This is a genomic window from Serratia sp. CY82433, from assembly GCF_052166535.1.
In the GTDB taxonomy this organism is placed as follows: domain Bacteria; phylum Pseudomonadota; class Gammaproteobacteria; order Enterobacterales; family Enterobacteriaceae; genus Serratia; species Serratia sarumanii.
This window is the reverse complement of sequence record NZ_JBJNOR010000001.1, coordinates 2,308,032-2,419,940: the sequence shown is the minus strand read 5'-3', so window position 1 is coordinate 2,419,940 and position 111,909 is coordinate 2,308,032. Positions and strand designations below refer to the sequence as shown.

The 111,909-nt window shown below is 60.1% G+C and carries 101 protein-coding genes, 4 tRNA genes, 4 pseudogenes and 1 riboswitch (2 of these 110 running past the window's edge); of the genes and pseudogenes, 63 read left to right on the top strand and 46 right to left on the bottom strand.

Going from position 1 to position 111,909, the window contains the following annotated elements:
* The 4 genes from ACJ8PI_RS11790 to ACJ8PI_RS11775 form a co-directional block, all read left to right on the top strand.
* Positions 1-816: the 3' portion of a FecCD family ABC transporter permease gene (locus tag ACJ8PI_RS11790; RefSeq protein WP_223915296.1), read on the top strand. It extends 174 nt beyond the left edge of the window; only the last 816 of its 990 coding nucleotides appear in the window; its start codon lies off the left edge, out of view; it ends in the stop codon at positions 814-816.
* Positions 803-1,570, top strand: coding sequence for an ABC transporter ATP-binding protein (locus ACJ8PI_RS11785; RefSeq protein ID WP_041035863.1), 768 nt, complete (start codon positions 803-805; stop codon positions 1,568-1,570). Before ACJ8PI_RS11790 ends, ACJ8PI_RS11785 begins: the two co-directional genes overlap by 14 nt.
* 101 nt (positions 1,571-1,671) lie before the next feature.
* Complete coding sequence (gene hchA / locus ACJ8PI_RS11780) at positions 1,672-2,547, top strand: glyoxalase III HchA (RefSeq protein ID WP_164134737.1); 876 nt, start codon at positions 1,672-1,674, stop codon at positions 2,545-2,547.
* Positions 2,544-3,272, top strand: coding sequence for a PA1136 family autoinducer-binding transcriptional regulator (locus tag ACJ8PI_RS11775; protein WP_319861180.1), 729 nt, complete (start codon positions 2,544-2,546; stop codon positions 3,270-3,272). Before hchA ends, ACJ8PI_RS11775 begins: the two co-directional genes overlap by 4 nt.
* Here ACJ8PI_RS11775 and ACJ8PI_RS11770 read toward each other — a convergent pair.
* Positions 3,269-4,159 carry a LysR substrate-binding domain-containing protein gene (locus ACJ8PI_RS11770; RefSeq protein ID WP_164134735.1) on the bottom strand — a complete coding sequence of 297 codons (891 nt, stop codon included), beginning with the start codon at positions 4,157-4,159 and terminating at the stop codon, positions 3,269-3,271. The two genes, ACJ8PI_RS11775 and ACJ8PI_RS11770, sit on opposite strands and share 4 nt — an antisense overlap.
* 129 nt (positions 4,160-4,288) lie before the next feature.
* On the opposite strand from ACJ8PI_RS11770, the gene ACJ8PI_RS11765 reads away from it, so the two are divergent.
* Positions 4,289-4,861: a hypothetical protein gene (locus tag ACJ8PI_RS11765; RefSeq protein WP_164134734.1), complete on the top strand. Its 573-nt coding sequence runs from the start codon at positions 4,289-4,291 to the stop codon at positions 4,859-4,861.
* A 149-nt stretch (positions 4,862-5,010) separates the two neighbouring features.
* Here ACJ8PI_RS11765 and ACJ8PI_RS11760 read toward each other — a convergent pair whose 3' ends face one another.
* Positions 5,011-5,931, bottom strand: a complete 921-nt coding sequence (locus tag ACJ8PI_RS11760) for an AraC family transcriptional regulator (protein WP_039565226.1) — start codon at positions 5,929-5,931, stop codon at positions 5,011-5,013.
* A gap of 105 nt (positions 5,932-6,036) precedes the next feature.
* Between ACJ8PI_RS11760 and ACJ8PI_RS11755 the strand changes: the two genes are divergently transcribed.
* Entirely contained in the window at positions 6,037-6,870 is an 834-nt protein-coding gene (locus ACJ8PI_RS11755) for an oxidoreductase (RefSeq protein ID WP_033635190.1), read from the top strand.
* A 97-nt stretch (positions 6,871-6,967) separates the two neighbouring features.
* Here ACJ8PI_RS11755 and ACJ8PI_RS11750 read toward each other — a convergent pair.
* The 3 genes from ACJ8PI_RS11750 to dpiA form a co-directional block, all read right to left on the bottom strand.
* A tRNA-Asn gene (locus tag ACJ8PI_RS11750) sits at positions 6,968-7,043 on the bottom strand.
* 114 nt (positions 7,044-7,157) lie between these two features.
* The gene (locus ACJ8PI_RS11745; RefSeq protein ID WP_164134733.1) at positions 7,158-10,247 is read right to left on the bottom strand and encodes a beta-galactosidase; all 3,090 of its coding nucleotides are present in this window, start codon (positions 10,245-10,247) and stop codon (positions 7,158-7,160) included.
* A 102-nt stretch (positions 10,248-10,349) separates the two neighbouring features.
* On the bottom strand, positions 10,350-11,036 hold the full coding sequence (gene dpiA / locus ACJ8PI_RS11740; RefSeq protein ID WP_021505854.1) for a two-component response regulator DpiA: 687 nt from the start codon (positions 11,034-11,036) through the stop codon (positions 10,350-10,352).
* 313 nt (positions 11,037-11,349) lie between these two features.
* On the opposite strand from dpiA, the gene citC reads away from it, so the two are divergent.
* The 13 genes from citC to dhbA all read left to right on the top strand — a co-directional run bounded on the left by citC (position 11,350) and on the right by dhbA (position 23,164).
* Positions 11,350-12,420 carry a [citrate (pro-3S)-lyase] ligase gene (citC, locus tag ACJ8PI_RS11735; protein ID WP_004940809.1) on the top strand — a complete coding sequence of 357 codons (1,071 nt, stop codon included), beginning with the start codon at positions 11,350-11,352 and terminating at the stop codon, positions 12,418-12,420.
* Positions 12,420-12,728 (top strand): citrate lyase acyl carrier protein, encoded by a 309-nt coding sequence (gene citD, locus ACJ8PI_RS11730; protein ID WP_019452464.1) that lies wholly within the window; start codon positions 12,420-12,422, stop codon positions 12,726-12,728. The genes citC and citD overlap by 1 nt, the downstream gene beginning before the upstream one ends.
* Complete coding sequence (gene citE / locus ACJ8PI_RS11725) at positions 12,712-13,632, top strand: citrate (pro-3S)-lyase subunit beta (RefSeq protein WP_016927085.1); 921 nt, start codon at positions 12,712-12,714, stop codon at positions 13,630-13,632. The genes citD and citE overlap by 17 nt, the downstream gene beginning before the upstream one ends.
* Positions 13,632-15,137 (top strand): citrate lyase subunit alpha, encoded by a 1,506-nt coding sequence (gene citF, locus ACJ8PI_RS11720; protein ID WP_049211993.1) that lies wholly within the window; start codon positions 13,632-13,634, stop codon positions 15,135-15,137. Before citE ends, citF begins: the two co-directional genes overlap by 1 nt.
* Before the next feature lie 3 nt (positions 15,138-15,140).
* Entirely contained in the window at positions 15,141-15,689 is a 549-nt protein-coding gene (citX, locus tag ACJ8PI_RS11715; RefSeq protein WP_033654921.1) for a citrate lyase holo-[acyl-carrier protein] synthase, read from the top strand.
* A complete protein-coding gene (citG, locus tag ACJ8PI_RS11710; RefSeq protein WP_164134732.1) occupies positions 15,670-16,554 on the top strand; it encodes a triphosphoribosyl-dephospho-CoA synthase CitG in 885 nt (294 codons plus the stop codon). The genes citX and citG overlap by 20 nt, the downstream gene beginning before the upstream one ends.
* Positions 16,555-16,579: 25 nt before the next feature.
* Positions 16,580-18,043, top strand: a complete 1,464-nt coding sequence (locus tag ACJ8PI_RS11705; protein ID WP_033647927.1) for an anion permease — start codon at positions 16,580-16,582, stop codon at positions 18,041-18,043.
* Between the two features lie 146 nt (positions 18,044-18,189).
* Positions 18,190-19,419 carry a bifunctional glucose-1-phosphatase/inositol phosphatase gene (gene agp, locus ACJ8PI_RS11700; protein ID WP_060438501.1) on the top strand — a complete coding sequence of 410 codons (1,230 nt, stop codon included), beginning with the start codon at positions 18,190-18,192 and terminating at the stop codon, positions 19,417-19,419.
* Between the two features lie 120 nt (positions 19,420-19,539).
* Positions 19,540-19,830, top strand: coding sequence for a nucleotidyltransferase family protein (locus ACJ8PI_RS11695; RefSeq protein WP_164134731.1), 291 nt, complete (start codon positions 19,540-19,542; stop codon positions 19,828-19,830).
* Positions 19,827-20,198: a HepT-like ribonuclease domain-containing protein gene (locus tag ACJ8PI_RS11690; RefSeq protein ID WP_064289846.1), complete on the top strand. Its 372-nt coding sequence runs from the start codon at positions 19,827-19,829 to the stop codon at positions 20,196-20,198. The genes ACJ8PI_RS11695 and ACJ8PI_RS11690 overlap by 4 nt, the downstream gene beginning before the upstream one ends.
* A gap of 34 nt (positions 20,199-20,232) precedes the next feature.
* Positions 20,233-20,925 (top strand): 4'-phosphopantetheinyl transferase family protein, encoded by a 693-nt coding sequence (locus ACJ8PI_RS11685; RefSeq protein WP_164134730.1) that lies wholly within the window; start codon positions 20,233-20,235, stop codon positions 20,923-20,925.
* A 189-nt stretch (positions 20,926-21,114) separates the two neighbouring features.
* On the top strand, positions 21,115-22,305 hold the full coding sequence (locus ACJ8PI_RS11680) for an isochorismate synthase (RefSeq protein ID WP_164134729.1): 1,191 nt from the start codon (positions 21,115-21,117) through the stop codon (positions 22,303-22,305).
* Between the two features lie 100 nt (positions 22,306-22,405).
* The gene (dhbA, locus tag ACJ8PI_RS11675) at positions 22,406-23,164 is read left to right on the top strand and encodes a 2,3-dihydro-2,3-dihydroxybenzoate dehydrogenase (protein WP_033638538.1); all 759 of its coding nucleotides are present in this window, start codon (positions 22,406-22,408) and stop codon (positions 23,162-23,164) included.
* Position 23,165: 1 nt separating this feature from the next.
* On the opposite strand, the gene rarD is transcribed toward dhbA, so the two are convergent.
* The gene (gene rarD, locus ACJ8PI_RS11670) at positions 23,166-24,044 is read right to left on the bottom strand and encodes an EamA family transporter RarD (protein WP_060421744.1); all 879 of its coding nucleotides are present in this window, start codon (positions 24,042-24,044) and stop codon (positions 23,166-23,168) included.
* Between the two features lie 139 nt (positions 24,045-24,183).
* Here rarD and alkB point away from each other — a divergent pair, with 139 nt between their 5' ends.
* A complete protein-coding gene (gene alkB / locus ACJ8PI_RS11665; protein ID WP_060388008.1) occupies positions 24,184-24,831 on the top strand; it encodes a DNA oxidative demethylase AlkB in 648 nt (215 codons plus the stop codon).
* Here alkB and ACJ8PI_RS11660 read toward each other — a convergent pair.
* A complete protein-coding gene (locus tag ACJ8PI_RS11660; protein WP_060438503.1) occupies positions 24,814-25,749 on the bottom strand; it encodes a LysR family transcriptional regulator in 936 nt (311 codons plus the stop codon). The two genes, alkB and ACJ8PI_RS11660, sit on opposite strands and share 18 nt — an antisense overlap.
* A gap of 85 nt (positions 25,750-25,834) precedes the next feature.
* On the opposite strand from ACJ8PI_RS11660, the gene ACJ8PI_RS11655 reads away from it, so the two are divergent.
* Positions 25,835-26,464 (top strand): alanyl-tRNA editing protein, encoded by a 630-nt coding sequence (locus ACJ8PI_RS11655; RefSeq protein WP_164134748.1) that lies wholly within the window; start codon positions 25,835-25,837, stop codon positions 26,462-26,464.
* Positions 26,465-26,474: 10 nt separating this feature from the next.
* On the opposite strand, the gene ACJ8PI_RS11650 is transcribed toward ACJ8PI_RS11655, so the two are convergent.
* Positions 26,475-26,717 (bottom strand): hypothetical protein, encoded by a 243-nt coding sequence (locus ACJ8PI_RS11650; protein WP_033635174.1) that lies wholly within the window; start codon positions 26,715-26,717, stop codon positions 26,475-26,477.
* Between the two features lie 324 nt (positions 26,718-27,041).
* Between ACJ8PI_RS11650 and ACJ8PI_RS11645 the strand changes: the two genes are divergently transcribed.
* Entirely contained in the window at positions 27,042-27,797 is a 756-nt protein-coding gene (locus ACJ8PI_RS11645; protein WP_041035829.1) for a glycosyltransferase family 2 protein, read from the top strand.
* 111 nt (positions 27,798-27,908) lie between these two features.
* Here the strand turns inward: ACJ8PI_RS11645 and ACJ8PI_RS11640 are convergent, their stop codons facing one another.
* From ACJ8PI_RS11640 to ACJ8PI_RS11630, 3 genes are all read right to left on the bottom strand, one after another.
* Positions 27,909-29,549, bottom strand: a complete 1,641-nt coding sequence (locus ACJ8PI_RS11640; protein ID WP_164134728.1) for a Na+/H+ antiporter — start codon at positions 29,547-29,549, stop codon at positions 27,909-27,911.
* Between the two features lie 444 nt (positions 29,550-29,993).
* Complete coding sequence (locus tag ACJ8PI_RS11635) at positions 29,994-30,167, bottom strand: hypothetical protein (protein ID WP_154232820.1); 174 nt, start codon at positions 30,165-30,167, stop codon at positions 29,994-29,996.
* 495 nt (positions 30,168-30,662) lie between these two features.
* On the bottom strand, positions 30,663-31,550 hold the full coding sequence (locus tag ACJ8PI_RS11630) for a helix-turn-helix domain-containing protein (protein WP_041035825.1): 888 nt from the start codon (positions 31,548-31,550) through the stop codon (positions 30,663-30,665).
* A gap of 815 nt (positions 31,551-32,365) precedes the next feature.
* Here ACJ8PI_RS11630 and ACJ8PI_RS11625 point away from each other — a divergent pair.
* Positions 32,366-33,091 (top strand): helix-turn-helix domain-containing protein, encoded by a 726-nt coding sequence (locus ACJ8PI_RS11625; protein ID WP_164134727.1) that lies wholly within the window; start codon positions 32,366-32,368, stop codon positions 33,089-33,091.
* A 772-nt stretch (positions 33,092-33,863) separates the two neighbouring features.
* On the opposite strand, the gene ACJ8PI_RS11620 is transcribed toward ACJ8PI_RS11625, so the two are convergent.
* Positions 33,864-34,499, bottom strand: a complete 636-nt coding sequence (locus ACJ8PI_RS11620) for a flavodoxin family protein (RefSeq protein ID WP_041035821.1) — start codon at positions 34,497-34,499, stop codon at positions 33,864-33,866.
* A gap of 115 nt (positions 34,500-34,614) precedes the next feature.
* On the opposite strand from ACJ8PI_RS11620, the gene ACJ8PI_RS11615 reads away from it, so the two are divergent.
* The 3 genes from ACJ8PI_RS11615 (at position 34,615) to ACJ8PI_RS11605 (ending at position 36,591) form a co-directional block, all read left to right on the top strand.
* A complete protein-coding gene (locus ACJ8PI_RS11615; protein WP_041035818.1) occupies positions 34,615-35,511 on the top strand; it encodes a LysR substrate-binding domain-containing protein in 897 nt (298 codons plus the stop codon).
* 68 nt (positions 35,512-35,579) lie between these two features.
* Complete coding sequence (locus tag ACJ8PI_RS11610; protein WP_039565279.1) at positions 35,580-36,167, top strand: nitroreductase family protein; 588 nt, start codon at positions 35,580-35,582, stop codon at positions 36,165-36,167.
* A gap of 130 nt (positions 36,168-36,297) precedes the next feature.
* Positions 36,298-36,591 carry a DUF2623 family protein gene (locus ACJ8PI_RS11605; protein ID WP_164134726.1) on the top strand — a complete coding sequence of 98 codons (294 nt, stop codon included), beginning with the start codon at positions 36,298-36,300 and terminating at the stop codon, positions 36,589-36,591.
* A 13-nt stretch (positions 36,592-36,604) separates the two neighbouring features.
* Here ACJ8PI_RS11605 and ACJ8PI_RS11600 read toward each other — a convergent pair whose 3' ends face one another.
* A complete protein-coding gene (locus ACJ8PI_RS11600; RefSeq protein WP_033654909.1) occupies positions 36,605-37,174 on the bottom strand; it encodes a helix-turn-helix domain-containing protein in 570 nt (189 codons plus the stop codon).
* A gap of 38 nt (positions 37,175-37,212) precedes the next feature.
* Here ACJ8PI_RS11600 and ACJ8PI_RS11595 point away from each other — a divergent pair, with 38 nt between their 5' ends.
* Both ACJ8PI_RS11595 and ACJ8PI_RS11590 read left to right on the top strand, forming a co-directional pair.
* Entirely contained in the window at positions 37,213-37,731 is a 519-nt protein-coding gene (locus ACJ8PI_RS11595) for a GNAT family N-acetyltransferase (protein ID WP_033654908.1), read from the top strand.
* 16 nt (positions 37,732-37,747) lie between these two features.
* Positions 37,748-38,188 (top strand): DMT family transporter, encoded by a 441-nt coding sequence (locus ACJ8PI_RS11590; protein ID WP_049214160.1) that lies wholly within the window; start codon positions 37,748-37,750, stop codon positions 38,186-38,188.
* 86 nt (positions 38,189-38,274) lie between these two features.
* Here ACJ8PI_RS11590 and ACJ8PI_RS11585 read toward each other — a convergent pair whose 3' ends face one another.
* Positions 38,275-39,138, bottom strand: coding sequence for a hypothetical protein (locus ACJ8PI_RS11585; RefSeq protein WP_230200675.1), 864 nt, complete (start codon positions 39,136-39,138; stop codon positions 38,275-38,277).
* 243 nt (positions 39,139-39,381) lie between these two features.
* Between ACJ8PI_RS11585 and ACJ8PI_RS11580 the strand changes: the two genes are divergently transcribed.
* Positions 39,382-40,113, top strand: coding sequence for a hypothetical protein (locus tag ACJ8PI_RS11580; RefSeq protein ID WP_141998452.1), 732 nt, complete (start codon positions 39,382-39,384; stop codon positions 40,111-40,113).
* A gap of 220 nt (positions 40,114-40,333) precedes the next feature.
* Positions 40,334-40,913, top strand: a pseudogene (locus ACJ8PI_RS11575) (transposase); the annotation flags it as partial.
* Here ACJ8PI_RS11575 and ACJ8PI_RS11570 read toward each other — a convergent pair.
* Positions 40,911-41,333 (bottom strand): annotated as a pseudogene (locus tag ACJ8PI_RS11570) (integrase core domain-containing protein); the annotation flags it as partial. The pseudogenes ACJ8PI_RS11575 and ACJ8PI_RS11570 sit on opposite strands and share 3 nt — an antisense overlap.
* Here ACJ8PI_RS11570 and ACJ8PI_RS11565 point away from each other — a divergent pair.
* Positions 41,323-41,640 (top strand): annotated as a pseudogene (locus ACJ8PI_RS11565) (MFS transporter TsgA); the annotation flags it as partial. The pseudogenes ACJ8PI_RS11570 and ACJ8PI_RS11565 sit on opposite strands and share 11 nt — an antisense overlap.
* 57 nt (positions 41,641-41,697) lie before the next feature.
* Here the strand turns inward: ACJ8PI_RS11565 and ACJ8PI_RS11560 are convergent.
* A tRNA-Asn gene (locus tag ACJ8PI_RS11560) sits at positions 41,698-41,773 on the bottom strand.
* A gap of 338 nt (positions 41,774-42,111) precedes the next feature.
* Between ACJ8PI_RS11560 and nac the strand changes: the two genes are divergently transcribed.
* On the top strand, positions 42,112-43,035 hold the full coding sequence (gene nac, locus ACJ8PI_RS11555) for a nitrogen assimilation transcriptional regulator NAC (RefSeq protein WP_164134302.1): 924 nt from the start codon (positions 42,112-42,114) through the stop codon (positions 43,033-43,035).
* Positions 43,036-43,071: 36 nt separating this feature from the next.
* Here nac and ACJ8PI_RS11550 read toward each other — a convergent pair whose 3' ends face one another.
* Together ACJ8PI_RS11550 and opgB are read right to left on the bottom strand one after the other, a co-directional pair.
* Complete coding sequence (locus tag ACJ8PI_RS11550) at positions 43,072-44,535, bottom strand: AMP nucleosidase (RefSeq protein ID WP_033647909.1); 1,464 nt, start codon at positions 44,533-44,535, stop codon at positions 43,072-43,074.
* A 138-nt stretch (positions 44,536-44,673) separates the two neighbouring features.
* Entirely contained in the window at positions 44,674-46,977 is a 2,304-nt protein-coding gene (gene opgB / locus ACJ8PI_RS11545; RefSeq protein ID WP_164134303.1) for a phosphatidylglycerol--membrane-oligosaccharide glycerophosphotransferase, read from the bottom strand.
* 286 nt (positions 46,978-47,263) lie between these two features.
* On the opposite strand from opgB, the gene ACJ8PI_RS11540 reads away from it, so the two are divergent.
* Entirely contained in the window at positions 47,264-48,007 is a 744-nt protein-coding gene (locus ACJ8PI_RS11540; RefSeq protein WP_033647907.1) for a transporter substrate-binding domain-containing protein, read from the top strand.
* Here ACJ8PI_RS11540 and ACJ8PI_RS11535 read toward each other — a convergent pair.
* From ACJ8PI_RS11535 to ACJ8PI_RS11505, 7 genes are all read right to left on the bottom strand, one after another.
* Positions 48,000-48,824: an aldo/keto reductase gene (locus ACJ8PI_RS11535; RefSeq protein ID WP_074027080.1), complete on the bottom strand. Its 825-nt coding sequence runs from the start codon at positions 48,822-48,824 to the stop codon at positions 48,000-48,002. The two genes, ACJ8PI_RS11540 and ACJ8PI_RS11535, sit on opposite strands and share 8 nt — an antisense overlap.
* 5 nt (positions 48,825-48,829) lie before the next feature.
* The gene (locus ACJ8PI_RS11530; protein WP_164134304.1) at positions 48,830-49,228 is read right to left on the bottom strand and encodes a cupin domain-containing protein; all 399 of its coding nucleotides are present in this window, start codon (positions 49,226-49,228) and stop codon (positions 48,830-48,832) included.
* A gap of 204 nt (positions 49,229-49,432) precedes the next feature.
* Positions 49,433-50,344, bottom strand: a complete 912-nt coding sequence (locus tag ACJ8PI_RS11525; protein ID WP_074027079.1) for a LysR family transcriptional regulator — start codon at positions 50,342-50,344, stop codon at positions 49,433-49,435.
* Between the two features lie 108 nt (positions 50,345-50,452).
* Positions 50,453-51,388, bottom strand: a complete 936-nt coding sequence (locus tag ACJ8PI_RS11520) for an ABC transporter substrate-binding protein (RefSeq protein WP_164134305.1) — start codon at positions 51,386-51,388, stop codon at positions 50,453-50,455.
* Positions 51,389-51,423: 35 nt separating this feature from the next.
* Positions 51,424-52,191: an ABC transporter permease gene (locus tag ACJ8PI_RS11515; protein ID WP_041035801.1), complete on the bottom strand. Its 768-nt coding sequence runs from the start codon at positions 52,189-52,191 to the stop codon at positions 51,424-51,426.
* Positions 52,188-52,928: an ABC transporter ATP-binding protein gene (locus tag ACJ8PI_RS11510; RefSeq protein ID WP_164134306.1), complete on the bottom strand. Its 741-nt coding sequence runs from the start codon at positions 52,926-52,928 to the stop codon at positions 52,188-52,190. The genes ACJ8PI_RS11515 and ACJ8PI_RS11510 overlap by 4 nt, the downstream gene beginning before the upstream one ends.
* Positions 52,925-53,608 (bottom strand): TenA family protein, encoded by a 684-nt coding sequence (locus ACJ8PI_RS11505; protein ID WP_047571442.1) that lies wholly within the window; start codon positions 53,606-53,608, stop codon positions 52,925-52,927. The genes ACJ8PI_RS11510 and ACJ8PI_RS11505 overlap by 4 nt, the downstream gene beginning before the upstream one ends.
* Positions 53,609-53,670: 62 nt before the next feature.
* Positions 53,671-53,773: riboswitch (TPP riboswitch) on the bottom strand.
* A gap of 149 nt (positions 53,774-53,922) precedes the next feature.
* On the opposite strand from ACJ8PI_RS11505, the gene ACJ8PI_RS11500 reads away from it, so the two are divergent.
* The 4 genes and pseudogenes from ACJ8PI_RS11500 to gap all read left to right on the top strand — a co-directional run bounded on the left by ACJ8PI_RS11500 (position 53,923) and on the right by gap (position 57,881).
* A complete protein-coding gene (locus ACJ8PI_RS11500) occupies positions 53,923-54,945 on the top strand; it encodes an LLM class flavin-dependent oxidoreductase (RefSeq protein WP_033635151.1) in 1,023 nt (340 codons plus the stop codon).
* A gap of 13 nt (positions 54,946-54,958) precedes the next feature.
* Positions 54,959-55,693 (top strand): SDR family NAD(P)-dependent oxidoreductase, encoded by a 735-nt coding sequence (locus ACJ8PI_RS11495; RefSeq protein ID WP_103798387.1) that lies wholly within the window; start codon positions 54,959-54,961, stop codon positions 55,691-55,693.
* 126 nt (positions 55,694-55,819) lie between these two features.
* Positions 55,820-56,793 (top strand): annotated as a pseudogene (locus tag ACJ8PI_RS11490) (GlxA family transcriptional regulator).
* Positions 56,794-56,870: 77 nt separating this feature from the next.
* Complete coding sequence (gene gap, locus ACJ8PI_RS11485) at positions 56,871-57,881, top strand: type I glyceraldehyde-3-phosphate dehydrogenase (RefSeq protein WP_164134307.1); 1,011 nt, start codon at positions 56,871-56,873, stop codon at positions 57,879-57,881.
* Positions 57,882-57,935: 54 nt separating this feature from the next.
* On the opposite strand, the gene ACJ8PI_RS11480 is transcribed toward gap, so the two are convergent.
* Positions 57,936-58,011, bottom strand: a tRNA-Asn gene (locus ACJ8PI_RS11480).
* A gap of 99 nt (positions 58,012-58,110) precedes the next feature.
* Positions 58,111-58,911 (bottom strand): DgsA anti-repressor MtfA, encoded by an 801-nt coding sequence (gene mtfA, locus ACJ8PI_RS11475; RefSeq protein ID WP_033635147.1) that lies wholly within the window; start codon positions 58,909-58,911, stop codon positions 58,111-58,113.
* A 92-nt stretch (positions 58,912-59,003) separates the two neighbouring features.
* Between mtfA and ACJ8PI_RS11470 the strand changes: the two genes are divergently transcribed.
* A tRNA-Ser gene (locus ACJ8PI_RS11470) sits at positions 59,004-59,093 on the top strand.
* Between the two features lie 235 nt (positions 59,094-59,328).
* Here the strand turns inward: ACJ8PI_RS11470 and ACJ8PI_RS11465 are convergent.
* The 3 genes from ACJ8PI_RS11465 to ACJ8PI_RS11455 all read right to left on the bottom strand — a co-directional run bounded on the left by ACJ8PI_RS11465 (position 59,329) and on the right by ACJ8PI_RS11455 (position 65,406).
* Entirely contained in the window at positions 59,329-61,698 is a 2,370-nt protein-coding gene (locus ACJ8PI_RS11465) for a glucose/quinate/shikimate family membrane-bound PQQ-dependent dehydrogenase (protein ID WP_164134308.1), read from the bottom strand.
* A 180-nt stretch (positions 61,699-61,878) separates the two neighbouring features.
* Positions 61,879-63,255, bottom strand: a complete 1,377-nt coding sequence (locus tag ACJ8PI_RS11460) for an MFS transporter (RefSeq protein WP_164134309.1) — start codon at positions 63,253-63,255, stop codon at positions 61,879-61,881.
* 255 nt (positions 63,256-63,510) lie between these two features.
* Positions 63,511-65,406: a bifunctional sugar phosphate isomerase/epimerase/4-hydroxyphenylpyruvate dioxygenase family protein gene (locus ACJ8PI_RS11455; RefSeq protein ID WP_041035786.1), complete on the bottom strand. Its 1,896-nt coding sequence runs from the start codon at positions 65,404-65,406 to the stop codon at positions 63,511-63,513.
* Between the two features lie 229 nt (positions 65,407-65,635).
* On the opposite strand from ACJ8PI_RS11455, the gene pcaH reads away from it, so the two are divergent.
* The 3 genes from pcaH to ACJ8PI_RS11440 are packed head-to-tail and all read left to right on the top strand — an operon-like array spanning position 65,636 to position 67,984.
* Positions 65,636-66,373, top strand: coding sequence for a protocatechuate 3,4-dioxygenase subunit beta (pcaH, locus tag ACJ8PI_RS11450; RefSeq protein ID WP_033647894.1), 738 nt, complete (start codon positions 65,636-65,638; stop codon positions 66,371-66,373).
* Positions 66,373-66,993, top strand: coding sequence for a protocatechuate 3,4-dioxygenase subunit alpha (pcaG, locus tag ACJ8PI_RS11445; RefSeq protein WP_033635143.1), 621 nt, complete (start codon positions 66,373-66,375; stop codon positions 66,991-66,993). The genes pcaH and pcaG overlap by 1 nt, the downstream gene beginning before the upstream one ends.
* 58 nt (positions 66,994-67,051) lie before the next feature.
* Positions 67,052-67,984, top strand: coding sequence for a LysR substrate-binding domain-containing protein (locus tag ACJ8PI_RS11440; RefSeq protein ID WP_060421677.1), 933 nt, complete (start codon positions 67,052-67,054; stop codon positions 67,982-67,984).
* Positions 67,985-67,993: 9 nt separating this feature from the next.
* On the opposite strand, the gene pcaDC is transcribed toward ACJ8PI_RS11440, so the two are convergent.
* The 5 genes from pcaDC to ACJ8PI_RS11415 are packed head-to-tail and all read right to left on the bottom strand — an operon-like array spanning position 67,994 to position 73,058.
* Positions 67,994-69,148 carry a bifunctional 3-oxoadipate enol-lactonase/4-carboxymuconolactone decarboxylase PcaDC gene (pcaDC, locus tag ACJ8PI_RS11435; protein ID WP_049234654.1) on the bottom strand — a complete coding sequence of 385 codons (1,155 nt, stop codon included), beginning with the start codon at positions 69,146-69,148 and terminating at the stop codon, positions 67,994-67,996.
* Positions 69,145-70,488, bottom strand: a complete 1,344-nt coding sequence (locus ACJ8PI_RS11430) for a 3-carboxy-cis,cis-muconate cycloisomerase (RefSeq protein ID WP_164134310.1) — start codon at positions 70,486-70,488, stop codon at positions 69,145-69,147. Before ACJ8PI_RS11430 ends, pcaDC begins: the two co-directional genes overlap by 4 nt.
* Before the next feature lie 3 nt (positions 70,489-70,491).
* Positions 70,492-71,694: a 3-oxoadipyl-CoA thiolase gene (gene pcaF, locus ACJ8PI_RS11425; RefSeq protein ID WP_101455511.1), complete on the bottom strand. Its 1,203-nt coding sequence runs from the start codon at positions 71,692-71,694 to the stop codon at positions 70,492-70,494.
* 10 nt (positions 71,695-71,704) lie between these two features.
* A complete protein-coding gene (locus ACJ8PI_RS11420; RefSeq protein ID WP_033647889.1) occupies positions 71,705-72,358 on the bottom strand; it encodes a 3-oxoacid CoA-transferase subunit B in 654 nt (217 codons plus the stop codon).
* A gap of 10 nt (positions 72,359-72,368) precedes the next feature.
* A complete protein-coding gene (locus ACJ8PI_RS11415; protein ID WP_033647888.1) occupies positions 72,369-73,058 on the bottom strand; it encodes a 3-oxoacid CoA-transferase subunit A in 690 nt (229 codons plus the stop codon).
* Positions 73,059-73,247: 189 nt separating this feature from the next.
* On the opposite strand from ACJ8PI_RS11415, the gene ACJ8PI_RS11410 reads away from it, so the two are divergent.
* The 3 genes from ACJ8PI_RS11410 (at position 73,248) to ACJ8PI_RS11400 (ending at position 76,060) form a co-directional block, all read left to right on the top strand.
* Positions 73,248-74,054 (top strand): IclR family transcriptional regulator domain-containing protein, encoded by an 807-nt coding sequence (locus ACJ8PI_RS11410; protein ID WP_164134311.1) that lies wholly within the window; start codon positions 73,248-73,250, stop codon positions 74,052-74,054.
* A gap of 135 nt (positions 74,055-74,189) precedes the next feature.
* Positions 74,190-74,822, top strand: coding sequence for a helix-turn-helix domain-containing protein (locus tag ACJ8PI_RS11405; protein WP_049234659.1), 633 nt, complete (start codon positions 74,190-74,192; stop codon positions 74,820-74,822).
* Between the two features lie 275 nt (positions 74,823-75,097).
* Positions 75,098-76,060 (top strand): hypothetical protein, encoded by a 963-nt coding sequence (locus ACJ8PI_RS11400; protein WP_442528114.1) that lies wholly within the window; start codon positions 75,098-75,100, stop codon positions 76,058-76,060.
* Between the two features lie 47 nt (positions 76,061-76,107).
* Here ACJ8PI_RS11400 and ACJ8PI_RS11395 read toward each other — a convergent pair whose 3' ends face one another.
* Positions 76,108-76,542 carry a DoxX family protein gene (locus ACJ8PI_RS11395; RefSeq protein ID WP_033635133.1) on the bottom strand — a complete coding sequence of 145 codons (435 nt, stop codon included), beginning with the start codon at positions 76,540-76,542 and terminating at the stop codon, positions 76,108-76,110.
* A 217-nt stretch (positions 76,543-76,759) separates the two neighbouring features.
* On the opposite strand from ACJ8PI_RS11395, the gene ACJ8PI_RS11390 reads away from it, so the two are divergent.
* From ACJ8PI_RS11390 to ACJ8PI_RS11380, 3 genes are all read left to right on the top strand, one after another.
* Positions 76,760-76,960 carry a hypothetical protein gene (locus tag ACJ8PI_RS11390; protein ID WP_015378375.1) on the top strand — a complete coding sequence of 67 codons (201 nt, stop codon included), beginning with the start codon at positions 76,760-76,762 and terminating at the stop codon, positions 76,958-76,960.
* 76 nt (positions 76,961-77,036) lie between these two features.
* The gene (gspS, locus tag ACJ8PI_RS11385; protein ID WP_033653552.1) at positions 77,037-77,432 is read left to right on the top strand and encodes a type II secretion system pilot lipoprotein GspS; all 396 of its coding nucleotides are present in this window, start codon (positions 77,037-77,039) and stop codon (positions 77,430-77,432) included.
* A 114-nt stretch (positions 77,433-77,546) separates the two neighbouring features.
* On the top strand, positions 77,547-78,980 hold the full coding sequence (locus ACJ8PI_RS11380; RefSeq protein ID WP_033653553.1) for an EmmdR/YeeO family multidrug/toxin efflux MATE transporter: 1,434 nt from the start codon (positions 77,547-77,549) through the stop codon (positions 78,978-78,980).
* Positions 78,981-79,042: 62 nt separating this feature from the next.
* On the opposite strand, the gene ACJ8PI_RS11375 is transcribed toward ACJ8PI_RS11380, so the two are convergent.
* Complete coding sequence (locus ACJ8PI_RS11375; RefSeq protein WP_164134312.1) at positions 79,043-79,309, bottom strand: hypothetical protein; 267 nt, start codon at positions 79,307-79,309, stop codon at positions 79,043-79,045.
* 775 nt (positions 79,310-80,084) lie between these two features.
* On the opposite strand from ACJ8PI_RS11375, the gene ACJ8PI_RS11370 reads away from it, so the two are divergent.
* From ACJ8PI_RS11370 to ACJ8PI_RS11325, 10 genes are all read left to right on the top strand, one after another.
* Positions 80,085-80,609 carry a fimbrial protein gene (locus ACJ8PI_RS11370; RefSeq protein WP_033635129.1) on the top strand — a complete coding sequence of 175 codons (525 nt, stop codon included), beginning with the start codon at positions 80,085-80,087 and terminating at the stop codon, positions 80,607-80,609.
* Positions 80,610-80,700: 91 nt separating this feature from the next.
* A complete protein-coding gene (locus ACJ8PI_RS11365; RefSeq protein ID WP_033647884.1) occupies positions 80,701-81,246 on the top strand; it encodes a fimbrial protein in 546 nt (181 codons plus the stop codon).
* A 61-nt stretch (positions 81,247-81,307) separates the two neighbouring features.
* Positions 81,308-83,833 carry an outer membrane usher protein gene (locus ACJ8PI_RS11360; protein WP_079656597.1) on the top strand — a complete coding sequence of 842 codons (2,526 nt, stop codon included), beginning with the start codon at positions 81,308-81,310 and terminating at the stop codon, positions 83,831-83,833.
* A 33-nt stretch (positions 83,834-83,866) separates the two neighbouring features.
* Positions 83,867-84,625, top strand: coding sequence for a fimbria/pilus periplasmic chaperone (locus ACJ8PI_RS11355; RefSeq protein ID WP_033635126.1), 759 nt, complete (start codon positions 83,867-83,869; stop codon positions 84,623-84,625).
* 48 nt (positions 84,626-84,673) lie between these two features.
* Positions 84,674-85,303, top strand: coding sequence for a fimbrial protein (locus ACJ8PI_RS11350; protein WP_194243208.1), 630 nt, complete (start codon positions 84,674-84,676; stop codon positions 85,301-85,303).
* Between the two features lie 21 nt (positions 85,304-85,324).
* Entirely contained in the window at positions 85,325-85,807 is a 483-nt protein-coding gene (locus ACJ8PI_RS11345; protein ID WP_039567081.1) for a fimbrial protein, read from the top strand.
* A gap of 15 nt (positions 85,808-85,822) precedes the next feature.
* The gene (locus ACJ8PI_RS11340) at positions 85,823-86,314 is read left to right on the top strand and encodes a fimbrial protein (protein WP_050438937.1); all 492 of its coding nucleotides are present in this window, start codon (positions 85,823-85,825) and stop codon (positions 86,312-86,314) included.
* Positions 86,315-86,328: 14 nt separating this feature from the next.
* Positions 86,329-86,871: a fimbrial protein gene (locus ACJ8PI_RS11335; RefSeq protein ID WP_371317395.1), complete on the top strand. Its 543-nt coding sequence runs from the start codon at positions 86,329-86,331 to the stop codon at positions 86,869-86,871.
* A gap of 73 nt (positions 86,872-86,944) precedes the next feature.
* A complete protein-coding gene (locus tag ACJ8PI_RS11330; protein WP_223181969.1) occupies positions 86,945-87,766 on the top strand; it encodes an MrpH family fimbial adhesin in 822 nt (273 codons plus the stop codon).
* A 109-nt stretch (positions 87,767-87,875) separates the two neighbouring features.
* Positions 87,876-88,577 carry a helix-turn-helix transcriptional regulator gene (locus tag ACJ8PI_RS11325; protein ID WP_080434115.1) on the top strand — a complete coding sequence of 234 codons (702 nt, stop codon included), beginning with the start codon at positions 87,876-87,878 and terminating at the stop codon, positions 88,575-88,577.
* Here the strand turns inward: ACJ8PI_RS11325 and ACJ8PI_RS11320 are convergent.
* On the bottom strand, positions 88,542-88,721 hold the full coding sequence (locus tag ACJ8PI_RS11320; RefSeq protein ID WP_164134313.1) for a hypothetical protein: 180 nt from the start codon (positions 88,719-88,721) through the stop codon (positions 88,542-88,544). The two genes, ACJ8PI_RS11325 and ACJ8PI_RS11320, sit on opposite strands and share 36 nt — an antisense overlap.
* A 23-nt stretch (positions 88,722-88,744) precedes the next feature.
* Between ACJ8PI_RS11320 and ACJ8PI_RS11315 the strand changes: the two genes are divergently transcribed.
* Complete coding sequence (locus ACJ8PI_RS11315) at positions 88,745-89,029, top strand: hypothetical protein (RefSeq protein WP_154611584.1); 285 nt, start codon at positions 88,745-88,747, stop codon at positions 89,027-89,029.
* 101 nt (positions 89,030-89,130) lie between these two features.
* On the opposite strand, the gene ACJ8PI_RS11310 is transcribed toward ACJ8PI_RS11315, so the two are convergent.
* Together ACJ8PI_RS11310 and pqqU are read right to left on the bottom strand one after the other, a co-directional pair.
* Positions 89,131-91,503 carry a glucose/quinate/shikimate family membrane-bound PQQ-dependent dehydrogenase gene (locus tag ACJ8PI_RS11310; protein ID WP_060451670.1) on the bottom strand — a complete coding sequence of 791 codons (2,373 nt, stop codon included), beginning with the start codon at positions 91,501-91,503 and terminating at the stop codon, positions 89,131-89,133.
* Between the two features lie 147 nt (positions 91,504-91,650).
* Positions 91,651-93,780 (bottom strand): TonB-dependent receptor PqqU, encoded by a 2,130-nt coding sequence (gene pqqU / locus ACJ8PI_RS11305; RefSeq protein ID WP_368735069.1) that lies wholly within the window; start codon positions 93,778-93,780, stop codon positions 91,651-91,653.
* A 528-nt stretch (positions 93,781-94,308) separates the two neighbouring features.
* Between pqqU and ACJ8PI_RS11300 the strand changes: the two genes are divergently transcribed.
* Together ACJ8PI_RS11300 and ACJ8PI_RS11295 are read left to right on the top strand one after the other, a co-directional pair.
* The gene (locus ACJ8PI_RS11300) at positions 94,309-104,325 is read left to right on the top strand and encodes a non-ribosomal peptide synthetase (protein WP_164134314.1); all 10,017 of its coding nucleotides are present in this window, start codon (positions 94,309-94,311) and stop codon (positions 104,323-104,325) included.
* A 130-nt stretch (positions 104,326-104,455) separates the two neighbouring features.
* A complete protein-coding gene (locus ACJ8PI_RS11295) occupies positions 104,456-105,445 on the top strand; it encodes an aldo/keto reductase (RefSeq protein ID WP_060427839.1) in 990 nt (329 codons plus the stop codon).
* On the opposite strand, the gene ACJ8PI_RS11290 is transcribed toward ACJ8PI_RS11295, so the two are convergent.
* Positions 105,442-106,335 (bottom strand): LysR family transcriptional regulator, encoded by an 894-nt coding sequence (locus ACJ8PI_RS11290; protein WP_033647876.1) that lies wholly within the window; start codon positions 106,333-106,335, stop codon positions 105,442-105,444. The genes ACJ8PI_RS11295 and ACJ8PI_RS11290 overlap by 4 nt on opposite strands.
* A 171-nt stretch (positions 106,336-106,506) precedes the next feature.
* Between ACJ8PI_RS11290 and ACJ8PI_RS11285 the strand changes: the two genes are divergently transcribed.
* Complete coding sequence (locus ACJ8PI_RS11285; RefSeq protein WP_164134315.1) at positions 106,507-106,902, top strand: (R)-mandelonitrile lyase; 396 nt, start codon at positions 106,507-106,509, stop codon at positions 106,900-106,902.
* A 37-nt stretch (positions 106,903-106,939) separates the two neighbouring features.
* Here ACJ8PI_RS11285 and ACJ8PI_RS11280 read toward each other — a convergent pair whose 3' ends face one another.
* From ACJ8PI_RS11280 to ACJ8PI_RS11260, 5 genes are all read right to left on the bottom strand, one after another.
* Positions 106,940-107,677, bottom strand: a complete 738-nt coding sequence (locus ACJ8PI_RS11280; RefSeq protein ID WP_060430529.1) for a helix-turn-helix domain-containing protein — start codon at positions 107,675-107,677, stop codon at positions 106,940-106,942.
* Positions 107,678-107,837: 160 nt separating this feature from the next.
* Positions 107,838-108,413: an O-methyltransferase gene (locus tag ACJ8PI_RS11275; protein WP_060430527.1), complete on the bottom strand. Its 576-nt coding sequence runs from the start codon at positions 108,411-108,413 to the stop codon at positions 107,838-107,840.
* A 57-nt stretch (positions 108,414-108,470) separates the two neighbouring features.
* Positions 108,471-109,502, bottom strand: coding sequence for an alpha/beta hydrolase (locus ACJ8PI_RS11270; protein ID WP_060430525.1), 1,032 nt, complete (start codon positions 109,500-109,502; stop codon positions 108,471-108,473).
* Positions 109,503-109,513: 11 nt separating this feature from the next.
* Entirely contained in the window at positions 109,514-110,068 is a 555-nt protein-coding gene (locus ACJ8PI_RS11265) for a DJ-1/PfpI/YhbO family deglycase/protease (RefSeq protein ID WP_060430522.1), read from the bottom strand.
* Between the two features lie 121 nt (positions 110,069-110,189).
* On the bottom strand, positions 110,190-110,360 hold the full coding sequence (locus tag ACJ8PI_RS11260) for a hypothetical protein (RefSeq protein WP_172837482.1): 171 nt from the start codon (positions 110,358-110,360) through the stop codon (positions 110,190-110,192).
* Positions 110,361-110,618: 258 nt separating this feature from the next.
* Between ACJ8PI_RS11260 and ACJ8PI_RS11255 the strand changes: the two genes are divergently transcribed.
* Positions 110,619-111,434, top strand: a complete 816-nt coding sequence (locus ACJ8PI_RS11255) for a helix-turn-helix domain-containing protein (RefSeq protein ID WP_060430520.1) — start codon at positions 110,619-110,621, stop codon at positions 111,432-111,434.
* A 110-nt stretch (positions 111,435-111,544) separates the two neighbouring features.
* Positions 111,545-111,909, top strand: partial view of a LysR family transcriptional regulator gene (locus tag ACJ8PI_RS11250; protein WP_060430518.1) — the 5' end (the start) only. It continues 496 nt past the right edge of the window; the window shows 365 of its 861 coding nt (coding positions 1-365); it begins with the start codon at positions 111,545-111,547; its stop codon lies beyond the right edge, outside the window.

Below are 111,909 nucleotides of genomic sequence, written 5' to 3'. Positions count from 1 at the left end.
GTGGTGGCGGTGATGCTGGTGGGCGGCGGGTTGGCGGTCGCCGGCGCGACCTTTCAGGCGGTGCTGAAAAACGCGTTAGCCAGCCCGGACGTGCTGGGCACGTCTTCCGCCTCCGCCTTTGGCGCCGCGCTGGGCATTTTATTGAGTTTGCCTTTTGCCCTGAGTTCCCTGCTGTCGTTTCTTTTCGGCGTGGTGAGTTTGTTGCTGGTGCTTGGCATTTGCCGCCTGAAACGCCGGCAGGATGCGCTGACGACGATCCTGTCCGGCATGATTATCGCGTCGGTGTTTATCGCGTTTGTCTCGGCCATCAAATATGTCGCCGATCCGCAGGATACCTTGCCTGCCATCGTCTTCTGGCTGATGGGCAGCTTCGCTTCGGTGGCGAAAGCGCAGGTCTATTGGCTGATCCCGCTGTTTGCGGCGTGTTACCTGACTATCTACCGGCTCAGGTGGAACATGAACATTCTCTCGCTGGGGGACGACGAGGCGCGCATTGCCGGCCTGAACCCGTCGCGGCTGAAGATCCTGCTGCTGATCGCCGCCTCTCTGCTGGTTTCCGCCTCGGTGAGTTTGGCCGGCGTGGTGGGGTGGGTTGGCTTGGTGATCCCCCATTTGGTGCGAAGCGTGCTGGGATATAACCACGGCCGTCTGATCCCAGCATCGGCGCTCTGCGGCGCGTTGTTTTTGCTGGTTATCGACAATATTGCGAGAGGCGCCACCTATACGGAAATTCCAATCGGCATCCTGACCGCGCTGATCGGCGCGCCGCTTTTCGCGGTGCTTTTTATTCTGGGGAATCGATATGATCACCGCTAGCCGGCTAGCCTTTGGTTTCAAGGGGCGGGAGCCCATTTTCGACAACGTCAGCTTCGAGCTTAAGCGCGGCGAGATCCTCAGCGTGCTGGGCCCGAACGGCGCCGGCAAAACGACGCTGCTGAGAAATATTGCGGGCCTGTGTCGGCCCAGCGCCGGCAGGTGCGAGATCGGCCGCGTCGATAATCGAGAGGCGCGCCTGGCCTACGTGCCGCAGGCGAAGGCGCCACATTTTTCCTATGGCGTACTCGATTTTGTCACTTTCGGCTGCGCCCGCCAGACGGGATGGTTCGCCGGGCCGCGGCGGCAAGATTTCACCAGGGCGCAGGCGGTGTTGCACGCGCTGGAGATCGCGCCGCTGGCGCAGAAAAATATCAACCAGATCAGCGGCGGTGAACTGCAGATGTGTTATTTCGCCAAGGCGCTGGTGGCAGATCCCGACGTCATGATCCTCGACGAACCGGAATCGAATCTGGATTTTTACAATCAGGCCAAAATGATCGAAATGCTGTGGCGCCTCGCCAAAGAGCGGCAGATGACGATCGTGCTGAATACGCATTTCCTCAATTACGCCGAACGCATCTCCGACAAGTGTTTACTGATGGCAAAACGGCAGTCGCTGTTTGGCGTTAAAAGCGCAGTGCTGCAGGAAGATATCCTGGAGCGCTATTTCCGGGTGCCGGTCAGAAAATGCCGCTATGAACACCAGGGCGCCAGCGAAGAAACCTTTATTATCGCTCTACGCAATCTCGCCTGAGTTTCGGCTGCAAGGATTGCTTGAGGGATATCCCTCATTGCGGCCCCGCCGGCGGTTATTTAAGCTGAAAGGGCAACGTAACGGTGAATATGGAGATAATCATGACTGATTCAGTGTCCAACGATCGTAATCCCACCCCGGATGTGGCGGAAGACAACGCGTTCTTCCCATCACCTTACTCCCTCAGCCAGTACACCTCGTCCAAAACCGACTTCGCGGGCGCCAGCTACCCGAACGCCTATCGCGGCGGCAAGTGGAAGGTGCTGATGATCGCCTCGCAGGAGCGTTACCTGCTGATGCAAAACGGCAAGTTCTTCTCCACCGGCAATCACCCGGTCGAGATGCTGTTGCCGATGCATCACCTGGATCTGGCCGGTTTCAAGATCGACATCGCCACGCCGTCCGGCGATCCGGTGAAGCTGGAGATGTGGGCGTTCCCGCAGGAAGACGACGCGGTCAAGGCCACCTACGAGAAGTACCGCAGCCAGCTCAAGCAGCCGAAAAAGCTGACGGAGGTGGTGAAGGATCTGGATGGCGGCAACTACCTCGGCGTTTTCATCCCCGGCGGCCACGGCGTGCTGAATGATATCCCGTTCAGCGAAGAGGTGAAAAAGACCCTGCACTGGGCGCACGACAACGATCGCTACGTGATTTCGCTGTGCCACGGGCCGGCCGGTTTGCTGGCGGCGGGCATCGGCGAGAGCAAAGAGGATTTCCTCTATCGCGGCTATGAGATGTGCGTGTTCCCGGACTCGCTCGATACCGGCGCCAACATCGACATCGGCTACATCCCCGGCCCGATGCCCTGGCTGGTGGGCGAGCGCTTGCGCGAGCGGGGCGTGAAGATCGTTAACGCCGACATTACCGGCAAGGTGCATAAAGATCGGCGCCTGCTGACCGGCGACAGCCCGCTGGCTTCCAACAACCTCGGCCAGCTGGCGGCAGAGACGCTGCTGGCCGACGTCGCCGCGCGATGAGCGACGAGATCGCGCAGCGCGCTTTCCAGACGGCGCTGGCGATGGACCACGAGCGAACCCTGTCCGCCATTCAGGGGCGGGTTCGCGCCTTCGCCGCGCCGTTCGGCTTCGATCGCTTTGTGCTGTTTTCCGCCTCCGCCGCGGCGGAGGCGGGGATCGAGCATATCTATTGGGTCGAGGGCGACTGGTTCGGCGACGGCGAGGCCGTCGATGCGCTGACCTACGTGCGGCACTGCCCGGTGACCCGGCATATGCTGCGGGCCACCGAGCCGTTTTTCTGGACCAAGACTCGGGCGCAGCAGGGCGAGCGCTACCGGATTGTGCCCGTGCCGCGTGGCGCCGGCCTGCACGGCGTGCAGATCCCGGTGTTCGGCCCGGCCGGTTTGGAGGGCGCCGTCAGCCTGGGGGGCGAGCGCATCGACGCTTCGCCGCCGGCGCGGCTGGCGTTGTCGCTCGTAGGCACGGCGGCCTTTCAGGCGGCGCGGCGGCTGTTCGCACCGGCGGCCGGCGAGGGGGAGGCGCGTCTGTCGGCGCGTGAGCGCGAGGTGCTGAGCTGGACCGCCATCGGCCGGCGGCAGGCGGATATCGCCGCGATGCTCGGCCTGTCTGAACGCACGGTGGAAAACCACCTGCGGCGCATTCGCCAACGCCTTGGTGCCGCCACCACCGCGCAGGCCATCAGCGTGGCGATCCGCCTGGGGGAAATCGCCCCCGAGCGCCGTTAGCCCGCCGCCATTTGCCGCAGCAGCCACTCGCGCAGCGCAATGATATCGGGGCGCTGCGCGGTTTCTTCGGTGGTCACCAGGTAATAGTTGGCGCCGGGTAACGACATCTCGAACGGCGCGGCCAGCACGCCGCGCTGCAACAAATCGCGCGCCAGCAGCCGGCTGGCGATCACCACCCCCTGGCCCGCCACCGCCGCCTGCAGCGCATGCGTCTCGTCGCTGAAGGTCAGCCCGGCTTCCACGTTCAACCCTTCCGGCCCGTAGCGCCGCCGCCAGTTTTCCCAGGTCGGCGCGTCGGCGGGCACCTGCCGATGTTCCACGTGAAACAGCGTTACCCGCTGCAAATCCTCGCTGCGCTCCAGCGCCAGCGCCGGGCTGGCCACCACGATAAAGCGATCCTCATGCAGCAGGGTGCAGTGCAGATCGGTTTCCGGCGTTTCGCGGTAGCGGATGGCGACGTCCACGGTGCGCTGGTTGAGATCGACGCGCTCGACGCTGGTGTGCAGGCGCAGATCGATGGCGGGAAACTCCGCCTTGAAATCCGCCAGGCGCGGCACCAGCCAGTGGGTGAGAAAATTGGAGGTGGTGGTGACGGTCAGCGCCGGCGGCTGTTGGGCGCGGGTGATTTGGGCGACGGACTGCTCCAGTGCGGCGAAGGCGCGCTGGGTGCCGGCATACAGGATCTCGCCGGTCTCGGTCAGGCTGACGCCCTGCGCGCTGCGCTCGCACACCCGGCATGCCAGCACCGACTCCAGCAGCTTGATCTGATGGCTGACCGCCGTCGCGCTGACGCCCAGCTCCTCGGCGGCCAGTTTGAAGCTGCGGCAGCCGGCCACGGCGTGGAAGGCGCGCAGCGCGCCCAGCGGCGGCAAACGGGGTTTTCTCATGACTGAGTTATTCTCATCTAAGGCTGAAAACTATGAGTTTGTCTGACCGATTATACAAGAGATAGGCTACTGACATGTGAACAGGGAAATGAATTTATTTCATCATTTCCACCATGTCGGGAGTTAACGATGAGCATATATGTCAACAACGGCGCCCTGGGCGCCATGGAACACACGGGAACGGCGGCGAGCGGTCTGGCGCTCAGCGTGCCGGTCGCGGCAGGCGCTTTGCTGCTGAAGACCGAAAGCCTGCTGGGCATCGGCGCAGCGCTGATGCTGCTAACGGCATTGGCGCTGGCGTTTCTCGGCGGCGCCGCGCTGGCCCGCTGGCAGCCGCTGCGGAAGCGGCCTGCGCTGGCTATGCTCCGCTACGGGTTTTTGCTGGCGGCGGCGGGGTGGCTATTGACGCTGCTGATGCTGTTCGGCGGCCATGATTGGCCGGCCCTGCTGGCGGGCATCGCCCTCGGCGGCCTGGGGCAGGGCGTGGCTTACCGCACGGCGGTGGGGGAGAAAACGGCGTTCGCCGTGGCGTGCAGGCTGACGACGGTGGTGACCATCGTGGCCGTGGGGGTTGCCGCGTTGCTGATTCAAACCTACGCCGCGCCGGGCGTGAGAGGAAGCTGTTTCGCGCTGGCGTTGCTGGTCGATCTGGCGTTGCTGGGGGCGTTGATGGCTCGGGTAGCGGAGCGGGATAGAGGTTGAAACATTGCAGAGGGTTAAAGGCCTGCTTGGGGACGGGGCGGGCTTTTTGGTGTTTGCGGAGATTGTTGAGTAGGTGATCCGACGGTTGGTTTTGTGGCATAAACGGACGCTACCTACCTCAAGGTAGCGTTTGCCATACCGAACAAGCCTCAGTGCGACGAAACAAATACCGAGGCAGGCTGCGCGGGCGGAATGGCGAAGTTACGCTGCATGCGTTTTATCTCCTCTGCCGGTGGCAGGCCAAACAGACGTTTGAATTCGCGATTAAATTGCGATGGGCTTTCATAGCCAACGGCGTAACTCGCGGCGGCGGCGGTGATTTGTTGGCGCACCATCAGCATCCGTGCCTGGTGCAGGCGTACCGATTTCACATACTGCATCGGCGGCATCTTCGTTATCGCTTTGAAATGGCTATGAAAGGTCGGCACGCTCATGCCGGCCTTCATCGCCAGCTGCGTCAGCGTTAGCGGCTCCGCGTAAGCGGCATGGATGTGCTGCAGCGCTTTACCGATTTTGCCAAACTGGCCCTGCAAGGCCAGCGCGGCACGCATGGCGTTGCCCTGTGCGCCTGTCAGCACGCGGAAATAAAGCTCACGCAGCCGCGTCGGGCCGAGGATCGCCGCCTCTAGCGGGTCAGCCAGGACTTCAAGTAAGCGAAGTACGGCCATTTTTACCCTGTCGTCCATGGGGCTCGACATCATGCTTTGCGGCGCGACGGGAGGGTGCGGGGCGCCATGCTGTTCAATCTGCAACATCAGTTCAGCGGCAAGCTGAAAATCCAGATGCATATAAATCGCCAGCAGCGGATGTGCTGCCGACGCATCGGTTTCCATCACAAACGGCACCGGCACCGAAACCGCCAGGTAGTGCTGCTCATCATATAAATAGGTCTGCTGGCCGAAATAGCCGCGTTTGCTGCCCTGACAGACAATCACGATCCCCGGATCGTAAAGCACCGGCGTTCTGGCAAGCGGGCGATCGGATCGCAAAATTCGCACATCAGGTAGGGCAGTGAGGTTGTATCCCTCTTGCACCGCAAGTCTATTCATCAGGGCAATCATGTCGGACATCCCACCACCTCATAAAATCAGGCAAGAAAAAGAGAAGATACGGCCTAAAAATGCGGCAGTACAGAGAATACCATGCAACCTTCATGGTTCATGGGAGTTCTTTGTATGGCATCTGCAAAAACGATTTTAATCACCGGCGTCAGCAGTGGCTTTGGCCAGGCGCTGGCGCGGGAAGCCCTCGCCGTAGGGCATCGGGTTGTAGGGACGGTGCGCAACAGCGAAGCACTGCAGGCATTCGGCGCGCTCGATACGCAGCGGGCTTTTGGCTATCTGCTTGATGTCACGGACGTTGAACGTATTGATGAGGTGGTTGGAGAGATAGAGTCCGCCGTCGGCCCGATAGATGTGCTGGTGAACAATGCCGGTTACGGCCATGAAGGCATACTGGAAGAATCCCCGCTTGCAGAGCTGCGCCGCCAGTTTGACGTCAATGTGTTTGGCGCGGTGGCGATGATCAAAGCCGTGCTGCCGGGCATGCGCCAGCGCCGTCGCGGCCACATTATTAATATCACCTCAATGGGCAGCTTCATTACCTTACCTGGTATCAGCTATTACTGCGGCAGCAAATTTGCACTGGAAGGGATATCAGAAACGTTAAGCAAAGAGCTTGTCCCGTTCAACATACACGTGACCGCAGTAGCGCCCGGCTCGTTTCGGACGGACTGGGCCGGGCGCTCAATGGTACGTAGCCCTCGCCGTCTCCCGGACTATGACGCGTTATTTGAACCTGTTCGTCAGGCGCGTCAGGAAAAAAGCGGCAAGCAACTCGGCGATCCCGTGAAGGCGGCTCACGCCATGCTGGCATTGATCGAGAGCCAGACCCCACCCACGCATCTGTTGTTAGGCAGTGACGCATTAAGTTTGGTGCGGCAAAAGCTCGAGGCGTTAGGTAAGGAAATTGAACAATGGGAGCAACTTACCCGTTCAACGGATGGCTGACCGGTTTCGGATAGAGAGTGTGTAGGGGATCATCGATTATGATCCGCCCAACAGCAAAAAGCCCGCTCGGGTTTCCCTGAGCGGGCTTCTCTAAATATGGCTCCTCTGACTGGACTCGAACCAGTGACATACGGATTAACAGTCCGCCGTTCTACCGACTGAACTACAGAGGAATCGTTTGAACGGGGCGAATAATAGCGAGGCGCCGTCGGCATGTCAAAGGCGGATTACACATTCTGTGACTGTTTGCTTACAGAATGCGCAACCCGTTGAGTTTTTTGGCAGATTTAGCCCTCGGGCGCCCGCTGCAGGCGCAGCTGATAGCGGTAAACGCCGGCGGTGAGCAGGTAATCCCGGTGCACGCTCGGGCTCCAGGAGTCGTCGCCGCCCACCCCCATATGGAAGCCGTCCAGATGCAGCCAGGTGCCGGCTTCCGGCTGCAGCAGATGCTGGTGGCTGCAGGCCATCAGCTGTTGCAGGCCGTAGCGGCTGAGCGAGAAGTGGAAGCGGCCGTCGATGCGCCAGCCGCCGTAGCGCAGGCTGCGGGTGTCGCAGCGCAGGCCGTTCTCGCCGGGGAAAATATACGGCGTGTGCAAATCTGCCAGCGGCAGGCGCCAGCGCCCGTGCTGCGCGGCCAGGCGGCGATCCGGGTAATTCTCGTGCGGGCCCAGGCCCAGCCATTCCGCCTGTGGCTGCACCGTCGCCAGTTGGCAGTGCAGGCCGATGCGCGCCGGCGGCGGCAGGGCGTCGGCCACCTCGACCTCCACGCTCACGTTCACCGCGCCCAGCGCATCGAATAGCCACTGTTTGCGGCCGATCAGCAAAATCTGCCCGTCCACGCCGAACTGGTGTTCGCTCACCACCTGCACGCCGTTTTGCAGCGCATCGGCCTGCAGCCGCGTGCAGCGTTCCTCCAGCCGGTACAGGCCCGCCAGCTTCCAGCGTTCGATCCAGGCGTTGGGATCGATACGGTCCGCCTCGCTGACGCCGATGTCGTTATCGATCGGCGCGCGCGCAAAGCCGTCGCGCAGCGGCGTCAGCAGCTGCGGCTGCTCATTCTGCCACCACTGCGTCAGATGGCCGCTGCTGCGCTCGAAGCGCCAGCGCTGGTCGCCGTGGGTGAGGGTCAGCCCCTGATCGTCTTCAGTCAGCGTGGGCGGCACGCCCTGCGCCGGCGGCGGCGCGGGATGCAGCGCGCGCGGCACCCGCCATTGATCCCAGGCGCAGCGGTGATGCGCTTCGGACCAGTCGGTGGCCTGCGGCTGCACCACCTCCACGTTCAGCCACAGCTCGCCGGGCTGATGCAGCATCGGCAGGCGGTCGAGCAGGGTGAAGCTATGGCTGCCCTGCGGCGGCAGCGCCAGATTGAAGCTGCCGCTGGCGCGCTCCACGCCGTCCAGCTCCAGCCGCCAGTTGAGCTGCTCGTTGTCGGTCTGGCGGAACAGGTAATCGCTGGTGACGGTCAGCGTCAGCGAGGCGGCGTCGAAGGCGAAGCGGAACAGCTGCTGCGCCCGCTGCGCTTCGAACAGCGCCGGGTGTGGGGTGCGATCCGCGAACACCAGCCCGTTCAGGCAGAACTGGCGATCGTTGGGGGTATCGCCGAAGTCGCCGCCGTAGGCCCAGAACTCTTCGCCCTGTGCGTCGCGCTTGATCAGCGCCTGATCGACCCAGTCCCAGACAAAGCCGCCCTGCAGGCGCGGATGTTCGTGGAACGCGCGCCAGTAACGCTCAAAGCCGCCGAAGCTGTTGCCCATCGCATGGGCGTATTCGCACAGGATCAGCGGCCGCTGTTCCTCCGGCAGGCCGATCCACTTGCCGATCGCCCATTTGGGCACCGCCGGGAACGGCTGATCCTGATCCACCCGCGCATACATCGGGCAGATGATGTCGGTGGCGGCGGTGTCGGCGCCGCCGCCTTCATATTGCACCGGGCGGGTCGGATCCTGGCTGTTCACCCAGCGGTACAGCGCGTCGTGGTTCACGCCGTGGCCGGACTCGTTGCCCAGCGACCAGATAATGATGCAGGGGTGGTTGCGATCGCGCTGCACCATGCGGGTGACGCGCTCGCTCATCGCCGGCAGCCACAGCGGATCGTCAGCCAGGCGGTTCATCGGCTGCATGCCGTGGGTCTCGATATTGGCTTCGTCCACCACGTACAGCCCGTAGCGATCGCACAGCCGATACCACAGCGGGTGGTTTGGGTAATGCGAGCAACGCACCGCGTTGAAGTTGTGCTGTTTCATCAGCAGGATGTCGTGGCGCATCGTCGCCTCGTCCATCACCTGGCCGTGGCGCGGATGATGCTCGTGGCGGTTAACGCCGCGGATCAGCAGCGGCAGCCCGTTGAGCTTCAGCAACCCGCCGCTGATGTCCACCTGGCGGAAGCCGACATCATAGGCCTCCACCTCGAAAATCTCCCCCTCGGGCGAGAGCAGGGCGACGGTGGCGCGATACAGCGCGGGCGTTTCGGCGCTCCACAGCGCCGGGCGTTCTACCGGCAGGCGCAGCGTGACGCGATCGTCATAGGCGCCGCGCTCGTCCACGATCTCGCTGCCGAGCGGCTGGGTGCGTTCGGCCACCCGCGCGCCATCGCGCCACAGCTGAACCTGCACCTGCAGCGGGCCGGGCCGGCTGGCGCGCGCCGTCACCACCAGTTCGCCGCGGGTAAAGCTGTCATGCAGCGGCGTGGTGATGCGCACATCGCTCAGGTGCGCGGCGGGTTTGTGCAGCAGGCTGACGTCGCGGAAGATGCCGCTCATGCGCCACATGTCCTGATCTTCCAGATAGCTGCCGTCGCACCAGCGCAGCACCATCACCGCCAGCCGGTTTTCACCCGGCTGCAGCCACGGGCTGAGATCGAACTCCGCCGGCAGGCGGCTGTCCTGCGAATAGCCGACCCAGTGGCCGTTGCACCACAAATAGAACGCCGAGTTGACGCCGTCGAAGATGATGCGCGTCTGGCCGGCGGCCAGCCAGGCCGGATCGACGCTGAAGGTGCGCGAGTAGCAGCCGGTCGGGTTGTCTTCCGGCACGCGCGGCGGATCGACCGGGAACGGGTAGCGCACGTTGGTATAGATCGGCGCATCGTAGCCGGCGAGCTGCCAGTTGCTCGGCACTGCCAGCGGGGCGGCGTCCGGCAGATCCTGCTGCAGCCAGCCTTCCGGCGCCGCCTCTGGACGCGGGAAATAGCTGAAGCGCCACTCGCCGTTCAGCGAGCGGCGGCTGACGCTGGGGGCATCGTCGCGCGCGTCTTCCACCGTGCGCCAGCTGGCGAACGGCGGGTGGGCGTCCAGCCGGCGGTAGTGGGTGCAGGCCGGGTTTTGCCAGTCACGGCGGGCGAGGATCTCGGTCAGGGAAGCAAGGGGCGCAGCGGGCATCGGCGATCGTCCAGTCGGCTAGGTGATGCTCACCAAGATGCTGACTGGCGCATAAAAAGTAAAGCGGTTACACGCAACCTTGCAAGGGCGATCAAATAACCGCTAATGCGGTTCGCCGGCGCGGTAGATCCGCTGCGGGCGGCCGACCTTGCCGTAAATGATCTCGGCGCGCAGCTGCTGCGCGGCGGTGCAAAACTCCAGATAACGGCGCGCGGTGGTGCGGCTGAGCCCCATTTTTTGCGCAACGCTTTCAGCGGTGTGGCGCGCGGCGGGTTCGGCAAACAGCGCGCGGACCTTGCCCAGCGTCAGCTCGTCGATGCCGGCGGGCAGCGCCGCCTGCTGTTCGCCGCGGGCGTAGGTGTTGAACATCTCGTCGATGCGGCGCTGGTTGAGGCGCGCTTTGTCTTTCAGCGCTTCGCGGCGCTGGCTGAAGCGCTGCAGGGTCTGGCTCAGCCGGTCATAGGCCAGCGGTTTGATCAGGTAGTCGAATACGCCGTAACGCAACGCCTCGGCCACGGTGGCCATGTCGCTGGCGGCGGTGATGAACACGATGCCACCGCGATACCCGCTCAGCGTCAGTTCGCGCAGCAGGGTGATGCCCTGGCCGTCGGGCAGAAAGTTGTCCAGCAGGATCAGGTCCGGCTTGAAGCGCTCGGTCATGGCGCGCGCCTGCGCCAGCGTGCCGGCCAGCCAAATCTGGCGGCAGCCGCCGTTCTGGCGGATAAACTCCGCGTGCATCTCCGCCAGCGGCGTTTCGTCTTCAACGATCAGGATGTTCAGCCATTCCATAATGAAACCTACTATTGCAATCAAGATGCTAAATGAATGTAAGTAAATTGCGGCGCCAAATAAAGATTATCTCAATAATAAACACCATAAGATTAATTAAGTAAATAAAGAACATTAAATAACTTATTAACCGGAATCGGTTTGTGAAATAGGTCAATAATCGGCGTTTTTTTTCTGTTTACCATTAATTTGTCGAACGCAAAGTCGCGTTTATCTGCATGGTTTTTAAGGTTTTAATTACCATTGCTGATGTTAATTAAAATGCCTTTTTGTATTTAATTTGTTGTTTGCCAGTTAACCCAGAGAGCGTGTTATGTTAGGCGATGCCGTATTTAATCGGGTAAAGCGATCGGATCATAAAGCGATTTCGGAAATAAGCGCCTTCTTGCGCAGTAACGATCTGAATATCGACACCACGGTTGAAATATTTATTACCGTTACCCAGCACGACAAATTGGTCGCCTGCGGCGGCATCGCCGACAATATTATCAAATGCGTCGCCATCAGCCCGCTGATGCGCGGCGAAGGGTTGGCGCTGGCGCTGGCGACCGAGCTGGTGAACCTGGCCTACGAGCGCCACCACACCCAGCTGTTTATCTACACCAAGGTGCAGAACGAGCCGCTGTTCCGCCAGTGCGGTTTCTACCCGATCGCCACCGTGCCGGGCATCGTGGTGCTGATGGAAAACAGCCCGTGCCGCCTGAAGCGCTACGCCGCCCAGCTGGCGAGCCAGCGCCGGCCGGGCGACACCATCGGCAGCATTGTGATGAACGCCAACCCCTTCACCCGCGGGCATCAGTATCTGGTGCGTCAGGCGGCCAAACGCTGCGACTGGCTGCACCTGTTTTTAGTGAAGGAAAACACCTCGCGCTTCAGCTATGAAGACCGCCGCCGGCTGGTGCTGGCCGGCACCGCCGATATCCCCAACCTTACGGTACACGAAGGCTCGCAGTACGTGATCTCGCGCGCCACCTTCCCCTGTTACTTCATCAAGGATCAGGGCGTGGCCGACGACTGTTACACCGAAATCGATCTGAAGATCTTCCGCCAGTATCTGGCGCCCGCGCTGGGCATTACCCACCGCTTCGTCGGCAACGAGCCGTTCTGCGCGGTGACCGCGAAATACAACCGCGACATGCGTTACTGGCTGGAAACGCCGGCGCTGCCCAGCCCGCCGATCGCGCTGGTGGAAATCGAGCGTTTGCAATATCAGGGCACGGCGATCTCCGCCTCCTGGGTGCGCAAGCTGCTGGCGGCGGGGGACTTCCACGCCGCCGCGCCGCTGGTGCCGCCGGACACCCTGTACTACCTGCAGGATCTGCAAACGCAGCGCCGGGCCAAGGCGGCCCCGCATCCTTTTGAGTCCGCACAATCAGGTGAATGATGAAAATTATCCGAGAAGCAATGGCCGGCACGCTGGAATCCAGCGATGTCATGGTGCGCATCGCGCCCGCAGAGGGGCCGCAGCACGATCTGTTGATCGCCAGCAGCGTGGAAAAACAGTTCGGCGCGGCGATCCGCCACACCCTGCTGGAGGTGCTGCAGCGTTATGAGGTGGAGCCGGTGCAGGTGATCGTCGACGACAAGGGGGCGCTGGACTGCGTGCTGCGCGCCCGGCTGGAAACGGCGCTGATGCGCGCCTGCGAGGGCGGCCAACTGCCGTGGGAGGCGAAAGATGAAAACGCTGAATAAAACCCGGCTGCGCCGCAGCATGCTGTTCGTTCCCGGCGCCAACGCGGCGATGGTCAGCAACGCCTTTATCTACCAGGCCGATGCGCTGATGTTCGATCTGGAAGACTCGGTGATTCTGCGTGAAAAAGACGCGGCGCGCCGGCTGGTGTACCACGCGCTGCAGCACCCGCTGTACCAGGAGGTGGAAACCATCGTGCGCGTCAATGCGCTCGACTCCGCCTACGGCCTGGCGGACTTGCAGGCGGTGGTGCGCGGCGGCGCGGACATTGTGCGCCTGCCGAAGACCGACAGCGCGCAGGATGTTGTCGACATGGAGCGCGAGATTGCCGCCATCGAAGCGGCCTGCGGGCGGCCGGTCGGCAGCACCGGGCTGCTGGCGGCGATCGAATCGGCGCAGGGCATCACCAACGCGGTGGCGATCGCGCACGCCTCGCCGCGCCTGATCGGCATCGCGCTGGGGGCGGAAGACTATGTGCGCAACCTGCGCACCGAGCGCTCGCCGGAGGGCATCGAGCTGCTGTTTGCCCGCTGTTCGCTGCTGCAGGCGGCGCGCGCCGCCGGCATTCAGGCGTTCGACACCGTCTATTCCGACGCCAACAACGAAGCCGGTTTCCTGCAGGAAGCGGCGCTGATCAAACAGCTCGGCTTCGACGGCAAATCGCTGATTAACCCGCGCCAGATTGAGCTGTTGCACAACCTGTACGCGCCGACCGCCAAAGAGGTGGCGCACGCGCAGCGGGTGGTGGACGCCGCCGAAGCGGCGGAGCGAGAAGGGCGCGGCGTGGTGTCGCTCAACGGAAAAATGGTCGACAGCCCGGTGATTGAGCGCGCCCGGCTGGTGCTGGAGCGCGCCGCGCTGTCCGGCTTACGGGAAGAACCGGCGCAGCACGGGGAGGAAGCATGATGAACCGCCAACAACGATTGATGACCTTCGCCAACCCGGCGGATCTGCCGGGCTATCAGGACGTCTCCAAAGCCAATCTGCAGGCGCGCAAACCGCGCGATCTCAAGCTGTGCGACTCCTTGCAGGAAGCGGTGCGCCGCAGCGGACTGCAGGACGGCATGACCATTTCCTTCCACCATGCGTTTCGCGGCGGTGATTTGACGCTCAATCAGGTGATGGAGACGCTGGCGGCGATGGGGTTCCGCAACCTGACGCTGGCGTCCAGCTCGCTGACCGACTGCCATGCGCCGCTGGTTGAGCATATCCGCCACGGCGTGGTGAGCCGCATTTACACCTCCGGGCTGCGCGGCCCGCTGGCGGACGCCGTTTCGCGCGGCCTGCTGGCGGAGCCGGTGCAAATTCACTCGCACGGCGGCCGTGTCAACCTGATCGAATCCGGCGAACTGAAGATAGACGTGGCCTTCCTCGGCGTGCCGGCCTGCGATGAGTTCGGCAACGCCAACGGTTACAGCGGTGAAGCCTGCTGCGGCTCGCTCGGCTATGCGCGGGTGGACGCCGAGGCGGCGGGCACCGTGGTGCTGTTGACCGAGCAGCTGGTGCCGTATCCGCATCATCCCGCCAGCCTGGCGCAGGATCGGGTGGATCTGATCGTGCAGCTGGAGCGGGTGGGCGACGCCGACAAGATCGGCGCCGACGCCACGCGCATGACCTCGAACCCGCGCGAGCTGCTGATCGCCCGCCGCGCCGCCGAGGTGATCGTCGGTTCCGGCTATTTCACCGAAGGCTTCTCGCTGCAAACCGGCACCGGCGGTGCCTCGCTGGCGGTGACCCGGTTCCTGGAGGACAAGATGCGCGCCCGCGGCATTCGTGCCGCGTTCGCCCTCGGCGGCATCACCTCGACCATGGTGGATCTGCACGAGAAAGGGCTGATCGGCAAACTGCTGGACGTGCAGAGCTTCGATCGGGCGGCGGCGACCTCGCTGGCGCGCAACCCGCGCCATATCGAAATCAGCGCCAACCAATATGCCAACTTCAGCTCCAAGGGCGCGTCGGTCGATCGGCTCGACGTGGTGGTGCTGAGCGCGCTGGAAATCGACACCGGCTTCAACGTCAACGTGCTGACCGGCTCCGACGGCGTGCTGCGCGGCGCGTCCGGCGGCCATTGCGACACCGCCGCCGCCGCGCGGCTGGCGATCATCGTTGCGCCGTTGGTGCGCGGGCGCATCCCGACGCTGGTGGAGCAGGTGACCACCTGCGTCACGCCAGGCTCCAGCATCGACATTCTGGTGACCGACCACGGCATCGCCGTCAACCCGGCGCGGCCGGAGCTGGCGCAGCGCCTGCGGGAAGCCGGGCTGGAGGTGGTGAGCATCGATTGGCTGCGCGCCCGCGCGCTGCAGCTGACCGGCGAACCGCAGCCGATCGCCTTTACCGACAAGGTGGTGGCGGTGGTGCGCTACCGCGACGGCTCGGTGATCGACGTGGTGCATCAGGTGGTGGAGTAGCCGATGGCCGCCGTCGATCCCCAACTGGCCGCTGAACGCGCGGTCAGCCTGCCGGAGTTGCTCACCAGCCGCGAATGCCGCCAGGCGCGCCAGCAGGCGTGGCTGGCGCAGCACGAGTGCACGCTGCTGGTGCTGACGCTGGTGGTGCCCGGCCCGGTGAAGGACAGCGCGCTGACGCGCGGCATATTCAACCTGGGGTGGGCGGCGCTGCTGCGGCTGTGCGCCGAACAGGGCTGGCCCAGCCCGCAGGCCGAGGCGCTGGCGCTCTCCACCGGCTGCGAAGGGTTTGTGGCGCTGCGCGCCGACGCCCAGCGGGTGAAGGACTGCGCCATGCAGCTGGAGGTGAGCCGCCCGATCGGCCGGCTGTGGGATATCGACGTGCTGGATACGCAGGGGCGCATTTTGTCGCGCCGCGACATCGGCCTGCCGGAACGGCGCTGCCTGCTGTGCGGCCAACCGGCCAAGATCTGCGCCCGCCAGCGGCGGCATAGCAGCGAGCAGCTGCTGCATGAAATGGAAAGGATGTTCAACGATGCGATCTCTGCCGATTAACCTGCCCGCCCACCGTGTCGAACCGGCCTGCGACTTTGCCCGCGCCGCTTTCCGCGCGCTGCTGGTGGAGGTCAACCTCACGCCCAAGCCGGGGCTGGTGGATCGCCATAACACCGGCGCCCACCGCGACATGGATCTCGGGCACTTCTACCGCAGCGCCCGCGCCATCGGCGTGTGGCTGCCGCGCTTTATCCAACGCGGGCGCGAAGACGCCGCTTTGCCGGCAGAGCAGCAGCTGGCGCGGCTGCGGCCGCTCGGCCTGGCCTGCGAAAACCAGATGTTTCGCGCCACCGGCGGCATTAACACCCACAAGGGCAGCGTGTTCTCGCTCGGGTTGCTGTGCACCGCCTTCGGCCGCCTGCAGCAGCAGGGCCGCGCCATCGTCGCCGAAGCGCTGTGCGCCGAGGTGGCGGCGATGTGCCGGGGGCTGGTGGATCGCGAGCTGCGGCGCAACAACGCCGGGCAGACCGCCGGCCAGCGGCTGTTCGCCGCGCACGGGCTGAGCGGCGCGCGCGGCGAGGCGGAGGCCGGTTTCCGGCTGGTGCTTGACGGCGCGCTGCCGCTGTATCGGCAACGGCTGGCCGCCGGCGGCGACGAACAGCGGGCGCTGCTGGACAGCCTGCTGTGGCTGATGGCCCACAACGACGACACCAACGTCGCCTCGCGCGGCGGCCTGCACGGGCTGCGCTGGCTGCGGCGCCGGGCGGCATTGCTGCTGGCGCAGGGCGGCTCGGCGGGGGAAGCGGGCCTGGCGCGCCTGCGGCGCTTCGATGCCGACTGTATCGCCCGCAACCTCAGCCCCGGCGGCAGCGCCGACCTGTTGATAGTGACCTGGCTGCTGGCGCAGCTGGGTGCCCAAGAATAATAACCAAGCCTTCAGGAGAGTCCCTATGTCCCAAACCCAGGAAAAGATCTGGAAAGCGATAGCGCCGCTGGCGGTGCTCGCGATCCTGTTATTGATACCGGTGCCCGACGGCATGCCGCCACAGGCGTGGCACTACTTCGCCATCTTCGTGGCGATGATCGTCGGCATGATTCTGGAGCCGATCCCGGCCACCGCCATCAGCTTTATCGCGGTGACCGTCAGCGTGCTCAGCGCCAACTGGGTGCTGTTCGGCGCGCAGGAGCTGGCGGAGCCGGGCTTCAAGGCCGGTAAAGAGGCGCTGAAATGGGGGCTGGCGGGCTTCTCCAGCACCACCGTCTGGCTGGTGTTCGGCGCCTTTATCTTCGCACTGGGCTACGAGGCCACCGGGCTGGGGCGGCGCATCGCGCTGTTCCTGGTGAAGTTCATGGGCAAGCGCACGCTGACGCTGGGCTATGCGGTGGTGATCATCGATATCCTGCTGGCGCCGTTCACGCCGTCCAACACCGCGCGCACCGGCGGCACGGTGTTCCCGGTGGTGAAAAACCTGCCGCCGCTGTTCGATTCTTTCCCCAACGATCCCTCCTCGCGCCGCATCGGCGGTTACCTGATGTGGATGATGGTGGTCGGCACCAGCATCAGCTCCTCGATGTTCGTCACCGGCGCCGCGCCGAACGTGCTGGGCATCGAGTTCGTCGGCAAGATCGCCGGGGTGCACATCAGCTGGATGCAGTGGTTCCTGGCGTTCCTGCCGGTCGGCCTGCTGCTGCTAATCGTTGCGCCGCTGATCTCCTACTACCTGTACAAACCGGGCGTGACCCACAGCAGCGAAGTGGCCGCCTGGGCGGATACCGCGCTGGGGGAAATGGGCAAGCTGACGCGCAAGGAATACACCTTGATCGGCCTGGTGCTGCTCAGCCTGTGCCTGTGGGTGTTCGGCGGCAAAATGCTGGACGCCACCGCGGTGTGTCTGCTGGCGGTGTCGCTGATGCTGGCGCTGCACGTGGTGTCGTGGAAAGAGATCACCAAATACTCCAGCGCCTGGAACACGCTGGTTAACCTGGCGACGCTGGTGGTGATGGCCAACGGCCTGACGCGCTCCGGCTTTATCGACTGGTTCGCCCAGACCATGAGCACCCATCTGGACGGCTTCTCGCCGAACATGACGGTGGTGGCGCTGGTGCTGGTGTTCTACTTCGCCCACTACCTGTTCGCCAGCCTGTCGGCGCACACCGCCACCATGCTGCCGGTGATCCTGGCGGTCGGCAAAGGGCTGCCGGGCGTGCCGATGGAGCAGCTGTCGATGCTGCTGGTGCTGTCGATCGGCATCATGGGCGTGCTGACGCCGTACGCCACCGGGCCGGGGGTGATCATCTACGGCTGCGGCTATGTGAAATCGAAAGACTACTGGCGCCTGGGCGGCATTCTCGGCGTGGTTTACATCGCCGCGCTGCTGCTGATCGGCTGGCCGATCATGAGCCTGTGGTACTGAGTTGAAGCCACGCGGCCACCGCCCGGTGGCCGCGGTTACGATCCTTTCCCGTGAACCCTGTCACACACTTGTCACACTAACCCCGCCATCATACTCGGGCAAACGCTAACACCTTAAAAATAATCATTTTCCGGGAGCCTCTGCGGATGAGAAAAAAAACGCTATTGCTGTGCCTGCCCTTGTTATTCACCGGGAACGCGCTGGCGGAAGCCGGCGGTTATCAGCTGGAACAGGTGCTGGTGATGAGCCGCCATAACCTGCGCGCGCCGCTGGCCAACAACGGCAGCGTGCTGGCGCAGTCCACGCCGAAGGCCTGGCCGGCCTGGGAAACGCCGGGCGGCCAGCTGACCACCAAGGGCGGGGTGCTGGAAGTGTATATGGGGCACTACTTCAACGCCTGGCTGAAGCAGACCGGCCTGTTGCCGCAAGAGGGCTGCCCGACCGCCGGCAGCGTGTACGTCTACGCCAACAGCCTGCAGCGCACGGTGGCCACCGCGCAGTTCTTCAGTAACGGCGCGTTCCCCGGCTGCGACGTCGGCGTGCATCATCAGGACAAGATGGGCGAGATGGATCCGACCTTCAACCCGATCATCACCGACACCAGCGAGGCCTTCAACCAGCAGGCGCTGGCGGCGATGAACGCCGCGCTGGGATCGCTGAAGCTGGACGCCTCTTACCAACAGCTGGCGAAGATCATCGACTACAAGGATTCCGCCGCCTGCAAGACCGACAAACACTGCGACCTGAGCAAAGAAGCCAGCGTGATGAGCGCGGTGCCGGGCAAAGAGCCGGGCGTCTCCGGCCCGCTGCGGGTGGGCAACTCGCTGGTGGACGCCTTTATGCTGCAGTATTACGAAGGTTTTCCGATGAAAGAGGTGGCCTGGGGCAAAATCGCCACCCCGCACCAGTGGCAGCAGCTGGCGCAGCTGAAAGACGGCTATCAGGATTCGCTGTTCACCTCGCCGGTGGTGGCGCAGAACGTCGCCAAGCCGCTGCTGACCTACATCAACAACGCGCTGCTGGGCGAGCGCAAACCGGACGCGCCGAAGCTGACGGTGCTGGTCGGCCACGATTCCAATATTGCCTCACTGCTGTCGGCCATGCAGTTCCAGCCGTATCAGCTGCCGCAGCAATACGAAAAAACGCCGATCGGCGGCAAACTGGTGTTCCAGCGCTGGCGCGACGCGCAGAACGACCGTGAATTGCTGAAGATCGAGTACGTCTATCAGTCCACCGAACAGCTTCGCAAGGCGACGCCGTTGACGCTGCAAACCCCGCCGCAGCGCGTGACGCTGGCGCTGAAAGGCTGCCCGATCGACAAGGACGGCTTCTGCGCCTGGAGCGATTTCGAAAAGACCATGAAAGGCATCTTGTAATGCCCAGCCTCTCTCCCGCGCGCGGGGGAGAGGCGAAGGCGCGGCTGCCGGGGGGATTGTGCTTGAATCCCCTCAACCGATCACCTAGCATTTCGTTAGATGTAACGGGGAGAGAAAACCATGCGACCATCCATTGTTCTTGCAGAGCATCGCCAGGCGATCCGAGAAACGGTTGGGCTGTTCCCTGCGGCTAATCCGCGTATTTTCGGCTCGGTGCTGCATGGCACCGATCGGGAGGGCAGTGATTTGGATCTGTTGGTCGATGCGTTGCCGGGCGCCACGTTGTTTGATCTGGGAGGGCTGCAGTTGGAGCTGGAAGCGCTGCTGGGCATTCAGGTGGATCTGCTGACGCCGCTCGATTTGCCGCCGGCCTTTCGCCAGCAGGTTTTGGCGGAGGCCCAGCCGGTATGAAAGATGCGCGGTTGGTCGATTATCTGAGCCACATGCAACAGGCGGCGCAGGATGCCTGCGATTTCGTTGATGGCCTGGCGCCGGCAGATTTTATCGAAGATAAACGCACTCAGCAGGCCGTCATTATGAGCCTGATTATCATCGGTGAAGCCGTGACGAAAATCATGGATGGCAGCCCCGCGTTTACGCAACGTCATCCTGAAATCCCCTGGCGCAACATGCGCGGCATGCGTAATCGCATTGCGCACGGTTATTTTGATATCAACCTTGAAGTGGTCTGGGCGACGGTGCAAACGGCGTTGCCGGAACTGCTGACACAGCTGGTGGCGGTACGCCAGGATGCCGAGAAGTTAAACGACGGTGATTAAACTCTCTTTGGACAGTGACTCTGGTTCCTGCCGGTTGCCCACTTTTATCCGCAATATCGAATTTTTCACGCCGGCCGGCTATCCGGGCCAGGTGGCGCGCTGCCATTTTGCGCTGGCGGAGTATCGCGACGACAGTTTTCCCGAGGCGGGTTTTGCACTGCCGGATCATCTGGCGCGCGCGGTGCCGAAGCGCCGCGCGGAGTATCTGGCCGGGCGTGTTCTGGCGCGGCAACTGTTGGCGCCGCTCGGTTTTGCCGACTTCACCCTGGCGCGCGGCGAAGATCGCGCGCCGCAGTGGCCGCCGGGCATCGCCGGGGCGCTGAGCCATAATTCGGATACCGCGCTGTGCGCCGTGCACCGCGAGCGCGGGCTGGGCGGCGTTGGGTTGGATGTGGAGACGCTGCTCTCCGACGTGCGGGCGGAGGAGTTGTGGGGCGCGATCGTTTCCCCGGCGGAGCGCGAGGCGTTGCTGCGCGAGGCGCTGCCGTTCAATGAACTGCTGACGCTGACGTTTTCCGCCAAAGAGAGCCTGTTCAAGGCGCTGTATCCGCAGGTGCGCTGTTACTTCGATTTTCTCGATGCGCGCATGGTCGCCGTGGATGCGCAGCGGCAGACGTTTGTATTAACGTTGCTTAAGACGCTGACGCCAAATTGCCCCGCCGGTCGCCGGTTTAGCGGGCGTTTTTGGCGTAAAGGTGACGATGTCACGACTTTTATCTTTTGCTAAAATCCAATAATAACAGTGTGTTATTTCTTTATTTGCCGTAACGCAGGTTTGCCGCGGCGGGCGGAAAGATTCATTCATCGGAGATTGACCCACGCTGGGGATCCGGTGTAATTTATCCTCCTTTTACAGCTAATGATAATTATTCGCATAAACATTATCATTGGTAAGGCGCAACAAAGGAGTGGTCTTGTGGCGACACTGACGACAGAAAACCAAACCTTCCCCGGGTTTGTGTACGCCGAACAATCGACCTTTTTGTACCGGTCCGAATTCCGTTCCCTCTCCGCCAGCGGCGTGTTCGAGCGTATCGAGACGCCGGCGTTCGGCGGCGAGCGGGAAGGCAGCGCGCTGGCGCAGCATATCCGCCAGGCGTTGGCGCGCGCCAAAGCCGCCGGCCAGGAGACGCCGGTGGTGGTGGGCGCCATTCCGTTCGATACGCGCCGGCCTTCCAGCCTGTATGTGCCTGAAAGTTTACAGTTTGTCGCCAACGACAGCTTTACCCGCGCCGCGCGCCCGATGCTGCAACAGCCGCATCGCCTGGCCGCCTGCACCAGTATTCCGGACGAGCCGCGCTTCAAGCACGCGGTGGCGGAAGCGGTCAGCCGCTTTAAACAAGGCAAGCTGGACAAGGCGGTGCTGTCGCGCATCCTCGACATCGAGTTGGAGCAGCCGGTGGTGGGCCACCAGATCCTCAATAACTTGATGGTGCAGAACCCGACCGGTTACCACTTTTCCCTGCCGCTGGCCGATGGCGGCGTGCTGATCGGCGCCAGCCCGGAGCTGCTGATCCGCAAGCAGGGCGGCGAGATCCACACCAATCCGCTGGCGGGCTCGGCGCGCCGTCAGGACGATCCGCAGCAGGATCGCCTCGGCAGCGAGCGCCTGATGCGCTCGACCAAAGACAAATACGAACACAAGCTGGTGATCGACGACATTCGCCGCCACCTGGCGCCGCTGTGCGCCAGCCTGAGCGTGCCCAGCGGCCCGTCGCTGCTCAGCACCGGCACCATGTGGCACCTGTCCACCCGCATTCGCGGCGAGCTGCTGAACCCGAATCTCAATGTGATGCAGCTGGCCTGCCTGCTGCATCCGACGCCGGCGCTGTGCGGCTTCCCGACCGAGAGCGCCCGCCAACTGATCGCCGATCTGGAACCGCACGATCGCGGCCTGTTCAGCGGCATTGTCGGCTGGTGCGACGCCAACGGCGACGGCGAGTGGGCGATCGTCATCCGCAGCGGCCTGCTGCGCGGCAACCGGGTGCGGCTGTTCGCCGGCGCGGGCATCGTCGCCGCCTCGACGCCGCAGGCCGAGTGGATGGAAACCGCCGCCAAACTGGGCACCATGCTCAACGCTTTCGGCCTGAACAGCGGCGCGCTGTAGGCCTCTTTGCGGCGCAGTGCGCGCCGCGTCATACGCTTTCGCAGGAGACAACGATGAACAACAACATGACCCGGCTGTGCGCCCGGATGGCGGTGCGCGCATGAGCATTCAGATGGATTTCACCGGCAAACGCGTGTGGGTGACCGGCGCGGCGCGCGGCATCGGCGAGCAGATCGCCCGGCATTTTTTGACGCAGGGCGCCGAGGTGGTGGGATTTGACCGCGAGTTCGCCAACCCGGATCTGCCTTACCCTTGCGTGACGCTGGACATCAGCCGGCCGGAGCAGGTGGAGGCGGTGTGCCGCCAACAGCTGGCGGAGAACCCAAAACTGGACGTGTTGGTCAACGCCGCCGGCATTCTGCGCATGGGCAATACCGAAGATTTGAGCGTGGATGACTGGCATCAGTGCATCAACGTCAACGCCTCGGGGGCGTTTTACCTGTTCCGCGCCGTGCTGCCGCACTTCAAGGCGCAGCGCAGCGGGGCGATCGTCAGCATCGGCTCCAACGCCGCGCACGTGCCGCGCACGCAGATGGCGGCCTACTGCGCCTCCAAGGCGGCGCTGACCAGCCTGAACCACTGCGTGGGGCTGGAGATGGCGCCGTTCGGCGTGCGCTGCAATCTGGTGTCGCCGGGCTCGACCGACACGCCGATGCAGCGCGGCATGTGGCAGACCGACGATGCGCAGCAACGCACCATTGCCGGTTTCCCCGAGATGTTCAAGCTGGGGATCCCGCTCGGCAAAATCGCCCGCCCGGACGAAATCGCCAATGCGGTGTTGTTCCTGGCCTCCGATTTGGCCAGCCACATCACTATGCAGGATATCGTGATCGACGGCGGCGCCACGCTGGCCGCCTGAGTCAGACCCGCTGGCGGCGCAGCAGGTGCTGCGCACCTTCCGCCGCCAGCAGCAGCACCGCCAGCCAGATCGCCAGATAGGTTGGCCATTCGCTTTGGCCGATGCTCTCGCCGAGCAGCAGCGCGACGATCACCAGCAGCACCGGTTCCACATAGCTCAGCAGGCCGAACAGGCTGAACGGCAGCAGGCGGCTGGCGAGGATGTAACACACCAGCGCCACGGCGCTGATGACGCCGAGCAGCGGAATGCGCCAATACAGCTCGGTATTGATCGGCAACGCCGCTGCGCCGCCGTCGCCGAAGGCGAACCAGGCCGCCGCCGGCAGCATCAGCGCCAGCTCGCACCACAGCCCGCCGAGATTGTCGGTGCCGAAACGCCGCCGCAAAATAAAGTAGAGCGGATAGCCCAGCGCCACCACCAGCGTCGGCCACGAGACGCCGCCCGCCTGATACAGCTCATTGCCCACCCCCACCATGGCGCACGCCACCGCCAGCTTTTGCAGCAGCGACAGCCGATCGCGGTAGATCAAACGGCCCGCCAGCACCATGGTCAGCGGCAGCAGAAAATAGCCGAGCGACACGTCGAGCGCCTTGCCGTGCAGCGGCGCCCACAGGAATAACCACAGCTGCACCCCCAGCAGCGCCGAGGTGAGCAGCAGGCCCAGCAGACGCTGCGGCCGTTGGCCGATCCAGCCCAGCGTGTCGCCCACTTTGCGCCAATCGCCGGACAGCGCCATGAACAGCGTCAGGAACGGCAGCGTCAGCAGCGTGCGCCAGCCGTAGACCTGCTCGCCGTTCAGCGGGGTGAGGGTAGAGGTGAAGTAATACATCGCGCCGAACAAGATGGAGGCGACGACCGAGAGAGTGATGCCCTTAATCACACGCATTCCTGGTGAGTGATTGATTTTATGGCGGCTACTGTAGAGAAATTTGCCGCCAACGACAATGGCGTTGCCGGGCGCTGGACAATCGGCGGCGGCGGGTTACAATGAATACTGTGTATTCATACAGGCTTTAGCGATGACAATCGATCTTTTTGAAGACGCGCTGCCGCCGCCGTGGCGCGAAGAAATCGCCCCCGGCGCGGTGGTGATGCACGGCTTCGTGCGCGATCACGGGCCGGAACTGCTGGCGGCGGTGCAGGGCGTCGTCGCCCAGGTGCCGTGGCGGCATTTGACCACGCCCGGCGGGCACGTGATGTCGGTGGCGATGAGCTGGTGCGGCAACGGCTGGACCAGCGACAGCCGCGGTTACCGCTATTCGGAACGCGACGCGCGCAGCGGCAAACGCTGGCCGGCCATTCCGCCGATCCTGATGGCGCTGGCGGACGAAGCCGCGCAGCAGGCGGGATTCGGCCGCTTCGTGCCGGATTCCTGCCTGATGAACCGCTACGATCCGGGCAGCAAGCTGTCGCTGCATCAGGATAAAGACGAGCACGACTTCGGCGCACCCATCGTTTCGGTGTCGCTCGGGCTGCCGGCGGTATTTCAGTTCGGCGGCCTGCAACGCAGCGACCGGGCGCGGCGCATCCCGCTGGCGCACGGCGACGTGGTGGTGTGGGGCGGCCCATCGCGGCTCTGTTTTCACGGCATCCTGCCGGTCAAGGAAGGCTATCACTCGTTGGTGGGGCCGCACCGCATCAACATCACGCTACGCAAGGCGCTTTAGCTGCGGCTCCTGCGCCAGGCAGGCGACGAGATAGTCGATAAACACCCGCAGTTTGGGCGGCAGATACTGGTTGGGCGCGTAAAGCAACCACAGGCCGCCGTGATAGCTGCTGAGGAAATCCCACGCCGGCAATATCTGCACGATCTCGCCGTCATCGAGCGCCTGGCGGGCGGTAAAATACGGCAGGCTGCCGATGCCGATATGCTGTTTCACCGCGTCCAGCCGCACGCCGGTATGGTTGGCGGCGTAGCGACCGCGCACGTTGACCGCCACCGTTTTGCCGCTGCGGCGGAACTTCCATTGCGCGTCGCTCGGCGTTTCACCCAGATAGATGCAGCTGTGCGCCGCCAGATCGTGCGGGTGCTGCGGGGTGCCGCGCTGCGCCAGGTAGTGCGGCGTGGCGCACAGCAGATGGTCTATTCTCATCAACTGGCGGCCGATCAACCCGGGCGATGGGCGATCGGTAATGCGCAGCGCCAGATCGACCCGATCGTCGATCAGATCCATGTAGCGATCTTCCAGCCGCAGCCGCACGTCCACCTTCGGGTAGCGGCGCAGGAACTCCGGCATGTGCGGATGCAGCACGAAGCGGCCTACCGCCTTGGGCACGCTGACGCTGACCAATCCTTCGGGCTCCGCGGCGCCGCGCCCGCCGATCGCCATAACCGCGTCGGCCGCCGCCAGCAGGGTGCGGCAGTGCGCATACGCCTCTTCGCCGCTTTCGCTCAGCCGAAGTTTGCGGGTGGTGCGGTGCAACAGCTGCAGCGCCAGCGCCTGTTCGAGCCTTGCCACGCTGCGGCTGACGGCGGAAGGCGAAGTATCCAGCTTGCGGGCGGCGGCGGAAAAGCTGCCGCTCTCTACCACCTGAACGAAAACGGCCATTTCGGGCAACAGCGCGTAAGAAAAATTTGTGCTCATGACGCAAAGGTCCATTGTGATGACGGCGGATTATCCATCGATTATGACATGAATATAATGGCTCTTCGAACCGAGGAGAAAAATGATGACCGAACGACGTTATTACTACAGCGACGATGTACAGGGCCAGGCGCAGGTGTTGAGCTGTACGCCGGCCGAGGCGGGCGCCTACGCCGTAGAGCTGGACGCCACGCTGTTCCACCCACAGGGCGGCGGCCAGCCGTCCGACGTGGGGACGTTAGGCGGCGTCGCCGTGCTGCGGGTGCAGCAGCAGGGGGATACCGTGCTGCACTTTACCGCCGCGCCGCTGCCGCTCGGGCCGGTCACGCTGCAAGTCGATGAGGCGCAGCGCCGCCTGCACGCCCGCTGGCACTCCGGCGGGCATCTGATCGGCTGGCTGGGCGAAAGCCGGGGGTGGCGGCCGGTCAAGGCGCATCATTGGCCGGGAGAGGGGCGCATCACGTTCGCGCCAGGGCCGGATGCGCAGACGATAGAAGCGGACTTTTTGCAGGCGGAGCTGGCGCGCTTGATAGCCGCCGATCTGCCACGCCGGCAACAGGCGGTGGATGGGATGCGCCATGTCGGTTTCGGCGAACTGCCCGCCTACGGCTGCGGCGGCACCCATGTCGCCGCGCTGGGCGAGGTGGGCGCGATCGCTATCACCGGCGTAAAGATGAAGAAGGGGCAGCTGATCGTGCAGTATGAGCTGGGTTGAATAAGGGGCTTCAGCGCCCGGCCTGCCGCAGCTGGGTGCAGAACGCGCATTGGCATCCCGCCACCGGCACCGCCGCGCAGCTGCCGATGTTCACCGGCTGGGCGTCCATGGCGTGAAAGCCGTAAAACAGATTTTCGATGTTTTGTTCCGCCGCGCGCGCCTGTTCCGGGCGCGGTTCGGGCACTTTCGACTGAAACGCCGCGGCCTTGCCGGCCAGCAGGCAGAGAAACAGCAGCGACAGCTGGATTTTCATCGTCGTCTTCCTTTGGCTAAAGTTATGATACGTTATAACAAAACCAAGGCGCCGCCAAGCACCGCTCTCGCGTTCGGCGCCCGCCAGCGCGTGAGCCGGTGCGGTGAACGCTTATGCTGAGTCTGGCTTTCTCTTTGATTTAGTTTAAATTGATGAAATAGTCAGATGCCATCATCCAGGGCATGACACGGCAGTCATTATTCTAAATACTTAAGCGAAGAGGCGCTCGCTGCATGAGAAGCGCTTTGGGACAGCGCTTTTGCAAGGCGCCGCTCGCCGTTTTTGGCATGGACTGCATTTTTTCAGTGTCGTGGATTGTAAAAAATGGATTTTTGTAACCGGATTTCCGTGTGTTTATTGACGTTTAATTCATCGCGCCTGCTGCGTGACGTGCTGCAACCTGTGGCGGCGTTTGCCGATGAAATCATCGTGGTGGATTCGGGCAGTACTGACGGCACGTTGGCCATTTGCGAAGACTTCAATATCAAGCCTATCTATCACCCGTTTGAAACCCATGGCCGGCAAATGAATTACGCCATATCCCGCGCGCAGCATGACTGGGTTTTGTGCCTGGACAGCGATGAGATTATGGATGATGAAGTGGTCGACGCGATAGGGCTTTTCAAACGCACCCCAGGCCCTGACAAAAATAATGCCTATCGCATTCGTCGTGATTGGTTTGTGTTGGGACAGGCGGTCAGAACGCTTTATCCCGTCTCGTCGCCGGATTTCCCCATTCGCTTTTTTCACCGCCAGGTGGTGAAGTTCAATGACGCGCCGGTAGATGATGCGGCGGAAGGGGGGGCATCAACCTTGATACTGGCCGGGCACGTTAAACACGATACTTTTTTCTCAATCGAGGAAGTGTTTGCAAAGCTGAACAGCTATACGGCGCGCGTGGTGAAATACAAGGCGATAAGGCCATCGCTTCTCCGAGGGGTGATTAGCGCCATCGGCGCCTTTTTCAAGTGGTACGTTTTTAGCGGCGCCTGGAAAACGGGCCGGGTTGGCGCTGTGACCGGCGTTTACGCGGTGTCCTACAGCTTTTTGAAGTATTTCAAGGCGTGGTACCACAGATAGGCAAACGGCGGGCGTGGCGTGAGCTCCCGTTCTATTGCGGCGCGCGATCGCGGCTTTGGGGCGGCAACCGCGCGTCGAAGAAGGGGAGCGAAACCGCCTTTATCTCATCGTTTAAACGCTGTCTTCAGAGAGCAGCACCTCAGTGATATCAATGCGATGCAGCAGCTTTCTCTGTTTCTCATGGCTGATTTTCTTCATGCGGCGCAGCCGGTACAACTCTTCTCTTTCCGCGTGCAACGAGGCTAAGTACAGCTGCCTTTCCAGCCGCTTCAGCGCCACGATATTCTTCACGTCTTCTTTGGTCAGGATTTTACGTTGCAGCACATCCAGCATTCGTCGCGTCGTTTCTTCAATCAGCTCCGGCGTAGCGTCTTCCGGCGGGGCGCCGAGCAGTTTTTCCTTGGTGTCGTTGACGGCCTTGGTCGCTGCGCTCGCCAAGGCTTCTGAAACGGAGAAAGCCTCTTCCTGATCTTCTTCCGGCGGCAGGTTGCCGCGCAACAGGAAGGGCAGCGTGACAATGCCGACGACGATCGACAGCAAGATGACCCCCGAGGCGATAAACACCAGCTGATACCGCCCCGGGAATGGCGAGCCATCCAATAAAAACAGCGGAATTGACAGCACGCCCGCCAGGGTCACCGCCCCTCGTACCCCGGCAAAGGCGGCGACGAACAGATCGCGCGTGCTGAATTTCGAAAATAACAGCGGATCTTTGCGCATCAAGGTGGCGCTGCCGACCTTCATCAGCCACAGCCAAATCAAACGCACGGCGATCAAACTAAAATAGATGATCACCACGTAAGCCAGCAGCGTCTCCAGGCTGATGGAATGATCGATATCGGTTTGCGCCACGGTGAAGTTCAAGATGCCCGGCAGCTGCAGCCCAAGCAGAATAAACACCATGCCGTTAAAGACGAACTCGAGCATTTCCCAAATATTATTGGTGCGTAAACGCACCAGCGGCATGCTGCGATTCACTTTGGATTGGCCTATCATCATGCCGGCGCTGACGGCGGCGAGGATGCCGGATACGCCAAATCTTTCCGCAATCAGATAACAGGAAAAGGGCAGTAACAGCGAGAAAATAATCTGGGTGGCGGAATCGTTATACATCCATTTATGTATGAACTTAACCATTTGATTATAGAGAAAAACGATAATGATGCCGCACAGCACTCCGCCAATCGATACCTGAAGAAAGGTCAGAAAGGCGCTCTCCAGAGTAAACGTCATCGCGCCGAGCGCGACAGCGATGGAGAAGTTGAGGGAAACCAAACCGGAGGCGTCGTTCATCAGCGCTTCCCCTTCTATCACTCTCATCACGGGTTTGGGCATGCGTCCTTTACCCACGATGCCGGACAGCGCCACGGCGTCCGTTGGCGACAGGACGGCGGCCAGGGCAAACGCGGCGGCGAGAGGGATTGACGGGAGCAGAAAGTGAATCAGATAACCCACGCCGACGACCGTGATGATCACCAGCACCAGGGCCAGGCAAAGGATTTCTCTGCCGTAATGGAGGAACTCTTGCGTCGGCGTTTTCCAACCGTCGGCGAACAGCAGCGGGGGAATAAACAGCATCAAGAAAAGCTCGGGGTTGAAGTCGATATGCAACCCAAACTGGGGCCAGGCCAAGACTGCGCCGACGATGATTTGCATCAGCGGAAGCGGGATCTGGAAGGGGAATATTCGCGTCACGACGCCGGACAATGAGACGGTGAGCAATAAGATCAATATGGTGAAGAATGTTTCCATCGTGAACCTTTTCGGGATTTAATTTTTCTCGCCGCTATCAAGCGGTTTTTCTGCGTGCCGGCCCTCAGGCGGGCAGGCCGGCCAAGGCTGAACAGCTGCCATGGCGGCCGCTGCCGCTGAAGAAAGCGCACTTGCGCGAAGGGTTAAGGCAGCGCAAACGCCATTACGTAATCGCCGGTTTCTGATGAATGCGCGGCACCGCCGACCACAATAACGATGTACTGCTAATAACCATCATCATTTTTATTTAATACCGGGTTGTAACAGTCTCGTGAATACGTGGTTTTTGGTGCGCTGAGTAGTCCGATATTCTATTTCAGTGATACGCGCATTGAATGAAAGAGCCTCTCTGGACTAATTATTTAGAGTGATGATGGATGCGGCATTGCTTTTAATCACGGGGTTGTATAGAAGTTTACCCTGCGTTGACTTCAGGATGAAACGTCATTCTTTATCAAGTCGATGTCGATAGAAGCGGCGAAAAAAATGATTCAATGCCATTCTTTCCCCATCGACATAGACAATATAACCTTTCCCGCGATCGCCGACGGTGACTTTTTCAATATTAACATTAGGATAGTGTTTTTTTAGGTTTTTAGACCATGCTTGAATACTCATAATTCTATTTTCCTGACGCGCTTTATTCTTGTTTAAGGCATATTGATAGCACCCGTAAAATAAGTCTCGTGGAAATAAAATATCGTCAGTATCTGGGGATGTCTACAAGCGTGCGGGCGGCATAAGGCAAAAAATGCCGGCTGCGCTCAGGCCGGGGGTTTGGCACAAATACAATAAAAACAATAAGTTATGCAATCATCCGCACGAAAAGCAAATGTTCGTAACTAATTGATATATAACATATTGGTACGTTAGTCATATCGAGGGGAATACTCAACGGCTAAGCGGCTATTCCTTGTAGGGGCTAGAAGAACGTACCTTGGCGCGATCTTCAGGAATGTATTGACGCGCTTTCCAATTGGATAAGTCCTAAAGTTTACGCTTTGCCGGCGAATGGATAATGAGTGGTTTTGATCGCAAAGGCATCATGACTCCTTATTGATTAATATAAATTATTACCCTTTTTAATAAACAGTAACGCCGATAGCGATAGGGTTAGCGTTCTGTCCTTGGCGCTTCATCTTTCTCTCTATGCTTGATAGGGAAAACAATAGGGATATAGGTCTTCATCTCTATGTTATCACCGCCTCTGGGGGTAATAATTTCGATGAGAAAGCGATCGACCATGCCAACTTTATTTATCGGGAATGATTTGGTGTAAATGCTTTGCGTGAATTTTTGCGCCTCATCGCTTGCGCCGTCAAAACTGAATTCTGCAAAAAGTTGCATATCTTTTTTTTCCTGGGCGTCGGCCAGAGAGGCAAGCACGTTGCCAAGACTGTCTTCTTCCGCAATATAGATTGTCTTCAAATAGATGCTGACGTAATTCTCTTTTTTGGTGCTCGCGCCAAAATTGAAAAAGTTAATCATGCCGCTATCCGTTTTTTTCATGTTATCAATTGCCGCCAGTCGCAGCGCGGAAACGGCAGGATGGAAGTGATATATCTCTGCATCAACGCCATCACCTGAATCGTCGAAAAATTTTGGCAGGTGTACATAGCGATGCTCTGGAATGCCTTCGAGAAACAACAATGGGATGGCGGAGGACACGTCCCACGATTTACTTTTGCGATACTGCATCGGCGAGGTTCTGAATTGCTTGCGAAATGCTCGTTCAAATGATTGATATGATTGAAAATTAAGCTCTTTAACGATGTCGGAAATCGAGAGGTTCGTCGCTTTCAACATAAATGCGGCGCGAATGAGTTTTCTGCCCCTCACATAGCTCCCGAAAGTCATCCCTGTTTCATCTTTAAACGCTTTTTGGATATGCCCGCGTGAATATCCGCTTTTTTCTGACAGCATCTCAACAGTGAGTTTCTCATTGAACCCACTTTCTTCGACCCAGGCGAGCAGCTCCTCAATGACTTTGGTTATAAACATGCAGGAGCTTCCTTTTAGTTATCTGCCTAATGGTTGCGTCGGGTAAAATAACGCCTTATCGGTATTCAGCGATAAGGCCCCAATTCATCCGATCTTTTAGGCAATATCCTGAGTATAGAACGCCCGCAATATTAACGCGGTAAATTAAAAAAATGTACTTAAAAGTGCCATTTGCCAAATAACAGGATATGGCGAGTAAGTAGAAAGTGAATAGATACATTTTTAGCGTGCTAATTTGTTGATTTTTATTGTGATTTGTGGGTAAGCAAAGATAGTGTGAGCACAATTTTTGCTCATTGATAGATAAAAACTCTATACGGCTGTCAATTTATTGGCAGTAACATCTTTTCGAATCGAAATAATTAACTATTCTATGTTTGAGAGTGGGGATAAGGTGAAAATAAGCCAGGCAGGTGATTGCACAATAAAATAGTGGTTAATCTAAGGAGGTATCAAGGATAATGACATTCAGGAGGGGTATGGATACTTTATTTTCACGAAAAATAGCGTCTGCTGTTTATCTTCTTGCTGTGGCCTTTGTTTTTTGAGGCAGAATAACCGCTGAGCGTTTTTCTGTCTTGGCATCCGTGGTTTATCGGCGTTTTCCACACGACTTCTTAGCAAATCTCATCTTGTGCGAGAGGTGAATCAGTATCTTTTACCCTGAAAATGCTTTTTGTGCAACGTGATGCGTGGATATGTTTGAACGGATATGGGAATGCCACTCTTCGAAAGAAAGCAAGTCGAAAAGCTTTTGACTCTGCAAGAAGAGAGATGCATTCAATAATAAAAATAGCAAGATGACAGGCTTTACTATGGATTATTCTAACGAATTCAGACGCAATATTTTAGATGAGGTAATCGCTATCATTGAAGAATCTATTGATACCCAAAGCCATGTATCAATAAGAGCATTATCCATCAAATCAGGGTATTCCATCGGGCATTTACAACGGGTGTTCTATTTGTATGAAGGGATGAAAATAGGGACTTATATCAGAAAGCGCAGATTAAGCCGCTCGACGTTATTGCTGAAATGTACCGATATGAAGATCTATGAAATCGCTTTGCTCTCTGGATTTAGTTCTCAGCAATCATTTAGTCGTGCGTTTTCAAATCAATTTGGCTGCCCGCCGAGAACATTCAGAACTATGCGCTATTGGCCTTTTCTGAATTATCAACCGATTATTGGCTTCGATAAAGAGCCTTTTCCCTGCAGCATCCTGCACTTGAATTTGCATGAGTATTACGAGAAAAAAAGGATTGTGCAACTGCTTTCTCCGGCAATATGCAGAGGGCAGATGAAGATAAACGTAAAGAATCCAATAACCTGTAGCCTTTACAACTCATCGGCAAAGTACATTGCGATCAGACGAAATGAAAAAAAGATGAGTGAAAACGAGTTCATTCTATCGCTATATGAAGGGGTGTTGGCTTCTTTGGACATCTTCATCACGCAAAGCGTAATTTTTAAAATCTACGATCATTGCCCAGGTGAAAAGGAAAACGTCAGCATGTGGTATTTCGTTCCGATAAAATAAGCTTTTATCACTCGCGGTAGAGGATTGACTGATTGCAACTGAGCGCTTTGGTTATGGCATTGATATTTTTTTTGTGTCCTCCTGCAACGCCCCATAAGCCTGTTTCAGCCAGCGGGGAGGTTGGCGAGGAAGAAAAAAACCGACCGCGAGGGTCGGTAAGCATGGGGGTATTCAATAGGTGTGACAACACTACAAATAAATAATAGCGCCTGTTTTGGTTTTTTCTTTACCGAAAAGTGTTATCTCATGGGCAATAGGTCTGATAGACGCGTATCTTCTCTTGCAATAAGACGGGGTACATGCGACGTGCAGAAGCCATGCATGAAATGAGGATAAAAACGGCGATTAGCGTCGACCAATGAAACATCGACAATCTCTCTGGGATGCATGACCCATACGCGAAAATAAATAAGGCTATGCCGTTGCCATGTAACCCTATCGGCTGCATTTTGCCAAAAACGATATTTTGGCAGGTTAAACGGGGGAATAAAAAAGCCGGTCGTGACGACCGGCGAATGCGAAAATAACAGGGTAACGTTAATTGAAAGTGCACATAAAATGATAGCGAATTAATCCTAGCACCGACTGCGGCGTTATATTTTACCTAAAAATGTGTTTGCGACATTGGCGTTTATCGCCCGGTTCCGGCGGCGGTATGCGTTTGCGGGGGAAAAAGGCGGTCGACGCTGCGCCCCTGGAAGCCAGGCTAAGATCCCAGCGGCCAAACCGCCTCGCGTACGGCGATCGGAACGGTTGCCGGGAGACTCAACCGTCAGCCCGCCCACACCTGCGTGCTACGCGGGCTGTCCATCTGATAATCCGAATAGGGGCGAGTGAAAAACTCGCGCCCCAACTCGCGGGCGGCCTGCAGCGGGTTACGCGGATCGCGGGCGATCTCGCCGCGCTGATTGCCGGCGCCGTGCACCAGCCCAACGAAGGCGGAATGGGTGTAGCGGCTGAACTCCTGGATCTGATGTACGATGCCCAACGCCGCGCCGGGGTAGGTCTCTTCCGACGCTACCGCCAGCCCGATGCGTTTGCCGCTCATGCGCTGGTGCACCTGTCCCGCCTGAGGGTAGGCGTTGGAATAGAAGCTGAACGAGCGATCGAAAAAGGCCTTGGTTTGCGCCGACATGCCGTACCAGTAAATCGGCGTGCAGAATACTGCGCCGTCGGCCGGCAGGAAGTGCTCCAGAAACAGCTCGGCGTAGCGATCGGCCGGCGGCGGCGTATGGCGCTCATCGCTCAGAAAACCGCTCAGGTAATCATCGAGAAAATGCAGGCTAGCGGACGTGCCGGCTTCGGCGGCGCCCGCCATGATCGCCTGCGCCAGCGTGGCGCTGTTGCCGTCGCGGCGGGGGCTGCCGACCAGCACCACCAGACGTTTGGATTGATGAGTTGTATTCATGTCATGTTCCTCGGTATGAAGTGAATTCAGCCCTACTCTAGAAACAAATAGTGGCAGGCGACAAATGACGGCTTTTCTGCCAGGATGAGCTCAACTCATCTCTAGAGGTTTCGCCATGTTCGCCACGCTGCCCGTCAACGCATTACGCACCTTTGAATCTGCCGCTCGCCTGCGCAGCTTCAAGCTGGCGGCGGCCGAGCTGGCGGTGACGCCGACGGCGATTTCGCACCAGATCAAAGCGCTGGAACAGCAGTTGGGGTTTGCGCTGTTCGAGCGGGTGCCGCGCGGCGTGCGGCTGACGCCGAAAGGCGAAACGCTGTTTGCCGGGGTGCACGGCGCGCTGCTGGACGTCGCCGCCACGCTCGAAGGCCTGCGGCCGCAGCCCAGCACCGGATCGCTGTGCGTCTCGGTCACGCACTCTTTCGCGGCGCTGTGGCTGGTGCCGCGCCTGGGGCGTTTCTACCAGGCCTACCCGCACTATCTGGTGCGCCTGGAGGCCTGCGCCGAGGTGATCGATCTGCAGCAGGACGCCAGCGTGGACGTGGCGGTGCGCTACAGCCGCGCGCACTATCCTGCGCTGCATCAGACGGCGCGGCTGGAGGAAAGCTTTGGCGTCTACGCGGCGCCGGGGCTGGCCGCCGCCGAACCGGAAAACCCGGTGCTGATCACCGTCAAATGGGGGGATTCGGCGCTGTACGACAGCGGCTGGCGCGACTGGTGCCGGGCCGCCGGCGTGGACTGGTGGCAGCGCCATGCGGCGATGCGCAGCTATCACGAGGAGCATTACGCCCTGCAGGCGGCGGTGGCCGGGCAGGGGATGGTGCTCGCCAGCTCGGTGATGGTGTCCGATATGGTGGACAACGGTCTGCTGGTGGCGTACCGGCCGGAGGTGCGCGTACCGGGCGCCGCGTACAGCGTGCTGTGCGCGCCGGGGCGCGAGCGGCATCCGCCGGTCAGGGCGTTTCTCGCCTGGCTGCAGCAGGAACTGCCGCAGGGCAATGGCACGAAATAAAAGTTTTATCGTCCTAAGCTGTGGGAATATCAGCGAACTTTTGTTTTATTTCACTGCGAGAACCGACTATGAACCAGCCAAGAACTTCCGATTATCCGATTGATGCGCAATTTATCGAACGCTGGTCGCCGCGCGCGATGGCCAACGACGCCATCGACGATCAAACGCTGCTGAGCTTTTTTGAAGCGGCGCGCTGGTCGCCTTCGGCCTACAACATTCAGCCGTGGCGCTTTGCCTATAGCAAGCACGGTTCCGACAGCTGGGAGAACTACTTAGAATTCCTGATCGACTTCAACCGCGGCTGGGCGCAGCACGCCTCGGCGCTGGTGGTGATCGTCTCCAAAACCACCAGCCTGAACGGCGAACGGCTGGTGGACAACCCGACCCACGCGTTCGATACCGGCGCCGCCTGGGCCAGCCTGGCGCATCAGGCGCACCTGAAAGGCTGGCTGACCCACTGCATGAGCGGCATTCACCACGACAAGATTAAGGCGGCGCTGCAGCTGCCGGACGACTATGCGGTGCACGCCATGGTGGCGATCGGCAAACCGGGCGACAAAGCCCGCCTGCCAGATTTCCTGCAGGAAAAAGAGGCGCCGTCGGGCCGCCTGCCGCTGGGCAAGACCGTCAGCGAAGGGCTGAATTTCACGCTGTGATTGCCCGCTTACCCTCAGGCCCGCTTGGCGGGCCTTTTTTATGCGGCGAGTAAAACTTAGGGAGTATGTTCTCGTTCGCTCATTCGCTGTATATTTTGTTATATAGCGATGGCGTAATGAGGAGGAAACCGTGGGTGACCATTTTGGCAAAGGGCTGTTGGCGGGGTTAAAGGCGGAGAGTCTGAAGCCGGAGACGGAGCTGTCGCGCTTTTGCTCCGACTACAAGCGCGGCTTTGTGCTCGGCTATGCGCACCATTTGGCGCAGTGCTGCGGCGACGAGAATCGGGCGGCGTTCGAAGCCGGGCAGCTGAGCCGCGCCTATGGCCTCGGCAGCGAGCCGATGAGCGAGTTTTTTTCCGGCGGCGACAGCCGGCTGGCGGAGAAGTTTTTCCGCGCCGGCTATAACCGGCCGACGCAGGGTTAGCGCGGGCGGGGCATCAGGCGGCGCTCAGCACCGCCACCATATACACGCACGGTTGATCGCTCTGGTTTTCAAAGCGGCAGTCCGCCGGTGGGCCGAGCTCCAGGCAGTCTCCCTCGGCCATGTCATGGTGCGCGTCACCTTCCACAAAGACCAACTCGCCGGATAAAACCCAGATCAGCTGACGCTTGAAGGCATACACCGAAGCCGGCATCGGGATCGTCGCGCCGGCCGGCAGTTCGATACGCACCAGATCGAGCGGCAGATCGGTGCGCGGCGACACGTGGCGCCGCACGTAGCCGCTCTCCGGATCGACCCAGACCGGTTGATCTTCCCGGCGCAGCAGCCGGCCTTCCTGCGTTTCCGCCCGGGCGATCAGCTTGGACATGCTGAGGCCGAACGCCCCCGCCAGCCTGGCCAGCAGCATCGCCGTCGGGCTGCTCTCGCCGCGCTCGATCTTATGAACCATCGCCCGTGAGACGCCTGCCTGCTCGGCCAGATCGGACAGCGACCAGTGGCGCGCCTCGCGTTCAAGGCGAATGCGTGCGCCGATCAGCTGATTTAGATTGTCTAATTTAATATTCATATCGTAGTATTATAGTGGACAATTGGCCGGGGTAAACCATGATTATACGAAATGCGACGCTCAACGATAGCGCGGCGATTGCCGCCATCTATAACGACGCGGTGTTGAACAGCACCGCCATCTGGAATGAACAAACCGTGGATGCGGCCAACCGCGCGGCGTGGATCGGCGAACGGCAGGCGGCGGGCTACCCGGTGCTGGTGGCGGTGAACGGCGCGGACGAGGCGATCGGCTACGCGTCGTTCGGCGACTGGCGCGCCTGGGACGGCTATCGCCATACCGTAGAACACTCGGTGTATGTCCATCAGGCGCATCGCGGTGAAGGGATTGGCAAAGCGCTGTTGATCGCCCTGATCGCACGGGCGCGGGAGATCGGCAAGCACGTGATGGTGGCCGGTATCGAATCCGGCAATCAGGCCTCGATTAAGCTGCATCTGGCGCTCGGGTTCCGCGAGGTGGGGCGCATGGAGCAGGTGGGCGCCAAATTTGGCCAATGGCTGGATCTGACTTTCCTGCAGCTGACGCTCGACGAGCGAACGGCGCCGCCGGCGCGCTGATCCTGGAGACAGGGCGATGAATATGCTATTGCTGCTGATCGCGGCGGGAATGGGGCTGGTGGTGCAGAATCTGCTGATGGTGCGCATTACCGAAAGCGTCTCGACCATCCTTATCACGCTGGTGATCAACTCCAGCGTCGGTTTGCTGCTGCTGGTGGGGTTGCTACTGGCCAAAAACGGCCTCGGCGCGGTGGTGGAAGTGACCGGCGCCGCCAGGTGGTGGATGCTGCTGCCGGGGCTGCTGGGATCGCTGTTCGTGTTCGCCGGCATCCTGGGCTACCAAAAACTGGGCGCGGCGGCCACCATCTCGATCCTGGTCGCCAGCCAGCTGTGCATGGGGCTGCTGGTGGACGTCTACCGCGCCGGCCCGGCGGCGCTGCGCGACAATCTGCCGGCGCTGTTCGGTGCCCTGCTGCTGGTGGCGGGCGCCTATCTGGTGGCGAAACGCAGCTTTTGAGGGAACGGTTTGCCGCCGCCGGGATAGTTTCTGCGTCTTGAACTATGCCGCATGTTATCGGGGGAAATTATTCCCCCGATAACAATCTAGTAAACATAGTCATATTTTATTTCTGCAACGTGGTTGTAGACGTTATCCCGGTTTTTCTTCACGTCTTTAATTAAAATTGAAATGTTTTGCTGAGCATTAATGCATCTTCCAAACTTATCCCAGCTTTTACAGGTGGTCGTGGTCGTTTCTGTGGTGAAGGACTTCATCACTTCTTTGCTGGTTAACTCTCTATCGTCGTTATCATAAGTAAAATCTCCGGTGGTTGTACCTGATAGTGTTCTTGTTAAACGGTTTTTAGCGTCATAACTATAGGCGGTGTTGCCACTGTCATTGCCCAGCGTACTAACGCGTTTTGCCTCGGACAGCCTCCCGGCGTCATCGGCTAAAAATGTTGTTACCGCCTTGCTTGACTGGTGCTTTTGCTTGATGAGCAGGTCGGATGCCTCTTCCGATCGGACGATTCGGCCACCGTCACCGGTGAGCACGGTGCCGCTGATTTCTTGCGCCATCAGCTCATGGCGGGCATTGCCATTCTCAATCATAGACATGTTAAATGTTGAGCTGTAATCCCAGTTGTTATGGTTTTTATCAAGCATGCTGCTGAACTGGATCACTAAAATACTCTTGTTAATTTGTGACCTGACGGTTTTTTTAGCGCGTGAATGCAGCAGGGTACCACAGTCATCAAATTCTACCTGGGAATCAGCCGAGATATAGTCATCCTTGCTGGTTATACGCATGCTGATTTTTTTAGGCGTTTTCTTAGCTGACCACTCTTGAGCCAAGATGGCATTGTTAAAGGCGTTGTTGGCTGATGTTTTTTCAGAGCAGAGGTTTTCATTTGCATATACATTGCATGAATAAATAATCGGCAAACAGAACAACATTGATTTTTTCAAAGTGAACACTCCATGTCATAGCACATTGATGTTGTATGATTATATCTACGTATTGCCATATATCGCAACTTTTTCCAGCCTGGGCAATAGGCCATCCGTTTTTGCAAAGATAACGGAAAACAGGCCAGAGCGTTCATGAATCGGTACCTGTCGTTACGTTACACAATATATACTATGGTATTGTAATTTTAGAGCATGTACTATTATCGTAACTATACGACTGTAGTGATGGATATTTATGCTATGCTAACATCTGACCCACGTTATCAACTTCTAGCAGTATATAGTGCACAACATCTCCGTGCTGTTGCTGGCAGAGTCATTGCTCGTGCTGAGCTGACACCTCTGAATTTTTCTACGCTGCTCTGGCGCTCAATGTGGCAATCACCAATTCCACCTCTTTTACACCCTGAATCAGGTCACGAATTTTTACAGGAAAACGGCTGCCCCTATCCACGACCTTATGGCCTTGAGTCGTGGATCACGACCAACAATAAAGGTATTCTTGATTTCCAGTCTGCTAATAAGATTATTTATTTGGCTGGTTTTATTGAAAAAGACTGGGGTCTTAGCAGGCAAATGCCAATATGGAGAAAACACGCAACGAGTCGGATCAATGGCTATGCATATAATATTGTTCAGATGTTTATGTATGATGGGCTTTCGGATGCTTATCCAACTGAATACTATGTTACGTTCGACTACGATCTTTTGAGTGACGAGTTGAAAAACACAAGGCTTAATCGCTGGGTGTCTACATACCAAAAAAAATCGAAAGATCCCTTTGTCGTTGCATCAATGGAAATTACTCGGATATCTAATGCGAGATCAATATTTCTATGGCAAATTACGCTTGAGACAGTTAAAGGGTTATGTACATCTTTAACGGTGGAGGCTACACCGGGTAATTCATATTTAAGCTATTTTCACCCCGTCAGACAAAAGCGAGTTCATCCATTTATTGGCTATATTTGAATGCTCAAAGGATATAGTATTAAAGGGGGGGATATGTGCTATGCGATAAATTTACTCTGTAAAACCTAAGGGTATAGGCGTGGAGCAAGAAGATGAAATATAATACCACTCAGTCGCCGTAGAATTTCTCGGCCAAAGCCGTGCGAATAGAGACTGTAATTTAAATTGTGTATCTGCCTGTTTTTGATATGTTCATTCCCACAACGGAGACAGGCAAATTATGGATGAAAATAAACTCAAAGTGCTGGCTGCTGAACTGACCAAAGGCCTTAAAACCGAAGCCGACCTAAACCAGTTTTTCCGGATGCTGACGAAGCTTACCGTCGAAACGGCGCTCAATGCAGAAGTGAGCGAGCACCTCGGACACGAGAAAAACGCGCCCAAAAAGCTCAAAGACCCGCAATGGCTACTCGTTAAAACGCTGCTGAGTGATGATGGCGAGAGCGAGCTGAGCACCCCGCGTGACCGTGAAAATACCTTTGAACTTCAGTTACCAGACGCGTATTACGCAGATGGACATCCAGATTTGGTCCCTCTACGCCAAAGGCACGACCTCCCGCGAAATCGTCGCCACGTTCAAGGAAATGTACGATACGGACGTGTCTCCCACGCTGATATCTAAAGTCACCGATGCAGTTAAAGAACAGGTGACAAAGTGGTAAAGTAGGCCTCTTGATGTACTGTATCCCATTGTTTATCTTGACTGTATCGTGGCGAGGGTTCGTCAGGCTGGCAGCGTGATTAACAAAGCCGTATTCCTCGCTCTGGGCATTAATACAGAAGGTGATCTTGACCCGCTATCTCCAGACAGCTTTTGTATCTTGAGTTAACAATGCCCGCAGGCGTCGGTATTCTCCCGGGGAGTGATATCCCAGTGCGCTGTGCGGATGGTTTTCATTGTAATGATTGAACGCCTCAGCAAGGTTCTGCAGCGCCGTTCGCACATTCGGTTTTGGCATGAAGGCGATGTAGTCTTCCTTCATCGCCTTCACGAACCGCTCGGCCATGCCGTTACTCTGTGGGCTGCTCGCTGTCGTTGTGTAGGCTTCCAGATTCAGTTCTGTGGCGAACTTGTGCGTGCCATGCGCCGTATACGCCGAACCATTGGTCGTCAGCCACTGCACCGGTTTGTCCGGGAGTGTCACTCCGAAGCGCTTCTCCACGGCTCCCAGCATCACGTCCTGCACGGCCATGCTGTTATAGCCACCGGTGCTCGCAGCCTTGGCCTCGTTGGCCATGTTCCTGTTTGTCAGCGGCGATGAAATTCACATCTTAAAGTATTTCATCTTCGGGCCTGGTTTTGTTTCCAGCGCGATTCATACCACGGTGATTATGCTCGGCTCACAGCAAACGAGGATTTCCTCACCCAAGCTGGTGAATTTCATTCTGACCTATGGAACAGTCGGTACCATGTTGACCTTTGTGGTCACCGGGCCAATTGTGGCGCACTTAGACGTACATGCGGCGCTGTTCGGCGCGCTGCTGCTGGTGGCGGGCGCCTATCTGGTGGCGAAACGCAGTTTTTGACGGCGGCTGAAATGCAAAAAGCCCGCTCGGGTTTCCCTGAGCGGGCTTCTCTAAATATGGCTCCTCTGACTGGACTCGAACCAGTGACATACGGATTAACAGTCCGCCGTTCTACCGACTGAACTACAGAGGAATCGTGTGAACGGGGCGAATAATAGCGGGGCGGTTGCGGCTTGTAAAGCGTGAAAACGCCCGACGCGTTCGTTTGCTGCAAGATTGCCCAACCTGCTGCTTTTTCTCGCTTTTATCGCTTATCCCGCGCGCAGCGCCGCCGGATTGCCCGCTGTTTGGCGCATTTGCCTGCCGATGGTGCAACGGCTGCCCTGCGCGGTGGCGCGTGCCGCCCGGCGAACGGCCGTTGACCGCCGTATATCCCGCTTCCGTGGCCGTTTACCGACTCTGGCCTGGATCTTGCTGTGGTTGCCTGACCGGATTTCGGCATTCTCAATTTAGCGGCTCGCTGGAGGCACTATGAATTTCAGACGTCTGAAGTACTTCGTGAAAATCGTCGATATCGGCAGCCTGACCCAGGCGGCGGAGGTGTTGCACATCGCCCAGCCGGCGCTCAGCCAGCAGCTGGCGACGCTGGAGGGGGAGCTGAAGCAACAGCTGCTGATCCGCACCAAGCGCGGCGTGCAGCCGACCGAGGCCGGCAACATTCTGTATGCCCACGCGCAGACCATTCTGCGCCAGTGCGAGCAGGCGCAGAGTGCGGTCAACAGCGCCGGGCAGGCGATGAGCGGCCAGGTGTCTCTCGGGCTGGCGTCGGGCAGCACCGCGGCGCAGCTGGCGTTGCCGCTGCTGCAGAGCCTGCGCGATCAGCAGCCGGGTATCCTGCTCAGCCTGCATGAAAACGGCGGCGCGGCGCTGGCCGGGCAGGTGGCCAACCAGACGTTGGACATGGCGATGGTCTACGGCGCCAAAATGCCCGCCGGGCTGCACGCCATCGCACTGATGCGAGAAGATCTTTATCTGGTGGCTACGCGCGCGGTGCCGCATCCCGGCAACAGCGTCGAGCTGCTGGACGTGGCGCGGCTAAACCTGTTCCTGCCGCGCGAGGGCGATGCGGTGCGCAATCAGCTGGAGGAGGCGATGGCGCTGCGCAAGCTGGCTGTCAACGTGGTGGGGGAGATCGAATCCTCGGGCGCGTTGAGCGCCGCGATCGCCAGCGGGCTGGGGGCGACCGTGCTGCCGGAATCGGTGGCGCGCGCGATGATCGGCCCGGCCAAAGCCTGGATGGCGCGTATCAATGCGCCGACGATGTCGGTGCCGCTGTCGCTGTGCATGTCGGGCCAACAGGCGCTGTCCGCCCCGGCGCTGCTGGTCAAAGACCTGCTGCTGTCGATCGCCGGCGGCAGCAGCCAGGAGAAGCGCGCGCTGGCGTTGGTGCGTTAAGGAAAAAATGGCCCGCCGCAGCGGGCCTGAGAACCGTTACCGGAACGGCGGTTCGTTGAAGGTGCGCAGCTTGCGCGAGTGCAGGCGATCGCCCTCGGCGCGCAGCAGATCGATGGCGCAGATGCCGATCTGCAGGTGCTCGGAGATCGCTCCTTCGTAGAAGCGGTTGGCCTGGCCCGGCAGTTTTATTTCGCCGTGCAACGGTTTGTCGGAGACGCACAACAGCGTGCCGTACGGCACCCGGAAGCGGTAACCCTGGGCGGCGATGGTGGCGCTCTCCATGTCGACCGCCACCGCGCGGCTGAGGTTGAAGCGCCGCGCCGAAGCGGAATAGCGCAGCTCCCAGTTGCGATCGTCGGTGGTGACCACGGTGCCGGTGCGCAAACGCTGTTTGACCTCTTCGCCGGGCATGCCGCTGACCATCTTGGTGGCGTCGTACAGGGCGCGCTGCACCTCGGCGATGCTCGGGATCGGAATATCCGGCGGCAGCACCGCATCCAGCACGTGATCGTCGCGCAGATAGGCGTGGGCCAGCACGTAATCGCCGATCTTTTGGCTTTCGCGCAGGCCGCCGCAGTGGCCGATCATCAGCCAGGCGCTCGGGCGCAACACCGCCAGGTGATCGCAGATGGTCTTGGCGTTGGACGGGCCGACGCCGATGTTGATCAGCGTAATGCCCTGGCCGGTGCGCGAAATCAGGTGATAGGCCGGCATCTGGTGGTTTTTCCACGCCAGATCGGACACCGCCTGCTCCGGGGCGCGGGTTTCCGGCGTGATGTAGGTGCCGCCGGCGCTGGAGAGGGCGATGTAGGGGCTGGCCGGATCGGCGATCTGGGCGCAGGCCCAGCGCACGAACTCATCCACATAGCGGGTGTAGTTGGTGAACAGCACGAACGGCTGGAAGTGTTCCACCGGCGTGCCGGTGTAGTGCCGCAGCCGCGCCAGCGAGAAATCCGCGCGCAGCGCATCGAAATGCGACAGCGGGAAATGGCTGTCGGTGGCGTGGTACAGGCCGTCGGCGGTCTCGTCACCGATCTGCGCCAGCTCGGTGGTGGGGAAATGCTGCGCGATGCCGGCGCTCATCGAGCGATCGAGCGCCAGGCTGGAGCCGTCGATCACGTAAGGGAACGGGATCTCCTGCTGCGACGGCGCCACTTCGATATGGGCGGCATAATCGTGCTCCAGCATCGCCAGCTGCTCGGCCAGATAGTGGCGGAACAGCTGCGGCCGGGTCACGGTGGTGCTGTAGCTGCCGGGATGGGTAAAGCGGCCGAAGGCGCGGGTTTTGTTCGGGCCGGATTGCTGCCCGTCCCAGCTGACGCGCAGCTCGGGATACACGAACAGCCCGGCGGCGCGCGCCTGCGCATCCGGCAGCGTGCCGTGGCTGATAAAGTCGCTGACCGCCTGACGCAGCGCGTCTACCGCGGCGTCATACAGGGCTTCCAGTTGATCGAGTGCCTGATCGGCGCTGAGGCCGCTGCGAGGTGGGGCATAGCTCATACTTTCTCCTTGGATGTCCCGGCTCTGTGGCGGGGTTGCGGCGTTTTACCGTCACAGGTTAGCCGAAGAAAGGCGTAAAAGCTTGGTCGAAATGACGGGCGCGGCAAAGAAAATACCGCGCCCGTGAAGGCGTGGGGATCAGGAGGAGGGGGAGGCCGCCTCGACCTTCAGCGACACCAGGCCGATGCCCAGCTTCTTCGGCGTGAAGCCGCCGCTGGCGCTCTCTTTCGGCTCGGTCGGCGCCGGCGGGGTAATGCTGATCTTCTGCGCGCCGCGCGGGTTGTCGAAGCGCAGGGTGACGGTGCTGTCCTGTTCGCCGAGCGACACGAAACGCTCTTCGTCGCCGACGCGCACCGAAATCGGTTCGCCGACGTTATTGCCGTAGGCGCGGGCGCGCAGCACCAGATCGAAGCGCTTCGGCAGCGGATCGACGTAATCGATGTCGACCGCCGGCGCCAGGTTGGCGTCGGACCAGCGGCCCCACTCCTCGACGCCGGAAACGCCGGTGATGGCCTTCACCTGCTCCGGCAGGCCGGGCAGCATGAACTCGATGCTGTCCGCCCGGTACTTCATCGCGGCGTCGTCCACCTGCAGGCGGGCGACGGCGTTTTGATAATCGGCGACGCTGTCCGCCGGCGGGGCGGTAAAGCTCACCTTGCCGCGGAAGCGTTCGCCGCTGGCCTGCACGATCTGCGGCGGCGAGGCCAGGGTGCCGGAGGCTACGCAGATGTCGGTGCTCAGCGCCAGCTGCGGCGCCCAGACCCGGCCGATCTCGTAGCATTTATCGACCCAGACGAATTTCTCCCCCGCGCCCAACCCGGCCAGCTGCTTGCGCAGCGGGGTGGAGAGGTAGACGTTGAACATCGGTTCGATGCGGTTGTCGCCCACCCGCAGGATGAACGGCACCTTGTAGGTGACGCCGGAAAAGCTGAAGCTGCGCTGGCGCGTGTCCACGCTGTAGTCGCTGATGCGGTTCGGCAGGCCCCACTGGTTGATCACCGCCGGTTTCCAGCCGTTGATTTTCTCTTCGATGTTCAGGAACACCGTAGACAGCGACGGCGCCGACAGGCTGCTGCGGCCGAGGCCGATGTAGTTGTCGCCGCCCATCACGTCCAGCACCGTGGCGCCGTTGTCCAGCGTGCTGCGCTTCTCGTTGCGCTGTTCCGCCAGCGGCCGGGTGCCGTCGATGATGAAGAACAGGTTGCGGCGCTTCTGTTTGGTCAGGATATCGTAGGCGGTGTTGTTCATCGCCAGATGATCGGAGGACACCACGATCACGGTGTTGCTGAAATAGGGCGAGCGTTTGATCTTGTCGATCAGCGCGGCGATGTGTTGCTGGCTGCAGGCCACCGCGCTCAGCGAGCGGTTTTCCTTGTTCTGCCAGGCGTAACTTTTCTTGCTGCAGCCGGCGGAGATAAAGCCGTCCGGGTGATGGGTGTCGACGGTCAGGGTGAACAGCGAGAAGGGTTGGCGCTGTTTGGACAGCTCGACGAACTTGCCGTACACCACGTCCAGCACGCTGTCGTCGTACCAGCCCCAGTCGTTTTTGTAGCTCGGATCGGCGACCTGTTCGCGCAGCTCTTTGAAGCCGTAAACGTGGTCGAAGCCGTGGGATTTCAGGAAGGTGTCTTTACCGGCGAACGCCAGCTCGGCGCCCTGATAGAAATAGTTGCTGTAGCCGGCGGCCTTCAGCACGTCACCCAGGCAGACATTCTCCGGGTAGAAGGTGGAGACCGCGCTGGAGGCGTTGCCGTCGAAGGGCGCGAACAGCGGAATGCCGCACTGCGAGGCGACCATGCCGGCGATGGTATAGCCGGTGCCCGGCAGCTGCTGGGTGTTGCTGAAATCGATGCTGTCCGTGCGCAGGGCGTTCAGCTCGTCGGCCAGGCCGGGAAACAGCTCGGCGTCGAAGTAGGTGCGCTCCAGGCTCTCGGCATAGATGTACACCAGGTTCGGCCGCTTGCCCTGCACGGTCTTTTTCGGCGCCTTGTAGTAGGTGCTGAAATCGGCGGTATCGCCGACGATCTGGCTCTTGACCAGCAGCGAGATGTCCTGAAACGCCGGGGTGGTGCCGACCGAAAACAGCGCCAGCAGCACGGCGACGATGCTGTAGGCTACGCTGCTGCCTTTGGCCTTGCGGCGCAGCAGGCTGCGAGCCAGCACCGCGAAGATAATCCCCAGCGCCGCCAGCAGGCCGATAAACGGCAGCACGTATTTGCTGATGCCCGCGCCTTTGAGGCTGCTGGTGACGGTGTAGATCACCGCGTCGGTGATGCCGTCGCCGGTGAAGTAGTTGCTGGCGATCAGGATGACGTTCAGCACCAGATAGCTGCCGAGCAGCGTCAGCAGAATGGCGAACCACCAGCGGTTGGCGGCGGCCCGGGTGCGATAAATTAAAATCGACGCCAAAAAGAGAACAAACGAAACGACTGCTAAAACCATCCGCCAAACCCTGTCTGATTGAAATAAAACCGTTGCTGCCCTGGTCTGCGCCGCCGAGCGTGCCGCGGCGCGAAAAGTGAAGGGTATAGCCTATTGCCGGCGGCGGAACAACGCGCGATCTCCCGCTACGGCCGACGAACGGCGGCTATTGTACATTTTTATGACAATAGTGTGACGTTAATCACGCCGGCGGTGGCTTCGGCGGCGAAAGCTTGCTGGTCGGAGGTTTCGCTCTACGCTTAATGAGCGCCACGACGGCGCGCCCATCAGCCATTCAGGAGGAAGTATGCAGACGATTCCCGCCGCGGTACTCGACGATCTGGCCCCGCAAGGCGTGTTGCGCGCGGCGATCAACTACGGTAATCCGGTGCTGGCGCAGGCCGGGGCCGGCGGCAAACCGCAGGGCGCTTCGGTGGAGCTGGCCGCCGCGCTGGCCCAGGAGCTGGGCGTGGCGCTCGAGCTGGTGACCTATGATGCGGCGGGCAAGGTGTTCGCCGATCTGGACAGCGGCGCCTGGAACCTGGCGTTTATGGCCATCGAGCCGGTGCGCGCGGCGCAGATCGCCTTCAGCGAGCCGTACGTGATCATCGAGGGGACTTACCTGGTGGCGAACGACGCGCCTTACTTTGAGGTGGCGCAGCTCGACAGGCCGGAGGTGCGCATCGCGGTCGGCCAGGGGGCGGCGTACGATCTGTTTTTATCGCGCACGCTGCAGCAGGCGCAACTGGTGCGGGCGGCAACCTCTGCCGAGGCGATCGCGCTGTTTTTCGACCGGGGGCTGGAGGCGGCGGCCGGCGTGCGCCAACCGCTGCTGGCCGCTGCGGCCGTCCATCCCGGCTACCGGGTGCTGGACGGGCATTTCACCGCTATCCGCCAGGCAATGGCGGTGCCGCGGCAAAAAACGCAGGGCGCCGCCTACGTGAACGATTTTATCGAGCGCTGCAAGGCCAACGGGCTGGTGAAGGCGGCCTTGCAGCGCAGCGGCCAGGGTGAGGTGACGGTGGCGCCGCCGGCCGCCTCGGCTACCTGAAGGCGTCGGGATCGTTGCCGACGTTGAGGCCGCGATCCAGTGCGTTTATCGCCGACAGTTCGGATGTGGACAGGTTAAAGTCAAAGATATCAATATTTTCCCGTATTCTTTGCGGCGTACTGGATTTCGGCAGCGCAATGATTTGGTTTTCATACAGCCAGCGTAATACGATCTGGGCAGGGGTTTTATGCTGCTGTTCGGCAATTTTCAAGATGACGGGGTGGGTTAATATGTTTTGGTTGCCGTGGCCAAGCGGGCTCCAGGCCTGCGTGATGATCCCCTGAGTGCGCAGCCAATCAACCAACTCTCGTTGCTGATTAAAAGGGTGGATTTGCAGTTGATTGACTGCGGGCAGGACGCCGGTTTCAGCCTCCAGGCGGCGTATTTGCTCGATGGAAAAGTTGCTTACCCCGATATTTTTGACTCGCCCGCTGTCGCGGAGTTTTATCATGGCATCCCAGGCGGAAACGAACAGGTTTTGCCCGGATACCGGCCAGTGAATCAAATACAGATCGACATAGTCGCAACTGAGCTTGGTCAGGCTTTCGTTGAAGGCGTTCTCAACGTCGTCATGCCGGTCGTTCCATAGCTTGGTGGTGATGAATATATCTTCCCGGCACACGCCCGCAGTTTTTATTGCGCTGCCCACTTCAGATTCGTTGCCATAGATTGCGGCCGTATCGACGAGGCGATAGCCCGCATCAAGCGCGCATTGAACGGCGCCGATCAATTCATCTCCTCGCGACTGCCAGACGCCGAATCCGATGGCAGGCATCGCGTTGCCGTCATTGGTGAACCGGTGTTGTGAATTACGCATATTCTTTACCCAATATGGCTGATGAATTTTAAATGTTCGTGAGCAGGATTAATAAAGTGCACGTCAGAGGCTTCCCGACGAGGTGTATCGATAGATAAAAAATATACGGGCTTGCCGTTAAAAGGATTGATGCTGTGAATGGTGTTTCGTTTAAATATCACCATTTGGTTTTCGGCTAAAACTCTTTTGACATCGTTGCCGGCCTGAAACTCCAGCGCGCCTTCCACGACGATCAAGATTTCATCACATTGTTGGTGGTAGTGTGCGGGAACCTCGGCATAAACGCGAAACAGGCGGACGCTGCCCTGCGGCGTATCATCAAGGTACATATCGACGATCAGAGAGTCGGTGGTGTCAGGAAAGTGTTTTTTCCTTTCTTCCAGATCAAAATATAATGCGTTCATACTGCGCTCACTGTAAATGATGGGCGTGATTAACCGGTCACTGAAATAAAACATTCATGGCTCAAGCGACGGTGTCGCTATGTTTTATCTCAGGCTGGATAATATTGCGTGCGGACGAATACCCTTATTTCAACGTTCCCGCACATCACTGACAGAATACAATACAATGCGTTGAATGTTTTTTGACGAAGCGTTGAGCCGATATCAACCAGGGGAGCGATGCCGCGCTTTTATCAGCTCAATCAAAGGCCGCAATCCTGGTTGCAGCTGGCGGCGGCTGGGGTAGTACATCATAAAGGGGGCGCTGAGATGCGACCAATGGGGCATGACGCATTGCAATTCGCCAGTGCGCAAGTGTTCATCGATTTGCATTTCCAGACAGTAGGCCAACCCCAGCCCGGCGAGCGCCGCTTTGATAATCATTGAGGTTTCACTGAAAATATATTGCCCATTCACCGGCAACCGGCAAAACGCCTCATCGTTGCCCAATTCCCATTGATATACCGCGCCATCTCCCAATCGCATGTTGATGCAACTGTGATCTTTCAACTCCGACGGTAAGCCTGGCGCGCCATATTTTGCCAGATAGGCCGGAGCGGCGACGACGACCCATTTCAGACTGCCGGTCAGAGGAACGGCAATCATGTCTTTGGGGATGATCTCGCCATACCGGATGCCGGCGTCGAAGCCTTCTTTGATGATGTCTACCTGATGGTTATTGACGGCCACTTCCAGCGCTATTTTGGGATGTGTTTGGGCGTAGCTTTCCATGACGGGGGCGATGAGCAAATCGAGCGCATCATGCGGAATGTTCAGGCGAAGGTGGCCGATGGGTTCATCGCGATACGGTTCCAATGTCGAGAGGGCGGATTTGATGTAGTCGAATCCGCGATCGAGTTCGGTTACCAGGGCCACGCCTGCCGGTGTGGGAACGACCGAGCGGTTGGTTCTGTTCAACAGCTTTACGCCGAGGCGCTCTTCAAGCGAACGCATGGCGTGGCTGAGAGCCGATGTGCTGACGCCGAGCTCCACGGCCGCCAACCGGAAACTTTTCTTGCGGCAAATGATGGAGAACACATTAAGTTCGGCGAGTTCTGTGCGGCTGAGCGTGGCCATTTTCGTCCCACTGTTTCTTTCGACAGAGCGCGATGATAAGCCCGACGCATAAGGTATCGCAACCAAAGCGAACAGCCGCTGCACGCCTGCAGCCGCTGTTCCGCCTCGTTAATCCAGCTCCACCGCGTACTGTTCCACCGGAGTGATTTTCTTGATCAGCTTGTTGTCGAACAGGAACTGTTCGTAAGCCTGGTAGCGGGCGCGATCCAGCTTGGCCGGATCGCGCGCGAACAGCGGCAGGCTGGCTTGCCATGCCTGTTTGTTCAGCTCGGTATTCAGCTCCGGGTGCGCCTTGGCGAACGCCAGCCAGGTGTCCTGCGGGTGCGCGTGCAGGTAGTCGCTGCCTTTCTTCAGCGCGGCGAGGAACTTGCGGATTTTCGGCTCGTTCACCGCATCGCGGTGGGCGACGATGATCAGCTCGTCGTAGGCCGGCACGCCGTAATCTTCGACGTTGAACACCACCGGCGTCTTGCCCTGCAGCTTCAGCTCCAGCGCTTCGATGTTGCGGTAGCCGCCGATCACCGCATCGACCTGGCCCGCCAGCAGGGCGCTGGTCAGCTGGAAGTTGACGTTGATGAGCTTGATGTCCTGCGGCTTGAGGTGTTCGTGTTCGACCATGGTGGCCAGCGTCGCCTGTTCGATGCCGCTGACCGAGTAACCCACCGTCTTGCCCTTGAGATCCGCCGGCGACGTGATGTTTTTATCCAGCGCGATCACCGTATTCAACGGCGTGTTGATCAGCGTGCCGACGCGCATCAGCGGCAGGCCCTGATCGGCGAAGAAATGCAACTGAGGTTGGTAGGTGATGGCGAGGTCGGCCTGTTTGGCGGCCACCAGCCGCGGCGGCAGCGCCGGATCGGACGGCGGCACGATCTTGACGTCCAGCCCTTCGGCCTTGAAGGCGCCGATCTGCTCGGCCACCATAATCGGCGCGTGATCGGGGTTGATGTACCAGTCGAGCACCAGCGTCAGCTTTTCGGCCGCGCCGGCCTGGCCGGTGATGGCGGCGCCGAGCAGCAGCCCGCAGAGGGTTTGTTTGATCATGGTCGTTCCTTTATCCCTGGTTATGGTTGCAATCATCAGTCGTTTTCCGGCGCCCAGGCGATCAGGCGCCGCAGCAGCGCATCCACCGCGGCCCACAGCAGCACGGTCATCAGCACCAAAATAAACAGCGCGGCGAAGCAGACGTCGGTCTGCATGCGCGCGTTGGCGTTCAGCATCACGTAGCCCAGCCCTTCGGCCGAGCCGACCCATTCGCCGATGATGGCGCCGATCGGCGCGACGGCGGCGGCCATGCGCAGGCCGGAGCCGAAGGCCGGTAGCGCCGCCATCAGCCGCACGTGCCGCAGCTGCGCCCAGCGCGAAGCGCGCATCGTGCGCGCCAGATCGAGATAGTCGTTGTTGACCCGGCGCAGCCCGTCGAAAAAGGCCGACACCACCGGGAAGAAAATCACCAGCACCGCCATCGCCACCTTGGCGCTCATGCCGAAGCCGAACCACAGCACCAGCAGCGGCGCCAGGGCGAACACCGGTATCGCCTGGCTGGTGAGCACCAGCGGCATCAGCCAGCGCTGCAGGCGCGGCGAGAAGATCATGCACAGCGCCAGCGCCGCGCCGAGCAGCACGCCCAGCGCCAGCCCGCTGACGATCTCCGAAGCGGTGATCAGCGTGTGCCAGGCGAGATAGCCGCGCCCGTCCCACAGCGCCTGCGCCACCGCGCCCGGCGTGGGCAGCAGAAAGGCCGGAATGCCGCTTTGCGCCGCCAGCCACCACAGCAGCAGCAGGCCGACGAACACCGTCAGCCCACGCCGCAGGCGGGTGAGGCCACGCTCTTTGGCAATATTCATTGCGCGGCCCTCACCATCTGCTGCAGCAGTTCGGCCTGGCTTTTCAGCAGGTCGGCGTCATCCGGCGCGCGCGGCGGTTGCCCGCTGATGCGGTGGCTATCGTCGAGGCCCAGCGGCCAGGGCGACAGCACCAGCAGCCGGTGGCTCAGGCGGCAGGCCTCCATCGGATCGTGGGTGATCAGCAGCACGGTGTTTTGCGCCAGCAGTTCGGCGGCCAGGCTCTGGATCTCGGCGCGGGTGATGGCGTCCAGCGCCGAAAAGGGTTCATCCATCAGCACGATCGGCTGGCGTTCATAGAGCGTGCGGGCGATGGCGGCGCGCTGGCGCATGCCGCCGGACAGCGCGGCGGGCAGGCTGCGGCCATGAGCGGCCAGGCCCACGCGCTCCAGCAGGTGCGCCGCCCACGCCCGATCCGGCGTTTCGCCGCGCAGCCGCGCGCCGAGGGCGACGTTCTCTTCGACGGTCAGCCACGGGTAGAGCAGGTCTTTTTGCCCCATGTAGGCGATGCGCCCGGCGATCGGCAGGCCGTCGCTGCCGGTCACCGTGCCCGAGGTGGCCTGCGCCAGGCCGGCGATGATCTTCAGCAGGCTGGTTTTGCCGGCGCCGCTGGCGCCGAGCAGGGCAACGAAGCTGCCGCCGGCGATGTCGAAACTCAGCCGCTCAAAGATCGTCTGTTGACCGAAGCGCAGAGTGAGATCCCGCACCTGGATGCCGGGCGGGAGAAGCGGGGAGGTCATGAGGCGTTCAGCCCCATTTGCCAAAATGCCGATTCCAGCTGGGTGGCGGTGGTGAAAATCTGCGCCAGCTCGGTGAAGCGGCCTGGTGCGCCGCGCTGGTGGCCGACGGTTTCCAGCAGCTCGATGGCGGCGCGCACGCCGGCCAGATAGCCCTCGTCGCCGTAGTTGCGGATCCAGGAGGCGTAAGGATTGCCCTCCATTTGGGTGGCGGGATCGTGCAGCAGCCGCAGGCCGATTTCGGCATAGCCGGCCACGCAGGGCAGCAGGCCGGCCAGCAGGTCGAGGGCGTCGCCGGCATGGCCGATATCCAGCACGTAGCGGGTATAGTTCATGGTTTCCGCCGCTTCCGGCTGGGCGGCGATCTGCGCTTCGCTCAGCCCCCATTCGGCGCAGTAGGCCACGTGCAGCGGCAGTTCGGCGACGATGCCGTTGAGCGACGCGGTGGCGGCGCGCATCTCCGGCAGGGTGCGCAGCTTGCTGACCAGCAGCGCGTAGGCGCGGGCGAAGTGCAGCAGGAACAGATAGTCCTGGGTCAGGTAGCGGCGAAACGCGCGTTCGGGCAAGGTGCCGGCGGCCAGCTGCTGCAGAAACGGGTGATCAACGTAATCTTGCCAGTGGCTGCCGGCTTGTTGGCGCAACCGGCCGTAAAGACCGCTTTCGAACAGGGTGGTGATGGACATGGGACCTCCTTGAGTCAGTGGAGATCCGGGCACGCTGGGGTATGAACAGGCAACGGGTGAGAGCGTTGTTGCCTAACCGTCCCTTCGCTGGCATGACCCAGATCAGGTTCAAAGGGTTCGGCTTGCGCCATCTCAGCCCGTAACAGGACACCCCTCGGAGCTGCTTGTTATACGACATTTGTTTTTTGATTACAATCGCCGGGCGGCGCGGCGGCAATCGGTTCGTTTAGTGCGATCGGGGGCGATTTTGCTGGCGCAGGGCGCGCGGTTTTTGTCACTGTAGGCCGATGATTTGCCTTTGAGGACGATTCCCGATGAAAAAGATTGGTTTTCTCTCGTTTGGCCACTGGTCGCCTTCCGCCCAGTCCGGCACCCGTTCCGCGGCGGATGCGCTGCTGCAGTCCATCGATCTGGCGGTCGCCGCCGAAGATCTGGGGGCGGACGGCGCCTATTTTCGCGTACACCACTTCGCACGCCAGCTGGGGTCGCCGTTCCCGCTGCTGGCCGCCATCGGCGCCAAAACCCAACGCATCGAGATCGGCACCGGCGTGATCGACATGCGTTATGAAAATCCGCTGTACATGGTGGAAGACGCCGGCGCGGCGGATCTGATCGCCGGCGGGCGGCTGCAGCTCGGCATCAGCCGCGGCTCGCCGGAGCAGGTGATCGACGGCTGGCGCTATTTCGGCTATGCCCCGGCCGACGGCGAGAGCGACGCGGACATGGCTCGCCGCCACACCGAAGTGTTCCTGGAAGCGCTGCGCGGTGAAGGGTTCGCCGAGCCCAATCCACAGCCGATGTTCCCGAATCCGCCCGGGCTGCTGCGGCCGGAGCCGTTTTCCGCCGGGCTGCGCGACCGCATCTGGTGGGGCGCCGGTTCGAACGCCACCGCCGTCTGGGCGGCGAAGCTGGGCATGAACCTGCAAAGCTCGACGCTCAAGAACGACGAAACCGGCGAACCCTTCCATATCCAGCAGGCCAAGCAGATCCGCGCCTACCGCGCCGCCTGGCAAGAGGCGGGCCATGCGCGCGAGCCGCGGGTTTCCGTCAGCCGCAGCATCTTCGCGCTGGTGGATCAGCGGGATCGCAACTACTTCGGCGGCGGCGGCAAGGAGGGCGATCAACTGGGGTATATCGACGCGCAGACCCGGGCGATCTTCGGCCGCAGCTATGCCGCCGAGCCGGACGAGCTGATCAAGCAGCTGGCGCAGGACGAGGCCATCGCCGAAGCGGATACGCTGCTGCTGACCGTGCCTAACCAGCTGGGCGTGGATTACAACGCCCACGTCATCGAATCGATTTTAACCCATGTCGCGCCGGCGCTCGGCTGGCGCTAAACGGAGGAGTGGCATGTCACGCATTTTCATTACCGGTTCGGTAGACGGGCTGGGCCGCGCCGCCGCGCAAACGCTGTTGGACGAAGGGCATCAGGTAATTCTGCATGCGCGTGAGCCCGGCCGTTTGGACGCGGTGCGCGATCTGCTGGATCGAGGGGCGCAGGCGGCGATCGGCGATCTGTCCGATGTGCAGCAGATCCGGCAGCTTGCCGAGCAGGTCAACCGCCTCGGCCGCCCGGACGCGGTGATCCACAACGCCGGTATGTTTACCGGGCCGCAGGTGATGCCGGTGAACGTCGTTGCGCCCTACCTGCTGACGGCCCTGATCGAACGCCCCAAGCGTATCGTCTATCTGAGCAGCAGCATGCACTTTGACGGCGTGGCGGAACTGAGCGGCGTGGACTGGCTCGGCGGCGCAGCCGGCTCCTATTCGGACAGCAAACTGTTCGTCACCGCGCTGGCCGCCGCCGTGGCGCGCCTGTGGCCTGACGTGATCAGCAGCGCGGTCGATCCCGGCTGGGTGCCGACCAAAATGGGCGGCGCGGATGCGCCAGACGATCTGGCGCTGGGGCATGTGACGCAGGCGTGGCTGGTGAGCAGCGATGAGCCGCAGGCTCTGGCGTCCGGCGGCTATTGGCACCATCAACAGCGCTTCGAACCTCACGCGGCGGTATACGACGAGGCGTTTCAAACGGCGCTGCTGGCGCAATTGGCGCGCGCCGGCGGGGTGAGCCTGCCGCAGGCTTGAGGACAGTGCTTTGTTGGCCCGTCGGCGCTTGCCGGCGGGCTTTTTTATGCCCGCAGGGTGAACCGGCGAGGCTTTTCTTATACAGTGGCTGTCTGACCTGTTTTGCTTGTTCTTCCTATTATCGCCATGCATACATTCCTGATTATCGTCCCTGAAGGGGGCATGCTGTTCGAAGCGGCGGGCATCGCCGATATCCTGATGCAGGCTAACCGTCTGAGCCCTGCCGAGGCGCCGCTGTATCATATCGCGGTCGCCACTACGCAATCCCATCGGGTGGTACACGGCCTGTCCGGGCTGAGCCTGTTGGCCGACCACCGCCTGGCGGATCTCGATCCGGCCCTGCCGCGCGATACCGTCATTGTTGCCGGCAAGGGGGCGACCGAAGAAGAGGGCGCCCTGGTGGCGGATTGGCTGCGCCGCGCGGCGCCGCAGGCGCGCCGTATCGCTTCCGTTTGCGGCGGGGCTCTGCTGCTGGCCGAAGCCGGTTGCTGGACGGGCGGCGGGCGACTACCCACTGGCGGCTGGCGGAAACGCTGCAGGCGCGCTTCCCGCGGGTGCAGGTCGAGAACGGCCCGATCTACGTGCAGGACGGGCCGATCTGGACCTCCGGCGGCGTCAGTTCCGGCTTCGATCTGACGCTGGCGCTGGTGGAGGACGATTACGGCTTCGTGCAGGCGCGCGAAGTGGCGCAGGATCTGGTGATGTTTCTGCGCCGCCCCGGCGGGCAGGCGCAGTTCAGCCGCTACCCGCTCAACCAGGCCAAATCGCCGGGCCCGATCCGCGACCTGCAGTCCTGGATCCTGGAAAACCTCGCCGACGATCTCAGCGTCGATCGGTTGGCCGAACGCGTGGCGATGAGCCCGCGCAACTTTACCCGGGTGTTCACCCGCGAGACGGGCATTTCTCCCGCCAAATTCGTCGAAGAAGGGCGGTTGCATACCGCCAGGCAGCGCCTCGAGCAGAGTGCGGAGGGCATCGAACAGATCGCGCTGGCCACCGGTTTCGGCAACGGCCTTAACCTGCGGCGGGTGTTTGAGCGCAAACTGCAGCTGACCCCGAGCGAATACCGCGAACGCTTCCACGCGCGCAATTTGGCGTAAATTGATCGGTAAACGTCATTTACGCCGCCTCGTGGCAGGGCTAGATTTGAGGCAAAGCCCAAAACGAGGAGAGCATCATGGTGAAAGTAGGCATTAACGGCTTCGGCAGGATCGGGCGCAACGTGCTGCGCGCGGCGCTGGGGCGCAGCGATTTTGAAGTGGTGGCGATCAACGATCTGACGGACAGCAAGACGCTGGCGCATCTGCTGAAATACGACACGCTTTCCGGCACGCTGGCGGCCAGGGTGGAAGCCGGCGACAACCAGCTGCTGCTGGACGGCCGGCCGATTCAGGTGTTTTCGCAGCGCGATCCCGCCGAGATCCCCTGGCGCAGCGTGGGCGTGGACGTGGTGATCGAAGCGACGGGCTTCTTTACCGAGAAAGCCAAGGCGGAAGTGCACATCACGCACGGCGGCGCCAAGCGGGTGATTATCTCGGCGCCGGCCAAGAACGACGACATCACCATCGTCATGGGGGTTAACGACCAGCTCTACGATCCGGCGCTGCATAAAGTGGTCAGCAACGGCAGCTGCACCACCAACGGGCTGGCACCCGCCGCGCAGGTGCTGCATCAGGCGTTCGGCATCGAATACGGGCTGATGAACACCACCCACGCCTATACCAACAGCCAGGCGCTGCACGATCAGCCGGAAAAAGATCTGCGCGGCGCGCGGGCGGCGGCAGAGTCGATCGTGCCTTACTCCAGCGGCGCGGCCAAGGCGCTCGGCAAGGTGATCCCGGATCTCGACGGCCGCCTGACCGGTTACTCGCTGCGGGTGCCGGTGCCGGTCGTCTCGATCGTCGATCTGACGGTGACGCTGAAACGCCCGGCGACGGTGGAGGAAATCAACGCCACTTTCCGCGCGGCGGCGGCGTCCGGCCCGCTGAAGGGGATCCTGGGCTACAGCGATGAACCGCTGGTGTCGAGCGACTATCGGGGCGACGCGCGCTCATCGATTATCGATGGTTTGTCTACGCTGGTTATCGGCGGCAACCTGGTGAAAGTGCTCGCCTGGTATGACAACGAGTGGGGGTTCTCCAATCGGTTGGTCGATCTGGCGCTGCTGATGGAAAAGCGCGGGCTGTAAATGCCCCATAGCAAAAAGCCCGCTTAAGTTTCCTTAAGCGGGCTTCTCTAAATATGGCTCCTCTGACTGGACTCGAACCAGTGACATACGGATTAACAGTCCGCCGTTCTACCGACTGAACTACAGAGGAATCGTGTGAACGGGGCGCATCATATCCAGCGGCCCCGAGTGTGTCAACGCTAAATTGCCCCAGGCGGTGCGACTGCTCGGTATCTGAGCAATATGCCCGTCAATCAGCCCATTGCGCGTCGTTTTCCGCCTGGCCGCGCAGCAGGCGCGCCAGCGGATCCTGGCGGTAGAAGCGGCAAAAGTGCTGATACAGCGCCGGAAAGCGTTCTGCCAGCAGCTCGGGGGCGCTGAAAAAATACTCCGACAGCACGGCGAAGCACTCGGCTGCATCGGTGGCGGCGTAGGCGTCCATGCTGGCGGCCTCTTCGCCGACCATGTCGATCTCGTCCTGCAGGCTTTCCATTGCGGCGTGCAGATCGTGCTCCCAGGCGGCCACTTCGCGCAGCGGGATCGGCGGCACGCCGGTGGCGACGCCGCCGTTGCGCATATCCAGCTTGTGCACCGCTTCGTGGATCACCAGATTGAAACCGGAGAGATCGAAAGAGTCCTGCACGTCTTGCCAATTGAGCACGATCGGCCCCTGTTCCCAGCTCTGGCCGGACTGCACCACCGGCCCCGAGTGCACCAGGCCGATTTCGTCCTGCCATTCGTCTTCCACCACGAACGGGGTGGGGTAGAGCAGGATTTCGTTGAAGCCGTCGAGGCACTCCGCGCCGAGCTCCAGCACCGGCAGGGCGAACAGCAGGGCGATGCGCGCCTGCATTTGTGAGGTGAGCTGCAGCCCCTGCAGCGGCACGATGCGCTTTTGCTGCAAGATTTGCCCGGCGACGGCCACCAGCCGCTGCCGCTCCTGCTCATTCAGCGGCGAGAGCAGCGGGATCGCCAGCGCGTCCTGCCACTGGGCCTCGATGTCTGCCTGGGATTGAGAGGGTTGAGTCGCTTTCCACGGCCATTTAATCATCAGGTTGCTCGTAAACTCATCACTTGAACGTTCAGCGGTATGCTAATGCTGTAAAAATGCCGCAAAAGCGGGCATGATAGCAAGCGTTGTCAGGAGAGATGCCGGAGCGGCTGAACGGACCAGTCTCGAAAACTGGAGTAGGGGCAACTCTACCGGGGGTTCAAATCCCCCTCTCTCCGCCACTATTCAATCACTTACGAATAAATCTTTCAACGATCCCCATCACAGTAAAACCACCGTTCTTATCGGCTGTCGTTCTTATTTTCCTGTCCCGACCCTTTGCCGACGTTATCAAACCGTCTTTTCGTCTTACCGTTTGTCATGTTGTGAACGATAGGGCGGGTTTGACGCCGCCCGTTGCCGATGGGATTGACTCACTCTGTAAACCCGATGCGCCTTGATATTTCTCGTGCGAGATTACTTGTCCGGCAGCGCATAGGCGATAATGTAGTCGCCGCGCATCGGTGATTGGCGTGCGCCCCCCGCATTGATGACAATGTACTGTTTGCCGGTTTTCGGCGAAAGGTAAGTCATCGGGCCGGATTGGCTCCCGACCGGCAAGCGCGATTTCCAAATCTCTTTACCGTTGGCGGTGTCAAAGGCGCGTAAATAGAAGTCTTGCGTGCCGGCGAAAAACAGAAGACCCGACTGCGTCGACAGCGGCGCGCCCAGCGTTGGCATGCCGATAGGGATCGGCATATGCATGCTGATGCCGAGCGGCCCGGTATCCTCGACTGTCCCGACAGGGACCTGCCACACCAATTTGCCGGTAGTCAGGTCCACGGCGGACATCGTGCCGAACGGCGGTTTCTGGCAGGGGATCCCCAGCGGGGAGAGGAACCGTTCTCGCAGGGCCCCGAACGGGGTGCCCTCCATCGGGACTATCCCCATTTCAATACCGCTGGCGTTGGTTGGCACCTTATCCCGCGGCACCAGATAATGCGCCAATCCCAGACGCATGTCGTTAACGAACATCAGGTTATTGTGGGGATCCACGGCGACGCTGCCCCAGTTCATTCCTCCCAGGGAGCCTGGGTATTGCAGGGCGCGGTCTTCACCCGGCGGGGTGAAAATGCCTTGATAGCGCATTTCTTTAAACTGAATGCGGCATAACAGCAGGTCAATCGGTGTTGCGCCCCACATATCCGACTCTTTCAGTTGTTCATTGCCAATCATCGGCATCCCCACTGAGTACGGCTGGGTGGGGGAATAGCGTTCACCCTTGATAGCTCCCGTTGGCACCGGGCGTTCTTCAACTTGCGCGACGGGCTCGCCGGTCACGCGGTTGAGCATGAAAATCATGCCTTGCTTGCTGGTTTGCACCAGAACCGGCGTAATGCCGCCTTTGCCGTCGGGCAAATCGAACAACAGTGGCTGTGAGGGCAGATCGAAGTCCCACAAATCGTGGTGGGTCGTCTGATAGTGCCAGCGAACTTTGCCGGTAGCGGCGTCTACGGCGACGACGGCGGAGCTGTATTTGTCGTCCAGCGCGCTGCGAGTGCCGCCAAAAAAGTCTGGCGTCGCGTTGCCTGTGGGTAAATAGATGAGGTTCAACCGCTTGTCATAGGACATGGCTGACCAGACATTCGGCGTGCCGCGAGTATAGGTTTGCCCCTCCGGCGGCAGGCCGCTCAGTTCAGGGTTGCCCGGATCCCAGGCCCACACGAGGTTGCCGGAGTGAACATCATAAGCTCGAACAACGCCGGGAGGCTCATCGGTGGAAAAGTTGTCCGCTACGCGTCCCCCCACGACGACGATTTCTCCGGCCACCAGCGGCGTGGAGGTTTGTTGATAATAGCCCGGTTTGATTTCGCCCATGCCGCTGCCGAGATCGACGGTACCGCGATCGCCAAAGGCGTCGCACAATTTCCCCGTGTCGGCATCAAGGGCGATGAGTCTGGCGTCAATAGTGGGCAGGAACAAACGACGCGAACAGATCGCGGGTGGGCGACTCGAGCCTGTTGCTGCAGGAGCGGCGTGATCCTCGTAGTAACCCAGGCCCCGGCAGCGCTGCCAGTTCGGCGAGGCGGCCTGCGGATCGAAACGCCATTTTTCTTTCCCGCTATCCACATCTAAAGCCAGTACTTTACTGTACGGGGTGCAGACATAAAGCGTGTCGCCGACCTGCAAAGGCGTATTCTGATCTTCCGCGCCCGAACCTTTGCTCACGGGAAGATCGCCGGTATGGGCAGTCCAGGCCACCTGCAAGCGGGAAACGTTCTGCTTGTTTATTTGATCAAGTGCGGCGAAGCGATCGCCGTGCGGGGTATTTCCCCAGTGCTCCCAATTCTTTTGTTGCTCGCCGGCGGCTACTGGAAATACGGGGATGGTTTTCGTCGCGCTGACCAGCGGTTGGGATCTGAACATCCACCCGAAGCTGACCCCCAGCCCGATGGCCAGGATCGCCGCTAAGCCGAAAGCCGGGCCTTTTTTGGCCGAATGGCCGGGCATCAATGGCCAGGCGATAGCGCAAAGAAACGCTAAAACGCCGAGGGTGAAAAGGCGCGAGAACAGCGGCCAGTAATGCCAGCCGGCATCGGCGACGGCCCAAAACAGGGAGGCGACGAAGGCGATCGCGTACAGGATAATGCCGCTGCGACGGCGCCGGGCAATCAGTACGGCGGCGATAATCATCGCCAGACCCATCGCCACGAAATAAAACGTTCCGCCGACGAAGGCCAATCTGGCGCCGAGAAGGCAGATTGCCAGGCCGATAATGAACATCAATCCGGCAAGAAACCACAGGAGGTACTTCTTCCCGTCCCGCGTCCTGTGTGCTTTTTGCATATGAGCTCCTTAGTGATTTTTCTCTGAGGCGGTTAAAAAGGGGAATGAGGTGGCGTTGCGCCTTCCGGCTGGGGCGCCGCGTGTTTGCAGCCGGAAGGCGTCTGTACCGAAGAAAGGAAGGGAGGGAATGTCATTCCCGCTATCCTGTCGCGCTGTTCAAACGGGGGCTACTCCGCGCGTTCAGCGCATGTCATTTGAACGTGCGTCAAGGTAAGCCTTATACCCATGCCCTGCCGCTTGGCGAACTTGATGGCGCCCTTTGGCGACGATCATCGCCACCGTCAATAGCGCCGGCAGCGCCAGCACGGTGAAAATGGTGCTTAAGCTCCAACCGAGCGCCAGCATTTCAGCGCCGGCCAGCGCGCTCAATATGGCGCCCAAACGACCGATGCCGTGCATCCAGCTGGAGCCGGTAGCCCGGGCTTCGGTGGGATAAAAACTGGCCGACAGGGCGTTCATGCCGGTGTTGGCTCCTCCGATGCAGAATCCGATCGCCATCGCGCAGCCTCCCATCAGGACGGGGTAGCCCATCGCCGGCCCCATAAGCAGGGTGAACAGCGCCCCCATCCCATAAATGGACGCCAAAGCGCGATGCGGTTCGGACCTGTCCATCAGCCAGCCGGAAAACAGTGAGCCCAGCGTGCCGCCCGCCTGAAACAGGGCGGTGATGATCGCCGCTTGCGTGACGTTGAAGCCGCCGTCTTTAATCAGCAACGGCAGCCAGCTGCCCAACGTATAGAACAGAAACAGCGCGGAAAAATACGATCCCCACAGCATTAAACTGCCGAAGCGATACTGCGAGCTCACCACTAATTTGATGGGGTGCGCGCAGGCCTGGTTTGGCGGGGGCAATATGATGGTGCTGTGCCGAAGATCGAGGTCGGGCGCCAGTTTCGCCAAAATCCGCTGAATTCCGTCGTTTTTCGCCCGTTTCTCCACTAGGAAACACACCGATTCGGGTAACGCCGCCATCAGCACGGGCGCGAACAGCAGGGGCAAGATCCCGCCGAGCAGCAGCACGGAATGCCAGCCGAAGCGTGGCATCAGCCAGGAGGCGGCGAATCCGCCCAAGGCGGCGCCAAAGGTGAAGCCGCAGAAGACCACGGTAATCAAGAAAGCGCGGCGCCGGGCAGGCGCGAATTCCGCCACCAGGGTGCCGACATTCGGCATGGCGGCGCCCAGCCCCAAGCCGGTGAGCAGGCGAAATAACATCATCTGCTCCATATTTTGAGAAAACGCCGTCACCAGCGTCCAAACGCCAAAAAAGAATACGCTGTTGATGATGACCACTTTGCGGCCGAACCTGTCTGACAATGGCCCGGAAAGCATCGCGCCCAGCGACAGGCCAATCAGCGCCGCGCTGATCACCAGCCCCAGCTCGCGATTAGTGATTTGCCAATCGGCCTTAAGCTCTGGCGCAATAAATCCCATGATAACGATATCGAATCCATCCAGAGCAATGATGCAAAAGCCGAGCAGCACGACTATCTTTTGCCATTTCCCTAAGGGGCGGCTGTCGATCAGCGCCCGAACATTGATTGCGTTGTTTCCCGACATGGGGGGCTCCCGGTGCAGTAGTTGAGTGTCATCACTATAAGCAGCCGTTGGTGGGGCAATAAATGTCGATTATCGAAATAATGTGCGTTTATCGGACGATGAGGTGAGAGGGAAGTGAGGGTGGAATGTTAACCTTATGTTATGAAAAGGGATTGCCGTGGGAATGGCTGAGCCGGAAGCGGTTGAGAGTGTGAGCGCGATCATTAACCTTTTCAGTAAGATGAAAGAATGAGCGGGCCTTGATGGCCCGCACGGTTAACGCATGGCGGTGAGCCGAACCGGGGCGTTGGCGGCCCCGAAGCCGCGGTAGCCGCCCCGACGTTCCAATAACTCGAAGAAGAAGCGCCCTTTCTCGTAGGCGACGGTATAGACGTGCAGTAATTCTCCACCTTGCTCGTCTCGATCGTAGAGCACATTGAACGCTTGCAGCTGCGAAAGGAAAACGGGATCAAGATCGAAACGCGCTCTGAGGTCTTGATAGTAGTTATCGGGGATGCGCAGCGTTTTTAATCCACGCTGCTGAGCCGCTTTCACGACGCTGAACAAATCATTACAGCCAAAGGCGACATGCTGTAATCCCGCGCCCTGATAGGTGGTTAATGCCTGGGCGATTTGGGTTTCCCGGCTCACCGACATATTCAGCGGCAGCCGGATGGCGTCGTTGGGGCTGCGCAACACGCGGCTGCGCACCAAACCCAACGGATCGGGCAGTTCCCACTCGTTGTCCTGCACAAAACCCGGCACGCTGCGCAGGAACATGATCCAGTTGCCGCAAGATTCGTCCGTCAGCGCTATCGCGAGGTGATCGATGCTCTGCAGTGCAGGCGGCGGCGCGCTGCGATGAGTCAGATGAAAATCGGTGTGATAAATATCGTTCTTGGGATCTTCGTCCGCCTCGACCAGATAAATCAGGCTGCCGTCCGGTGCGCACAGGGCGGGAATTTGCCGCTCGTTGGGGCCGGTTTCTCCTTGCCAGAGGGCGTAACCGTAGTCTTGCGCCCGTTGCAGTAAACGCGCTACGCCGCGAACCCGCCACGCCACGGCGCAAAGAGAAATGCCGTGCAAGTGATAATAGCCGCTGGCCTGACTTTCCGGCTGGGCATTCAGAATGACATTCACTTTGCCGTTGCGATAGAGGGCGACGCTTTTGGAGCGGTGTTCGCCGGCGTGAACCAATCCCAACTGCGTCAGCCATTGGCCCATCGCCAGCCCATCGCTGTGCGAGACGGCAAATTCGATAAACTCCAGCGCCAGCAAGGGGGGATGCGCTTCTGAATGAAATAATGAGTGTTCTATGAGCGAGGCCATGGCGTTGGGCAGCAGAGGCTGTTTGGCCAACCAGTCATAGGTTTGTTCCTCCAGCCACAACAACGATCGGAAACCGTCCTGAGCCGTGGGAAGCACCGGCGAGGCGCGGAAACCATCGTTAAATATCTCCAGCGACCAGGCGCCGCGATAGCCATGCGCGGAAAGTTGAGTCATGAACTGAGCCAGGTTCAGCTCCCCTTGGCCGGGGAAACAGCGGAAATGGCGGCTCCAGGCGAGCACGTCCATCTTCAGCAGCGGGGCGTCCGCCAGTTGTACAAACACAATTTTTTCGGGCGGGACTTCATCAAGGCCGTCAAGATTATCGCCGCGCGACAGGATATGAAAACTATCGAGAATGATCCCCAGCGCCGGATGGTCTACGGCCTTAACCCGCGCCCAGGCGTCGCGCCACAGGTTCACGTGACGTCCCCATGCCAGCGCTTCATAACCGACAGTAATATCATACTCGGCGGCCAACTCCGCCAACGCGCGCAAATCGCTCACTTGCGTGGCCATGTCTTCGCTGCTGTCGGGCGAGACATTACTGCAGAGCAGCATGCGCGAGCAGCCCAATTGCTGCATGACGTCGAACTTGCGCGCTGCGCGTGAAAGGTTCTGCGCCAGGCTTTCGCGCGAGCCGCCTTCGAAGTCCCGAAACGGCTGGAACAGTAAAATTTCCAGGCCCAGTTCGGCGCACAGATCACGGATTTGCGCCGGTGAACCGGGGTAATAGACCAGATCGTTATCGAAAATTTCGACGCCATCAAAGCCTGCGGCGGCGATAGCCCGCAGTTTTTCCGGCAGCGAGCCCGATACCGAGACCGTCGCGATAGAACGTTTCATCATTGCCTCCAGTTAAGCGGTCATGGATGACCTGAAAGCGACCATTCAGTAGCGAGGCGGACCACCGACGGGAATTGAAACCTGTTATGGACCAAATGAAATGTTTCGTCAATTCAGAACATTCCATGAATTTTAGTTATATAAATCGATCGGTTTTCTCACTTTACTTTTACATATTGCGCTTCCTACACTCTGTCGACATGTACCCTCAAATAATAAGGATACCGGGATGAAAAGTGATTGGATGGCGCGAGAACTGGTGCATCGCGATTACAGCCATCACCCGCCTGCGCTGGCGCCGCTGTATAAAACCAGCGTGCTGCGATCGCCGCGCAATGCATTAATTTCATTGCAAAACTCGCTGTCTGAACTGACCGCACCCGTGTTCACGCCAACGGATATCGGCCCGATTGATCACGATCTGATTCTGAACTACGCCAAAGACGGCTTACCGATCGGCGAGCGGATCATCGTGCATGGATATGTGCGCGATGCCTTCGGTGCGCCGGTGCGCAACGCCCTGGTCGAGGTATGGCAGGCCAATGCGGGAGGGCGCTATCGTCACAAGAAGGATCAGTATCTGGCGCCTATCGATCCCAATTTTGGCGGCTGCGGCAGGATGCTGACCGACGACAACGGGTATTACTGTTTTCGCACCATCAAGCCGGGCCCGTACCCCTGGCGCAATCAGGTCAGCGACTGGCGTCCGGCGCATATTCACTTCTCGCTCTCCGGCGAGGCGTTCGCGCAGCGGTTGATCACGCAGATGTATTTCGAAGGCGATCCGTTGCTCGTTCGTTGCCCCATCTTGCAGTCGGTAGGCAGCGACGATGCGATGCGCACGCTGATTGCCGAGCTGGATATGCACGCCGCCGTGCCGCTGGACAGCCTGGCCTACCGCTTCGATCTGGTGCTGCGCGGCCATCGGGCCACGTGGTTTGAGAACCGTACACAGGGAGCCGCGTGATGAAAAAGTATTTGTCTGAAACGGCCTCGCAAACCGCCGGCCCTTATGTGCACATCGGTTTGGCGCCGCATGCCGCCGGTTTTGACATTTTTGAGCGTAATTTCACCCATGTGTTGACGCAACCGGAAACGCGCGGGGAACGCATCGTGGTGGAAGGGCATGTTTATGACGGTACCGGCACGCCGGTGCGAGACGCGCTGGTTGAAGTCTGGCAGGCCAACGCCGCCGGGCGATATCAGCATCCCGCCGACGGCCAACGAGATAAACCCGACGACCCCGCTTTTCGCGGCTGGGGGCGAACCTGTTCGGATTTCACCAGCGGCCTGTGGCAATTTGAGACGATCAAACCGGGCAGAGTGATGGGGCGCGACGGCCGGCTGATGGCGCCTCATCTCAATTTATGGATCGTGGCCCGCGGCATCAACATCGGGTTGAACACGCGTCTTTACTTCGCCGACGAGCAGGCGGCGAACGCTGAAGATCCGGTGTTGAACCTCATTGAATGGGAGAAACGGCGCGGCACGTTATTGGCGCAAAGGCGGCAGCGCGGTGATCAGACGGTATACCATTTCGATATCTGGCTACAGGGCGAGAACGAGACCGTTTTTTTTGATATTTGACCTCCGTTTGCCCTGTGAATGAGCTTGCCGCGTCGGCGGCAAGTTAATACTATAAATCATGAACATGACTTCTCGCTTTAGCCAACGCATCCGCCTGCGTCATCTGCACGCCTTTGTCGCTACCGCGCAGCAGGGGACGCTGGTGCGCGCCGCACAGCAATTGGGCATCACGCAGCCCGCCCTCTCCAAAACGCTCAATGAACTGGAAAGCCTGGCCGGCGAGCGCCTGTTTTCGCGCAGCCGGCAGGGGGCAGAGCTGACCGCCGCCGGGGCGCGTTTCCTGCAGGATGCGGGGCGCGTTTTGGATGCGCTGAATGTGTTGGGGCGTACGGTCGCATCGGACAGCGAGGCGCTGCCGGCGCCGCTGCATATCGGGGCGCTGCCCACCACGCTGGTGAGTTTGGTCGCGCCGGTCGTGGTGGGGTTGCAGCAGCAATCGCCAGGTTGGCGCGTGCAGGTTTCGACGCTGGCCAACGATGCGCTGATGATGGCGGTGAGATCCGGGCAATTAACCTTAGGGATAGGGCGTATGTCAGACCCCTCTCGCATGGAGGGGCTCAATTTCGAGCTGCTGTATCATGAAACGCTGCGGCTGGTGGTTTCCCCCCATCATCCGCTGCTGCATGCGGATGTCACGCTGGCGGAGGCCCTGAGTTGGCCATTGGTGCTCTCACCGCGTGGGACCGTACCGCGCCAGAATGCGGAGGCGCTCATTGTCAGCCACGGGCTGGCCGTGCCGGAAGGCTGCGTCGAGACCTTGTCGGTCACGCTGGCGCGCTGCCTGACGTTGCAGTATGGCTATGTTTGGCTGGTGCCTTACGGCGCGGTGCGCGACGATCTGTTCGGCAATCACCTGCGTGCGCTGCCGTTGCCTACTCAGGGAATGGCAGAACCGTTGGGCATCATTACCCGGCAAGAGGCGTTCACGCCCCCTGAGCAGCAGCGCCTGGTCGCAGCGCTGCGTCAGAGAGTACTGGATGTGCCGGTATAAACGGCTGTTCTATTCGACCGGTGGCTGCCCGGCATCGTGTTCGGCAAAGACGGATTGCGCCAAATGAAAGGCGGCGTTCGAGGCGGGCAGGCCGCAGTAAAGCGCCGCATGCATCAGGACTTCTTTGAGCTCTTCGCGCGTGACGCCGTTGTTGAAGGCGGCTCGTATATGCATTTTCAGTTCAGCTTCGCGATTCAAGGCGATCAACATCGCGATGGTGATCAGGCTGCGGGTATGGCGCGACAGACCCGGACGCGTCCACATTTCCCCCCAGGCGTAGCGAGTGATGAAATGTTGAAATTCCTCGTTGAACGGCGACAGCGCCGCGAGGGTATTATCGACATGTTCATCGCCCAATACGGCTCTGCGCACCGTCATGCCTTGCTGATAGCGTTGCCGCTGCGTGAGCTGTTCATCCAAAAAGGCCCGGAAAGTGCGATTGAATGCCCGCCAGGCCTCGACGCTGGAAAGGTGAGAGGCGGGCAAGATGACGCATTGAGCGCCGGGAATGCCCGCCACTAACGCTTTGGCATCATCGACGGTGGTTACCGCGTCGTCATGTCCGGCGATAATCAGCGTCGGCACGAGGATCCCTTCCAGCTCGGCGCGTAAATCGGCGTTTGCCAATGCTTCGCAGCAAGCGGCATAGCTGTTGGGATCGCAGGCCGTCAGCTGATTCAATAATGCTTGCACCCTGGCGGGGGCGGATTGGCAAAATGCCGGCGTGAACCAGCGTGATGCTGCGCCATCGCTGACGGCGGACATCCCCGACTGACGCACTTGCGCGGCGCGTTGTCGCCAATTCGCCGCCGTTCCAATTTTTGCTGCGCTATTGGCGATGGTCAACGTCAGCAAGCGCTCGGGATGAAAACGCGCCAGCCATAATCCCGTTAACCCCCCCATGGAGATACCGCAAAAATGGACGCGCTCAATCGCCAGAGCGTCCAGCAATGACAGCACCTGTCTGCCCAGCAGCGCCAGCGATCCGGGTTGTTCACCGGGCGGCGATGCGCCGTGGCCGGCAACGTCGTAGCGCAGAATGCGATAGTGGGAGATGAGCGCGTCGCGCTGCGGTTGCCACATTGCCAATGACGTCCCCAGCGAGTTGCTGAACAGAATGACCGGGGCGTTTTCGGGCCCTTCCAGGACATAATTCAACATCATTGCTCCTTTTCGGCCGATGCCAGAACTTGTTGAATGAAACGCTGTGCGCTGCCTGTGGCATTGGCCGGATCGAGCAACGTCTCCAGAGCTTCCCGGCTGAGTCGGGAAGAGACTTCCGCATCGGCGCACAGCAGGGTTAACAGGGATTGCTGCGTTGCCTGAGCCTGGCGGCAACATTGCGCGATATGCTGGTGCGCCTGCTGGCGGCCGAGAAGAGGGGCTAAGGCCAGGGAAACCGATTCAGCCATGATCTGCCCCTGCGTCAGCGCCAGATTGCGCCGCATCGCCGCTTCATGCACCTCCAGGCCGTTAACGAGGTCAAGGCTTTGCGCCATTGCCGCTCCGCTCAGCACCAGGAGCTGCGGCAGGCTTTGCCACTCGGCCTGCCAGCCTCCCAGCGCGCGTTCGTGCTCCTGCACCTGGCCGGCATACAATCCCGCCATCAGCGCAGGCAAGCGGTTAGCCGCGCTGAGGATGGCGGCGCAGAGTACCGGATTACGCTTATGCGGCATGGTGGAGGAGCCGCCGCGACCCGGAGCCGAAGGTTCGCTGATTTCAGCGACCTCGGTTTGCATCAACAGCGACATGTCACGCGCCAGCTTGCCGAGCGTGCCCGTGAGTCCGGCATACCAGCCGGCCAGTTCCAGCAACCGGTCGCGTTGGGTATGCCACGGCGTGGCGCTGCGCGGCAGCGCCAGCGCTTCCGCCAGCGCCTGCTCGACGCGTTCTCCCTGCTCGCCGAATGAGGCGAGCGTGCCGGCGGCACCGCCGAATTGCAGCGCCAGCACGCGTGGCCGCATCTCAGCCAGACGAACCCGAAAGCGCAGCAAGGCGTCCAGCGTGCCGGCCAGCTTCAGCCCCAGCGTCGTGGGTAACGCGTGTTGCAGCCAGGTGCGGCCGACCATTAACGTTGCGCTATGGCGCCGACATTGCGCCGTCAGCGCCGCAATCAGATGATTGAGCAGCGTGTCGGTTTGGCTGAGCGCGCTGCGCAGTTGCAGCACCAGCCCGCTGTCAATCGCATCCTGACTGGTTGCCCCCCAGTGAACGAAGCGCGCCGCGTCCGGCGAGCGTTGAGCCACCAGCGCCGTCAACTGTTTGACGAGCGGAATCGCTAAGTTGCCCGCCAATCCGGCGGACTGCGCCAGCGCGGCGGCGTCGAGTTTTTCCGCCCGGCAGTGGCTGCGTATGATTCGAGCAGACTCGTCATCGATAATCCCTGCAGATGCCAGGGCTTGCGCCAGGCCGGCTTCGAAATCGAGCATGCCCTGTAGCAGGGCCGTATCGCTGAAGCAGGGCGTTAATGGCGACGTCATAAACATTGCGCTATAGAGTGACATTGGTTATATCCGTTCCAGAATCAAGGCGACGCCCTGCCCAACACCTACGCACATGGTGCACAGGGCAAAGCGCCCGCCGGTGCGACGCAGCTGATAAGCGGCGGTCATAGCCAGCCTGCCGCCGGATGCGCCCAGAGGATGGCCCAGCGCGATGGCGCCGCCGTTAGGGTTGACCTGTGCCGCATCATCCGGTAACCCCAGGGCGCGCATCACGGCCAGCGCCTGGGCGGCAAAGGCCTCATTCAACTCGATGACGTCCATTTGCGCCAGGCTCAAACCGGTTTGCGCCAGTACCTTGCGGACCGCGGGAACCGGCCCGTAACCCATGATGCGCGGCTCTACGCCGCAGGCGGACATGGCGACCACCCGCGCCAGCGGGGCGAGTCCATACTGCACCGCCGCGCGTTCGCTGGCAATGAGCAGGGCGCTGGCCCCGTCGTTGATGCCCGAGGCGTTGCCGGCGGTGACGCTCCCCTCGGCGTGTACGACGCCCTTCAGTGCGGACAGCGCGGCCAAAGAGGTGCTGCGGGGATGTTCGTCGCGAACCAAGTTGAGCGGTTCGCCTTTGCGTTGCGGAATGTTGACGGCGATCAGTTCCTCATCAAACAGGCCCAGCTCCTGAGCGCGGGCGGTGCGTTGTTGGCTGCGCAATGCAAAGGCGTCTTGATCGGCGCGGCTGACGGCGAATTCGCGAGCCACATTTTCGGCGGTTTCAGGCATGGTTTCGACACCGAACTGAGCGCGCATTTGCGGGTTGATAAAGCGCCATCCCATCGTCGTATCTTCCATTTTCAGCGATCGGCTGAAGGCGCTGTCCGCTTTGCCGGTGACAAAGGGTGCGCGCGACATGCTTTCCACGCCGCCCGCGATGATGACCTCCGCTTCGCCGCATTTAATGGCGCGCGCCGCCATCCCTACCGCGTCCAATCCCGAACCGCACAGGCGATTGTGGGTGGTGCCCGGCACGGAGTGCGGCAATCCGGCCAGCAGCAGCGCCATTCGCGCCACGTTGCGGTTGTCTTCACCGGCCTGGTTGGCGCACCCCAGAATAACGTCATCAATGGCCTGGGGATCCAGCTGCGGCAGCCTGGCAAGCAGCGCCTTCAGGGGCAGAGCGGCCAAATCGTCGGCGCGCAGCGCGGATAATGCGCCGCCGTAACGGCCAAAGGGCGTACGAACGGCATCGCAGATTAAAGCCTGTTGCATGGCGATTTCCTCAAGCGGGGATCAGGTCAGATTGCAGTAAACGTATCGGGGTTAACGCTTGCAGCGCGTCAAAGGTGAGCCCCGGACACAGCTCCAGCACCTGCGGGCCGTCCGGGGTGATATCAATGATTGCCATATCCGAATAGATGCGGCTGACGCAGGCCAACCCGGTCAACGGGTAGCTGCACTGTTCCACCAGCTTGCATTCGCCGGTCTTGGTCAGGTAGTCCATCATCACATAGACTTTGCGCGCGCCGATGGCCAGATCCATGGCGCCGCCCACCGCCGGGATCGCGTCTTCGGCGCCGGTGCTCCAGTTGGCCAGATCGCCGGCAGCCGAGACCTGATACGCCCCCATCACGCAGATATCGAGATGGCCGCCGCGCATCATGGTAAAAGAGTCGGCGTGATGGAAATAACTGCCGCCGGGCAGCAAGGTCACCAGCTCTTTGCCGGCGTTGATGAGTTCCGGATCTTCTTCGCCCGGCGCGGGTGATGGCCCCATGCCGAGCAGGCCGTTTTCGCTGTGCAGAATCACTTCTTTGTCGGCGGGCAGGTAGTTAGCGATGCGGGTCGGCAGCCCTATTCCGAGGTTGACGTAGGCGCCTTCCGGAATATCGCGCGCCACCCGTTGGGCTAATTGGTCGCGGGTTAATTTTTGCATGTTCTACTCCTCAGGCAGAGAGGGAAAAGGTCGCGGGGCGCGCCACCGCCACCAGGCGCTGGACGAAGATGCCCGGCGTTATCACGTTTTCCGGATCCAGTGCGCCCAACGGCACCAATTCAGCGACCTGCGCTATCGTCGTGGCGGCGGCCATCGCCATCACCGGGCCAAAATTACGCGCCGCTTTGCGGTAAACCAGATTGCCCCAGCGGTCACCCCGATGGGCCTTTATCAAGGCGAAATCCGCCTTCAAGGGCGTTTCAAACACGTAATGACGCCCGTCGATTTCACGCGTTTCTTTGCCTTGCGCCAGCGGCGTGCCAAAGGCGGTTGGGGTGAAAATGCCGCCCAACCCGCTGCCGGCGGCCTGCATGCGGGCCGCCAGGTTGCCCTGAGGCACCAGTTCCAGTTCGATCGCGCCGCGGCGATAAAGATCGTCGAAGACCCACGAATCGGCCTGGCGCGGGAAGGAGCAAATCATCTTTCGCACACAGCCGGTCTTGAGCAGCGCCGCGAGGCCGCTGTCGCCGTTGCCGGCGTTATTGCTGATTACCGTCAGCTCGCGGGCACCGCGTTCAATCAGCGCATCGATCAGTTCCAGCGGCTGTCCCGCGGGGCCAAAGCCGCCAATCATGATGCTCGCGCCGTCCGGAATGATGGACACGGCATCTTCCAGGGTGGCCACACTTTTATCGATCATCTGTTGTTCCTTTTGTTCGATGCCCGCCGGGGGAGTGTCTATCGTCAATGGGAAAAGTAGATCGTCCCTTTCAGGCAAACAATACCGATTATCGAAAAAGTGTGCGATTATCGGCTATTGTTTAACAAAGGTTCGCAGGCTGTGATCGTCGGCACACCGAAATTTCAGGCAGACAGCGGGGTAACGAGAATGGAAAAAGGACAGGAAATTACGCGCAGCAGCACCGATCCCTGGAAGGGGGATCCCGACTTTATGGCCTCTTTGGCGCGAGGATTGGAAGTTCTGCAGGCTTTTACGCCGCAGCGGCGGCTGATGTCGGTATCGCAGATTAGCCAGCGTACCGGCATTCCGCGCGCGGCGGTGCGCCGCTGCCTTTACACCCTGAGTAAGCTGGGCTTTGTGTACGCGGAAGACGGCAAGAATTTTGAGCTGCGCCCGCGCGTCTTGTCGCTGGGCCATAACTGGCTGGCGGCTTCGCCGTTGGCCAACGCCGCGCAGCCGGTGTTGAGGCAACTCAGCCAGACGCTCAATGAGTCCTGTTCCATGGCCATATTGGACGGTGATGACATTCTTTATATCGCCCGCGCATCGACTTCGCGGATCATGACCATCGATTTGCACGTCGGCAGTCGCTTACCTGCCAGCACGACGTCGATGGGGCGGGTTCTGCTGAGCGGGCTTGCCAATGAGCCGTTGAATGACTATTTGGCGCGGCTGACGCAACTGCGTTACACCAGCCATACCCTGGTGAGCGTTAGCGCATTGCGGGAAGAGCTGGCGCGCGTGCGTCAGCAGGGATATGCCATCAACGATCAGGAACTGGAGATTGGCCTGCGTTCACTGGCGGTGCCGCTCACCACGCCGGACGGCCGTATCGCCGCGGCGTTGAACGTCGGTGTGCATGCCAGCCAGGTTTCCGCAGAGCGTTTGTATCAGCACCACTTGCCTTTATTGCGCTCGGCCGCCGAAGAGATATCGCTGCTGTTGCACGACTAATCTTGAACTTTGGGCCCCTGCCGGAGTTAACGCCGGTTTTTTACCGCGCCAGGTGAGTCATGCGGTGTTGTACTGTTGCCTGCGGGTAAGGTAATTTGCTGTTGGCAAAGATGACTGACGCGGGGGCCAACGGACATGAACGAGAAAATCGACTATCACATCGAGAAATACCATTTCGCGCCGCTGGATGAGGCCCCGCGGCTTGCGCACCAGTGGCGTGAGGTGCTGAACGAGTGCCGCGAGACGCAGGCCGGGGCGGAAGAGCGTCTGCGCATTGCGCTGCTCAACGTGGACTATGTGACCAGTTTCGAATTGCCGTTTCGCTTATTGCTGGTGCGGGCGCCGCAGCTGATCGCCGGCCTGCGCGATGAGCTGTCGATAAGTCAAAAAAATGTGGTGTTCAACGGCAAGCGTTTCGGCTGTGTCTACAGCCTGAAAAGCGATTTGAGCGGCGTGCCGGAGGCCTTTCAGTACGGCCTGTCGACCCGTATTCATCGAACCTCGGCGTCGGGCGTGGACGCGCTGCCTTACCGGGAAATCGCCAAGGCGCTCAAAGCGCCGCGTGAGCGGCTCAAGCTGGCGCTGGAGCAGGGGCTGCCGGTAACGGCGCTGGATGGATTGTTCTGGTTCGGCATCCAGCGCATTGCCGCCGAGGTGCGCAGGCTAAGAAAAACCGGCATGGCGATCGTGACGGCGGAAACCGAGATCTTCGACACCCTGACCGGCACGACGCGCAAGGTCCCGGTGTACCGCCTGGCCGAAAGTTAATGGCCGATAGCCGGCGGTTTATATTATGAGGCTTGATTCCCGCCGGTCTCCGCCTGGCTCTTCTACGATCCTTTTTTTACCCGCATCTCCTCGCCGTTCGGCAAGAAAACCGACGCGACGTATTCCTCAAACCTGACTCAGCGTTCGTTCTGCAGCGGCACAACACAGACGGCGGGCCATCGTCGATAGCCGGTGTCACGATGGTGTTTCCGGTGGTCGGCGCCGTTTGCCGCCCACCTTTGGCTAACATCGACGAGGGTTTGAAGGAGAAGAGTATGCTGAAACGTTTTGCACTGCTGTGCTGGCGCCTGATCGGCGCCAACGCTCTGGCGGCGGGCCCCAACGCCAATATCAAGTATTACGGCTATGACTGGCTGGACTTTTATGAAACTGCCACGCCGTCTTTCAGCGCCACAGAGGCGCTTAAGGCGATTACCGGCACCGGCTTCAGTATGACCAATCTGAACGTGGTGCACACGTTGGCAAGCCTCAATCTGCCCGTTTGCGCCGGTGGCACCTGCGCCGTGAACATTCAGGCTGGTTCGGGTGCGGTCTCGGGATCGCCGTTTATCGATATCTGCCCTGGCGCAGACTCGAACGGCAGTTGTCAGGCCGCGGGTTCCTGGAACGCCATTTGGACGGCGGTGAAAAAGATCGCCGAAGCCAAACATAAGCCCGGTGCCATTTATTTTATCGATGAGCCGTTCGACGTTCCCGCGTTACAGACCGCGGGGAAATACGACGCTTACCAATATTCAAGCTATGTTTGCACCCTGCGGCAGGCCATGCAGCAGTATGGCGTCGCGATCCCCATCTACACCATCTTGTCCTACCGGCATGCCAACAACGCCGAATGGATCCGTGAAATACAGCAGGGCGCGCCTGCGACCGCGTGTCCGGCCAACGTAAAAAGCACGCCCGATTGGGTTGGGGTGGATAACTACAACTGGTCGGTGGCGGATATGTGGAGTACCTACAACCGCCTGGCGCCGATAAGCGCAGCCGGACAAAAGTGGGTGTTGGTACCGCCTTCCACGGCATCGTTAGGAATGAACGACCAGCAACTGCACGCGCAAATTCAACTGTATTGGGATTTTATTAACCAATATCCCAATGCGCCTGTGGTTTACATCATGAACTGGCGGTTTGATCGCGAGGTTACCGAGAACCGTGCAGCCTACCCTCAATCGACCGCCTTACTGTCTTTCATGGCGAACACGCTGCTTGCCAAACCTTAGGCATGCAAAAAGGAGGTTCGAATCAGGAACCTCCTTTACAGTGCCGCTTACCGATAGGCTTCATTGCGCGCGATCGCGTATTTCCCGCTGCCCAGCAGCAGGATGACGACCCCACCCATAAAGAACACCAGTTCGTTTTCAATGCCCCAGGCGCCGACGTCGGTGACGGTAAACACCTTGCCGGTGCCCACCATCAGAAACGCCACCACCAGCGTGAGGGCGTAAACCAGCGCGGCGGGGCGGGTGAACAGCCCCAAAACGATCAGTATCGGCGCCAGGATCTCCCCTACATACACGCCATAGGCGATGAAGGCGGGCAGCCCCTGTTGTTGTAACGCATCGGCGATCCAGCCGACGCCATGCTGAATTTTCGCCACGCCGTGAAACAGCATCAGCCCGCCGAAGGTCAGTCTGAGCGCCAACTTACCGGCGTCCGGGCGATCAAAAAGGCGCGTGAATGCCGCATTCAGTGACTTAACCATGACCCTTCCTCCTGAATAGGAATGATTTTCAATCAATATATCAGCAAGGTGAATGCGAAAGATGTTCTGGATCAGTAAAACGGCGGGCTTTACGCCGAATCAGCGGGCGAGGTTCGGCGGGCATTGCGCACGGCAACGCAGGCTGTCCCCGCGACCCAAATCGCGGTAAAATGCAGCAGTTCACCCTATCGCATTCCATCAGGCCGTCGAACCCGCTATGAAAACGCGCAAACCGCGCCGTCCGCCCGGGCGGTGGATCTATTACATCCTGCATGAAGACATGCTGTGGCCCTGCCCGGTCAAATGGGAGTGGGAGAGCGGCTATAACGCCTGGCTGCCGTTTTACTATTCCCCCACGCTGGAGTTCGTCGCCGGCAACCCCGCCCGCGCCACCAAGGTCAGCAGCGGCCGGCGCTAAGCGTGTAGCCCGCCTTGCCGCCCGGCATTCGCTCACCTAAGATCATTGCATCACCCACAGGTTTCCGGGAGCGCCCATGTCTACTCTGTTTCGCACTTCTCTTTGCGGCGCGGTGGCGTTGCTGCTTGCGGGTTGTCAGCAGACGGCGCATAAACCGGCGCCGCCGCTGCAGGCGCAGTTGGATCACATCGCTCTGATGCTGGCCGGCGGGCATTTCCTGCGCGTGGCGTGCGGGCGCAGCGAAGTGCCGGACGATGTGAAATTGCAGCGCACCGCGATGCGTACGGCGCAGCACCGCGGCTGGGACACGCATGCGGCAGGGTATCGGCAGTTGCCGGCGCTCACCCAGGCGCGCTATCTGGCTCTGCAACAGGATAATCAGCTGCTGACGGATAAATGCGCCACGCTCAGCCGCAGCACCGCGCGCTTTATCGCGGCGGCGCAGGCCGATCAGGAAGACTACATGGAGTAGCGTTGCGGCAAGCCTGTCGGGTGCTCGTCACGGGCGCCCAAAAATTCTTTGCAGGATAACGATTTATCGATCATCATTTGAAATGATGTTTCACTTTTATCCACCGAGCCCACCTTGAACCTGTATGCCGCCCTGCGTCAGCGCGTGGAAAATACGCCCTGGTACGCCAAACGGAAAAGCTACCGCGTGCTGTTCTGGCGCGAGATCACGCCGCTGGCGGTGCCGATCTTCCTGGAGAACGCCTGCGTGCTGCTGATGGGGGTGCTGAGCACTTTTCTGGTGAGCTGGCTCGGCAAAGAGGCGATGGCCGGGGTGGGGCTGGCGGACAGCTTCAACATGGTGATCATCGCCTTTTTTGCCGCGGTGGATCTCGGCACCACCGTGGTGGTGGCCTTCAGCCTCGGCAAGCGGGATCGCAGGCGCGCGCGGGCGGCGGCGCGTCAGTCGCTGGTCTTGATGACCGGCGTGGCGCTGCTGTTGGCGGCGGGCATTCATCTGGCGGGCGAACCGATCATCGATGTGATCGCCGGCGCGGCCTCGCCGGAAGTGAAAGCGCTGGCGCTCTCTTACCTGCAGACCACGGTGTGGAGCTACCCGGCGGCGGCGATTGCGCTGATCGGCAGCGGCGCCCTGCGCGGCGCGGGCAACACCAAGATCCCGCTGCTGATCAATGGCGGCATGAATATCCTCAATATCATCATCAGCAGCATCCTGATTTACGGCATGCTGGGTTGGCACGGGCTGGGCTTCGTCGGCGCGGGGCTGGGGCTGACGATTTCCCGCTATATCGGCGCCATCGCCATTCTCTATGTGCTGGCGATCGGTTTTAACCCGGCGCTGCACATCACGCTGAAAAGCTATTTCACGCCGCTGAAGATGAGCATCCTGTGGGAAGTGCTGGGGATCGGCATTCCCGCCAGCGTTGAATCGGTATTGTTCAACGGCGGCAAGCTGTTGACGCAGATGTTCGTCGCCGGCATGGGCACCAACGTGATCGCCGGTAACTTCATCGCCTTCTCCATCGCTTCGTTGATCAACTTGCCGGGCAACGCGTTGGGATCGGCCTCGACCATCATCGTCGGCCGGCGGCTCGGCAAAGGCGAGATCGGCCAGGCGGAGCGGCAGCTGCGCCATATTTTCTGGCTGTCTACCCTTGGGCTAACCGCCATCGCCTGGGGCACGGCGCCGCTGGCCGGGGTATTCGCCGCGTTTTATACCTCGCAGGATGACGTGAAATCGGTGGTGAAAACCCTGATTTGGCTCAACGCCGCCTTTATGCCGATCTGGGCCGCTTCCTGGGTGTTGCCTGCCGGGCTGAAAGGCGCGCGCGATGCCCGCTTTGCCATGTGGGTGACGATGCTGGGCATGTGGGGTTGCCGCGTGGTGGCGGGCTACGCGCTGGGCATTGAACTGGGCATGGGCGTGGTGGGCGTCTGGTTGGGGATGTTCCTCGATTGGGCGGTGCGCGGCGCCTTGTTCTATTGGCGCATGGTCAGCGGGCGCTGGCTGTGGAAATATCCGCGGATGAGGCGAGAGAGGAAAGGTTAACCGTGTATTATCGGGGAACTGCCGGCGCCGATTGAACGGCCGCCGGCAAGAAAATGGCGTCGTCAGGAGTGGTGAGTCGAAGGATACCAGCGCAGTGAGTTATTGACAGGGCCTTGGGTGACCAGCACTTTTCCCTTGCCCGCCAGGCTCAGCAGCAAATTGCGCGCCTGATAAATCGTCAAGTCGTTGGACTCGGCCAATTGGCGCGTGGTGGGCCATTCGCCGGGCGGCGGCGTTTCCCTGGCTGAAGGGCACAGGTTGTGTAGCGTCGTGAGTAAATGTTGCTGCAGGTTCTGCAATTCTTGTTGTTTTGAGATGCGTTTTGCCATGTAAGCCTCCCTTAAACTTCAGGTGAGTTTTGATATAGCGGTAAAAGATGGGTCAGAGAATAGTGCCGGTTGCCGACAAGACGCTCCTGAGCTATTCCCGGACGGCCGTCTGAACCTGATATTTTCGCCGCTATAACCCGGCGGCGTGCAAGGGGCAGGATGGAGAATGCCGTTGCCGGGGGCCCGGCCGGCTGTGTGTATTGGCTGTATTTCATTGTTTTGCTCCATGGTGTACTTCCGAGCCTGGTTTTCACCTGTTCGGATCGTTAAGTATTCCTTCTCTTTGTCGGCGCATTATAACGCAAATAGCAAAATGGCGATCGTTAATGTCGTGGAAAATATGTTTTTCGATACAATTGACTGGTGTTATTGCTTTTACGATCTGTTGTCTCGCAAAAATATATTCGTCTCGTGGTTTTTGGGCTTATATTTTGTATTTATTGGTTTTGATTAAAATGGCTTTCCAAGGTGTGAGTGTTTTTGTAAGAATAACCAGGCCAAAATGAGCGGGTAAGACGGAACTTATTTTAAATATCTCTGAAGGGTAAGTCTTTAGACGATCTTTATTTAAGCGTGTTTTTCTTTTGCCTGTTTAGCTATTCGTTTATAACCCTAATTGGGTGGTAATAAATTGACAGTCGCGATTTCACAATTGCGACGTCTTTCTTTTTGGCGAAGAGTAATACCGTTATTCATTCTGGAATGTATAAATGGCTGTTAAAGGAACGGGAGCAATCCTGCGCTTTTTACACAATATTAAAGGAATAAGTGAATTATGAAACTGAACAAAATCATGCTGGCAACTGTTCTGGCGTTTGGCGTGTCTTCTCTGGCGAATGCCGCCGATCAGGGTCATGGCAAAGTGACTTTTACCGGTTCTATTATTGATGCTCCTTGCTCCATTGCGCCTGAATCGGTCGATCAAACTGTGGAAATGGGGCAGATTTCCAATGTCGCGCTGAAAAATGGCGGCAAATCAGCGCCGCGTCAGTTCGATATTAAACTGGAACAGTGCGACACCTCCACGCTGAAAACCGTCACCACCACTTTTGACGGCAAGGCTTCCGCCGCGAACCCTGATCTGCTGGGCATCATCGGTACCGCCAGCGGCGCCAGCATCGCCATTACCGACATGGCGAGCAATCCGATCAAACTGGGCACCGCAACGGCTCCTCAGACGTTGAACGACGGCAACAATACGCTGCGCTTCGCCGCTTACCTGCAGGGTGACGGCGCTTCCGCCACCGTGGTTCCAGGTGATTTCACCGCCGTAGCCGATTTCAAACTGGCTTACCAATAAGTCTCATCGCCATTGGCGTGACGTCTTTTATGCATGCGGGATATCCCGCATGCATTTTCCCAGGATGAAGGGTATTTGTCAGGGGTATTCAATGAACCGGTTTATTTACCATTTAGTGTCTCCTTGCATATTGATGACCATGCTAGTTATTCCGGCCACTCAGGCTGCTCCCAAGGTTCAGGGATGGGGGCGAGTGAATATGCAAGGAGCCATTATCGATACCGCTTGCGCCATTGCCGCCGGCAGTCGCGATCAGACTATCGATATGGATGTGTTGCCGCTGGGAAATATTGCGCGCGATGGACAGGGCAATACGCGCCCATTCACCATCGAATTAATCAACTGCACGTTTGAACGGCCAAAGCCCAATTTGCCGAACTGGAAGCAATTCCAGGTTGTTTTTGACGGCGATGCCGATGGCGAGTTATTCGGCGTGCGCGGAGACGCGAAGGGTGTGGCGCTGCAAATATCCGATGGCCAAGGGAATATCGCGGCGCCCGGTGTGCCTTTGCCGCGTGGCGATATTTCACCAGGAAGCATGTCGCTCAACTATTCCATCAAGCTGGTTGCCAATAAGCAACCGCTGCATGCCGGAAGCTATTTTTCTGCGGTGCGCTTCAAGCTGGATTATTACTGAAGTTTTTATTACGGCTTACGGTGGGCCGCAACGACGGAAATATACGATAAAGGTTAGGGATATGATGTTATCACCTGCTGGGAAGCTATTTCGATTTCAGGTTTTGGGGTTATGTATCACGCTGGCACTGGGAAGTTCATCAACGCGTGTTTACGCTGAAGACGGTATTCAATTTAATACCGACATTCTGGATGTTAACGATCGGAAAAATATCGACCTAAGCCAATTTTCCCGCAGCGGCTACATTATGCCGGGGAGTTACAGCATGGTGGTTCATATCAATAAAAACGAACTGCCGGAGCAAAAAATATCGTTTTATCCGCCGGACAGCGATCCGGACGGCAGCCGGGCCTGCATCACCAAAGCGTTGGTCGAACAATTGGGGCTGAAGCAAGAGATGATGCGATCGCTCAGCTGGTGGCATCAGGGTGAGTGTCTGGACGAATCCAGCCTGAAAGGCATGGCGTCGCGCGGCGATCTTGCGACGGCTGCGCTCTATCTGAGCGTGCCGCAGGCTTATATGGAGTACAGCTCGGAAGACTGGGATCCGCCGTCGCGCTGGGATGAGGGCATTCCGGGGTTGTTGTTCGACTATAACCTCAATGCTCAAAGCCGGCATCAGCAAAAGGAGGGCACTCGCGAGTATAGCGTCAGCGGCAACGGTACCGCCGGCGCCAATCTCGGCGCCTGGCGTCTTCGCGCCGACTGGCAGGGGCAGCTTAACCATCAAACCGGTGTCGGGCAGCCTACCGATAAGAAGTTGGAGTGGAGCCGCTATTACGCCTACCGCGCCATCCCCGCGCTGCGTTCGCGCCTGACGCTGGGTGAAGACTATTTGGATTCGGGCATTTTCGAGAGCTTCCGTTTTTCAGGCGCGAGTCTGGTCTCCGACGACAATATGCTGCCGCCCAACCTGCGCGGCTATGCGCCAGAGGTGGTCGGCGTGGCCAAAACCAACGCCAAGGTGACCATCAGTCAGCAGGGGCGGGTCATTTATGAAACCCAGGTGGCGGCGGGGCCGTTCCGTATTCAGGACATCAATGACGCCATCTCCGGCGAGTTGGATGTGCGGGTGGAAGAACAGGACGGCAGCGTACAGGCGTTCAAGATGAACACCGCCAGCATTCCGTATCTGACCCGCCCGGGCTCGTGGCGTTTCAAACTGGCGGCGGGCAAGCCGTCCGACTGGCAACACCACGCTCGTGGGCCGCTGTTTGGCACCGGCGAATTCTCATGGGGCATCAGCAACGGCTGGTCGTTGTATGGCGGCGCGTTGGCGGGCGGCGATTATAACGCCCTTTCGCTGGGCGTGGGGCGCGATCTGATGATGTTCGGCGCGCTGTCGTTCGACGCCACCCAATCGCGGGCGCGCCTGCCGCAGCAGGAAAAAACGCTGAGCGGCGGTTCTTACCGGGTGAGCTATTCGAAAACCTTCGATGAGTTGGACAGCCAGGTCACCTTCGCCGGCTACCGTTTCTCGCAAGAAGACTACATGAGCATGAGCGAATACCTCGACGCGCGTTATTACGGTAATCGGGTCGGCAACAACAAGGAGATGTACACCATCACCTTTAACAAGCAGTTCCGCGACTGGGGGTTGAGCACCTACCTCAACTACAACCATCAGACTTATTGGGATCGCCCGGCCAATGACCGTTACAGCCTGACGGCGTCGCGCTATTTCGACATCGCCGACTTCAAAAACCTGAGCCTGTCGTTGTCGGCTTATCGCAACCGTTACAACGAGACCAACGACGACGGCATGTATCTGTCGCTGTCAATGCCGTGGGGCAATGGTGCCACTCTCAGCTACAACACCACGGTGAATCGCAACGACAACACTCATCGCGTGGGGTACTACAACCGCGTCGACGAACACAACAACTATCAGGTGAGCGCCGGCAGCGCGCGTAGCGGCGCCAATTTGAACGGCTACTACAACCACGAGGGCGACGTGGCGCGTCTGAGCGCCAACGCCAGCTATCAGGCCGGGCGCTACAGCGCCGTTGGCCTGTCCGCGCAGGGAGGGATGACCGTCACGCAGGAAGGCGGCGCGCTGCATCGCTCTACCGTTATGGGCGGTACGCGCCTGTTGCTGGACACCAACGGCGTAGCCGGGGTACCGGTGCGCGGCTACGGCAGCACCGTGAGCACCAACCGCTTCGGCAAGGCGGTGGTGGCGGACGTCAACAGCTATTACCGCAACAAGGCCAGCATCGATCTGAACAAGCTGGGAGACAACGCCGAGGCCACCCGATCGGTGGTGCAGGCCACCCTGACGGAAGGGGCGATTGGCTACCGCAAGTTCGATGTGATCGCCGGTGAGAAGGCAATGGCGATCGTCAAACTGGCGGACGGCAGTACGCCGCCGTTCGGCGCTACGGTGTTGAACGCCCGCAAACAGGAAACCGGCATCGTCAACGACGGCGGCAGCGTCTACCTGAGCGGCATCAACGCCGGTGAAACCATGACGGTCCACTGGAATGGCGCCGCACAGTGCCAAATACAGCTGCCGTCTTCGCTGCCGGCCGACATGCTGATGCGCACATTGTTGCTGCCTTGCCGGCCGCTCGCCCCGGCTGAATAAATTCATCATTCTGAATCTGGAGTAATCGACAACATGCAGAACATTTCCCTGAAGACCGCGGCGGCGATCGCCCTGTTGAGCACAGCGATGTCGCAGCAGGCATCGGCGGCGATCGCGCTCGATCGTACCCGGGTGATCTTTGACGGCGGCCAGAGCTCGGTCAGCCTGAACCTCAGCAACCAGAACAAACAGCTGCCGTATCTGGCGCAGGGTTGGCTGGAGGACGAGCAGGGCAACAAGATTCAGAGCCCGCTGGTGGTGCTGCCGCCGGTGCAGCGCATCGAGCCGGGCAAACCGAGCCAGATAAAGATTCAGGCGCTGCCGGCGGCCAAACAGCTGCCGCAGGATCGCGAGAGCCTGTACTACTTCAATTTGCGCGAGATCCCGCCGAAGAGCGACAAACCGAACACGCTGCAGATCGCGCTGCAAACGCGCATCAAGCTGTTTTACCGGCCGACGGCGATCGTGCCGAGCCGCGCCGACATGGCGACGCCGTGGCAAGAGCAACTGACACTGACGCGGCAGGGAGACGGCTATCAGGTCAATAACCCGACCCCTTATTACATCACCATTGTCGATGCCGGGAGCAAAAAGCACGGCGAAGGCGCGCAGGGTTTCGAGCCCTTCATGATCGCGCCCAAGAGCAATGCGCGGCTGACCGTGAGCGCGGCGGCCCTGGGCGGCAGCCCGGTGCTGACCTATATCAACGACTATGGCGGCCGGCCGCAGCTCAGTTTCAGCTGCAGCGGCGGCAGTTGCAAAGTGGTGCCGGAAAAGAAACCGGCTTCATAACCCTCTGTTCAGGCCGTTATCGACGGGAGAGTGACTCAGGTGCAAAGGATGAAACGAAAACTGAAAAAGGACAGCCTGCCGCAGCGCTGCGAATGGCGCTATTACGCCGCGATGGGCGGCCTGGCGCTGATGTTGCCGCTGCTATTGCCGAAAGCCGTCGCGGCCGACAACTGGCAGGTGGAAGGCGCCAACGGCGTGTTGCAGGTACGCGGCGCGCTGACGGAGAGTGCCTGTCGGTTGGAGATGACCAGCGCGCGGCAGGATATTTGGCTGGGGGAAACCGGCACCGCACGCTTGCGGCAGGCCGGCGATCGCGGGCTGCCGGTGGCGTTCGAGCTGCGTCTGCAAGATTGTCTGCGCGCCTCGACCAGCCAGCGCGATGCGCGCACCGGCGCACTGACCTGGGCGCCGAACCAACCGGCGGTGACCGTCAGCTTCGGCGCGCCGGCGGATATGGACAACCCACAGTTGGTGAAAGCGCAGGGCGTGTCTGGTCTGGGGCTGCGCCTGCTGGACGGCCGCGGCCGCGACGTTCGCCTGGGCAGCCGCGGTGAGCCGCTGATGCTGACGCCGGGGCAGAATACCTTGAGCTACACCGTCGCGCCGGAGCGAACCGCGGCGCCGTTGATGGCCGGCGCTTATCGGGCGGCGGTGGATTTTAGGCTGAGTTATGACTGAGGCGGCGAGATGGCGCAGATGATGAAACGAAGCCGAACGGCGCTCTGGCTGGCGGGGCTGTTGGCGCTGGTTCAACTGTCGGCTGAGGCGAACACCCTGGTGAACGTGCGGGTCACCGTGCTTTCCCCTCCCTGCGTTATCAACGGTGGGCAGCCTATCGAGGTGAATTTCGGCGATGAAGTGATGACCACCCGGATCGACGGCAACAACTATCGGCGGCCGGTGAACTATACGCTGACGTGCAACGGGCAGAGCAGCAACGCTCTCAAACTGCAGGTTCAGGGGGCGGCGGCCGGTTTCGACGGTCAATTGTTGCGCACCAGCCAGGACGGACTGGGCATCGCGCTGCTTCACGGGGGCGGCCGCTGGCCGATCAATCAGTGGTTGAGTTTTACCTATCCCGTCACGCCGACGCTTGAGGCGGTGCCGGTGAAATCGGCCACTGCCAAACTGACGGCGGGCGAATTCACCGCCGGCGCGACGATGAAAGTGGACTATCAGTAACGCAGGAGCTAGAGCATGAAACAGCGTTTAACGGCGAGCGTGCTGCTGTGCGCCGGCGTGGTGTGCCACTTCGCCTGGGCGGAAAAAACGGTCGATATGCAGTTCCGCGGCACGCTGATCGAGCCGCCGCCCTGCACCATCAACGATGATGGCGTGATCGATGTGGATTTCGGCGATCGCGTCGGTATCAATAAGGTCGACGGCGTGAATTACCGGCAAACCATCGGCTATCGCATTACCTGCGAGCCGGGGATCGGCAAGTGGGACATGATGTTGCGCCTGAACGGCACGGCGACCTCTTTCGATGAGGCGGCGGTGCAAACCAACCACCGTTATCTGGGCATTCGCATTTACCAAAATGCCGCGCCATTCAAAGTGGGCAGTTCGCTGCCCATCGATCCGCTCAAGCCGCCGGTGCTGGAAGCGGTGCCGGTCGGCAAGGCGGGGGAAACCTTGACGGAAGGGGCGTTCGACGCCACGGCGACCCTGCAGGCTGACTACCAGTGAAGGAGGGAACACGTATGAAAATGACGCCAAGACGCCGCTGGGCGACGGCGGGGCTGTTGCTGTTTTCACTGGGCGCGAGCGGCATGGTGCGAGCGGCGGACAATCTGTATATGCACGGCGCGCTGGTGGCGGAGCCCTGTGTCATTCAGCCGGGCGACGAAGATATCCAACTGGATTTCGGCACTGTGGTCGACAAATACCTGTACCTGAATCAGCGCACGTTGAGCCAACCGTTCGAGCTGCGGCTGTCCGAATGCGATCTGAGTCTGGGAAAAACGGTGTCGATCACCTTCAAGGGCGAGGAAAACCCGCAGTTGCCGGGGTTGTTGGCGCTGGCGGCGAGCAGCGAGGCCAGCGGGATCGCCATCGGCATGGAAACCGCGCAAGGGCGGCCATTGCCGCTCAACAGCGCCGGCGGCAAATACCCGTTGCAGAACGGCAGTACGGTGATCGCCGTGCAGGCTTATGTGCGGGGCGAACCGGAGGCGCTGGCGAAGAAGACCATCGGTCGCGGCGCGTTCAACGCCATTGCGACTTTCAACCTGGACTATCAATAAACGCCGGGCCGGCCCGGTATTCGGTAAAACAGAATAAGGACCTGACGCGATGCAGCGTGCTCACTTCAGATGGATGTCTCTACTGCTTGGCCTGGCGCCGGGGCTGTGCTCGGCACAAATCTATTCGTACGTCACCCAAAGCACCGGCTCTCCCTCCAACGCTAGCTATAAGTTCGTGCTTGAAAGCTGGGATATGGACGACCTGTCGCCCAATCCCTGCTATCAGCAGGCAAATTGCGCCATCGGCATTAACCACCGGCATACCAGCACCAACACCGGGGGCACATCTTCGGTGTCACCGTCTGCCTACGTTGTTGGCTCGACGCGTTATCCGCAAATTACTCAGTTGGCGACGATGGGCGAGCTCAGCCGTTTTTATCAAAGCATCTATCCGTTGCCGATACAGGGGAGCACTTCGCACGTAGGGGAGTCGATCACTCAGGAGTGCGTCGGGTTGTTTTACAACACGCGCTCCGGTTCCGCGGTAACGGGGAGCAATGCGCGCCTGATGCCCAGCAGCGTCTGCGGCATCGCGCCGCCGCCGGTCGGGGTGTGCGGCATTGATGAGCAGCAGCTCGATTTGAACCATGGCGTGCTGCAGGACACTGAACTGGCGGGTAATACCGCGCGCGGCAGTCTGCGGGTGGTGTGTTCGCAGAAGATGAATATTGTCATGTATATCCGCACCGGCAGCAGCGGCCGTTTGGATCTGGGCAACAACTCGGGCGTCTACAGCACGCTGCGCATCAATGGCGTGTTGGGCAATCAGGGGTATCCGTTCACTGCCGACACGAGCGGCATCACGTTGCCGGTCACTTCAACGCTCGGCGTGACCGGAACGGTCAAAGCCGGTGATTACTCTGGGCAGTCGGTCGCCATTCTGGCGCTGCCGTAGCCGCTTGGTCGCGTTTAAGGCCGCGTATCACCGCAAGGCCGTCATCGGTCTTTTTATCGCTGATAAGCGGAAAGGATGACGTGCATCTGGGTGCGAAAAGGGAGATTTCATGGAGAAGGTACCGATGGGGAATAGTCTGTCCCTGGCGTTCATCGATAACGACCGCTTTTTTATTGAAGGGCTGCAGCGGGTGCTGCTGCCTTATTTTGCCCGCAGGGCGATTCCGGTTCGATTGCTGGATCCCGCCGCGGCGGCGCAGGCGGATATGGTGTTCCAGTCCGTGGAAAGGGATTGGCAGGCGCGATTCTGCCTGCGTGCCGCGGAGGGCGGTAAACAGATTAATTTTTCTCTGCGTGCGCCGGATGACACCCGTTGGCGCGACAAGCCGCGCTGCATCAGCGAATCGGGTGTGATCTTTCGCAACGATACGATCGGCCTCGTGCTGAGCCGGGTGGAACAGGCGCTGGCGTTGCAGACGTCTGATAGCGAAGCGCGCCGCTGTTATTGGTGCGAGCGGCAGCGCATTACCCGCCGCGAACAGGATGTGATGCGCTATCTGGCCTGGGAAATGCCGCCGACGGCGATAGCGCGTTATTTGGCGTTGAGCGTGAAGACCGTCAGTAACCACAAACAGGCAGCGATGAGAAAACTGGGGTTCAAACGCAACGTCGATTTATACCACTGGCTGCGGCAAGGGGGCCTGAAAACCGTAGAGCGGTCGCGAGGAGAGGGGTGCGGTTCAGGTGCGCGGCTTGGCGCCGGAACCGCTGCGGCGTCAATACAGCAGCGTCATCGCGCTGAAGAACAGTAGCGTCAACACGATGATGATGACGTTTTGTGTGGCTTTGCGCACCAGTTTGCTGGCGCTCAGCCGGCTGTCGATGATGTAGAGCAGCGGCACCATAAACAGCACGTAGGCGAACATCAGCATGGCGGTAAAGGGCTGCAGGTTCATTCATGCTCCTCTTGTGCGTCATCATGGCCGACCAAGTGCACCAGCACGGCCTCCGTCTGATGGGGCAAACCAATAAAATGCGCAGTGGCGGGGGAGTTCGCCGCGAGCGGCAGAGCGGCGCGCCGCGTCTTCACCGCCGCTTGCAGAATTTTCTTTCGATGCTTCCGAGTATGGTCGACCATGCGCCTCCGAATAAAGCCGCCCGCAGGCGGCCGATCGTTGTATTGCCCATTAAGCTGGAGAAGGATTTCGGGCCGCTGCCGGGGCCACGCACCCATAATATTGCGAATGATAACCATTATCAATAATGAGAGTGAAAAAATTAAGGGTATTACGAGGGGCAGTCGGCGGGGCGGGAAAAGAAAAAGCACGCCTTGCGGCGTGCTTTGCGTGGTATTAACTGCAGCGGTTACTTCTGGTCGGGCAGGGCGTAAGCGACCAGATAGTCACCCAGCTTGGTGCCGAAGGAACCGTGGCCGCCGGCGAAGATCAGCACGTACTGCTTGCCGTTGACCTCATAGGTCATCGGCGTCGCCTGGCCGCCGGCCGGCAAGCGCGCTTCCCACAGTTTTTCACCGTTGGTCACGCTAAAGGCGCGCAGGTAGTTGTCTGCGGTGGCGCCGATGAAGAACACGTTACCGGCGGTGGTCACCGGGCCGCCCAGCATCGGCATGCCCATTTTGAACGGCAGCGGTAGCGGGGAGCTGTCGCGCACGGTGCCGATGCGTTTTTTCCACACGATGTCGTTGGTTTTCAGATCCACGGCGGAAATGTAACCCCAGGCCGGCTGTTTGCACGGCAGACCGAACGGTGACAGGAACGGGTTCAGGGTCACGCCGAACGGTACGCCATACTGCGGCTGCACGCCGGACTCGGTGCCGCTGCCGCCCTTGTCGCCTTCCGGCGGCTCAATCGGGTTGCCTGGGCCGCGTGGGATCAGCTTGGACACGAACGGCAGCGCGATCGGGTTGGCGATGGCGATTTCGCGATCGGTATCGACGGCCAGGCCGCCCCACTCGAACATGCCGAGGTTACCCGGGAACACCAGCGTGCCCTGCTCGGACGGCGGGGTGAAGGTGCCTTCGTAACGCAGGCTGTGGAACATCACGCGGCAGACCAGCTGGTCATAGATGGTCGCGCCCCACATGTCCGCACCGGTCAGTTTCTTCTCAGGACGGAAGGTCAGCTCGGAGAACGGCTGGGTCGGCGACAGGCGGTCGCCTTTGGCCGGGCCCTGCGGTACCGGTTTCTCCGGCGCCGGCACCACCAACTCGCCGTTGGTGCGGTTCAGCACGAAGATGTTGCCGGTTTTGGTCGGCACGTAGATGACCGGCACTTTTTTACCGCTCTTGTCGGTAATGTCCGCCAGGGTCGGCTGCGCCGGCACGTCCATATCCCACAGGTCGTGGTGTACCGTCTGATAGAACCAGGCCAGCTTGCCGGTGGAGGCGTTCAGCGCCAACAGGCCGCTGGCGTAGCGCTCCATTTCCGGGGTGCGATCGCCGCCCCAGATGTCCGGCGTGGAAACGCCCATCGGCAGATAGACGATATCCAGCTTGGCGTCATAGGCGGCCGGCGCCCAGGAGTTCGGCGAGTTCGGCACGAAGTGATGCTCGTCCGCCGGGATGGCGTTCGGATCTTTCGCGCCCGGATCGAAGGCCCACAGCAGCTTGCCGCTGTTGACGTCGAAGCCGCGAATGACGCCGGAAGGCTCGCGGTTGGAGTAGTTGTCGGTCACGGCGCCGGCGATGACGATCACTTTATCGGTGATCACCGGCGGCGAAGTCGGCTCGTAGTGGCCCGGCGTCGCATACGGCATGTTGCTCTGCAGGTTCAACTCGCCGTTGTTGGCGAAGTCCGGGCACGGTTTGCCGGTGTCGGCGTCCAGCGCGAACAGGCGGCCGTCGTTGACCGGCAGAATGATGCGGCGTGCGCACATCGCCGGTGCAGCATCGCCGGCGGCGCCCGCGGCTGCAGCGGTTTCGTGGTAAGACACGCCGCGGCAGGTGATGTGCTGGAAGGTCGGGTTGTACTTCAGCTGCGGATCAAATTTCCACTTTTCTTTACCGGTGGCGGCATCCAGCGCGAACAGCTTCTGGTGCGGCGTACACATGTAAAGGGTATCGCGGATCTTGATCGGCGTGACTTCGTTGGTGATCTCACCCGGATCGTTGGCGGTCTTCAGATCGCCGGTCTGGAAACGCCAAATCTCTTGCAGCTGGCCAACGTTTTTGTCGTTGATCTGGCTCAGCGGCGAGTAACGGGTGCCTTCCTGGGTGCGGCCATAGGCCGGCCAGTCGGCGCCGTTGGCGTCTTTCGGCTGCACCTGCGCGGCGTCGAGAGTGCCGTTGATCTCTTGCGGATCGTTGAATACGGCATAGGCCAGTGCGATGACGGTGATTGCCAGCGCCGCGCTCAGCGCACCATAGGCGAACTTGCCGTTGGCGACCAGCTTACGGTAGATAAACGGCAGCACCAGCCACAGGCCGAAGAAGAAGGTGACGTCCAGGCGCGGCGTCAGCGCCCAGAAGTCCGGGCCGACTTCCCACAGGGCCCAAATAGTGGTGCCCAGCAGGAATACCGCGTACAGCAGCAGCGCGGTGGCGCGGCGGCGGAACAGCAGCCAGGAGGTCGCCAGCAGCACCAGCCCGGCGATGATGTAATACAGCGAACCGCCCAACTTGGCCAGCCAAATGCCGCCGCCGAGCAGATAAAGCCCGCTCAGCGCGGCAAATAGCGCCGTTATGACGATAAGCGGCGATAGTGACGCTTTATTTTGCATAGCAATACCCTTACCAAAAATGAAAGTCCCCGATTTAGAGATTAAGCCAAATCGGAAAAAACACGCGGTTTATCCCTAATATTTCAGCGGGAAGCCGCTAGGGTGACGTAAAACCCATCCCGTTTTTTAACCTTAAGGTGCTTTGCCTTATTCAAAGCGGTAAGACAAGGTGGCGCCGCCACCCCAGTTGCGACCCGGCGCCGGCTCGAAATAGCGGCCGTTGCCTTCGTTGACGATCACCGAACCGACGTAACGGCGATCGAACACATTGTCTACCCGGCTGAACACGTCCAGCGCCCAGCGGTTCCAGGTAAAGCGATAACCGGCGTTTACGCCGGCCACGGTGTAAGAGGGCGCCTGCGCGCTGTTGGCGTCGTTAGCCTGAATGTCGCTCATGTAGCGCAGCTCCGCGCCGGCGTGCCAGCCTTCCGGCGGCGCCCAGGCCAGCGAGGCGTAGCCCATATTGCGTGCGATGCCCGGCAGGCGATTGCCGGCGGGAGTACAGCCGGATTTACCGCACATATCGCTGCGGTAGGTGGCGTCCAGCAGCGTCCAGGCCATATTCAGGCGCCAGTCCAGCGCAAACTCCTGATTCAGCGCCAGTTCGAGGCCACGCCGCCGGGTTTTGCCGGCGTTGGCATAGCTGGTGCGCCCGCCGCTGCTTTCCGCCACCACCAGTTCGTTGTCGGTCTCGGTCTGGAACAGGGCGGCGCTCACCAGGCCGTTGCCGAGGCGCAGCTTGCTGCCCAGCTCGACGGTGTCGCTGGTAGACGGCTGCAGGCCGATGTTGAGGCCCGCCTGGCCGTCGGGGCGGTATGAGAGCTCGTTGATGGTGGGGGTTTCAAAGCCGCGGCCGGCGGAGAGATAAAGGTTCCACGCCGGATTGATCTTGTAGTTGAGCGAGCCCATCGGCAGCCACTGGTGGTAACGCTTGCTGCCGCTGTCGTCGCCGTTGCGCGGCGTGATGTAATAGTCGGTCGAGTCGAAGCTGACCGTGCTGTAGCGCAGGCCGGCATCCAGCGTCCAGTGCGGCGTCAGTTGCCAGGAGGTTTGCAGGTAAGGATCCAGGTTCCAGATGCGGTTCTTCTCGTTGCGCCGCTGGTCGCCTTTCTCGCCGTAGTCCACTGTGCCGTCTCGCAGAATAAAGTTTTCGAACCCCTGCCGGCGTTCGGTCATGGTTTCATAATCCAGACCGCCGATCAGTGTTACCGGTAACGATGCGAGAGTATCCTCATGCTTCCAGCGAGTGTCAATGCCCTGATATTTTCTTTCCAGCACGATCACCCCGCCGGCGTGGGTGGGGTTGAGCTGCGGCCCCATCGGGATCGATTGGTACTGCGTGGTGTGGCGCTCGCCGTGGTAGGCGGTCAGGGTCAGTTCGTCGCGCTCGCTCATCTGGCGCTGATAGCGCAGGCCGGCCTGGGTCTGGTCGAGCGATTTGCGGGTGTTGTATTGATCCGCGCGCGGCGCCTGGCGCGGGTTTTCCTTCCATTCCGCCTCGGTCAGGCCGCCCGGATCGCTGGCGTCAATCGAGACGCTGTTGAACATCAGCGTCAGGGTGCTGACGTCGTCCAGCCGCACGCCGAGCTTGCCGTTGCCGAGGTTTTTCCGCGCGGCGCTGTGATCGCGGTAGCCCTGGGTGGTAAAGCGGGTGCCGGAGATGGCGTAGTTGACGTCGCCGGCCTGGGTGCCGTCGCCGGTGGCGCCGGTCGCTTTCACCCCGTAGCGCCAGGTGTTGTCGCTGCCGAAATAGCCGCCGGCTTCCAGCGTCGGCGGCTGGGTGCCGGTAATGGTGTCAACATTGATGACCCCGCCCGAGGCGTTGCCGTACAGCGCGGAATAGGGGCCGCGCAGCACCTCGATACGTTCGACGGAATTGATGTCGATATTGGAGGTTTGCCCCTGGCCGTCGGGCATGGTGGCGGGAATGCCGTCGACGTACATGCGCACCCCGCGCACGCCGAACATCGAGCGGCTACCGAACCCGCGTATCGACAGCTGCAGATCCTGCGCATAGTTTTGCCGGTTTTGGATCTGCAGGCCCGGCACGCTGCCGAGGTTTTCCGACAGGTTAATCTGCGGCGCGGCGTTGCGCAGGTCTTCGCCGTCGATCACGCTGACGGAGACCGGCGACCCCAGCTCCGTCAATCCGGTGGGTTGCGCCATCACCACCAGGGTGTCGCTGTCTTTTTGCTCCGCCGCCAGGGCCGAGCCGATACAGATCGGCTGCAGCAATAACAGGGTTGCCGGGGTCAAGGCGGGACGTTTTTTATTCATCAGATAATTCTGCCAATAATGCTGAAAGAGTTGCCCGCAAGGGGGCGAAAATAGCCATTTTTGACTCCCTGTACCGGCATTCAAGGGGAAGGAAACTGCATCCTGCAAAGAGTATAGGATATTCCGATATCGTATGCTTTGGAATAGCGCAGCCGAAAGAGGCGTGTTTTCAATTAAGAAAATTCTCTATTCAATAGCGATGTGCCGGGCGTTTTTAAATTACCCAGGCTTATATTAAACATAATCCTATTCGTTTTTTTAATTTGTTTATCTCATTTATTTTATTAATGAATGCAATGTGGTTAATTCATTAGTGGAAAATAAAAACATATTATATATGATTGATTTTTATCATATTTATTTATTTGTATTTTTGTGGCTTTATTTTTTATAAAAATAAAATAATATTCCCTCTTATGTTTTTTAGGTTTTCAGTTAACAGCTCAATCGTATAACGCTTACGGTATTTATGTCATGCATAAGTATCTATTTATATATTTACGGAATATATTAAAAGGGAATTGATTTATGGACGCGCTCATCGCTTCACCCTATACCCACACATTTTGGAATGAGTACATGCTCAATCCACACTCCTGCGAGTACAACCTGGTGCTGGATCAGACGATTGAGGGAGAATTGGACGTCGGCCGACTGCGCGCGGCGATCGACGGGGTTTGCCGTGACTATATTCTGTTTCACCACGTTCTGGATGACAGCGCCTCGCAATTACGCTGGGTAAGGTCGGCGAAAAAAATTGCGCTGGAAACGCTCGATGCCGATTGCGATGTCGGTAAGTTAATCAATGCGCCGTTCGATCTCCGGGAAGGGCCGCTGTGCCGCTTCTATCTGATTGAGCTGGCTCCGCAGCGCTATAACCTGATCATTGTCGTTCATCACATCCTGATCGACGGCCTGTCCGGACAGGAGTTCTACAGCGCCGTTTCCGCCTATTACAATCGCGGCACGGCGGTGACGCCGCCGCAGGCGGATGAAACGGACATCAGCACATTGTACCGGCGCTATGAGGCGGATATCGCGGCGTTGAAACACGAGTTCGGTTCCGCGTCATTCTGGGGCGACATGCTGGCCGAATGCGCCCCGCGCGTGGCGTTGCCTTATCTCCCCGGCGCAGCGGCCGAAGCGCCCGGCGCCGGCGAAGTGCGCTTTGCGTTGCCGTTCGCTGAGTGGCAAGCGCTGAAATCCGGCGTCAGGTATGCCAATCCTTTCCTGATCTTCAAAACGCTGTGGGCGCTGCTGATCGCCCGACAATCTGCGCAGGAAACGGTGCATATCGGTTATCCCATCGCGCCGGAGGGTGGCGAGGCGCTGTTCTTCGGCGCACAGGTCAACACTGCGGTGTTTCCCTTGACCCTCGCCCCGGGAGCCACGTTCAATCAGCTGTACCGCGCGACGCTGGCCTACAGCAAAGCGCTCAAGGTGGCTGGCAAGCTGCGGCACAGCCAATTACCGGTTTATGACATGCTGAGCCTCAGTCCGGTGCGTCAGCTGAACGTCAACTTTACCCAGGCTTACCTGAAAGATGCGCCGCTGGCGCTCGAGGGGTGTCGCATTGGCGTCAATCACCGGTTCAATGTCGATCTGGCCGGTTCGGAACTGCTGCTGGAGTATCAGCCCACCGAGCAGGCCTTTGAGTTTCGCCTGCGCTACCGCCCCGATCTGTTCGACGCGACCCAGATGGCGGAGATGGCGGAGCAGTATCTTTGGCTATTGCAGCGCGCGTTAACCGAACCGGATGCGCCGATTGCCGCTTGGCCGCAGCTGACGGCGCAACAGGTTTTGCGCTGCCGCGACGCCTGGGAGAGCGGGCCTGCAACGGCCGATGCGGAAGCGACGCTGCTCGACGGCTTGGCCCGCCAGGCGCGCCGTCACCCGGAACGCATCGCCGTGACCGACGCCAAAGGATCGCTCAGCTACCGCCAGTTGGCGCAGCGCAGCGATCGTTTGGCGCTGCGGCTGCAGGCGGAGTATCAACGGCTGCGCGGCGTGGCCATGCCGCCGGAGACGCTGATCCCGCTGTATCTGCAGCGCAGCGTGGAGGCGGTGGTGGCGATGCTGGCCATCATGAAGGCGGGCGGTGCCTATGTGCCGCTGGATCCCGCCGCGCCGGCGCAGCGGCTGGATTATATCCTGCAAGAGGTAAACAGCCCGATCGTCCTGACCGAAAGCGCGTTGCAGGCCGCGGCGCAGCGATTGGCGCCGGGCGATCTTTGCCTGTCGGCGGATGAACCGCTCGCCGATGCGGATGCCGCGAGCTTGCCGCGTGTGGACGCCCGGCAGTTGGCCTACGTGATTTACACCTCCGGCACCAGCGGGCGGCCGAAGGGCACGCTGTGCGAACACCGGGGTGCAGCCAACATGGTGCTTGGCCATACGCAGCGTTTGTTGCGCAATGAGCCGGATGCGCTCAACTGCCTGCAGTTCGCCTCGCTGGCCTTTGACGCGCACGTCTTTGAGGTGTTCATGGCCCTGGGCAACGGCCACCGGCTGTTCATCGCGAGCGAAGCGCAGCGACGAGATCCGGCGTTGTTGTGCGAACAGATGACGGCCTGGTGCATCGAGGCCTGCTTCCTGCCGCCGGCGCTGCTTGGCACCTTCCCTGAATTGCCGGCTTCGGTGCGCTATCTCGCGACCGGCGGCGAGGCGAGCGCGCAGGAAGCGCTCGACCATTACCTGGCCCGCGGCATGCAGGTCGCCAACATGTATGGCCCGACCGAAGCTTCGGTCAGCGCCAGCCTGAATATTTATCGCCGCAACGGCGCGCGCAATATCGGCCACGCCATCGCCAACATGCGTTGCTATGTGGTTGACGAGCACGATAACTTGCTGCCGCTGGGGGCGGAAGGCGAGCTGTGCCTGGCCGGTGTCGGCCTGGCGCGCGGATACCTGAACCTGCCGACGTTGACGGAGGCCGCGTTCACCGCCAATCCTTTTGAACTGCGTGAACCGTACCGGCGCCTGTACCGCACCGGCGACAGAGTGCGGCGCTTGGCCGACGGCAGTCTGGAGTACCTCGGACGGCACGATCAGCAAATCAAGATCAACGGCTATCGCATCGAATTGGGCGAGATAGAAATGCAGCTGCGCGCGCTGCCTGGGGTGGCCGAGGCGGTGGTGAGTCTGCGTCCCGGCACTACGGACCAGCTGGCGGCCTGGTATGTGCCGCAACCTGGCGCGGAGCCGGAGGCCGGCGACATCTTGCAACGGCTGGCGGCGCAGCTGCCGCACTACATGTTGCCCTCGGCGATGCGGGCGCTGGCGGCGCTGCCGCTGACGGTGAGCCGCAAGGTCGATTACCGGGCATTGCCGGAACCGTTGCCGATCGAGCCGCAAACGGCGTTTCGCCGGCCGTGTTCGCCGCTGGAGATTCGCCTGTCGGCACTGTTCAATCGGCTGCTGGGGGGCGATGTCGGCGTGGATGACAACTTCTTCCGCCTCGGCGGCAACTCCATGATGGCGATCAGGCTGTGCCACGAAGTGAATAAACTGCCGGGGGCGAAGATCTCGGTGCTAACGTTGAATCAGCACCCGACGGTGGCCGCGCTGAGCGAGCACATCGCTGCCCAGCGTCAGGCGCCGCCGGACGAGCTGCCGATCCTCCCCGGCGGGCTGCGGGAGGCGCCGCTGTCGCTTCAGCAGTCGCGGCTGTGGTTTGTTCAGCAACTGTCGGTGAACGCCACGCATTATCTGTCGCCGGTGCTGCTGCGGCTGTCGCCGGATATCGATGACGAACGTTTTGCGGAGTGCCTGCAGGCGATCGTCGAGCGCCACCAGATCTTGCGCAGCCTGATTCGCCAGAATGATCGGGGCGAAGCCAGCCAGTGGGTCAGCGACACCGCGTTGCCGGTGCCTGTGCTAACGCTGAGCGCCGATGAATTTGACGCCGCGCTGACGCAAGCCTGCAGCCAGCCGATGGATTTGACGCGCGAGCTGCCGCTGCGCGCCACGCGCTACCGTTACCGCGATGCGGCGGAGCGGGAAACGACCGTTTGCCTGTTGGTGTTCCATCACATCGTCTTTGACGGCTGGTCGCTTGAGGTGCTGCTGCAGGAGCTGGACGCGCGCTATCGCGGCACGTGGCGTGAGGCGACAGAGCCGGCGTTGCAATACCTCGACTATGCGCGCTGGCAACAAGCGCCGGAAAATGTGCAGCGCCGGGCGGAAGAATTGGCCTTTTGGCGGCAAGCGCTGGCAGGTTGCCAGCAACTCTCGCTGCCGTTGGACTTTTTGCGGCCGGCGGTCTTCGACGAGCGCGGCGACAACAGCGAAGTGCCGTTGCCGGCGGCGCTGGTGAAGGCGCTGGATGCGCTGGCGCGCAGAGAGGGGGTGACGCTGCATGCGGTGATGCTGGCGGGGTTCATGTTGCTGCTGTCCCGCTACAGCGGCCAGAACGATGTCATGGTCGGCACGCCGTTGGCCAACCGCAGCCGCCCTGAACTGGAGAATCTGATCGGGTTCTTCGTCAATACGCTGCCTTTGCGCCGGCAGATCGACCCGCGTCATCGCGTCGTGGAGTTTGTGCGGCAGGTCGCGGCCACGACGCTGCAGGCGCAGCAGCATCAGACGCTGTCGCTGGAAGCGCTGGTGGACGACCTGGCGCTGCCGCGCGATTTTTCGCGCCATCCGCTGTTCCAGGTCATGTTCGCGCTGGAGAGCGAAGGCGGCGCACTGGCGCGCCCGGACTGGCTGTCGGTGGTCGATCTGAGCGCTTATGAACGCACCGCCAAGTTTGATCTTACGCTCACGCTGACGCCGCAGGGGGAGCAGATGCGCGCGCGCTTCAACTTCGCTTCGGCGCTGTTCAGCAAAGCGTCGATGGATCGGTTGGCCGGCTACTATCTCGCCGTGTTGCAGCAGATGGCGCACCACGACGACTGGCCGCTGGAAAATATCCGTCTGCAACCGCAGAGTCAGGCGCTGCCGGCGTCGCCCGCCTTCGGCTATGCGTTTGAACGCAGCCTGCAACAGGACTTCGTGCAGCATGCGCGGCGCAATCCGCAGGCCGTGGCGGTTGTCGACGAGCAGGGCGAGATGACTTACGGCGAGCTGCACGCGGCGGCGCTGACGCTTGCCACTCAGCTGCGCGTGCAAGGGCGGATGACCGGTGACGCCATTGCCGTCATCGCCGACAAGGGGCGCCGGCAACCGGTAGCCCTGCTGGCGGCGCTGATGTGCGGCAAGGCGTTTTTGCCGATGGAGGCAGCATGGCCGCCGCAGCGGCGGCTGAACGTGATGGCGCAGGCCGGCATCAATACGCTGCTCAGCGATGCGCCCTGGGCCTGCGACGAGATCAATCTGATCGAACTGAATGCCGCAGGGCTGGCGGCGCAGCTGCCGCTGCCGGAACAGCGCCTGCCGGCGCTGGATGCCGGGCCCGACAGCCTGGCCTATATCATTTTCACCTCGGGATCGACCGGTACACCGAAAGGCGTGGCGATCGAACATCGCAGCGCGGTGAATATGCTGGAGGGCGTGCGGCGGTATTTCGGCCTCAACGAGCGGGATCGCAGCCTGGCCCTCAGCGCGTTGAGCTTCGATCTGGCGATCTTCGACATTTTCAGCCCGTTGAGCGCCGGCGGCGCGGTCGTAATGCCGGCTGAGCGGGATCGGACCAATCCGCAGGCCTGGTATCAGCTGATGATGACCCATCGGGTGACGCAATGGCTGAGCGCACCGGCGCTGATGGAGCTGTTGCTGGATTATGTGAACGGGGCGGGGTTGACGGCCGGGCCGGCACCGGCGCTGCGGGCGGTGATGGTGGGGGGCGACTGGATCGCCACCTCGCTGCCGGAACGCTGCCTGGCCTGGGCGCCGCACGGCCGTTTTTGCAGCGCCGGCGGCGCTACGGAGGCGGCGATCTTCACCATGCTGTACGAGGTGCCGCGCGGTCAGAAAATTCGGTCGGTCAGCATTCCTTACGGCAAACCGTTGCCGCACCAGCGTTGCTATATCCTGGATGCCGGGCGGCGGCCCGCCGCGCCGGGTGTCCGAGGCGAAATCTATCTGGCGGGGGAAGGCCTGGCGCGCGGGTATTACGGCGATCCGCAACGCACCGCCGAGAGTTTCTTCTGGCATGACGAGCTGCAGGAGCGGGTGTATCGCACCGGCGATGCGGGCCGATGGCTGGAGGATGGCAACGTGGAGTTTATGGGGCGCCTCGATCAGCAGATCAAACTGAACGGCTATCGCATCGAACTGGGGGAGATAGAACATGCCGCGCTCGCCTATCCGGGCGTGACCGCCTGTTGCTGCGTGCTCGTCACGCAACCGCAGCCCTGCCTGGCCGCGTATTACGTTGCCGATGAGGCGATCGCCCCTCAGGCGCTGGCTCAGCATTTGAGCCGCCAACTGCCTCCTTACATGGTGCCGCAGGCGCTGATGCAGCTGGCGCAGCTGCCGCTGACCGAAAACGGCAAGATAGCGCGACAGGCGTTGCCGCAGCCGGAAAGGGCGGCGCGTGAGTTCGTCGCGGCGCAGAGCGAATGGGAGAACGCTTGTCTGGCGGTGTGGCGCGATCTGCTGCAGCGGCAGGATATCGGCGTGGAGGACAATTTCTTCTCGCTGGGGGGCAACTCTCTTCTGGCTATCCAGGCCTGCTATCAGATCGGCCGGCGGCTGGCGCGCGAGGTCACACTGAGCGAGCTGGGGCGCTTCCCGACGATCCGCTCGCTGTGTCGCGCGTTGCCGCAACAGGAGCAGGGCGCCGCGCCGGTGTCGATCCCACCGCTGCGGCAGCGCGAGTATCCGCTCTCTTCTTCACAGCTGCAGCTGTGGTTTATCGAGAATTTGAACGGCGGCGGCAATCTCTACCACGTGCCAATGCTGTTCCGTCTCGGCGACGGGGTGTGCCTGGCGGCTTACGAGCGCAGTTTGCAGGCGGTGGTCGCCCGGCATCAGGTCTTGCACAGCCTGATTGTCCAGATGCCATCCCAAAGCGCCGTCGCCCGTGCCTGTGAACTGACGCTTTCGCTGGAGCGCGTGACGCTGGCGGCGGCGCACTGGCCGGACAGGCTGCGGCAGGATATCGACCGGCCGTTCGCGCTGGGGGCGGAATTGCCGATCAGGGCAGCCGTTTACCGGGTGGCGCAGCCGGATGGCGGGTGGGTGACTTACAGCCTGATTCTGGTGCATCACCTGGCGTTTGACGGCTGGTCGCAGCCGGTGCTGTTGCAGGAGCTGGACGTGCTGTATCAGGCGCAGCGGCAAGGGCAAGAGGCCGGGCTGGCGGCGTTGCCGTTGCACTATGGCGACTATGCCGTCTGGCAGCGGCGCTGGCTGGAATCCGCTCAGGCGGATGAGGCGAAGGCGTATTGGCGACAAGCGCTGGATGGGTGGCAGGCGCTGGAAATGCCGCTCGATTTCTTGCGGCCGGCCCGCTTCGATCATCGCGGCGCCAACCACGTCATCGCGCTGCCGGAGGCCCTGACGATGCAGGCGACGCAGTTCGCCCGGCGCCAGGGCGTCACGCCGTTTGCGCTGTATCTCGCGGCCTTTAACCTGCTGCTCGGTTACTTCAGCGGCCAGCAAGATATTCTGGTCGGCACGCCGGTCGCCAACCGGCCAGTGGCGGAGACCCGCTCGGCGATCGGGTTCTTCGTCAACACGCTGCCGCTGCGTTCGCAGATCGACGATGCGGCGTCGCTGAACGACTATGTAAACCGGGTCTTTGACGGCGTGCTGCAGGCGCAACGGCATCAGAATTTGCCGTTGGATCAGCTGATCGAGCTGCTGCAGGTGCCGCGCGATCTGTCGCGCCATCCGCTGTTCCAGGCGCTGTTCGCGCTGGAGGAAGTGGGGGATGCGCCGGCCTGGCTGGCGCCGCAGGATCTGCTGGCGCACTACCAGGCGGCCAAATTCGATTTGACGCTGAGCATACAGCCGGCGCCGCAGGGCGGCAGGGCGATCTTCAACTATGCCACCGCATTGTTCTCACCGGCCACGCTGGCGCTGTTGGGCGAGTATTATCTGACCATCCTCACGCAGATCGTCAATCACGGGGAGCAGCGCGTCAGCCAGTTGGCGCTGGTCTCGGAGAGTGAAATGGCGCGGCAACGCGCCTTCCATCAATCCTGCCCGCCGGCCTACGATTTTGAGCGCGCCATCCATCATGATTTCATCCGTCAGGCCGATCGCCATCCGCAACGGCTGGCGATCGTCGATGAATGGGGCGAACTGAGCTACGGTGAGCTGTATCGGCGCGCGCTAACGCTGTCGCTGCAGCTGCGTCAGCACGCGGACATGCGCGCCGATACCATCGCGGTGATGGTGGACAAAGGGCGGGCGCAAATCATTGCGGTGCTGGCGATTCTGATGGCCGGCAAGGCTTATTTGCCGCTGGACGGCGCCTGGCCGGAACGCCGCCGCCTGGATATCGTCGCGCAGTCGCAGACCCGAATTATCCTCAGCAGCCGGGAGTGGGCGACCAGCGGCGAGGCCAGGCTGTTGACCATCGATCCGCAGGGGGCCGTCACGGCGTTACCGCCGGCGGCGCCGGGAGAGCCTGTCTTGCCGGCGCCTTCCGCGCTGGCCTATGTCATTTTCACCTCCGGCTCTACCGGCGCGCCGAAAGGGGTGGCGATAGAACATCGCGGCGCGGTGAACAGCATCATCGATACCTTGCGCCAGCTGGAACTCGGCGCGGACGATCGCGGGTTGGCGCTCAGCGCGCTGAGTTTCGACATTTCGGTGTTCGATATTTTCGGCCTGCTGTCGGTGGGCGGCGCTATCGTGATGCCGTCCGAAACCGAACGCTATCAGCCTGAGGCCTGGCATCGGCTGTTGATGACTCAGGGCGTGACCTTCTGGAACTCTGCGCCTTCGGTGATGACGCTGTTGGTAGAGCAGTTGGAATCCGCCGCGTCGCAGGCGCAGTGGCCGCAACTGCGCAACGTGGTGCTGGTGGGCGAGGTGATCTCCCGCCAACTGCCGGCGCGCATTCGTCAATGGCGGCCGGGGTGCCGAGTCGTCAGCGCCGGGGGCGCGACCGAGAGCTCCATTTGGTCGATCCTGTACGACATCCCGGAGACGCCGATCCTGGCGCCCAGCGTGCCTTACGGTCAGGCGATGGCCCATCAGCGTTTTTACGTGCTGGATCGTCATCTGCGCGTGCTGCCGCCCTGCTTGCCGGGGGAGCAATACATCGGTGGGATCGGCGTGGCGCGCGGTTATTACCGCAATCCGTCGCTGACCGAAGAGAAATTCATCTACCATCCGGAGCTGGGGGAGCGGCTTTATCGCACCGGCGATGCCGGCCGCTATTTGCCGGACGGCAACCTGGAGTTCCTCGGCCGTATGGATTTTCAGGTGAAAATCAACGGCTACCGCGTTGAACTGGGCGAGGTCGAGCAATGTGCGCTGGCGTTCGGCGCGATAAAATCCTGTTGCGCCGTCGTGCTGTCGGAGGCGCATCGGCAGCGCCTGGCGCTGTATTACGTCAGCGAGGCGCCGCTGGATGAATCGGCGCTGTTGGCCTTTATGAGCGGGCAATTGCCGTTGTACATGCTGCCTGCGGCGCTGATGCGGCTGGAAGCGTTGCCGCACAACTCCAGCGGCAAGCTGGATCGCAAGGCGTTGCCTACGCCTGCGGCGAGCGAACCGCAGGTTTATGTCGCTCCCGCGAACGAGCTGGAACAGCAGCTGTGTGCGCTGTGGCAGGCGGCGCTGCAGTGCGGGCAGGTCGGCATGACGGACGATTTCTTCCTGCTGGGCGGCACCTCGATCAAGGCCATTTCCCTGTGTGTCGGCATGGGCGAATTGATGGCCGCGCCGGTGCCGGTGGTGCAGCTGTTGCAAAGTCGCACGCTGAAAAACCTGTTGGCCGCCAACGAACGCCGCCTGGTCTTGCCGCTTAACCGCTGGGCAGAGGGCGCGCCCGTCGTATGGATGATCCATCCGGCGCTGGTAGGGGCGGAGGCATTCCACGCTTTCGCCCAGCCGCTGCAGGGGCGATTCAACTGCTATGGCGTCGATAACCATAACCTTTACCATCAACCCGCTATCGACTCGCTCGGCGATCTGGCCGAACGGTATCTGAACGAGATGATCGCCTCCGGTCTGCTGCAAGGCGCCGGGCCGGTGCGCATTCTCGGTTGGTCGCTGGGGGGCATTATCGCGTTGGAGATTGCCGCCCGCCTGGAGGCGCGTGGCTGCCGTAACGTGCAACTGTATCTGCTGGACAGCTTCTACCGGCAGGCTACGGCGGAGTTGCCCTTGGATCAGCTGCTGCCGGTGCTGGGCATCGAAGGCGAGGCGGCTACACGCGCCATGGCCGCAGGGCAGGCGGAGCGACGGCTGTCTGAGGGGAGTCTGAGCCGCAGGCTGCAGACCACCAAGGTGACGCTGTTTAAGGCGACGGAGAGGAACCCGCAGTTGCCGGAGGCGGTCACGGCGCCGCTGCTGGCGGTGGCGGATAATGGGCTAGGCGCGGTCTGTGAGCGGCTGAGGGTCATCCCGCTGGCTTGTCATCACCATAACATCCTGCTGTGTGAGGAGGCGATCGGCCAAGCGCTCAACGATGACGTTTGATTCATGAGCCTGGCTCATAAGCCTAAGCGTATTTCGCCCCATAGTCATGGTGCCAACCGTGTTTTACAGTCATCACACCGGAGCGGCGCCGCGTCAGGCGGCGCCGGTATCAATCAGCGGGAGAGTGAAGATGCAAACACGCAAATTGGGGCGCGAAGGGCTGGAAGTCTCGGCGTTGGGGTTGGGCTGCATGGGGCTGAGTTTTGGCTATGGCCCGGCCACCGACAAACGACAGGCGATCGAGCTGATCCGTGCCGCGGTCGACGAAGGCGTGACGTTCTTCGATACCGCCGAGATTTATGGTCCGTTCACGAACGAGGAATTGTTGGGCGAAGCGCTGGCGCCGGTGCGCGATCGGGTCGTTATCGCCACCAAGTTTGGTTTCGATCTGTCGCAGCCGGCGGGGCAACAGGTGTTGAACAGCCGTCCGGAGCATATTCGCCGGGCGGTGGACGGTTCGCTGAAGCGCCTGCGGGTAGAGGCCATCGATCTGCTGTATCAACATCGCGTCGATCCCGAGGTGCCTATCGAAGAGGTGGCCGGGACGGTGCAGCAACTGATTCGCGAAGGGAAAGTGAAGTACTTTGGCCTGTCGGAAGCCGGAGCGCAGACCATTCGGCGTGCCCACGCAGTGCAGCCGGTCACGGCGCTGCAAAGCGAATATTCGCTGTGGTGGCGCGAGCCGGAGCGTGAAATCTTGCCGACGCTGGCGGAACTGGGCATCGGTCTGGTGCCGTTCAGCCCGCTCGGCAAGGGCTTTCTCACCGGCGCCATCACCGAGGACACCACCTTCGACAGCGGCGATTTTCGCAACCAGGTGCCACGCTTCAGCGCCGAGGCGCGCCGAGCCAACCAGGCGCTGGTGGATGTGCTGGGGCAGATAGCGCAGCGCAAGGGCGCGACGCCGGCGCAGATCGCTCTGGCCTGGCTGCTGGCGCAGCAGCCGTGGATCGTGCCGATCCCGGGAACCACCAAGCGCCATCGTCTGCAAGAAAACCTCGCGGCGGCGGCGGTCGCGTTGGCGGCGGACGAGCTGGGCGAGATTGAGCGCGCGCTTTCCGCTATCGACGTGATCGGCGATCGCTACCCGGCGCATCTGCAGAAAAACGTCGGGCGTTAAGCCCCGCGCCGCAGCGCCTCAATCAGCAGCGCAAAGGCGGTGGTGTGCTGCCTGCGGCTCGGATAATAGAGGTAATAGCCGGGAAACGGCGGGCACCAGTCGTCCAGCGCCATCTGCAGCCGGCCGTCGGCCAGCGGCTCGGCGACGGTGTCTTCCGGCACAAAGGCGATGCCCAGGCCGAGCTGCGCGGCGTCGATCCGCTGGCGCAGGCTGTTGAAGGTCAGTTGCCCCTCCACCCGCACTTTGATCTCCCGGCCATCGCGGGCAAATTCCCAGGCGTACAGCCCGCCGAGGGTGGGCAGGCGCATGTTGATGCAGCGATGGTTTTGCAGCGCTTGCGGCGTGGCGGGGCGGCCGTAACGGGCGAAATAGGCGGGGGAGGCAACGGGCACCATGCGCATGTCCGGCCCGACGCGCACCGCCACCATGTCCTTCGCCACCTGTTCCCCCAGCCGGATGCCGGCGTCGAATCGCCCGGCGACGATGTCGGTCAGGCTGTTGTCGACGGTGATTTCCACGTTGATATCCGGGTAATCGACGAGAAAAGTGCGCAGCACCGGCCACAGCACCGCATCCACCGCGTGTTCGCCGGCGGTGATGCGGATGTTGCCGGCGGGCCGATCGCGCATTTCACCCAGCGCGTTCAGCTCGCTTTCAATCTCCGCAAAGCGCGGGCCGATGCTGTTGAGCAGCCGTTCACCGGCCTCGGTGGGGGCGACGCTGCGGGTGGTGCGGGTGAGCAAGCGCAGCGCCAGGCGTTCTTCCAGCCCGCGAATAGCGTGGCTGAGCGCCGATTGGGAAACCCCAAGCTGCGCCGCCGCTTTGGTGAAGCTGCGCTCCCTGGCCACCATCAGGAAAGCGATCAGATCGTTAAAGTTTTCTTTCAACATATCGGCACCGAAGAGGAAGGTGAGCGCACTGTCGCGCAGATTTATGAATTTAGCTCATAGCTCCTTGCGCATTTTACCCGCTAGTCGCCGGAAAAGCATGGCGCTATCTTGGCATCACTCACTCATGACGATCAGCGCCGGCGGTGAGAGCCGGCACGGAGGACACGACAGATGAAAATACAACGCAGCGGTTCGATCCCATCACAGCGCGGTTCAGCGGATTATTTTACCGGGCAGGTACGCATCGACGCGCCGTTCGCCGGTGACGCGCCGGCCAGGGTGGGCGGCGCGACCGTCACCTTCGAACCCGGCGCCCGCACGGCCTGGCATACGCATCCGCTCGGCCAGACGCTGATTGTCACTCAGGGGCGCGGTTGGATCCAGATGTGGGGCGAGGCCACGCAGGAAATGCACCCCGGCGATATCGTCTGGATCCCGGCAGGCGTCAAACACTGGCACGGCGCGACGCCGGACACCGCCATGACCCATATCGCCATCGCCGAAGCGGTGGACGGCAGCCCGGTGACCTGGCTGGAGCCGGTCAGCGAGGTGGAGTACCGGCAATAGCCCGATGGCGAGACTCAATCGATGTTGCGGCGATGATTTACCCCAGCCTGATGATCGGGATCAGATAATCGCAGCGAAAAGTGCCGGGATCGCTCGTTGTCGCCTGTTCAGCATAAACCAGTTTGAGATCTGAACCTTCCCTGCGACTTAACCTGTTGAGGGGCAGAATTGAGTCATACAGCGAGAGGACGAAATCGAGTAGCTTATTGTGGGGCCCGGCGTAACGGAACACGGCATATCTTCCCGGTGTTACAGCGGATTTTTCGCTGCAGAAGCATGACAACATCATCCGTATATGAGGTGCGTCGAGTGCCGGAGGATGAACGCGCCATGAAATCGAGGAATAACGCCTGGCCAGGTCGCTTAGACGCCGGTGGGTAAGGTACATAAATTCAGTTTGCGGCACTATGCCGCTGTCGATTTGCAATGGGGGATGCAGCGTGCTCATGTCCCATTTTTCGTGCTGGCGGTAACGGCTGGGGGAGAGGCCGAACTGCCGCGTGAAAGCACGAGTGAAAGCTTGCTGACTGTCGAATCCGTATCGCTTGGCGATATTATAGATAGAGTTACGGGTTAAGCGCAGCGCCAGTGCGGCTTTTGACAGTCGGCGAACGCGAATGTAATGCCCTAAATCTTTGCCGGTGACTTTCTTGAACTCTCGCTGCAGGTGCCATTTGGAATAACCACTGCGCTGAGAAACAGCATTCAGCGTCAGGTCACTCTGCAGGCTGGCTTCGAGCCACTCCAGCATTTTATGAATAATAACTTTTTGCATGAAATTATCCTTGTCAGTGAATTCAACGATGCCGCTCTGGCAAGAGTGTCAGTGGGGGAAATAGGGAATGATGCGAATAGAAAGCCGCGGCGTTTAGCTAGACAAGGCGGATGATTTTGTCCGGGCGAATTCTGCTACAGGCAATTTCCGCGTGTGATCTTCATCCGGAGCGTTTTCTGAAGATGCGCGTGTTGGCTTGCTCGATAGGCGGCAGTTCGCGCCAGATTTCGGCAGAAGTCAAAAACGCCATGACTCTGGCATCGTTGCAGAGAGATAAATTGGAACAGGCCAGAACGCCCTGTGATGCGAGACGATGATGTATCTTCTTGAGCAGTGTGATTTCCGGTGCAAAACCGTCGAAGAAGGCAAAATCGTATTCTGTGTCTAACGTATCGATGACGGTGTTGAAATCGCCGTGGTGCACAGTTATCCGCGATGAAAGGCTAAGCCAGGCGGTATTGTGTCGGGCAAGTTCAACGTTCACGTCATCTTTATCTATAGTGTCGATCGCTGCCTGAGGAGCTGCGAGCGCCATAACGCATGAGGTAAAGCCGATGGCCGTGCCTAACTCCAGTATCTTGGTGGGACACAGATTGCTAACGGTGTCGTAGAGCCCGACAGCGTCTTCGAATACGTATGACCAGTTGCCGCGTTTACGCTGTAATCTTTTGGTTTCCTGATAAAGGGTGGCCAGCGGCGCCAGCGTTTCCTGGTTTGTTTTGCGTGGGTGGGACATGGTGAAATCCTGCTCGTGAGGGCGTCCGCTCGATAACGGCGAACGCCTGATGTGGAATTAAAACTTGTTAAAGAAATTGGCGACGTGCGGTACTGCTGCATCAACGGTGAGCGGATCCTGATAGAACTGGAGTTGGTTTCTGCCGCCAAACCAGACTAGCTGTTTATTGCTGCTGCCAATGCTGTCAAACAGCTGTCGCGGGATTTGTTCTCCGCTCGCGGCGCGTTCACTGTGGATCATTAGCACGGGTTTTTGCAGATCGGCGATCGCTTTACTGCTGTCTCGTGCCCAGATCCCCGCTTCGCTCATGCGAGTCATTTTATTCTCCCAGCGGCCACGGTGGTTGGCCAGAACGTCATGCTGCGCCCAGGGAGCGTAGAAATTGTATATGGCTTCCGCGGTCAGATAAGCCGATTTATCTTCTGTGCTGACCACCGGGATGTATTCTACTTCACCGGCTTGCTCAAAGCGTTCACGGGCCTTAAGCGCCATGCCAACGCGATTGTCGATCGCCTCTTGCGACTGAAGGTAGAGCATCCAGGTTGCCGGCACTAAATACTGCCCTGCGATCAGGGCAGTGGCGCGGATTAACGGATTGGAATTGACCGCATCAATGGTCCAGTTGACGCCTTGGCACAGCCCAAGCGCGTAAATGCTTTCTTCATCCACACTGTCCAACTGCGAAAGATAAGCGACCGCTGCGTTCAAATCTTCGGTTTTATTGGCGCCCCAGTCATAGCCGCGCGGTTCACCTGACGATTCGCCAAAACCGCGAGGGTCAAAGGTCAGTACGGTAAAACCGTGTTTGACCAAGCGGCTGGCGTATTGCAACGGTGCCTGTTCCTTCACGTAACTGATCGGCCCCATCACGGCGATTGCGGGGGTGCGGTAAGCTGATTTTGCCGGTGAAAAGAGATTGCCGACAATTTCCACCCCTTGGCTATCAAAGGTGATGCGTTCAACAACATAATCAGTGACCTGCAGACGAGCATTCTCATCCCAGTCCTGGGTTTTAAATTCACCCACGTTGTTTCTGGTAAGAAAACCGGGTTCGGAACCGGCATGTTGCGCTTTGAATGCTTCATTCATCATTGTGTTCCTTATAAGCCTAATTCTTTTGCGATTGCCAGGGAGAAAGGTTCCAGGTCCCCTGGGTTTCTTGAGGTGATCAATACCCAGCCATTTTCGTCCGAACGGACCACGGGGGCGTCGCTCCAGCGGGCGCCGGCATTGGTCAGGTCTTTCTTCATCGTATGGTAGGACGTCAGTTTTTTGCCCGCCAGGCGGTCGGCTTCGACCAGCAGCCAGGGGGCATGGCAAACCGCCGCTACGGGTTTGCCGGCGGTGATGAATTCGTTGACCAACCTGATGGCGTGCGTGTCGATACGAATATTATCGGCGTTGACCGTCCCGCCCGGGATGACTAATGCATCGAAATCAGCGGTTTTAATTTCATCGCTGAGCAGTCGATCGGCATTAACAATTTCGTCTTTATCGGTATCGTTGACAAAAGTCTGCACGCGTAAGCTTTCCGCCGACGCGTGCACAACCTCTGCACCTTTAGCGGCAAGGCGACGTAATGGGATAAGCAGTTCATCTTTTTCCACACCGATGTTATAGGTAATGAAAAGGATTCGTTTATTTAACGTAGACATACAGATTTCCTTCAAACATGAGGGCCATAGGGATAATAGCAACGCAAAATTGCGCCCAACCAGTCTCTGGCAGAGCCACCTTGTTACAAGTATGAAGAGATGAATGGTATGGCTATGTTTATCAGCTGGTTATAACAACATCTGATTGATATTGTTTGTTTAATATTTTGCTGAAGCATTGCTCTTGCCGTTTCACTTCCAATATAAACTCATCCGGAGTCAGTTTATGATTAATTCCCGCTAAATAGGCTAGCGCCAACTCTTTGGCCGTGTAATGATTAAATTGATACATGATCATCTCCGCAGGTGTATAAATGTGTTCTTGTTAAAACAGTGGGTGACATAACTTTACCGTTTTACTCGTTGTCCAAACAGTCTCTGACAGTACCAGTTTGTTATAATTGTTTCCAAGCGAGGGCGGGCGTTCTGCTTCGGCGATATGACAGAAAATAAAAATGGCGGGAGAGGTCATGAGGTGTTATTAATTAATAATGAATAACGTTATTTCACGCCCCGTGATAACGTCGGACCCAACGAAACAGGATGTTGTATGAATATGTTGATCGAGCAGATTCGCAGTTTTTTTTACAGCCGAAGATGTCGCTTGAAACCCACTGATTTTGGCATTTTGGATGATGGAAAGAATAGACGAGTCAAAGGATTACGTAGAGAGGAGTTGGCCGAGCAGGCGGGGTTGAGCGTAGAATATTATACCAAGTTGGAGCAGGGGCGAGTGAGCAACCCTTCGTTGCAGACGCTGTCCGTTCTGGCGGATGTACTCAGGTTAGACGCGTCGGAACGGCAATATTTGTACTTGTTGTTTAACCGAGAGCGGCCTCTTTCCTCTACGGAAATATATTCTGACGCAGCAACGCTGCAGTTTTATATTGAGTCCTTTGTGTTGACGCCTGCCTATTTTCTGGATGTACGGCTTGACATCATAAGTCCGAATTTTTTAGCCAGAAAGCTGATTACCGGCACAGATGAAAGTGTACATGAATTGAATCTGGCGCGAGTGGTTTTTCTGGATGATGAGGCAAAGAACCGCTACGCCACCTGGCGTGAGAAGGCTGAAGATACGGCGGCTATGTTGCGTTTTGCGATAGCTCTTTTCCCACAGGACACGTATCTTTTTGAACTGCATGCGGAGCTTTATGAACGAAGCGATCTGTTTCGCCTGCTCTGGAATCAGCATCGCGTCCTGGAAAAAACCAACGGGTATCGGCCGTTGTTTTATCCGGATGGCACACGGCTTGAAACTTCTTACGAGACCTTTACGCTTAACCAAAATCCTTTATTGCGCCTGGTCGTCTATTTTCCTAATGATATGGCGACTCGCGAACGCCTTGCTGCCTTGCAACAATAGCGTTGTCTGGGGTTTTTATCGATTAGAGGCGGCAGGTTTTCTGAGAGTTTTATTTTAACTGCAGATTATTAGTCTGTTTTATAGTAAGAAGAAAGGAATCAAGTGATAAAATGAAGCTACATCAGTTAAGCTTATTCTGTGCAATTGTCGAAAATGGAACCATTGCCGCTGCGGCCAAGAAGCTGAATTGTGTTCCATCCAATATCACTATTCGGTTGAAACAGCTTGAAGAGCAGTTGGGGGCGAAGCTATTTAATCGAGAAAAGAACCGCTTATTGATAACGCCACAGGGGCGCATACTTTACCGCAGTGCTAAAGACTTATTGTTGCGTGCTGTCAATATTGAACATTTATTCAATAGAAATACTGCAGCAAACGGTGTTTTTCTTGTCGGTGCTCTGGAGGGGGTGCTGTCCTCTCACATGCCTTCATACATCGTCAATCATCGAATGAAATACCCCAATATAGAATTGCA

Coding starts and splice junctions, on each gene's coding strand:
- ACJ8PI_RS11260 (WP_172837482.1), bottom strand. CDS start 110,360: ATGTATCAATTTAATCATTACACGGCCAAAGAGTTGGCGCTAGCCTAT.
- ACJ8PI_RS11785 (WP_041035863.1), top strand. CDS start 803: ATGATCACCGCTAGCCGGCTAGCCTTTGGTTTCAAGGGGCGGGAGCCC.
- ACJ8PI_RS11460 (WP_164134309.1), bottom strand. CDS start 63,255: ATGTCGGGAAACAACGCAATCAATGTTCGGGCGCTGATCGACAGCCGC.
- ACJ8PI_RS11520 (WP_164134305.1), bottom strand. CDS start 51,388: ATGATCAAACAAACCCTCTGCGGGCTGCTGCTCGGCGCCGCCATCACC.
- ACJ8PI_RS11310 (WP_060451670.1), bottom strand. CDS start 91,503: ATGCAAAATAAAGCGTCACTATCGCCGCTTATCGTCATAACGGCGCTA.
- ACJ8PI_RS11330 (WP_223181969.1), top strand. CDS start 86,945: ATGTCTCTACTGCTTGGCCTGGCGCCGGGGCTGTGCTCGGCACAAATC.
- ACJ8PI_RS11270 (WP_060430525.1), bottom strand. CDS start 109,502: ATGAATGAAGCATTCAAAGCGCAACATGCCGGTTCCGAACCCGGTTTT.
- ACJ8PI_RS11360 (WP_079656597.1), top strand. CDS start 81,308: ATGATGTTATCACCTGCTGGGAAGCTATTTCGATTTCAGGTTTTGGGG.
- ACJ8PI_RS11255 (WP_060430520.1), top strand. CDS start 110,619: ATGAATATGTTGATCGAGCAGATTCGCAGTTTTTTTTACAGCCGAAGA.
- ACJ8PI_RS11525 (WP_074027079.1), bottom strand. CDS start 50,344: ATGGCCACGCTCAGCCGCACAGAACTCGCCGAACTTAATGTGTTCTCC.
- ACJ8PI_RS11415 (WP_033647888.1), bottom strand. CDS start 73,058: ATGATCGATAAAAGTGTGGCCACCCTGGAAGATGCCGTGTCCATCATT.
- ACJ8PI_RS11655 (WP_164134748.1), top strand. CDS start 25,835: ATGACCGAACGACGTTATTACTACAGCGACGATGTACAGGGCCAGGCG.
- ACJ8PI_RS11440 (WP_060421677.1), top strand. CDS start 67,052: ATGAACATGACTTCTCGCTTTAGCCAACGCATCCGCCTGCGTCATCTG.
- ACJ8PI_RS11515 (WP_041035801.1), bottom strand. CDS start 52,191: ATGAATATTGCCAAAGAGCGTGGCCTCACCCGCCTGCGGCGTGGGCTG.
- pcaDC (WP_049234654.1), bottom strand. CDS start 69,148: ATGATGTTGAATTATGTCCTGGAAGGGCCCGAAAACGCCCCGGTCATT.
- ACJ8PI_RS11530 (WP_164134304.1), bottom strand. CDS start 49,228: ATGAACGCATTATATTTTGATCTGGAAGAAAGGAAAAAACACTTTCCT.
- ACJ8PI_RS11590 (WP_049214160.1), top strand. CDS start 37,748: ATGAATATGCTATTGCTGCTGATCGCGGCGGGAATGGGGCTGGTGGTG.
- ACJ8PI_RS11620 (WP_041035821.1), bottom strand. CDS start 34,499: ATGAATACAACTCATCAATCCAAACGTCTGGTGGTGCTGGTCGGCAGC.
- ACJ8PI_RS11535 (WP_074027080.1), bottom strand. CDS start 48,824: ATGCGTAATTCACAACACCGGTTCACCAATGACGGCAACGCGATGCCT.
- citF (WP_049211993.1), top strand. CDS start 13,632: ATGAACCGCCAACAACGATTGATGACCTTCGCCAACCCGGCGGATCTG.
- ACJ8PI_RS11595 (WP_033654908.1), top strand. CDS start 37,213: ATGATTATACGAAATGCGACGCTCAACGATAGCGCGGCGATTGCCGCC.
- dhbA (WP_033638538.1), top strand. CDS start 22,406: ATGAGCATTCAGATGGATTTCACCGGCAAACGCGTGTGGGTGACCGGC.
- ACJ8PI_RS11660 (WP_060438503.1), bottom strand. CDS start 25,749: ATGAGCACAAATTTTTCTTACGCGCTGTTGCCCGAAATGGCCGTTTTC.
- agp (WP_060438501.1), top strand. CDS start 18,190: ATGAGAAAAAAAACGCTATTGCTGTGCCTGCCCTTGTTATTCACCGGG.
- hchA (WP_164134737.1), top strand. CDS start 1,672: ATGACTGATTCAGTGTCCAACGATCGTAATCCCACCCCGGATGTGGCG.
- citG (WP_164134732.1), top strand. CDS start 15,670: ATGCGATCTCTGCCGATTAACCTGCCCGCCCACCGTGTCGAACCGGCC.
- gap (WP_164134307.1), top strand. CDS start 56,871: ATGGTGAAAGTAGGCATTAACGGCTTCGGCAGGATCGGGCGCAACGTG.
- dpiA (WP_021505854.1), bottom strand. CDS start 11,036: ATGGAATGGCTGAACATCCTGATCGTTGAAGACGAAACGCCGCTGGCG.
- ACJ8PI_RS11405 (WP_049234659.1), top strand. CDS start 74,190: ATGAACGAGAAAATCGACTATCACATCGAGAAATACCATTTCGCGCCG.
- ACJ8PI_RS11695 (WP_164134731.1), top strand. CDS start 19,540: ATGCGACCATCCATTGTTCTTGCAGAGCATCGCCAGGCGATCCGAGAA.
- ACJ8PI_RS11635 (WP_154232820.1), bottom strand. CDS start 30,167: ATGAGTATTCAAGCATGGTCTAAAAACCTAAAAAAACACTATCCTAAT.
- ACJ8PI_RS11615 (WP_041035818.1), top strand. CDS start 34,615: ATGTTCGCCACGCTGCCCGTCAACGCATTACGCACCTTTGAATCTGCC.
- ACJ8PI_RS11340 (WP_050438937.1), top strand. CDS start 85,823: ATGAAACAGCGTTTAACGGCGAGCGTGCTGCTGTGCGCCGGCGTGGTG.
- ACJ8PI_RS11395 (WP_033635133.1), bottom strand. CDS start 76,542: ATGGTTAAGTCACTGAATGCGGCATTCACGCGCCTTTTTGATCGCCCG.
- ACJ8PI_RS11325 (WP_080434115.1), top strand. CDS start 87,876: ATGGAGAAGGTACCGATGGGGAATAGTCTGTCCCTGGCGTTCATCGAT.
- ACJ8PI_RS11295 (WP_060427839.1), top strand. CDS start 104,456: ATGCAAACACGCAAATTGGGGCGCGAAGGGCTGGAAGTCTCGGCGTTG.
- citE (WP_016927085.1), top strand. CDS start 12,712: ATGAAAACGCTGAATAAAACCCGGCTGCGCCGCAGCATGCTGTTCGTT.
- ACJ8PI_RS11370 (WP_033635129.1), top strand. CDS start 80,085: ATGAAACTGAACAAAATCATGCTGGCAACTGTTCTGGCGTTTGGCGTG.
- ACJ8PI_RS11650 (WP_033635174.1), bottom strand. CDS start 26,717: ATGAAAATCCAGCTGTCGCTGCTGTTTCTCTGCCTGCTGGCCGGCAAG.
- pcaF (WP_101455511.1), bottom strand. CDS start 71,694: ATGCAACAGGCTTTAATCTGCGATGCCGTTCGTACGCCCTTTGGCCGT.
- ACJ8PI_RS11775 (WP_319861180.1), top strand. CDS start 2,544: ATGAGCGACGAGATCGCGCAGCGCGCTTTCCAGACGGCGCTGGCGATG.
- ACJ8PI_RS11540 (WP_033647907.1), top strand. CDS start 47,264: ATGCAGACGATTCCCGCCGCGGTACTCGACGATCTGGCCCCGCAAGGC.
- ACJ8PI_RS11705 (WP_033647927.1), top strand. CDS start 16,580: ATGTCCCAAACCCAGGAAAAGATCTGGAAAGCGATAGCGCCGCTGGCG.
- ACJ8PI_RS11755 (WP_033635190.1), top strand. CDS start 6,037: ATGGCATCTGCAAAAACGATTTTAATCACCGGCGTCAGCAGTGGCTTT.
- ACJ8PI_RS11690 (WP_064289846.1), top strand. CDS start 19,827: ATGAAAGATGCGCGGTTGGTCGATTATCTGAGCCACATGCAACAGGCG.
- pcaH (WP_033647894.1), top strand. CDS start 65,636: ATGAAAAGTGATTGGATGGCGCGAGAACTGGTGCATCGCGATTACAGC.
- ACJ8PI_RS11745 (WP_164134733.1), bottom strand. CDS start 10,247: ATGCCCGCTGCGCCCCTTGCTTCCCTGACCGAGATCCTCGCCCGCCGT.
- ACJ8PI_RS11500 (WP_033635151.1), top strand. CDS start 53,923: ATGAAAAAGATTGGTTTTCTCTCGTTTGGCCACTGGTCGCCTTCCGCC.
- ACJ8PI_RS11335 (WP_371317395.1), top strand. CDS start 86,329: ATGAAAATGACGCCAAGACGCCGCTGGGCGACGGCGGGGCTGTTGCTG.
- alkB (WP_060388008.1), top strand. CDS start 24,184: ATGACAATCGATCTTTTTGAAGACGCGCTGCCGCCGCCGTGGCGCGAA.
- ACJ8PI_RS11455 (WP_041035786.1), bottom strand. CDS start 65,406: ATGAAACGTTCTATCGCGACGGTCTCGGTATCGGGCTCGCTGCCGGAA.
- gspS (WP_033653552.1), top strand. CDS start 77,037: ATGTCTACTCTGTTTCGCACTTCTCTTTGCGGCGCGGTGGCGTTGCTG.
- ACJ8PI_RS11375 (WP_164134312.1), bottom strand. CDS start 79,309: ATGGCAAAACGCATCTCAAAACAACAAGAATTGCAGAACCTGCAGCAA.
- ACJ8PI_RS11760 (WP_039565226.1), bottom strand. CDS start 5,931: ATGTCCGACATGATTGCCCTGATGAATAGACTTGCGGTGCAAGAGGGA.
- ACJ8PI_RS11275 (WP_060430527.1), bottom strand. CDS start 108,413: ATGTCCCACCCACGCAAAACAAACCAGGAAACGCTGGCGCCGCTGGCC.
- citX (WP_033654921.1), top strand. CDS start 15,141: ATGGCCGCCGTCGATCCCCAACTGGCCGCTGAACGCGCGGTCAGCCTG.
- ACJ8PI_RS11770 (WP_164134735.1), bottom strand. CDS start 4,159: ATGAGAAAACCCCGTTTGCCGCCGCTGGGCGCGCTGCGCGCCTTCCAC.
- ACJ8PI_RS11550 (WP_033647909.1), bottom strand. CDS start 44,535: ATGAGCTATGCCCCACCTCGCAGCGGCCTCAGCGCCGATCAGGCACTC.
- ACJ8PI_RS11600 (WP_033654909.1), bottom strand. CDS start 37,174: ATGAATATTAAATTAGACAATCTAAATCAGCTGATCGGCGCACGCATT.
- ACJ8PI_RS11580 (WP_141998452.1), top strand. CDS start 39,382: ATGCTAACATCTGACCCACGTTATCAACTTCTAGCAGTATATAGTGCA.
- ACJ8PI_RS11290 (WP_033647876.1), bottom strand. CDS start 106,335: ATGTTGAAAGAAAACTTTAACGATCTGATCGCTTTCCTGATGGTGGCC.
- ACJ8PI_RS11420 (WP_033647889.1), bottom strand. CDS start 72,358: ATGCAAAAATTAACCCGCGACCAATTAGCCCAACGGGTGGCGCGCGAT.
- ACJ8PI_RS11610 (WP_039565279.1), top strand. CDS start 35,580: ATGAACCAGCCAAGAACTTCCGATTATCCGATTGATGCGCAATTTATC.
- ACJ8PI_RS11400 (WP_442528114.1), top strand. CDS start 75,098: ATGCTGAAACGTTTTGCACTGCTGTGCTGGCGCCTGATCGGCGCCAAC.
- ACJ8PI_RS11350 (WP_194243208.1), top strand. CDS start 84,674: ATGAAACGAAAACTGAAAAAGGACAGCCTGCCGCAGCGCTGCGAATGG.
- ACJ8PI_RS11465 (WP_164134308.1), bottom strand. CDS start 61,698: ATGCAAAAAGCACACAGGACGCGGGACGGGAAGAAGTACCTCCTGTGG.
- ACJ8PI_RS11365 (WP_033647884.1), top strand. CDS start 80,701: ATGAACCGGTTTATTTACCATTTAGTGTCTCCTTGCATATTGATGACC.
- pqqU (WP_368735069.1), bottom strand. CDS start 93,780: ATGAATAAAAAACGTCCCGCCTTGACCCCGGCAACCCTGTTATTGCTG.
- ACJ8PI_RS11630 (WP_041035825.1), bottom strand. CDS start 31,550: ATGTTTATAACCAAAGTCATTGAGGAGCTGCTCGCCTGGGTCGAAGAA.
- citC (WP_004940809.1), top strand. CDS start 11,350: ATGTTAGGCGATGCCGTATTTAATCGGGTAAAGCGATCGGATCATAAA.
- ACJ8PI_RS11320 (WP_164134313.1), bottom strand. CDS start 88,721: ATGAACCTGCAGCCCTTTACCGCCATGCTGATGTTCGCCTACGTGCTG.
- ACJ8PI_RS11390 (WP_015378375.1), top strand. CDS start 76,760: ATGAAAACGCGCAAACCGCGCCGTCCGCCCGGGCGGTGGATCTATTAC.
- ACJ8PI_RS11410 (WP_164134311.1), top strand. CDS start 73,248: ATGGAAAAAGGACAGGAAATTACGCGCAGCAGCACCGATCCCTGGAAG.
- ACJ8PI_RS11765 (WP_164134734.1), top strand. CDS start 4,289: ATGAGCATATATGTCAACAACGGCGCCCTGGGCGCCATGGAACACACG.
- ACJ8PI_RS11505 (WP_047571442.1), bottom strand. CDS start 53,608: ATGTCCATCACCACCCTGTTCGAAAGCGGTCTTTACGGCCGGTTGCGC.
- ACJ8PI_RS11265 (WP_060430522.1), bottom strand. CDS start 110,068: ATGTCTACGTTAAATAAACGAATCCTTTTCATTACCTATAACATCGGT.
- ACJ8PI_RS11640 (WP_164134728.1), bottom strand. CDS start 29,549: ATGGAAACATTCTTCACCATATTGATCTTATTGCTCACCGTCTCATTG.
- mtfA (WP_033635147.1), bottom strand. CDS start 58,911: ATGATTAAATGGCCGTGGAAAGCGACTCAACCCTCTCAATCCCAGGCA.
- ACJ8PI_RS11355 (WP_033635126.1), top strand. CDS start 83,867: ATGCAGAACATTTCCCTGAAGACCGCGGCGGCGATCGCCCTGTTGAGC.
- ACJ8PI_RS11285 (WP_164134315.1), top strand. CDS start 106,507: ATGAAAATACAACGCAGCGGTTCGATCCCATCACAGCGCGGTTCAGCG.
- ACJ8PI_RS11510 (WP_164134306.1), bottom strand. CDS start 52,928: ATGACCTCCCCGCTTCTCCCGCCCGGCATCCAGGTGCGGGATCTCACT.
- ACJ8PI_RS11645 (WP_041035829.1), top strand. CDS start 27,042: ATGGATTTTTGTAACCGGATTTCCGTGTGTTTATTGACGTTTAATTCA.
- pcaG (WP_033635143.1), top strand. CDS start 66,373: ATGAAAAAGTATTTGTCTGAAACGGCCTCGCAAACCGCCGGCCCTTAT.
- ACJ8PI_RS11315 (WP_154611584.1), top strand. CDS start 88,745: ATGGCCGACCAAGTGCACCAGCACGGCCTCCGTCTGATGGGGCAAACC.
- ACJ8PI_RS11300 (WP_164134314.1), top strand. CDS start 94,309: ATGGACGCGCTCATCGCTTCACCCTATACCCACACATTTTGGAATGAG.
- ACJ8PI_RS11495 (WP_103798387.1), top strand. CDS start 54,959: ATGTCACGCATTTTCATTACCGGTTCGGTAGACGGGCTGGGCCGCGCC.
- nac (WP_164134302.1), top strand. CDS start 42,112: ATGAATTTCAGACGTCTGAAGTACTTCGTGAAAATCGTCGATATCGGC.
- ACJ8PI_RS11345 (WP_039567081.1), top strand. CDS start 85,325: ATGAAACGAAGCCGAACGGCGCTCTGGCTGGCGGGGCTGTTGGCGCTG.
- ACJ8PI_RS11625 (WP_164134727.1), top strand. CDS start 32,366: ATGGATTATTCTAACGAATTCAGACGCAATATTTTAGATGAGGTAATC.
- ACJ8PI_RS11280 (WP_060430529.1), bottom strand. CDS start 107,677: ATGCAAAAAGTTATTATTCATAAAATGCTGGAGTGGCTCGAAGCCAGC.
- ACJ8PI_RS11430 (WP_164134310.1), bottom strand. CDS start 70,488: ATGTCACTCTATAGCGCAATGTTTATGACGTCGCCATTAACGCCCTGC.
- citD (WP_019452464.1), top strand. CDS start 12,420: ATGAAAATTATCCGAGAAGCAATGGCCGGCACGCTGGAATCCAGCGAT.
- opgB (WP_164134303.1), bottom strand. CDS start 46,977: ATGGTTTTAGCAGTCGTTTCGTTTGTTCTCTTTTTGGCGTCGATTTTA.